Raw genomic sequence first — 115,343 nt, 5'->3', positions numbered from 1 at the left:
GTAAGTTGACGATTCTTGATGAACGGATTGCCACGAATGGATTCTTCGTCGTCTTAACGGTCCGGCTGATTCCACTATTTCCGTTTGACGCGATCAGTTATGCGTCCGGTCTGTCGAAAATTAAATTCCGTCAGTTTGCGCTCGCCAGTTACCTCGGCATCATTCCCGGAGCTTTCGTTTACAACAATATCGGGGCGAGCCTGCGCGATCCGTTTTCCTGGCAATTTTTCTTTGCGATTTTCTTGTACCTGTTCTTTTTCATCGTTGGTTTTTTTGCCCAGCGAAAACTACGAAAAAAACAAAACATCGAGCACATGTAAGCGCTTTATGTCATAATATGAATGCAGAGATGTGAACCGACACGGTAAAACAGCCTAGCATTTATTTAGGGGGAGTAATGAGTGATGGAACGAGTATTACGGGATGGTTTTATCTTCTTATCGCAAAATAAGACATTGAATGGTCTGGCAAAACGGTACGGCTTGAAGTTCGGCGCAGGGCGCTTTGTGGCAGGGGACTCACTTGAAGCTTCAAAACGGGCAATCCAGGATTTGAACTCCAAGGGATTATGCGTCACGATGGATCACCTCGGTGAATTCATCTCGACGGTTGCGGAAGCGGAAATGATGACGCAGGAATGTATTCGTGCAGTGGAAATGATTGCGGAAGAGAAATTAGACTCGCAACTTTCACTGAAACTGACGTCACTTGGTCTTGATATCTCGGACGAATTGATTCGCTCGAACATGGAACGAATTTTGACACGGGCGAAAGAAGTCGGTGTCTTCGTGACGATCGATATGGAAGACGAGCCGCGTTGTGAAAAAACGATCCAATTGTTTGAAGAATTGCGTCAATCGTTTGATAACATCGGAACGGTCATCCAGTCGTACCTGTACCGTTCGGAAGACGACATCAAACGTGTCGGACGATTCGAGACGAATTTGCGAATCGTTAAAGGGGCCTATAAAGAGCCGGCAACGGTTGCTTTCCCGGAAAAAGAAGATGTGGACCACAACTACATCAAACTCGTAAAACTTCAACTGTCACTCGGTAACTATGCTGCGGTCGCAACGCATGACGACGCGATGATTGAACAGATCATCCGTTATGCAAAAGAAAACGGCATCGGCAACGACAAGTTCGAATTCCAGATGCTGTACGGCATCCGCGTCGAACGTCAGCTTGAACTCGTGAAGCTCGGCTATAAAGTCCGTGTTTACGTCCCTTACGGTCGTGACTGGTACGGCTACTTCATGCGCCGCTTAGCGGAACGTCCGGCAAACGTGGCGTTTGTCCTTAAAGGAATGGTTAAAGGATAATAACAAATAATAGAGAAGTGAAAGATGGAGCTGTCATAGCTTCATCTTTTTGTTTTATCGTTTGAAAGATTTTTCTCTTCCCGTGCTTTTCGTAGCCAATATGGCTAGGGAGACTCAAAAGAAATCACTCGTTATTCATGCCCTTTCCTCAGGCGAGACACAAGCCAAACTTTGCTGTTCGCAAGTCGGGTCTTGTCTGTCTCTGACAGCGCAAAAAAATGCGCTTTTTCCTGAAGGAGTTGCATGAATCGAGTGATTTTTTCTACTTGATACGTGTGAACAGATGAACGCTTGCACTGAATGGGTTTTATCAGCAAAAAGACGTGTCCATCCGACTTCTGCGGGAAAAGAAAGCTTGCTTCCGTCAGGGACAGGCAAGACCCGGTCATCGTTAGATAGGCGCGGCTTGCGTCCCGCACGAGAAAAGCGGGTGGACATACGTCTGTTGCAAATAGATCATTTTTTAACCCTTTGTCCGAAACGCAAACAAACAGGAAAACGCATGGGCCTGATCGAGCAACCGGTGACCGGTCATGACGGCACCTTCCTTTTGAATGACGGCTTCGTCAAGCAACGTCCATCCGAGTTCGTCTGCCAGTTGGACGAGTTCCCACGGCATCATCGTATTGCCCATCGGTGCCTCTTCCCCGTGCAGGCGACGGTAGGACAATGCCCGTGGTGCTGCCGTCGGTCCAAGCAAACTGATGACGACGAGCGGGGAGACACGGCTGATTTCGTTCAGGACCGTGACAGGTTGCGTCGACCATTCGAGTGAATTGACGGCAAGGACGACGTCAAACGTCTCATCTGCAAACGGCAATGCTTCACCGGTTCCGACGACGAAGTCGAGTGCCGGCGATTTGGCACGGGCGATCCGGATCATCTCTTCCGACAGATCAAGACCCGTCACTTGAAACGCCTCAGCGAGCAACCGGCAGGCGGCGCCGTCGCCGCATCCTAAATCGAGTAACTTGCCGGACGCGATGACCGATGTTAAAAACGGAATAATCGTCTTCCGGCTGCCTGTCGTCCACATCATCTCCGACCGGTCGGCCCAGTCCGTCGCTTGTTGATCCCATAATTGTTCTGTCGATTTCATAAGAAATCCCCCTTTTGATTTCAGTCTAACAGGAAAATTTGACCAATAGCTGATTTTTTATTGCTACTGAATGATAATTCATTTATGATAGAGATGTAGAAGGAAGCAGTGGAAAAACGGACGGCTTCTTTTTTTGTCAGAATAATGAATGGTTGTTCATTCAATTACGAATCAGGGGGTCTATCATGGCGAGTCAAATCGGTCAGCCGACCACAGTACACACGACGAAACATATTCAATTCGCCGTCATTATCGGTTCAGGGGTCATGGGGGCAGGAATTGCCGCACACCTTGCGAACGCGGGAATCCGGACATTGATGCTTGATATCGTACCAAAAGAATTAACCGCGCAGGAGACGAAACAAGGATTGACGCTGGAAGATGCGGCAGTCCGCTCACGAATTGCCCGCGACAACCGGCAAAAGCTGTTGAAACAAAATCCGGCCCCACTCGCTTCCAAACAATTAATTGAGTTAATCGAAGTCGGAAATCTCGAAGACGATCTCGACCGTCTCAAAGAAGCGGACTGGGTGATTGAAGTCATCGTCGAACGATTGGATGTCAAACAACAATTGTTTGCGACGATTGAACCGTTTTTACGTGAAGATGCAATCGTCAGTTCCAACACATCGGGTATCTCGATTGAAGCGATGCGCGAAGGACGGTCGGAGTCGTTTAATGCCCGGTTCCTCGGCACACACTTCTTTAACCCGCCGCGTTACTTGAAGCTGCTTGAACTGATTCCGACACGCGATACGAATCCGGAAGTCGTCCAGTTCATGAAACAGTTTGCCGAAGAGCGTCTCGGTAAAGGGGTCGTCATCGCAAAAGATACACCAAACTTCATCGGTAACCGGATTGGGACATACGGTCTGCTCGTTACGATGGATGAAATGAAAAAAGGCGGGTATTCGATCGGGGAGGTCGATTCCGTCACTGGACCATTGCTCGGTCGTCCAAGCTCGGCGACGTTCCGGACGCTTGATGTCGTCGGAATCGACACATTCGTTCACGTCGCGAACAACGTCTATGATCTGTTACCGGACGGAGCGGAAAAAGAGACGTTTGCCGTACCGGCAGAAATGAAACGATTGGTTGACGAAGGGTCACTCGGGGCGAAGTCGGGTCAAGGCTTCTACAAAAAAGCCGGTAAACAGATTCTCGAACTCGATCTGGCGACTTTTGAATACGTTGAAAAGAAAGCGCTTACCGAACCGTCAATCGGTCAAGCAAAAGCTCTTCCGGGCGCTAAAAATAAACTGAAAGCCGTCGTCTTTGCGAAAGACCGTGTCGGTGCGTTACTCTGGCCAATCCATGCGAAGACGTTACTGTACTCGGCTCAACTGACACACGAAATCGCGGATGATATCAAAGCGATTGATGAAGCGATGAAATGGGGCTTCGGCTGGAAAATGGGACCGTTCGAGACGTGGGATGCACTCGGTGTCGAGAAGACGGTCGCGAAGATGAAACAGGACGGCTATGACGTCCCGGCCTGGGTTGATGAAATGCTGGCAGCAGGCGTCACAAACTTCTATAACGAAGACGGTCAATTTTACGATGCCAAGACGCAAAAATACGTCGGCAGTGCCGTCAATCCGAAGGAAATCCGGTTACGCGACGTCCGCAAATCAAACGGTGTTCTCCTTGAAAACAATGGTGCCCGTCTGATGGATCTCGGAGACGATGTGGCGGTCCTTGAATTCACGTCGAAGAGTAATGCAATCGGCGTCGACATTATGCAGATGATCGAGCAGTCGATTGATCTCGTTGAAAAAAATCACCGGGGACTGGTCATCGCCAACGACGGCAAAAACTTCTGTGTCGGAGCGAACCTGGCGATGATGTTGATGGAAGCGGAAGATGAAAACTGGTTCGAACTCGACTGGATCATCAACAAGTTCCAGCAATCGATTCAAAAAATCCGTTACGCGTCCCGTCCGATCGTCGTTGCGCCGCATGGCATGACGCTTGGCGGCGGAACAGAGATTTCACTTCCGGCAGCCCGGATGCAGGCGGCTCTTGAAACGTATATGGGACTTGTCGAAGTCGGTGTCGGTCTGATTCCGGGGGGCGGCGGAAACGTCAACACGTATCGTCGTCTGCTCGAGAACACACCGGACGGACTCGTCAATCTTGAAAAAGCGGCACAGAAAACGTTTGAGAATGTCGCGATGGCGAAAGTTTCGAAATCGGCCTTTGAAGCACGGGAACTCGGTTATGTCCGGACCGTCGATCAGATTTCGATGAACCGGGATCACTTGACGTTTGATGCAAAACAACTGGTGCTTGAACTCGACCGGACCGGTTACACGGCGCCGGCCCATACGAAGATTCCGGTCGTCGGCCGTGCCGGGAAAGCGACGCTTGAACTCGCGACCCGTGAAATGTTCTACGGCGGTTATATTTCGGAACACGATTTAAAAATTGCCAGCAAACTCGCACACGTCATTGCCGGCGGAAACGTCTCGTTTGGCACACACGTCGATGAGCAGTACATGCTCGATATCGAACGGGAAGCCTTCTTGAGCTTGATTGGCGAACTGAAAACACAACAACGGATGCAACATATGCTTGTCAAAGGCAAGCCGCTTCGTAACTGATGACTGGGGGGATTCGAATGAAGGAAGCAGTAATCGTCGCCGGTGCACGAACACCGGTCGGCAAAGCAAAAAAAGGATCATTTAAATCAATGCGTTCTGATGAACTCGCAGGCATCGTCATCAAGGAAACGTTGAAACGCGCGAACTACACGGGAGCAATCGATGATGTCATTCTCGGATGTGCCTTACCGGAAGCGGAGCAGGGGATGAACATCGCCCGTTACGCGTCGGTCCTCGGGGGACTGTCGCACGAAGTACCGGCAATCACGATCAACCGGTATTGCTCAAGTGGCTTACAGTCGATTGCCGATGCCTCGATGAAAATCATGACGGGTCAAGCAACGGCCGTCATCGCCGGCGGACTCGAATCCATGAGCCAGGTGCCGATGCCGGGGCACGTCGTTCGACCGAATCCGTCAATCGTCGAAACAGAACCGGAATATTATATGAGCATGGGACATACGGCAGAACAAGTCGCTTCGACCTATCAAGTCTCACGCGAAGATCAAGATGCCTTTGCACTGAAAAGCCATCAAAAAGCAGCCGCTGCAATTGCGTCCGGCAAATTCGCCGATGAAATCGTGCCGGTGACGGTCACGGAACAGTTCGTCAATGATGAGTTGAAGATTGAAGAAAAGACGTGGGTCGTCGAACATGACGAAGGTGTCCGTGCCGATTCATCACCGGAAGGCCTCGCCAAACTCCGTCCGGCATTCCGCCTCGGCGGAAGTGTCACAGCGGGGAACTCGTCTCAGACATCAGACGGTGCAGCCGCCGTCTTGATCATGGAGCGCGAGGAAGCAGAACGCCAGGGACTACCGATTCTCGGGAAATTCAAATCGTTTGCCGTCGGCGGTGTTCGTCCGGAAGTCATGGGAATCGGACCGGTCGTCGCGATTCCAAAGGCACTGGAACTGGCCGGCATCACTTTAGAAGAAGTCGGACTGATTGAATTAAATGAAGCATTTGCGTCCCAGTCACTCGGTGTCATCCGGGAACTCGGATTGAATGAAGACATCGTCAACGTCAACGGCGGCGCGATTGCGCTTGGTCATCCGCTCGGATGTACCGGAACGAAACTGACATTAACACTCTTGCATGAAATGAAACGACGGAACGTCCAATATGGTGTCGTCTCGATGTGTATCGGCGGCGGCATGGGTGCAGCCGGTGTATTCGAACTAGTTGAAGGAGGAACAGGACAATGAGCCAAACGACAAACGAATTAATTAAAGGTGGAAGTTTTGTATTAGATGAGTTGGCACCGGAACGTCTCTTTACACCGGAGGATTTCTCGGAAGAACACAAAATGGTTGGTGACATGACGGCGAAATTCGTTGAAGACCGTGTCGTTCCAGTTCTTGACCGGATCGAAAAACATGAGTTCGAGCTATCGGTCGGTTTACTGCGTGAAGCTGGTGAGCTTGGTCTGCTCGGTGCGGATGTACCGGAAGCCTACGGCGGCTATCAGATGGACAAGATTTCGTCGTCGATCATCACGGAGAAATTTGCCCGCGGTCGTTCGTTTGCCCTCAGTTATGGTGCTCACGTCGGGATCGGTTCGTTGCCGATCGTCTTCTTCGGGAACGAAGAACAAAAGCATAAGTACCTGCCGAAACTGTCGTCTGGTGAATGGATTGCGTCTTACGCGTTGACAGAACCGGGCTCAGGGTCGGATGCCCTCGGTGCGAAGACAACGGCAGTCTTGAATGAAGCCGGCACGCACTACATCCTAAACGGAGAAAAACAATGGATCACGAATGCCGGTTTCGCCAGTCTGTTTGTCGTCTACGCGAAAATTGACGGTGACAAATTCACGGCTTTCCTCGTCGAAGGTTCGTATCCGGGTGTCTCGACAGGACTCGAAGAACAGAAGATGGGAATCAAAGGATCGTCGACGCGGACATTGATTCTTGAAGACGCGGAAGTACCGGTTGATAACGTCCTCGGAGAAATCGGCCGTGGTCACGTCATCGCCTTCAATATCCTCAACGTCGGTCGTTACAAACTTGCGGTCGGTGCGGTCGGATCATCAAAACGGGCGATTGATCTCGCCGTCCAGTATTCGAACGAACGCAAACAGTTCAAGACACCAATCAGTTCGTTCCCGTTGATCCAGGAAAAACTGGCAACGATGGCAGCGCAGACGTATGCGATGGAAAGTTCGGTTTACCGGACAGGTGGTCTGTTCCAGGACAGCCTCGATCAGTTGTCGGACGAAGAAAGCAAAGACGGCAAGAAAATTGCCGATGCAATCGCCGAATACGCCATCGAATGCTCGATGAATAAAGTCTTTGCATCCGAGACATTTGATTACGTCATCGATGAAGCAGTCCAGATTCACGGCGGTTACGGCTTCATGGCCGAATACGAAGTCGAGAACATGTACCGTGATTCGCGAATCAACCGAATCTTTGAAGGAACAAACGAAATCAACCGTCTGCTTGTACCGGGCACATTGCTGAAGAAAGCGATGAAAGGCGACTTGCCGCTGCTCGCAGAAGCACAACGTCTGCAAAATGAAGTGATGAGCTTCATGCCGACGGAAGTCGGATCGGAGCCGCTTGACCGTGAACGTCATCTGCTCGCGATGATGAAAAAAATCTTCCTGTTGACGGCCGGAACAGCGGTCCAGAAATATCAGGACAAGCTCCAAGGCGAGCAGGAAATCCTTGCGAACACAGCCGACATCATGAGTGCGATTTATGCGCTTGAGTCAGCAATCGTCCGGACGGAAAAAGCGATTGCCACGAAAGGCGTCGAGAAAAACGAATTGAAAATCCGTTATACGGAAGTCTTCGCACAACAAGCGTTCGAAGGCGTCGAGCGTGACGCGAAAGAAACGCTTTATGCTGCTGCAAGCGGAGATGAACTCCGGATGCTGCTGTCGGCATTGAAAAAGTTCAGCCGATACCAACCGATTAATTCGATCGGAACGAAACGCCAGATTGCGAAACGTTTGATCGAATCAAATAAATATACGGTCTAAGTCAGGTTTACTGATTCGCCTTTGCAGGGAAAATCTCTGTAAGGGCGAATTTTTTCATTGAAGGAGGGAGCAAACATGCGACACGAATTGACAGAACTCCAGTTTGCCATCGACTATTACAAATCACTCGAACGGCTTTCCGGGGAAGAATGGGAATTACCGCTTGCCGTCGATAAATGGACCGTTCAAGAATGTGTCAGTCATCTGTTTCTGTGGGACCGGTATTATCTCGATCATGCCGTCTCGAAGTTACCGGATGAACGATTGACGCTTGTTCAAACCGACTATGATGAGTTCAACCGCCTGGCGGTCGAATATGCCCATCATATCGATGCTCTCGCCTTATTGAAAAAAGCCATCGGTGTCCGCCGGGAACTGGTCACACTCCTCGACCGGCTGACGGACGAACAATATGAGCGGACGTATGAAGGGACCTTTCAGCCGAAAGTGTTCGTCGAATCCTTCATCGCTCATGACCACCACCATCAAGATCAAATCGATGCGGCATTGGCGCGCTTGAAACGCAACTGATGCATCTGCTAATCTGAAGTCAGAGGTGATGAAAAAAATGGTAACAATGTACGGTTATCCAAAATGCAGTACGTGTGTCAAAGCAAAAAAAGCATTGGAAACGAACGGGGTCGAAGTCGACTACAAGCATATTGTCGACGAGACACCGAGTGCCGAAACAATTCGGGAACTTCATCAAAAGAGCGGCGAACCGCTGAAGAAGTTTTTTAACACGAGTGGTCAGTCGTACCGGTCGCAAGGAATCAAGGATCGTTTACCGGAACTTTCCGAACAGGAGCAATACGAATTGCTCGCAAGTGACGGGATGTTGCTGAAGCGTCCGATTGTCACGGACGGGCAAGACGTGACCATCGGATTCAAAGAAGAACTCTATCAAGGAAAATGGTATTAAGAAGGCTAGTTCATTTGGTATACTGAAGGCGTTAGTCCACTATCGAACACAGGGGGAATCGCAAATGAGTCAAGTCAAAGACAATCTACGTTATTCGGAAGAGCATGAATGGGTCGAAGTAACAGGAAACAAAGCACGAATCGGAATCACGGATTTCGCGCAACATGAACTTGGCGATATCGTCTTCGTCGAACTGCCAGAAGTCGGAGATACGATTTCGGCAAACGAGCCGTTTGGTTCAGTCGAATCCGTTAAAACGGTATCCGAATTGTACGCACCGATTTCAGGGAAAGTCGTTGCCATCAATGAATCACTTTCAGATTCCCCAGAACTCGTCAACGAATCACCATTCGAAGGTGCTTGGATGGTTGATATCGAGATCGCAGACGAAGCACAAGTCGAAGCATTGATGGACGCTGCTGCTTACAAATCGATGATCAACGAGTAATACTTAACGAAAAGATGACAAGGAAACGATTTCGTTTCCTCGTCGTCTTTTTTTCTGTATACTGGCACAAGATAAGAAAGAGGAAGGGAGAACGGGATTAATGAAGGAAGTCACAGCAGCACCAGAAAACGGTTTTTTGTATGTCTATGCACCGATGTGTGGGACGTGTGCCATCGCAAGCCGGATGCTTGAGATCGTCGAAGCGACAAAAGACGGGGAATGGATTCAACAAGCGAACGGAAACTTCATTCCGGAGTTTTTAGAACACGCCCAAGTCATGAGTGTTCCCGCCTTATTAAAAATCGAGGATAACCAAGTCGTATCAAGGCTTTATGCGTTTCAGTCGGTTCAGAACGTCTTTGCATTTTGTGCAGAATAAGGAGAGAAATCAAAAAAATGATTTCTCTTTACGCTAAATTGTCGGAATATTTACAATAATCCGTTGACAATGACAATTTATGAATGGTATATTCATATCAACTTCTAGAAATACTTTATAGGAAGTCTGGCAGAGATGTAAATCGGCTGTTTCTTTTCATGACAGAACCGTTCAACAAAATCCTAGGTTGTTTGTTTGTCTCCCCTTAAGTCGTCCCCCAAAGACGAAGCGGCCCAAAAAGACAATCCTGGATTGGAGCAGGTAATCTGAATGCGAGGACAGTTTGGTTTATATGTCGAAAGGGCGCCGTCCTCTGGTACGACGAACGAAGAAGTTCGTGTCAGAGCTGGGTTTTCCTTCGTAGTGTTTCTAACCACATTATTCGTGTTGCCGGTTCACCGGCAGCGCCTTTTTTTTGTTTTCGAAAGATTTTCGAGCAGTCACCTTGCCAAGCCGAATTCTCCCTGCTACAATGCGATTAAGGTAAATTACTTTAATTCATATCCGATTAGTCGGAATTAAAAAGAGATACGGAGGACGAACAGGCATGACAGTACGTTTTATGGATGTATTTACAGAGTGGGCGTCAACATACGACGACACGGTTACGGGGCACGATCCGGAGTACAAAGAAGTCTTTCGTCGTTATGAAGAAATATTAGATACGGTGGCAACAAAAGCGATCTCACCGGTCGTCGAGTTCGGGGCTGGAACAGGGAACCTGACCCAACGATTGCTCGATCGGCATCAAGACGTTTTGGCGGTGGAACCGAGCCCGGAGATGCGGGAAATTCTCATCGATAAGATTCCAACGTTACCTGTACAGGACGGACACTTCCTGTCCTTTACGGCAGACCATGCGAAAAGTTTTGTTTCGACCTATGCGTTTCATCATCTGACGGATGAGGAAAAGGGAGAAGCAGTTGATCTGATGGCGCAGATTTTGCCGCAAGACGGAAAAATCGTCTACGCCGACACGATGTTCGTATCGGAAGAAGCGCGTCTGCAGACGATCGCTGAAGCGAAAGCACAAGGATTCAACGGTTTGGCAGAAGACTTGGAACGTGAGTTTTATCCACTGATTCCGGTCATGGAACAAATTTTTGCGTCACGTGGATTTGACGTGACATTCACACAATACAATCACTTCGTCTGGCTCGTAGAAGCCGAGAAAATGGGGGAATAAATCATGACAATCAAAAAAATGAACGTAGAAAGCTTTAACCTGGACCATACGAAAGTCAAAGCACCTTATATCCGCGTCGCCGGTTACAAAGACGGTAAAGTCGATCAAGTCGTCAAATACGACATCCGCTTCACACAACCGAACGTGGAACAAATGCCGATGCGTGCGATGCACACACTCGAGCACTTACTCGCTGAAAATATCCGCAATTACTCGGATGACGTCATCGATGTGTCGCCGATGGGATGCCAAACAGGTTTCTACATGGCGATGATGAACTTCGATTCGGTCGAAAAAATGAGCGAACTCGTTGAGAAAACATTAAAAGACGTCTTAGCAGCAGAAGAAATTCCAGCGCAAAACGAAGTCCAATGCGGATTCGCAAGCGCCCACGACCTTAAAGGAGCGAAGCACTATGCCGAGAAAATGCTTGCCGGTCGTGATGAATGGGACATCGTCTTCGGATGATCGCGAAATCAGTCCGCGACCTCGTCGGAAATACGCCGCTCTACGAGATTACTTCATTCGATTTGCCTGCTGGTACGCGGATTTTGGCGAAGCTCGAATGGATGAACCCTGGGGGCAGCGTCAAAGACCGCCTGGGCATTCAACTCGTTGATGCCGCGATCGAACAGGGATATGTGACACGAGGCGGAACGATCATCGAACCGACTGCCGGCAACACCGGCATCGGTTTGGCGCTCGCCGCTAAAAAATATGACCTTCAAGTCATCTGTGTCGTTCCGGAAAAGTTCAGCCAGGAGAAACAGACGTTGATGCGGGCACTCGGCGCGACTGTCGTCAACACACCGACTGAGCTCGATATGCAGGGTGCGATCGATAAAGCCAAAGAACTCGGACAAACGATTCCAAACAGCTATGTTCCGCTTCAATTCGAAAACGAAGAAAATCCGGTTACGTATCAGCGGACACTTGGTCCTGAGCTGATGGCGGAGCTGGATCAGATTGATTGGTTCGTTGCGGGATGCGGATCAGGTGGAACGTTTGCCGGAACAGCGGCGTATTTAAAAGAACGTCTCGGGACAAAAGGTGCAATCGTTGAACCGGAAGGCTCAGTCCTCAACGGGGGACCGGCCGGACCGCATAAGACGGAAGGCATCGGGACGGCCAAATGGCCAAGTCTCGTTTCCCGTGACTTAGTGGATGAAATTCATACGATTTCCGATCATGACGCTTTTACGAAAGTCCATGAGCTAGCGGCCCGTGAAGGATTGCTCGTCGGCAGTTCGGCCGGCGCGGCACTCGTTGCAGCACTTGATCTGGCACATCGTTTTCCCGGCAGTACCATCGTCACCGTCTTTGCGGACAGTGCCGAACGGTATTTAAGCCAACAAATCTTTGAAAAGGTGGACGAGACACATGCGTAAAAAGACAGCATTGATTCATGGAGGAACAGGCGTCGATCGAGCAACAGGTGCCGTTACACCCCCGATTTATCAAACAAGCACATACAAACAGGAAAAAATCGGTCAGTTAAAAGAAGGATATGAGTATTCCCGGACAGCGAACCCGACACGGACGAGCATCGAACGTCTGATTGCCGATCTTGAAGGCGGTGCACGCGGTTTTGCCTTCGGATCAGGGATGGCAGCGATTCACGCTGTCTTTAACCTGCTCGAATCAGGCGACCACATCGTCATGACAGATGACGTCTACGGCGGGACATTCCGTTTGATGCAGCGTGTCTTACCGAAGTTCAACATCCAAGTGACGTTCGTCGATACGACGGATCTCGCGGCGACGGAAGCTGCGGTGCAAGACAACACGAAGATGCTGTATGTCGAAACACCGACGAACCCATTGTTGAAAGTTACAGATATCGCAGCAGTTGCTGAGATCGCGAAACGCAACAACTTGAAACTCGTCGTCGATAACACATTCGCGACACCGTACTTGCAACAACCACTCGCTCTCGGCGCAGATATCGTCTTGCACAGCGCGACAAAATACATCGGCGGTCATTCGGACGTCGTCGCCGGACTTGTCGTTGTCAACAGCGACGAGCTCGGAGAAGATCTTCACTTCATCCAAAACTCGACCGGCGGTATTCTTGGACCGCAGGACAGCTTCCTGCTCGTCCGTGGATTACGGACACTTGGTATCCGGATGGATGCAATCGAAGAAACATCACACGATCTCGTTCACTTCTTACAGGAACAGGACGTCGTTTCAAACATCTTCTATCCGGGACTTCCAACACATCCGGGTCACGCGACACAACAGAAACAGGCGACCGGTTTCGGCGGAATGATCAGTTTTGATGTCGGTTCAGCAGAAAATGCGGAGAAACTCGTCGAAGCGACACATTTCTTCACATTGGCTGAAAGTCTTGGAGCGGTCGAGAGTTTGATTTCCGTTCCGGCACGGATGACGCATGCGTCGATTCCAGCAGAGCGTCGCGCAGAACTCGGAATTACAGATGGTCTCGTTCGGATCTCGGTCGGTCTTGAGGACGCGGAAGACTTGAAAGAAGATTTGGCACGTGCTTTCAGTCTGCTTCAACCGGTTTCAGAAAAAACTGTTTGACAAGCAAAATAACCCCTGCTAATATTCAGATTATATTAAAAATAACTAAATACCGATAACTCTTATCGAGAGTGGTGGAGGGACTGGCCCGATGAAACCCGGCAACCGCGGAATTTATTCCGAAGTGGTGCTAATTCCAGCAGACGATTGTCTGCAAGATGAGAGCAAATGGTTTTGTGTACTGAAAAAGTGCGCGCGTTTGCTCTAAAACGTGCGCACTTTTTTTATGTTTAGGAGGGACCGTATTGATTCGCTTACAGGATGTAGGAAAGATTTATCGCTCGAAGCGCGGATCGGTTGAAGCCGTCGTCAATGTCGACTTGTCAATCGAGCGCGGTGAAATTTTTGGAATAATCGGTTATTCAGGGGCAGGGAAATCAACACTGATTCGTTTGCTGAACATGCTGGAGGCACCGACGAGCGGCTCGATTCAAATCGACGGTGTCGAAATGACGACGCTCAAACCAAAAGAATTACGGGGCGTCCGTAAAAACGTCTCAATGGTGTTCCAACACTTTAATCTGCTTTGGTCACGGACAGTCGAAGAAAACATCATGTTCCCGCTTGAGCTCGGCGGTTATCCGAAAGCCCGTCGTAAAGAACGGGTTGCCGAACTGATTCAGCTCGTCGGACTCGACGGACGTGAAGGCGCTTATCCGTCGCAACTGTCTGGTGGACAAAAACAACGGGTCGGGATTGCCCGGGCACTGGCATCCAATCCGGACGTCTTACTCTGTGACGAAGCGACAAGTGCGCTGGATCCAAAAACGACCGACTCGATCCTCGAGTTGTTGGTCGACATCAACAAAAAATTAAAACTGACGATCGTCTTGATCACACACGAGATGCACGTCATTCAGAAAATCTGTCACCGGGTCGCCGTCATGGAAGCCGGGAAAATCGTCGAACAGGGACCGGTCGCAGAAGTGTTCCGTCACCCGAAACAGGCGATGACAAAAGAATTCGTCAAACAATTGACGTCACCATCTGAAAACGAATTGACGTTTTCGAAATTACGCGAACGCTATCCGACCGGAAAAATCGTCCAGCTGACGTTCGTCGGTTCGACGGCGGAAAGTCCAATCCTTGCTGAAGTCATGAAAGACTCGAACTTATTATTCAATATCATCGGCGGAAACGTCGGACAGACGCAGGACGGGGCACTCGGAACGCTGTTCATTCAGTTGCTCGGTTCGGAACAGGAAGCACAAGTGGTCATCGCCAAACTTCAAGCGAGTGACGTTGAAGTGGAGGTGGATCACCGATGAGTACATTTTTTGCAGATGTAGATTGGGATATGGTCTGGGAAGCAACAGGCAGTACGATCTATATGACGGCCGTTGCGGGACTTGCAACGTTTGTCCTTGGACTGGCAATCGGTCTGTTGTTATATGCGACGAACGAAGAATTATTGTTTAAAAACCGGACACTGTATTCCGTGCTCAGCTTTTTAGTCAATATCTTCCGTTCGATCCCGTTTATCATTCTATTGATCCTGTTAATCCCGATCACGAAAATCATCGTTGGATCATTCTTAGGACCAACGGCTGCGCTACCTGCGTTAATTCTAGGTGCAGCACCGTTTTACGGCCGGATGGTCGAACTGGCGCTTCGTGAAGTCGATAAGGGTGTCATCGAGGCAGCCGAATCGATGGGCGCAACGAAGTTCCAAATCATCTATAAAGTCCTGATTCCGGAAGCTCTTCCGGCAATCGTCTCCGGTATCACCGTGACGCTCGTCGCACTCGTCGGTTACACGGCAATGGCCGGGTTAGCCGGTGGTGGTGGACTGGGAGACATGGCCTTCATCGAAGGATTCCAGCGTTCACAAAATAACATCACGGTCATCGCGACACTGTTGATTCTTGTCATCGTCTTCATCATTCAAATTATCGGTGACCTGCTCGTCAAAGCCATCGATAAACGGTAACACCTATCTTATTTAACCTTGGGAGGAATCATTCATGAAACTTTGGAAAAAATTCGTCGGCACAGCAGCCGTATCGGTCTTAGCAGTCAGTCTTGCAGCATGTGGAGAAGAATCTTCATCAGGCAGCAGCGATTCAAAAACACTCGTCATCGGAGCGTCAAACGTTCCCCATGCTGAAATTCTCGAGCACGTCCAAAAAGAATATGAAGCAAAAGGCTATAAACTCGAAATCAAAAAGTTCCAGGATTACGTCCTGCCGAACAAAGCACTCGCTGAAAAAGAAATCGATGCGAACTATTTCCAACACGTGCCGTACCTGGAGCAACAGGAAAAAGAAAACAAAGACTACAAATTCGCGAGTGCCGGCGGCGTTCACGTCGAACCGCTTGGTGTTTACTCTAAAAAATACAAGTCTTTGGATGAACTGCCAAAAGGTGCAACGATTTTAACGAGCTCAAACGTCGCTGAACGCGGACGTGTCTTGACGTTCCTTCAAAACGAAGGACTGATCAAGTTGAAAGACGGTAAAACAACCGATGCACAGCTCAAAGACATCGCGGAAAACCCAAAAAACATCAAGTTCAAAACAAACATTGAAGCGTCACTCTTACCGCAAGCTTACAAAAACAACGAAGGCGACGCGGTCCTCATCAACACGAACTATGCGATTGACAACGGGTTGAACCCGTTGAAAGATACAATTGCCCTGGAAGACGAGTCTTCACCGTACGTCAACATCATCGTCACACGTGATGGCGATGAAAAAGACAAACGCGTCACGACATTGCTCGATATTCTCCACGAGAAAAAGAACCAGGACTGGATCACAAAAGAATACAAAGGTGCGGTCGTACCGGTCAGTAAATAATCTGCTCGATGAATGCATTCTTCCTATATAATGGAAGAATGCATTATTTTTTTGTGCGAAAGGGGGATTCCCATGCAACGTTTGAAACAGCTTCATCCGCTGACGGTCGGCGTGTTACTCGGGACGTTTTTCGCCCGGCTCGGAACCTTCATCACGATGCCATTTTTTGCGATTTACTTATCGGTCGTCCTGAAATTCAGTCCGGTCGACGTCGGCTGGATTCTCAGTATTTCAGCCATCGCGAGTCTCGTCATGAGTTTCGTCGGCGGGACATTATCCGACCGCTACGGCCGCCGGACGATGATGCTCAGCGGAACGTTCGGTTTTGTGCTTGTCTTCATCGGACTGGCTCAAGTCGAGACCTTTTGGGCGTTCTTCATCCTGAGTGCCTTAAATGGTATTTTCCGGTCCATCTTCGAACCGTCCGCCCGGGCATTGATCAGTGATACGACGGAGGAAGAAAACCGGTTGTTCGTCTTTAATATCCGTTATACGTGCATCAATATCGCAGCGGCGATCGGACCGGGGATTGCCTTACTACTCAGTGCGGGGAATACGTCGATTACCTTCTATATTACGGCGTTCGTTTACTTCGGCTACGGCGTCGCGATTTTCATTCTGTTCCGACGTCATCCGATTACGGAAAGCCACGGCGGGAAAAAGGTGTCGTTCGGAGCGACGGTCCGTCTGCTGAAAACCGATGTCGCCTTTACGTTCGCACTCGCCGGTATCATCTTCGGCGTCTTCGGATACAGTCAGTTCAACTCGACGTTGCCTCAGTTTTTGACGACGACGACCTTATTGTCCGGGGGAACGAGTCTGTTTGCCTTATTGATTACGATTAATGCCATCACCGTGCTCGTCGTTCAGTATCCGATCATGAAGTTCGGTGTCAAGACGTCACCGCTCGTCTCGATCACGGTCGGGATTGCGACCGTTGCCGTCGGATTATTCGTCATGGGAACGGCCGGCACGGTCTGGCTGATGATCGGTGCGATGTTCATCTTCACGTGCGGGGAAGTGATGATGTTTACGATGACGGACATTTTGACGGACAGCTTTGCGACACCGGAATTACGGGGAAGTTATTTCGGGGCGATGGGCTTGACGTCGATTGGTCAATCGGTCGGACCGGTCATCGGCGGACAATTGTTACTTTATTTTGGACCGGAACGTCCGTTGCCGATTTTCGGTATTTTAGCCCTCTTGACAGTTCTCGGAATACCACTGCTCTTACTGTCACAGCGGGTTCATCGACAAACGAAACCGGAAGAAGAGAAGGAAGTCGTCTCACTTTAAAGTCATTCTCACTAAAAGGCTCGGTTTTGAGAAAAAACCATGAGCGATGACGCTTGAATAATGTGGTATGATTCATTAAGATTAGAATGATACTAAATTAGTAACTCTCGTGAACTGAATCGTCAGACACGAAATGAATAGATGGAGGGATTCTACATGAAGGCTTCACACTTAAAGATTGAAGATTTACACGTTGCAATCGACGGCAAAGAAATCTTGAAAGGCGTCAACTTAGAAATCAAAGGCGGCGAAATCCACGCGGTCATGGGACCAAACGGGACTGGTAAATCAACACTCGCATCTGCATTGATGGGTCACCCGACGTATGAAGTGACATCAGGATCAGTCACACTCGACGGCGAAGACGTCCTCGAAATGGAAGTCAACGAACGTGCGCAAGCAGGTATGTTCCTTGCAATGCAATACCCAAGCGAAATCAGTGGTGTGACGAACTCAGACTTCCTGCGTTCAGCAATCAACTCACGCCGCGAAGAAGGCGATGAAATCTCACTCATGAAATTCATCCGTCAACTCGACGCGCAAATGGGTCTTCTCGAAATGCCAGGCGAAATGGCACACCGTTACCTCAACGAAGGTTTCTCGGGCGGAGAGAAGAAACGGAATGAAATTCTCCAAATGACGATGCTGAAACCAGCGATCGCCATCCTTGACGAAATCGATTCAGGTCTTGATATCGATGCGCTTAAAGTTGTCGCAAAAGGTGTGAACGAAATGCGTTCACCTGAATTCGGCTGCTTGATCATCACGCACTATCAACGTCTCTTGAACTATATCGAGCCTGATTTCATCCATATCATGATGGGCGGAAAAATCGTCATGTCTGGTGGTAAAGAACTTGCTCACCGTCTCGAAGCAGAAGGTTATGACTGGGTTAAAAAAGAACTCGGCATCGAAGAAGTCGAAATCGAAACAAAAGCGTAAGACGAGGGAGGAAGCATGATGACTGTAGAACTGAATCTTGCCGTAAATCGCGAGGCAGTGGCAGAACGTGCGACTCGCTTAGGGGAACCGGCTTGGATGATTACCAAGCGTCAAGATGCACTTGATCTTGCCCCGACGCTCGCATTGCCAAAAGTAGAAAAAATTAAAATCGGTGGCTGGAACTTCACAGAAGGTACAGCAGATCTCGAAACGGTAACTGGTTTGACACCGGATATCGAATCGTTGATCGGTGAAAACCGTGACCATATGCTGATCACGCGTAACGGACAACTCGTCCACGCGCAAAACAGCGAAGCGACGAACGGCGTCATCTTTACAACGCTTGAAGACGCAATGAAGCATCATCCGGAGCTCGTCGAGAAATACTTCATGACAGAAGGCGTCAACGTCAACGAAGATCGTCTCGCAGCACTCAACGCAGCACTCATGAACGGCGGTACATTCCTATACGTACCAAAAGGCTTGAAGTTGACTGTTCCGATGCAGGCGATTTATACGCTGGAACAAACAGGCGGTGCGTTGTACCACCATGCGATCATCATCGCAGATGCTGACAGTGAACTGACGTATATCGAAAACTTCGTCTCTTATGGCGAAGGAGCACATAACGTCAACGTCGTGACAGAAGTCTTCGTTGAAGACAATGCGAAAGTTCTTTTCGGAGGCGTCGATACGCTTGCGAAAGGTGCTGTGACGTATATGAACCGTCGCGGTGTCGTCAAACAAGGCGCGAAGCTCGAATGGGCACTCGGTCACATGAATGACGGACACACGATCACGGAAACGAAAACACACCTTGTCGGTAACGACTCGTTCTCGGACACGAAAGCCGTAACGGTTGGTCGTGGCGAGCAAAAACAAAACTTCAACGTCCGGACAGACCATTTCGGTAAAGGTTCGGAAGGTTTCATCTTGATTCACGGTGTTCAAAAAGATTCAGCGACATCGATCTTTAACGGAACATCAATGATTCATCATGGCGCTTCAAAATCAAACGGTGTTCAAACAGAACGTGTTCTCATGTTGTCTGAAAAGGCACGGGGAGACGCAAACCCGATCCTCTTGATTGACGAAGATGATGTCATGGCAGGACACGCGGCATCTGTCGGTCGTGTCGATGAACTTCAACTCTACTACTTGATGAGCCGTGGTCTTTCACGCAAAGAAGCAGAACGCCTTGTCGTTCACGGTTTCTTACAACCGGTTGTTTCGGAACTCGCGATTGACTCTGTTAAAGAACGCCTCGTGCAAGTGATCGAAGGGAAAGTAAACTAATATGGGAATCGATGCATCCATCCGCAATCAGTTTCCGATTCTTGACCAACAGGTTAATGACCGGAAACTCGTCTATTTAGATAGTGCGGCTTCGTCACAAAAGCCGCTCGTCGTCATTGAGGCGATTGAGAACTACTACAAGACGGTTCATTCGAATGTGCACCGTGGCGTCCATACGCTCGGAACACGAGCGACGGATGCGTACGAAGGTGCGCGTGAGAACGTACGTCGTTTCATCAAGGCGCAACACCATGAAGAGATTATCTTTACCCGCGGGACGACGACAGCGATCAATATCGTCGCCTCAAGTTACGGAATGGAGCATGTCGAAGAAGGAGACGAGATTGTCGTCACGTATCTCGAACATCATGCGAATCTCATTCCGTGGCAACAGGTCGCAAAAAAGAAAAAAGCGAAACTGAAATATGTGGATTTGACGGCAGACGGTCGTGTAACGATTGAAGCGGTCAAAGAACAAATTTCGGATCGGACGAAGATTGTGGCAATGGCCCACGTTTCGAACGTCCTTGGAACCATCAATCCGATTAAAGAAGTCACGCAACTTGCCCATGCTGCCGGCGCCGTCATGGTCGTCGATGCAGCGCAAAGCGCGCCGCATCAACAGATTGATGTTACGGATCTCGATTGTGATTTCCTGGCGTTTTCGGCCCATAAGATGTGCGGACCGACCGGGATCGGCGTCCTGTACGGCAAAAAAGCATTGCTCAATGCGATGGAGCCAGTCGAATTCGGTGGTGAGATGATTGATTACGTCGGGCTGGAAGAGTCGACGTTCAAACCATCTCCGTACCGGTTCGAAGCAGGGACACCAATCATTGCCGGCGCAGTCGGCTTATCGGCAGCGATTGATTTCTTGGAACAAGTCGGACTCAGTAACATCGAAGCCCACGAACGTGAGCTCGCTCAGTATGCGATGGCACAAATGCGTGACATCGAAGGACTGACGATTTACGGTCCGGAAGAACGTGTTGGTCTCGTCACCTTTAATCTCGGTGATGTTCACGCGCATGATGTCGCGACGGTTCTCGATATGCAAGGTATCGCAGTCCGTGCCGGTCACCATTGCGCGCAACCGCTGATGCGCTGGCTTGGAGCCAGTTCTACGGCACGAGCCAGCTTCTACCTGTATAATACAAAGGAAGAAGTAGACGCATTAGTGACAGGACTTCGCCAAACGAAGGAGTATTTCAGTCATGGATTTTAACAATCTCGATCACTTGTACCGTCAAGTGATCATGGACCACTATAAAACGCCCCGCAATCGTGGTGCGATTGACGGTGGTGTGACAATCGATATGAACAATCCGACATGTGGCGACACAATCCGTCTGCAACTCGCAATCGAGGACGATATCGTCAAAGATGCGAAGTTCGACGGTGAAGGATGTTCGATCAGTATGGCGTCTGCGTCGATGATGACACAGGCTGTCAAAGGAAAAACAGTCGAAGAAGCATTACAACTCGCCAACGTCTTTTCCGAGATGGTTCAAGGAAAAGACTACGACGATGAAAAATTTGATCTCGGGGATGCCGAAGCACTGTCTGGTGTGACAAAATTCCCGGCGCGAATCAAGTGTGCGACACTTGCCTGGAAGGCGCTCGAACGCGGCGTCGAAGAAGGGAAGTAACTTCGGTCAGTAAGTAAGAGGAGGAAACGAACATGGCTAAGAACATGCCTGAAATTGGCGATTATAAATATGGTTTCCACGATCGCGATATCTCGATCTTCCGTTCAGGACGCGGCTTGACGACAGAAGTTGTCGAGACGATTTCGAAAATGAAGGAAGAACCGCAATGGATGCTTGATTTCCGTCTGAAATCGCTTAAGATTTTCAACGAACAATCGATGCCAGCATGGGGCGGCGATTTATCAGATCTTCGTTTTGATGACATCACGTACTACGTTAAGCCGTCAGAACGTGCTGAAAAATCTTGGGATGAAGTACCGGAAGAAATCAAACGCACGTTTGATAAACTCGGAATCCCGGAAGCTGAGCAAAAATACCTTGCAGGTGTTTCGGCACAGTACGAATCAGAAGTCGTGTATCACAACATGAAGAGCGAACTGGAAGATCAAGGGATCGTCTTCAAAGATACAGATACAGCACTGAAAGAAAACGAAGATTTATTCCGTGAGTACTTCGGTAAATTGATCCCGCCGACAGACAACAAATTCGCTGCCCTCAATACAGCGGTTTGGTCAGGTGGATCGTTCATCTATGTACCAAAAGGCGTCAAGATGGATACGCCGCTTCAAGCCTACTTCCGGATCAACTCGGAAAACATGGGTCAATTCGAGCGGACGTTGATCATCGTTGACGAAGAAGCATCGGTTCACTACGTCGAAGGATGTACAGCACCGGTCTACACAACGAACTCGCTTCACTCGGCCGTCGTTGAGATCTTCATCAACAAAAATGCGTATTGCCGTTACACGACAATCCAAAACTGGGCAAACAACGTCTACAACCTCGTTACGAAACGTGCGATCTGTGAAGCCGGCGCAACGATGGAATGGGTCGATGGTAACATCGGTTCGAAATTGACGATGAAATACCCTGCCGTCATCCTTAAAGGGGAAGGCTCACGCGGTATGACATTATCAATCGCCATCGCTGGTAAAGGACAACACCAGGACGCAGGCGCGAAAATGATTCACCTCGCACCAAACACGTCGTCCACGATCGTCTCGAAATCGATTTCGAAACACGGTGGGAAAGTCACGTACCGTGGGATTGTCCACTTTGGCCGTAAAGCAACTGGCGCACGTTCGAATATCGAATGTGACACGTTGATTATGGACAACCAGTCGACATCAGATACGATTCCGTACAACGAAATTCTCAACGACAACATTTCGCTTGAACACGAAGCGAAAGTATCGAAGGTCTCGGAAGAGCAATTGTTCTACCTGATGAGCCGCGGGATTTCACAAGAAGAAGCAACTGAAATGATCGTCATGGGCTTCATCGAGCCGTTCACAAAAGAATTGCCGATGGAATATGCGGTCGAAATGAACCGTCTCATCAAGTTCGAGATGGAAGGTTCAATCGGATAATGTTTCTGCTCTCTCATCTTTGGATGAGAGAGTTTTTTGTACACAGGCAAAAGCGGGTAAAGGATTGAAAAAGGAGGGAGTCATCATGCGTGATATCGTCTATTCTTTTCAAGTCTCGCTCGACGGATACATCGAGGATGCGTCGGGCAGCATCGCCTTTGCGTCACCGGATGCGGAACTGCATCAGTACTTCAATGATTATGAAAAAGCATTTGATACCCATGTCTACGGCCGTCGTCTGTATGAGATGATGCACTACTGGGAAACAGCCGATCAGGAAGATGAACCGATCATCATCGAGTATGCGAAAACATGGCAGGCCCTTGAAAAAGTCGTCTTCTCGCAAACGTTGACGGCCGTCGAGGGCAATGCCCGTCTTGCGACCCGGCCGCTTGCCGAGGAACTCGCGGCATAAAGCAGGCACCGGGTAAACAGATTGCGATCGGCGGGGCGACCCTTGCCGCGGAAGCCATCCGTTTGGATTTGGTGGACTGTTATCATGTCGTCATCTATCCCGTCTTACTCGGTGGAGGGAAACGAATGTTTCCGCTGTTTGAGCAATCGTTGTCCTTACAGCTTGTAGATCAACAGACCTTTGCTTCCGGTTGCATCGCCTTGACGTATGATGCGAACCGACTTCTTATAACCCTCAGTGGAATCATGAAACAAGCAATTTTTCCTCCTTATTTTTCAAGGAGTAGGAAGGAATTGCTTGTTTTTTATATGAAAAACACACGTGTTTTCCGAGAAGAGTCTTGAAGAAGAAATTCCCGATTCTGCTATGCTATGATGAACAATAAGCAGAGAAAACGGAACGGAGGGAGCAGGATGATTTATGTCGGCGTGACCGGTTGGGGCGATCATGACAGCCTCTATCCGACACCACAGGATCGGAAAGAGAAGCTCGCTGCTTATGCAGGACACTTTCCGGCAGTCGAAGTCGATTCAACGTATTATGCGATTCAGCCGGAACGCAACTATCAGAAGTGGGTTTCGGAAACACCGGATGATTTCCGGTTCATCGTCAAGGTCCACCGGGCGATGAGCGGTCATGATCGGGAAAACAAGGATCCACTCGGTCCCATCTTTGAACAGTATCTCGCTTCGATCGAGCCGATGCGGCAAAGTGGCAAGATTGCCGCGATTCTCGTCCAACTGCCACCGTGGTTTGACGTCAGCAAAGTACATCTTGAATATCTTCAGACGATTCGGAAGTCGCTTGCCGGCCTCCCGGTCGCAATCGAATTTCGGAATCCGTCCTGGTATTCGGACGCCTACCAGGAACGAACGCTCCGGTTCTTAGCCGAGCATCAGTTCATTCATACGATTTGTGATGAGCCGCAGACGGAAGACGGATCGGTGCCCTTCGTCCCGGTCGTCACACAGGAGACAGCATTTGTGCGTCTGCACGGCCGAAATGTCGCCGGATGGCTGAAGAAGCCCGGACAAAGCAGTGAGGACTGGCGGAAAGTCCGGTGTCTATACCGTTATTCAGAAGAAGAATTACAAGAGTTGGCCTTACATATCCGTTCACTTGCCGAACAGGCAAAAGACGTGTATGTTTTCTTTAATAACAACTCGGCAGGGGATGCCGTACCGAATGCGAAACGTCTCATCGAGATTTTAGGTCTCGATTATGAATCGCTCGCGCCCCGGCAAATTTCACTGTTTTAATACCTGGAGGAGGCTTATGCGTGAAGTTACACGTCATTCATTATAACGATCTGCATTCACACTTTGATATGTGGCCTCGCTATATGTCGTTTATGAAAGAACACCGGACATATGACTCCCTCGTCTTTGACTTGGGGGACCATGCCGACCGGGTTGCCCCGGCAACGGAAGCGACGCAAGGAAAAATTAACACCCATCTCTTAAACGAATTATCGCCGACGGCTGTCACGATTGGAAACAATGAAGGCATCACATTTCCGCATGACTGGCTGGCAGAACTATACAGCGATGCGACGTTCCCGGTGCTTGTCTCGAACTTGTCGGCCCCATTCGCCAAAGCCGGGATGATTCAGGAATTACCGACTGGGAAAGTCGGTATTTTTGGACTGACGGCGCCGTATTATGAATTGTACGAGTTACTCGGTTGGTCGATTGAGAATCCGTTTGAAGCAGCGGCCCGCGAAATCGAAGCCTTGCGGGATCAGGTCGATGTGCTGATCTGTCTGAGTCATCTTGGTTTTTATCAGGATGAAGACTTGGCGGAACGGTTCCCGGAACTGGACTTGATCATTGGATCGCATACGCATCATGTTCTCGATGATGGTGTCGTCCGAAACGGTGTACTGATTGCCCAGGCAGGAAAACACGGACAATATGCGGGTGAGATTTATCTGAATACGGATACGGGCGAAAAAGAAGCGGTTCTTCATCCGCTCGAATCCTATCCGGAAGATGAAGCGACAGCCGTTCTGCTTGATAAGGAACAGTATTTGGCAGAACGTCAGATGAAACAACCGATTGGCCGGACATCAGGTCTAGCGAATGACTGGTTTAATCCATCGCCGTTTACACAACTGCTTGCTGATACGATGCGTGACTGGTGTCAGGCGGATCTTGCCTGTGTGCCGGCCGGTATGCTGCTCGGTTCGTTGTCCCCGGGACCGGTTTCGTCTTACGATTTACACCGGCTTTGTCCGCATCCGATCAATCCGTGTAAAGTGACGATGACCGGAAAAGAATTAAAACAATTCATCGCCGAAGTCGATACGAACCGCTTTGAACAGTTAAAAGTCCGCGGACTCGGCTTCCGGGGAAAGCTGATGGGCAAGATGCATTATGCCGGAAACCGGCAACATCTGGACGATGCGAAACATTACACCGTGGTCCTTCCGGATATGTTTACATTTGGTCCTTTATTTCCGGAAATCAAAGAAATGCCGAAAGAATATTTCATGCCGGAATTGTTACGGGATCTGCTCTTTGATCGCCTATCGGAGAAGTCAGAATTTGGTGAATTACCCATCCGCAAACACTGAATATTTGTTATACTGTAACAGAAATCAGGTCAGTTTTTTACGGATAAAGGGGGAAACCGATTCATGGGACGCAGAGAGATACAACGTAAACCAGAATGGCTGAAGATCAAGCTGAACACGAATGAGACTTACACAGAACTCAAAAGTATGATGCGTGAAAAAAAGCTTCACACGGTATGTGAGGAAGCAAAATGTCCGAACATTCACGAGTGTTGGGCGGTTCGCCGGACGGCGACATTCATGATTCTTGGAAGCATTTGTACACGGGCCTGCCGTTTTTGTGCCGTGACGACAGGACGTCCAAATGAACTTGACTTAGAAGAACCGAAACGCGTAGCGGAATCCGTTCGTCTGATGAATCTGAAGCATGCCGTCATTACAGCGGTTGCACGTGATGATTTAAATGATTTCGGGGCAGGGGTATATGCGGAGACGGTACGGGAAGTCCGTCGCATGAACCCGGAAACATCGATTGAAGTTTTACCGTCCGACATGGGTGGGAACTTCGAGGCGTTGCAGACGCTGATTGAAGCCAAACCGGACATCATGAACCATAACATCGAGACGGTTCGCCGTCTGACACCAACGGTCCGGGCGAAAGCGACATACGACCGAACACTTGAATTCCTGCGTCGTTCCAAAGAACTCGCACCGGAAATTCCGACGAAATCGAGTCTGATGCTCGGACTCGGGGAGACGTGGGACGAAATCTTACAGACGATGGACGACCTGCGTGCGAACGACGTCGACATCATGACGATTGGTCAGTATCTCCAACCGACGAAAAAGCACTTGGACGTTATCAAGTACTACACGCCACAAGAATTTGCTGAATTAAAACAGATTGCGCTCGGAAAAGGCTTCTCGCATTGTGAGGCCGGTCCGCTTGTCCGTTCGTCGTACCATGCTGACGAGCAAGTCAACGCGGCGAAAAAAAATAAAGCGGCTCTGCCGATCGATTGATGATCAAGGACCGTCCACGCCGCGTGCGAGGACGGTTTTCTGCTGTCTGACGATTCGTTTTCAAGTATGATTATGGTAAGATAAAGGAAGCAGGGGGTGGAAAAATGATACAAGTCAATCGTGAAAGATATGAAATCGTGGAAGAAAAACGAGAAGGATTCAACGAAGAAGCCTTCATCGGCCGGTTTAGTGATGTGCTCGAAAAATACGACTACATCGTCGGAGATTGGGGACACGGACAATTGCGCCTCCGTGGTTTCTATGACGACAACCATGAAAAAGCAACGTTTGATACAAAAATCTCCCACGTGGCGGATTATTTGTATGAATACTGCAATTTCGGCTGTGCGTATTTTATCGTCAAACGGATGGAATTCGTAGAAGGAGAAGAAGCACCACCTCGCTTCGACGGATCTTCAGCGAATACGTTAAAACTGAAACGGAAGTTTTCAGCGACGAAAGAAGAGACACAGGACGAGCAGTAATCAAAATGACATCTGAAAGGATGTTTCTGATTGGGTGTTTTCGGCTAATAGTATAGTATCACGCACCTATAGGGGGAACTATCCATGAGAATCGTCGGGATTTACAAGTCTGTACCAGAAGTTGTCAGTGCTGTTCATGATTTACGTGTCGCAGGTGTTGTATCAACAGATTTGAAAGTCGTTGCCCATGATCGATATGATCTGGAACAGATCGAGGAATTGGCCGATTTGAAAAATCATCAAACATCAACACGTCTGTCGCAGGAAGAACATATGAATCTGTGGCAGGAGATCAAAGGAATCTTTAAAAAAGACAGCAACGGACCTTCTTCACACAGCGATGTCCTCGAAGCGAGTGGATTAACGAAAGATGATGTCAACCGTGCCAATAAAGCAGCGGAAGAGGGACAATTCGTCTTACTCGTCGGCGATGAAGCGGATCAACATTCGGAACGTAAAGCCCATGATGAATCCGACAATACGAATGTCTTCAGCGGTCCCAACACACTCAACGAGCGTAACGACCGGTTACTGTAACAGTAAAACGAGGCTGGGACATAACTAGCTGGCTTTTAAAGAAAATAAGGGATTGCCATCGTCACGATGGCAATCCCTTATTTTTTTTCATCACCTCTTGTTAAAATGCCCCTCGGGCAATACTTTGGGTGAGCCACTTTCTCAGATTTACTGCCATAAGGATGAAGCCAAGCTCACGTTTCACCTTTGCTTTTCCTCTTACGGAAAAACGAGTGAAACGCAAATTAGCCTTCAGATTCCCAAAAACTGGTTCTACGTCTATCTTACGTTTCGCGTAGATTTTCCCGGTTTTTTGATCTGAAAGCAGGTCCTTTACCTGTTCCTTTTGCTCTTCCCACGAAACGTTTACTCGGACTTGGCGATGACGACCCTTCTCTGCCTTGGTACAGAGGGATCGAAGCGGGCAGTCATCACAACTCTCACTTTCGTACACCTTGAAATCGCGGGTAAAACCATATCGATCCGTTCTCTTAGACATGTAACGGAACGTCACGTTCTGCCCGTTCGGGCATACAAAGTGATCGGTCGTTTCATCGTAGGACCAGTTGACGAGATTAAAAGGATCATCACGCCATTTTCGCGTCTTCTCTTTTTGAAACATCGTATAGGGAACGAGCGGAATGCGCCCTCGGCGCATCAGAATCTCCTGATAATTTTCTTGGCTTCCATAGCCGGCGTCCGCAACGATATGTTTCGGTAAAGTAAGATACGAGGAAACCTCATCTAAAAATGGGATTAACGTGCGGGCATCGGTCGGATTGGGATAGACATCATAAGCGAGGGTATATTGACCTTCGGTCGCAATCTGCACGTTGTACCCCGGCTTGAGTTGTCCATTTTGCATATGATCTTCCTTCATCCGCATAAACGTCGCATCCGTATCCGTTTTCGAATAGCTGTTCCGTCCATCGAACGTTTCCTTTTGGACGGCATACTTCCTTTTTCTTTCCACGAACTCAGCGAACTTTTTTCGGAAAAGATGGGGTTGCTTTCGTTCGGAACGAAGCCGTTTTCTCTCCTGCGTATCTGAACTTGCCTCGATTTCTTGATTGATAGAAGCGATTCGTCCCTCCAAAACATCACCGATGTGCTCGAGTTCAGGAAGGGTCAGTTCGTCTGGACTTTCTCGTTCAATCTCCGGTAAGATTTCTTGTGCGACGAGTTCTTCATAGAGAAGATTAGACTTTTCAACGAGCGACGCACTATATCGCTCGACGGATTTTCGCCAGACGAACGTATATCGATTCGCATTCGCTTCTAGTTTCGTACCATCAATGAAGATCGCTTCTTCCTTAATTTCTCCCATCTCGACGAGATGGCAACGGAAGGTGACGAACGCCTGCTTAAGGATAGGTGTGACTGCCGGGTGCACTCGAAAGCGATTGATAGTACGATAGCTCGGTTCATTCCCTTGAGCGAGCCACATCATACGCAGGCTGTCTTGAAGGAGTCCTTCGATCTTCCGACCAGAGAAGACCGATTGCGTATAGGCGCATAAAATGATCTTCATCATCATGCGTGGATGATAGGCGGGGCAGCCTGTCGTTCGAGTAAAAGGTTCAAAGGCATCGTCGGGAATGGACTCGACAAGATGATGAACGGCGAATGCGATATCGTTTTCTTGAAGACGAATTTCTAAATCTAAAGGTAGAACCAGCTGGTTCATGGTATAATTTTTAAACATAAGGACACCTCCGATAGTTATGGTTTGGTCACTTTAACTTTATCAGAGGCAGTCCTTATTTGTTTACTTAAAATCGGTTTTTCATCATAGAAGAAGGCCCTTGAAACGAAAAACGTTTCGAGGGCCTTCTCATTTATAAAACTGAGTTATGTCCCAGCCTCGTTTTTTTGCTTATAATCCGATATAGTCGCGTAAGTATCCTTCAAGTTCATCCGCCACTTCATCCTCAAGATCAAAGGCATGAGCGATATAGCCGGGTTCATCGAAGTCATCCGGACCGATGATGGCAAACCGGTTGGATAAGAGATTCAACACTAAAATCTTTCCGAAAAAATGTTCGGAATGGGTGATCGCTAAATCAAACCGGCTCGTCTCACCAATCCAGCAAACGAATCGGGTTTTTGTCTGTTCGACGTCATCATATAAAAAATCGCGTTCTTGCATCATCTGTCAGTTCCCTCATTTCCTTCATCTCTGCTTAGATTAAAGGGTTTGAGGAACCTTTTGCAAGTACGGTTTACGTGACAAGCTATGTTCGGCGATGACTTTCCGGATCGTCCGTGTTTTTGAACGCATGACGAGTGATGTCGTCTCGACGATATCATCCGTCAAGAAGCGGACGCCGTCGAGCATTTCACCTGTCGTCACGCCTGTTGCTGCGAAGATGCAGTCGTCACTTTTGATCAGATCATCAAGCGTCAACAATTGCAACGGATCCGCAAGCCCCATCCGGATGACGCGTGCTGTTTCTTCCTCGTTCATCGGGTGCAGACGTGCCTGCATATCGCCGCCCATTGCTTTGACGGCAGCCGCTGTGATGACGCCTTCCGGTGCCCCACCGGTTCCAATGAAGATATCGATGCCCGTTGATGGTGAGAGCGGAGCGATTCCGGCTGATACATCGCCGTCTTCAAACAGACGGACACGTGCGCCGACACGCATTGCCGCTTCTCGGAAGTGATCATGGCGCGGACGATCCTGCATGATGACCGTGACATCTTCAATCCTTTTCTGATTTAGTTCTGCTGCTTTTTGAATGATGACTTCAAGGGGATCGTCAAGTGAGACATGTCCTTTTAAGTTTGGTCCGACTGTCAGTTTATCCATATACATATCCGGTGCGTGTAACAATGCTCCCTGGTCAGCGACTGCGATGACGACCATGGCGTTACCGAGACCTTTTGCCACGATGTTCGTTCCTTCGAGCGGATCGACGGCGATATCGACGATAGGACCGCTTGTCGTACCAACTTTTTCGCCGATGAATAACATCGGTGCTTCGTCGAGTTCCCCTTCACCGATGACGACTGTTCCCGCCATGTTAACGGTGTTTAAGACTTCGCGCATGGCTGTTGTTGCCGCATCATCGGCTTCGTTCTTCTTGCCCCGGCCAATCCATTTGGCGGATGCCAGTGCAGCTGCTTCTGTTGCTCGGACGATTTCTAGTGCTAATTCGCGTTCCATCTATGAATAACCTCCAAGTCACCTAATGTGACATACTATTTTCGTAAAAATCTAAATTGAGGATAACACATTGCGCAATGTGATGCAAACAGCCTTTCTGCTTTTCATGTTTCGCCGATAGAGCTAAAATGAAGGGTGTGAGGGGGAATGGAAGATGTATTTTGTGAATCGTGAAAAGATTGAACAAACCGTAGTTTGTTTGGAAACGGCATTGCGTCAAAGTAAAGAGTTAACGGGGGACGCTTTGACGGTTTCACTGGCGTGGGAACGGATTGGATTTTTAGTGATTGAAAGCATCATCGACATCGGAAACAGTATGATTGATGGTTTCATCATGCGTGATCCGGGAAGTTATGAAGATATCGTCATGATTTTAGAAGATGAGCGGGTCATCGACGCGTCACTTGCGACGAGTTTGAAGCGCATCGTGGCACTCCGGACACAAATCGTCCGTGAATTTACGACATCAAGTACAGCGGAAATCCGCAACGTTTTGTTTGAGGAAGAAACACAATTACGTCGTTTCCCGGACGCGGTCCGACATTATCTAGAGACAGAACTCGGACCCGTCTCGGCATTTTTACCAAATGAGGAGTGAGTCAGCATGAAGGCAAAAGGCTATTTATTTGATTTAGACGGTACGATGTATAACGGGACAGAACCCGTCAAAGAAGCGGTTGATTTCGTCAACCGGTTGCAGGAAGAAGATGTACCGTATCTGTTCGTTACGAATAATGCTTCGATGACGGCAGAAGCCGTCGCTGAGAAATTACGAGGCATGGGTGTTCACTCGAACGCGGAACATGTCTTAACCAGTGCGATGGCGACAGGTCGCTACATCGCAGAACTCGATCCGGGTGCGAAAGTCTATGCCATCGGAGAAGGCGGATTGATTGATGCTCTTGAGCGTCAAGGCTTACAAGTCGTTGCGGATGAGCATGCCGATTATGTCGTGATTGGTCTTGACCGTCAGATCACGTATGAGAAGTTAGCGATCGGAGCCCTCGCGATTCGGGCCGGCGCCCGTTTTATCTCGACGAACGGAGATATCGCGATTCCGACAGAGCGCGGCTTCTTACCGGGGAACGGGGCGTTGACATCGGTGTTACGCGTGACGACGGAAAAAGAACCGTTTTATATCGGGAAACCGGAACCGGTCATGGTCAATATTGCGGCTGAGATGATCGGTCTTGCGAAAGAAGATCTCATCATGGTCGGAGATAATTACCATACCGACATTTTATTCGGGATCAACGGCGGTATCCGGACGATGCATGTCAACTCCGGCGTTCATACACCGGTCTTCATTCAAGGACAGGATGCCCAACCGACCTACATGGTCGATACGTTGGCAGAATGGATTCTTTAAACACAAAAATCCCCATTGACGGATGTCAGTGGGGATTTTACTTCATTAGAAAACTTGTTCGACTTCAACGACGCCGGCTACTTCTTCAAGCAGGGCACGTTCGATACCAGCTTTCAGTGTGATTGTTGAACTTGGGCAGCTGCCGCAAGCTCCCATCAAACGGAGTTTGACGATACCATCTTCTACATCTACGAGTTCAACGTCTCCTCCGTCACGAAGAAGGAACGGACGCAATTTTTCGAGTACTTCGTTTACTTGATCAAACATTTCCATGCGTAAACACATCCTTTCTTATAGAATCATTGTAACAGGGTTGAAAAATGTTCTCAATCTGGAAAACTTGTATACTAAAAAAGAAGTGTAACAAATAGGGGGGACCACAGATGGAAATCAAGGTATATGGGGCGGCACAGACGTGTCCGAGTTGCGTTGGGGCACCAAGTTCAGAGGAGACATACAGTTGGCTGCAGGCCGTTCTTGGACGGAAGTACGAGACGGCATTGACTTTTGAATATGTGGATTTCGAAGCGGCACCGGTCGAGGATGAATGGATTACGGCTCTTCAGGACGATGTTTATTTTTATCCGCTTGTTCTGCTTGACGGTGAGATGGTCGATGAAGGATACGTCCAGTTGAAAAAAATCACGCAGGCAATTGACAGAAGACTTGAAAAAACGGCCCCGGAATGACCGGCGCCGTTTTTTTTATTTAATTTTTTTATGTTTCCAGAGCACACCGGACTTCAGAAGACGTGGAACTTTCCCTGTCAACGCCTGTTTCCCCATGACGATGCCGAAGCCGTCTGACTTTCCAAGTGATCCGAGCATACCGCGCAATTTGATTTCCGGCAGTTTCGGTAATTTCTTGCCGGCCCATTTTGCCTGCAGGACATCGACGACCTGATCCGCTTGATGCTCCGCAAGCTGACCGCTTGGCGCATACGGGAGACTGGCACAATCCCCGATGACGAACACATTTTCATGTTCCGGCACGTGGTGGTGTTCCGTCAGCTTGATCCGTCCGCCGCTGTCAGCTTCAAAACCAAGATCACGGACGACTTTAACCGGTTGCGTACCCGCTGTCCAAATCGTTAAGTTCGATGGATAGGCGTCATCCCCGTTTTGAACATCATCCGCCGTGACGAAGGTGACGTTCGAGTTATTGATGACTTCGACGTCATGCTCCTCGAACCATTCCTGGACGTAGGTCGACACTTTATCCGAGAGGAAGGACAGAACGGACGGTCCCCGGTCGAATAGGCGAATTTTCAAATCTTTCCGGCTTTCGTGCAGTTCACTCGCGAGCTCGACTCCGGATAATCCGGCTCCGACGATGGAAACGATCGCACCGGGTGAAAGTCCGCAAATCGCCTGTTGTGTTTTCCGTGACTCTTCGAGTGTCTGGATGCTGTAAGTAAACTCTTGTGCCCCCGGTATGTTATGGTATTTATCTTCACAACCTAAGGCGATGATCAAATCATCATAAAACAATTCCGTTCCGTCTTGCAGATGAACGGAGTTCGTCTCTGGTGAAATCTTTACGACATGTCCATACTTATATGAGAGATGTTCCCCTTCCGGAAACGCGATCCGGACATCCCGGTCCGACAATGTTCCGGCAGCAAGTGCATAGTACTCTGTTTTTAACGCGTGGTACGGTAAACGATCGACGAGCGTCACAGCGACATCTTCATCCTTGAATCGTTCACAAATCCGCATGCCACCATATCCGCCACCTAAAACAACCAGTTGCTTCATAACTTAAAATCCCCCTTAGTTCCCCTAAATCAGTCTGACCTTGTATAATACGACATGAGGAAAGATAATTCCTGCCTGAAGGAGGAAAAAAAGTGAATCCGATTATTGAATTTTGTATCAGTAACTTAGCGACAGGGACTCAGGTCGTCATGCAACAGCTCGAACGGGACCCGAATGTCGATGTCGTCGAATATGGTTGCCTCGGTTATTGCGGGATTTGTTCGCTTGACCATTTTTGTCTCGTCGATGGAGAAACCGTTGTCGGGGAGACACCGGAAGAACTGCTTGAAAAGATTTATCAGAAAATCGAAGAAAACGAGCTCTAAAAAAATCCCCGTGTCTCACAAGAGACCGGGGATTTGTGTCTGTCAGCGGGCGCGGCTTCGGACTTAGACAGTTTGTTGACGACGTGTCATCCAAGGTTTTAGTTTCAGGAACAGCGGGATGAAGAGTGCTGAGATGAACATCGCCTTGATGATGTTAAACGGTAAGATACCGGCTGTAATCGTCGTCCACTTGACGGCAGGGTCAAGCATGTAGTCCATACCGAAGAACCAAGCGTACGCTGGAAGAATCAAGATATAGTTGAGGATGGCAAGACCGAGTGCCATCGTGATCGTACCTGCGACAAGACCGGTTGCGAGACCTTTTGTCGATTTCTTTTTATGATAGAACCAACTGACCGGAAGAATGAAGGCAACGCCAGCTGCGAAGTTGGCAAGCTCACCGACCGGAACACCACTTCCACGTAAGATGTAGTACAGGACGTTTTTGAGTGCTTCGACGATGACGCCGGCAACAGGTGAGAACATGATTGCGGCGATCAAAGCAGGAACATCACTGAAGTCAATCTTCAAATAGTTCGGTAAAAACGGAAGCGGGAAATTCAGTAGCATAAGAACAAATGAAATTGAACCTAACATCGATAATGTGACCATTTTTTGTGTGCGTTTCATACGAGTATAATCTCCTTTTGCTCGTTCCTCTCGATGAAGTATTGGCATGTCTGCGTTCAAAATAAACCCCCATCGAAGTGTTCGATGGGGGAGAAGTCCGCAGTAAACTAAGCCTGACCGATTTTTGCAAAATCGGTTCAAGAAAGAAACATGCCGCCATCTTCTCCCATCCAGACTATACTGTCGGCTCCTGAGTTACACAGAATCAGCAAATAGCGCCCTATTCGCTCGCGGGCTTCAGGCGAATCGCCTGTTTACCGCCGGTCGGGAATTTCACCCTGCCCTGAAGATGGAACGATTTAATTTTTTTTAATACAACTTATTTATACAACGAATTCAAGATTGTTTCAAGCAACTAGGTTTCGATTCCCCTTAAAATTGCGTATACTAATAAAAAAGGGAAGGTGATGACATGATTCATTTAACAGAAGCGGCCGCACTGCAAGTCAAAGAAATGATGTTGCAGGCGCCGGACGATGAACAAAATCTGCGCATGCTCGTCCAAGGCGGCGGATGCAGTGGTCTCTCCTACGGCATGGGGTTTGACAGTGAAAAAGAGACGGACTTGACCTTTGAGCAACACGGAGTCAAAGTCATCGTTGATCAAAAAGATTATCCGGTCGTTAAAGGACTGGAAGTAGATTATAAACAATCCATGCTCGGAGGCGGATTCACGATTACGAATCCAAATGCAATCGCGACATGCGGTTGCGGAACGTCGTTCCGAACGGCGACGAATGCCGGCACACCGGGCGGCTGTTAATGAAATGACTTGTATCGCAGACGATTGCCGTCTGCGATTTTTTTGTTTTCACGAGCGATTGACAGGACTTTTCAATGGAGATGGAGAAGGACTAACAGGAACGTTAGCACGCTATGATGAGGGAGGACTATCGATGCGAAAGGTACTGATTTTCGGTGGAACACGCTACTTTGGTCGACGGTTGGCATTACGGCTCGCGGAATCGGGGGATGATGTGACGATTGTCACGCGTGGGGAACATAGGCCGCCGGTCGCGAAGGGCTTGACATTTTTTAAAGGGGACCGGACATCAAGCAGTACGATGAAGGATCTTGGAAGTCAAAACTGGGATATCATCTATGACAATATTTGTTTTAATCCGTATCAGGCGAAGCTTGCGGTCGATGCCTTCGAAGGAAAAGTCGGGCGTTACATTCTGACGTCGACGATGTCGGTCTATGAGCAGGGCGGGACAAACATTTCCGAGCGGTCCTATAATCCGTTTCCCGGGAAATATGATCTTGAAAAAGAACATGATTACGGCGAAGGAAAACGTCAGGCGGAAAGTTATTTCTTCCAACGGGCGACTTTCCCGGTCATTGCCGTCCGTTTCCCGGTTGTCCTCGGACCGGATGATTACACGGAGCGGCTGATCTTTCATGTCAAACGGGCACTAGCCGATCAACCGGTCATCGCTGAAAATCTGTATGCGAAGATGGGATATATCTCGAGTTATGAAGCGGCAGCTTTCCTCGAGTGGTGCGGCCGTTCGACGATGACAGGACCAATTAATGCCGCGAGTGACGGCGTATTATCGATTCAGGACTTAATGGATAAGATTGATCACGTGGCAGGAACGACGTCACGGTTTGAGACGACAGGCGAAGAGCCGTCACCGCTTGCACCGGATCACGATTTCTATATGGATACGACGGCAGCCAAACAAGCAGGATATATCTTCCAACATGTTGATGACTGGCTTGATCGTTTGATTGAAGAGGAGGTCCGGAACCACAAATGATTACCTTAATTAAACCATCGCTGCACTTGGAACCGGAATACCTTGATTATGTATCAGAGTGGCAAGAATCCGGTGAAAGCATCGTTCCGAGTGTCGTCAGTAAAACGTTTCTGCCGTTGGAGGATTTTTTGGAAGAACAGGAACAAGAGGAACGGGTGGCCCCGACGAACTGGGTGACCCACTCGACGTATTGGTTGTATGACGGGGAAACGATTGTCGGTGCAGTCAATTTCCGGCATGATTTAAACGATCAATTGCAACAAGTCGGAGGGCATATCGGTTATGGCATTCGACCGAGTGCGCGCAATAAGGGGTATGCGACGGAAGGATTACGGCAAGCGCTTGAATTTGCGCGAAAGCGGGGACTTGCCTTCGTCTTGATCACCTGTAGTGCGGATAACACCGCATCCGGTCGTGTCATTTTGACAAACGGTGGTCAAGAAATCGAATCTTACATCAAAGAAGATGGAACACGGGTCCGGCGATTTATCATTCCACTATGAATACCGGATTTTTAACGATTCGACGAGCCGACATGGAAGACGCTGCTGCGATTGCCCGGATTCATGTCGCATCTTGGCGGGAAACATATCGGACGATTATTCCGGATGCATATCTCGATCAGTTATCTGCGGAGAAGCGGGAACCGGGTTGGCGGAACAGTCTTGCCGAAGGTCCGGTTTTTGTGGCACTTGATCAGACAAACGAAATCGTCGGTTTTGCGAATGGTGGACCAAATAGGGAAAATGATACGACGGAGGGAGAGCTGTACGCGCTCTATCTGTTGAAAAGCCATCAGGGGCAACGAACCGGTAAACGGTTGTTTGATCACGTGTTGGAAGATCTCAGGCGGAAAGGCTTCTTGTCTTGCATGGTAAGTGTGCTGGCAGATAACCCGTCCCGTCATTTTTACGAACGTTTCGGCGGACGACTCGTTTCCGAAAAAACCATCGAGCGGGGTGGGAAACAGCTGAGTGAGTGGACGTACCGAATTACACTCGATCCCGTATCCAACGCATAAGCCCAAAAAACAGCGTCCCTTCGATTTCCGAAATCGAAGGGACGCTGTTGTTCGTGATCACTTAATGATTTTTCACTTTTTCGAACAGACTTGTTGAGTGTTGCGGATGGCGGGCTGATGGATCAACAAGCAACTTCGCCTGGTTAACGGCAATCGGTGCTTCTCCGAAACCGGTCGCGATCAATTTGACACGACCGTCATACGTCGCGATGTCGCCGCAGGCAAATACGCCGGGAATCGCAGTTTCCATCTTCGAGTTGACACGGATGGAATTCCGTTCGAATTCGACCTCCCACTCTTTAAGCGGTCCGAGTGATGAGACGAAACCAAAGTTACAGACGACATCATCAGCACCGACGACAATCACTTCATCCGTTTCGGCATGTTTGAATGTCAGCGTCTCGATACTGTCTTCTCCGGTGACGGATTCAAGGGTATAAGGTGTCATGACATTGACGGACGAGTTATGCAACAATTCGACCGTATGCTCATGGGCGCGGAATTTATCGCGTCGGTGAACGAGTGTGACGGATTTCGCGATTGGCTCGAGCATCAGCGACCAGTCGACTGCGGAATCACCACCGCCGAGCAGGACGACCTGGCGATCTTTGAAGCGGTCCATCTCGTTGACGAAGTAGTGTAAGTTACTGCCTTCAAATCGTTCTGCGTCCGCGACACCGAGGGGACGAGCAGCAAATGAACCGTTCCCGGCTGTCAGGATGACGGTTTTCGTATAATGTTCCCCCTTGTTCGTGACAAGACGGATCAGTCCATCATCGAGACGTTCGTATGCAAGGACGGTTTCGCCGAGCACATACGTCGGATCAAATTCATTTGCCTGTTCCAGCAGCCGATCGACCAGGTCCTGGGCTTTGACTTTCGGGAAGCCGGCAATATCGTATATATATTTTTCAGGGTAGAGCGTCGCTAGCTGTCCGCCGAGTTGCGGCAGACTTTCGATGACTTTCGTCTTCATTTGACGCATCCCTGAGTAAAACGCGGTGAACAGCCCGACCGGACCGCCCCCGATAATCGTGACATCATATGGTTGGTGCATCTGAGTCCCTCCTAAAATTGGATACCTCTATTATATAGGAAGTAGGGTTCGATGTTGCAAGTACGGGACATCTCACATTTTTTTGGGTTTGCATAATTTCCCTTTGCAATCTATGATAGAAAATGGTTCAATAAACGTATAGACGTGTGAACATTATTTGAACAAAGTTTTTGAGCATTTATCTGCAATTGAATGTGAAGAAAATCACAACAAAACTATTATGCGTAAGGGGTATCAGAACATGAACACACCAAACATTGTTATTCTTGGAGCCGGCTACGGTGGATTGATCACAGCAGTCAACCTTCAAAAGAAACTTGGCGTCGACCAAGCCAACATCACATTAATCAACAAGCACGATTACCATTACCAAACAACGTGGCTACATGAACCAGCAGCAGGTACGATGTCTGCTGAACAAGCGCGTATCTATATCAACGATGTCATCAACCCTTCACGCGTCAAGCTTGTAAAAGGAATCGTCGAAAAAGTCGATACAGCAAGCAACACAGTGAAACTCGTCGACGGTGGAACAGTCCCTTACGATTATGTCGTCGTGGCACTCGGCGGAGTTCCTGAAACATTCGGAATCAAAGGATTGAAAGAGAACGCTCTAACAATCAGTTCATTGAACAGTGTCCGTAAAATCAAAGAGCACATCGACTACTCATTCGCAGAGTACAAAACGACAGGTTCAACAAACCGTTCACTCTTGACGATCGTCGTCGGTGGCGCTGGGTTCACGGGTATCGAGTTCATGGGTGAGCTCGTCAACCGGATTCCTGAACTTTGCAAACAATATGACATCCCGCGCGAACTCGTTCGTGTCGTCAACATCGAAGCTGCACCGACTGTTCTTCCAGGATTCGATGCAGATCTCGTAAACTACGCACATAAATGGCTTGAGCGCCAAGGCATCGAGTTTAAACTCGGTAACGGCATCAAGGAATGTGGACCGGGCAGCGTTACATTCGGACCGCTCCAAGGGGATACAACAGAAACAATCGAAGCGAACACAATCATCTGGACTGGTGGCGTCAGCGGTAACCCTGTTGTTGCAGCGTCTGGTTTTGAAGCAATGCGTAACCGTGTTGTCGTTCAAGAAGACCTCCGCGTTCCTGGGCATGAAAATGTCTTCATGATCGGTGACTGTTCAGCTGTTATGGATCCGGCTTCAAACCGCCCATACCCGCCGACAGCACAAATCGCAACACAACAGGCACATAAAGTGGCTGAAAACATTGCTGCACTCATCGGTGGACGTCAAACATCGACATTCACATACGAGAACAAAGGAACTGTCGCTTCACTTGGTCATAAAGATGGAATCGGAATGGTCTTCGGTAAGAAGATTTACGGCCGTAACGCATCGTTCATGAAAAAAGTCATCGACAACAAACATTTCCTTGAGCTTAAAAAGATTGGTCTTGCCATCAAAAAAGGTAAATTCTAAGTTCACGTTTTAGGCAAATGTACACTCGTGCATTTGCCTTTTTTGTCGGTTATACTAAAAGAGATTCAAAGGGGGAACATTATGCATATCATTCAAGCCGTGATCGGGAGTGTTCTATATCTCGTCATGTTCTTTAGTATCGGTTTTATCTTAAACATGTTGTTACGCAGTACGTGGATCATGCTTGTCCTGTATCCGATTATCATCATCATGATGATTGATAATCAGTCGACACTGGATTATTTCACGAATGCGCGTGAAGCAATCCCGAAACTCGGGGAACGCATCATGGGTCTGCAGACGGCGGATATCACGATGTTCGTTGCCGGTCTTGCCGGAATCATCATCGCCGGAATGTCAATTCGCTTCCTGCGTAAGAGCGGTTACCAAATGTTTTAAAGTCTACTTGAGTGAGTAGGCTTTTTTAGTATGTGAAAACACGTTATAATAAAATCAGTGTCTTTAAAAAAATGTGTAAGAGCAGATAGGGTTGAGAGCGAATGGATAAACAAATGTACCACGTTATCAAAGTCTTAAATAATAATGTCGTCATTTGTTCGACTGGTGCCAACCAGGAAGTCATTATCCTCGCAAAAGGGATTGGCTTCGGTCGGAAGCCAGGCGATCAACTAACGGATCTTGATAAATTGGAAAAAGTGTATACGTTAAAAGATAAAGACGAGCAAGCGCAGTACAAGGCGCTTGTCGGACATCTGGATGAAAACTTCATCGCTTTGATGAATGAGATCGTTTCAATGATCGAAACGCGATTCGGAAAACGGGTCGATGAGCACATTCATATCGGATTGACGGACCATTTGACGTTTACGTTCAAGCGGCTCGAACAGGGAATGGAAGTCACAAATCCGTTTCTTGCGGAAACGGAAGCGTTATATCCGGAAGAGTATGCGCTCGCTGAAGAAATCGTCGAATTCATCAGTGCCGAGATGAACTTTTATTTACCTCCGGCCGAAACAGGATTTATCGCCCTTCATATTCACTCGGCGACGAACTTCAAAGATGTCCTCGAAGTGAACCGGCATCATCAATTGGTCGGATTGATTGCCAGTCATATTGAACAACGATTACAGATTAAAATCGACCGGAAATCACTGGATTACAAGCGTTTAATCCGGCACTTGCGTTCAGCGATTGAAAGGGTTTCCAATGGGGAGTACCTAGAGGCGCCAGAAAAAGTAGAAAAGCTATTGCGCGAAGAATATCCGCTGTGCTATGATACTGCTTGGGAGCTGATGTCCATCATGGAACGTCAGTTGAAGAAAGCGGTACCGCGCGGTGAAGCGACGTATCTTACGATGCATCTGCAACGCTTAGTGCAGTACGATTTAGGTAAATGACCGCACGGACTACGTGTTACTGATACGATCAGGCATGAGTGGGATGTCGGGCAAGATGATTTATTTCCGTTATTTTTACGGGATAAGTGTATTTTGTCTACAATCCGCTCGTGCCTGATTTTTTTCTGTGAAAATCGGTCAGATGTCTGACTTTTTTCGACCTGTCATTGGTATTATTCCTTATTCTTAGCTCGTACATCAAAAGGAGGAAACACACATGTTCAAACAGATTTTCGCTGTTCTTCAACGTGTTGGTAAAGCGTTGATGCTTCCTGTTGCGATTTTGCCTGCTGCCGGGATCTTACTTGGATTCGGTAACGCGATGCAAAATCCGAACTTGACGTCAAAACTCGAGTTCTTAAAAAATGATGCAGTCATCAAGGTTGCAAAATTGATGGAAGCAGCCGGAGATATCATCTTCGGTAACTTAGCACTCTTATTCGCGGTCGGTGTCGCGATCGGATTAGCAGGGGACGGCGCAGCCGGACTTGCAGCCATCGTCGGATTCCTGATCATGAACAAAACAATGAGCGTTTGGCTCGGCGTTACACCAGAAATGGTCGCTAACGGACAAGGGTACTCTAACGTACTCGGTATCCCGACACTTCAAACAGGGGTTTTCGGTGGTATCATCATCGGTTTAATCGCAGCCTGGGCCTACGGGAAGTATCATAATCTCGAATTGCCGCAGTTCCTCGGATTCTTCGCAGGAAAACGTTTTGTTCCAATCGTTACAGCAGTTGTTTCATTATTCGCAGGTCTTGTACTTGTTTTCGTTTGGCCGTTCGCTCAAGACGGATTGAACACATTCTCCCACTTCATGATGGAGAAAAACCCGACTCTTGCAGCATTCGTCTTTGGTCTCATTGAACGTTCATTGATTCCATTTGGTCTTCACCATATCTTCTACGCACCATTCTGGTTCGAGTTCGGTTCTTACACGAACAAAGCCGGCACAGTTGTTCACGGTGACCAAGCGATCTTCTTCGCTCAGTTGAAAGATAACGTTGCATTGACAGCTGGTACATTCATGACTGGTAAATTCCCGTTCATGATGTTCGGTCTTCCTGCAGCAGCACTTGCTATGTACCATGAAGCACGCCCAGAGCGTCGCGCAGTCGTTGGTGGTCTTCTTGGATCAGCAGCACTTACAGCTTTCTTGACAGGTATCACAGAGCCAATCGAATTCGCATTCTTGTTCGTTGCTCCGATCTTGTTCGCAGTTCACGCAGTCTTCGCAGGTCTTTCGTTCATGACAATGCAATTGTTGAACGTTAAAATCGGTATGACATTCTCAGGTGGATTGATTGACTTCCTTCTCTTCGGTGTCCTTCCAGGACGCACGCAGTGGTGGCTCGTCATCGTCGTCGGTCTTGTTCTTGCAGTTGTTTACTACGTCGGATTCCGTTTCGCAATCCGCAAGTTCAACTTGAAAACACCAGGTCGTGAAGACGAAGTACAAGAGACATCAATGGCACAAGGTTCTGAACTCGCAGCTGGTATCCTTGATGCACTCGGTTCTGAATCAAACATCAAACACCTTGACGCATGTATCACACGTCTTCGTGTTGAAGTTCTTGATAAATCAAAAGTTGATAAAAACGAATTGAAAAAATTAGGTGCGGCTGGAGTACTTGAAGTTGGTAACAACGTTCAAGCCATCTACGGACCAAAATCAGATAACATTAAATCTGAGATTCAAGCCGTCATCAACTCACGTAAACAAGAAAAGTCAGTCTAATATTTAAAAGAGCTTTCCCAATTTGGGAAGGCTCTTTTTTTGTGGAAAGAAACATCAGACAAATAGTTTTGCGCAAGAAACATTAAGGGTATGAAGTAAGTAGTTTGGTCAAAAAAAGGAGGGAAATCACTGATGTGGAAAAATGTGTTCGGTGTATTGCAACGGATCGGTAAAGCTTTGATGTTACCGGTCGCAATCCTACCGGCAGCGGGGTTGCTCCTGGCGTTTGGTACGGCGTTTCAAAACCCGAATCTGACGCAGTATCTTCCGTTTCTCGAAAATGACGCACTGGTCGTCATTTGGCGGGTCATGCAGGATGCAGGGGATATCATCTTTGCCAACTTAGGATTACTGTTTGCCGTCGGGGTTGCGATTGGTCTTGCGAACGGTGAAGGGGTCGCAGGATTGGCCGCAATCGTCGGATTCCTGATCATGAACAAAGTTATCAGTTCATTTTTACAGATTACGCCTGAAAAGATTACAGAAGCACAAAAATCGAGTGATTTATCGTATGCGACCGTTTTAGGAATTCCGACCCTGCAAATGGGGGTGTTCGGAGGGATTATCGCCGGGTTGATTGCGGCGTACAGCTATAATAAATTCTTTAAGATTAAACTTCCGGATTTCCTTGGATTCTTTGCCGGTAAACGATTTGTACCGATTGCTACAGCGCTATTCAGTTTAGTCGCTGGTTTTGCCCTGTCTTATATTTGGCCACCAATCGGGACGGGGATCAATACGTTCTCGAAAACCATCATCGAATCAAACGAAACGTTATCTGCCTTCATCTTTGGATTAGTCGAACGTTCTCTCATTCCGTTTGGTCTCCACCATATTTGGTATTCAAGTTTTTGGTTCCAGTTCGGTGAATATACCGATAAAGCCGGTAATCTCGTTAACGGGGATCAGCGGATCTTCTTCGCCCAGTTAAAAGATGGTGTTCCATTTACAGCCGGAACGTATATGACCGGGAAATACCCGTTCATGATGTTTGGACTTCCTGCTGCGTGTCTTGCGATGTATCATACGGTTGCGAAGGATCGCCGGAAAGCGGTTGAAGGGTTATACTTCTCGGCTGCCCTGACTTCTTTCCTGACAGGGATTACTGAACCTGTCGAGTTTTCATTCGTATTCGTTGCCCCGTTATTGTTTGCAGTTCACGCTGTGTTTGCCGGATTGTCATTCATGATCATGGACATCTTAAACGTCAAGATCGGGATGACCTTCTCCGGAGGATTGATTGACTATACGTTGTTCGGTATTTTACCAAACCGAACCTCCTGGTGGCTCGTCATTCCGGTCGGTCTTGTCTTCGCGGTCATTTATTACTTCGGCTTCCGTTTCGTCATCCAGAAATTTGATCTGAAGATTCCTGGACGTGAAGCGATTCAGGAAGGGGCAGCGACAGCCGGTGCGACAGCTGGTGAATTGCCATATGAAATTCTCCAGGCATTTGGCGGACCTTCCAATATCAAACATTTGGATGCCTGTATCACACGGCTCCGGATTACCGTCAATGATAAATCCGGTGTCAATAAAGAGCGCTTGAAACAGTTGGGTGCTGCCGGTGTCCTCGAAGTCGGGGATAACGTTCAGGCTATCTTCGGTCCGAAATCGGACGGTATCAAGACTGAGATGGCAGAAATCATGAACGATCCGAATTATCAACCACCAGTCAAACCGGAAGCCGATCCGATTCCGCAGGTTCCGACAGGCGCGGAAGCACGGACGGAAAACCGGACAGATGACCGGTCCGGATTAGCCGGAACAGATGGTGCCTATGTCCCGAGCGAAGGATACGTCTCGCCACTCAGCGGTGTGATTCGTTCTCTCGATGATGTACCGGATCAAGTCTTCTCCGGACGGATGATGGGTGACGGTTATGCCATCGAACCGACGGAAGGATATGTCGTGTCACCTGTTTCCGGTGAAATTACGACCTTCTTCCCGACCAAACATGCGATTGGTATTTTGGCCGATAACGGGGATGAAATTTTGATTCATATCGGTATTGATACAGTATCGCTCGAAGGAAAAGGATTTGAAGCGCTCGCGAAAGCCGGCGACCGGGTCGAACCAGGTTCACCGTTATTGAACGTCGATCTGGAACAAATCCGACCACTTGTCCCATCATTGCTCACACCAATCATCGTCACGAACAGCGGCGACCGGAAAGTCTCCGTTGATGTTGGTAAAACCGTTGAAGCGGGTGAAAAGATTTCGTATGACATTAAATAAGAAGTGGATGCTGAACACGGCTCCGATTTTGGAGTCGTGTTTTTTTTGTATTCCGTGAACATTTAACGATGAGATTTTGCACATATGATGATACAATGAATAAGCTATTATGAAGATTAGCTATTTTTTGATAAGAAAGAGGTGAGTCGATGGCTACGACTTCGACAAAAACACGTTATGTCGTGTTAGGATTACTGATCGGGATTTTAGTGGCAGCAATGGATAATACGATTGTTGCGACAGCGATGCCGACGATTGTCAGCGAATTAAACGGCTTCGACCAATATGCGTGGGTCACATCGGCTTACATGATTGCGACTGTAGCGGGGATGCCGATCTTTGGTAAGTTAAGTGATATGTACGGGCGGAAGCGATTCTTCTTATTCGGCATGTTGCTGTTCATCACAGGGAGTATCCTGTGTGGAATGGCAGACTCGATTGTTGAACTTTCCGTGTATCGTGCGATTCAAGGTTTGGGTGGCGGAGCGTTAATGCCGATTGCCTTTACCATCATCTTTGATATTTTCCCGCCTGAAAAACGTGGGAAAGTCAGTGGTTTGTTCGGGGCCGTCTTCGGAATTTCAAGTATTTTTGGTCCGTTGCTGGGTGCCGTCTTAACAGATGCCATCAACTGGCGTTGGGTCTTTTACATCAATATTCCCCTCGGATTATTGGCGCTTGCCCTTGTTTCTCTGTTTTACAAGGAGTCACCGATTCACCGGACACAAAAAATCGATTATGCCGGTGCTGTGACGTTAGTGGCAGGACTTGTTTTGTTCTTGCTGGCCCTTGAGATGGGCGGAAAAGACTATGCGTGGAACTCACCGCAAATTCTCGGTTTATTTGGCGGGGCGCTTGTTGCCTTCATCGTCTTCGGGTTCATCGAACGCCGGGCAGCGGACCCTGTCATCACGTTCAGTTTATTTAGACGGCAACTGTTTGCGGCGACACAAGGCGTAGCCTTCTTTTACGGTTTTGTCTTCATCTCTGCCAGTGTCTTCATTCCGATTTTTGTCCAAGGTGTCTTCGGGGGCAGTGCGACCAACTCGGGTCTGATCTTGATGCCGATGCTGATTGCATCCGTTGTCTCCGCCCAGCTCGGCGGACGATTACCGAATAAATACGGATTCCGGAATGTCATGCTTGTCTCAGCGGTCTTCTTCTTGTTAGGAGTGTATCTCTTAAGTACGATGTCGCTTGAAACATCGCGTACCGCCATCACAATCTATATGATCATTTTAGGATTTGGTGTCGGCTTCAGCTTCTCGTTACTCAACCTGGCAAGTATCAACGGGATTGAGATGCAACGACGGGGTGCGGCCACATCAATGGGGTCGACGTTCCGAACGATCGGCATGACGCTCGGTGTTACCGTCCTTGGCATCGTCCAATCGCGGACCTTCTCATCGACGATCAGTGAACAGTTGCCGGGTGGAAACGCACCGGATGGCGGACAATTCCCGACGGCTTCAGCCCTTGCGAAAATGCCGCCGGAAGTAGCGAATGCGATCAAATCGTCACGTGCCGAATCAATTTCGTCGGTCTATCTGTGGGCATTGATTCCAGCCGTACTCGGTGTCGTCTTTGTCTGCCTGATGGGCAATGAACGCCCGACGTTAAAAGAAGGACAAGGTGAACGACCGAAAACAAAGCAAGCATAACATGTAGGTAAATCTGTTTAGTTAAGCATCAACAAAAAAGGAAAGGGGATGTCGAATCCGCTTTCCTTTTTTTGTTGTTTGAAATCATTCGATGCACGAGACTCTTACAGGAAAAAGCGCACGTGCAAACTGCGCTGTCAGAGAAAAACAAGACCCGCTTTTCTGCCCACACTGGGCAGGAAAACTGGCTTGTGTCTCGCCTGAGGAAAGCGAGTGCAGGGAGGGATGATTTCGACGTAGGCTAATCCGAGTTCCCGCACAAAGTATAAGGAAAAGAGAGTACTTTGTTAACACGACAAAAAAACACGCCCCGAGATGGGACGTGTCCGAAATACCTTATTTTTTGATATCGAACGTTGTGCTGAGGAAGTTAACGACATCTTCCGCTGTGTCCATATCGAGTACTTGTTCGACGATTGCTTCACACTCTGCTTTGTTCAAGCGAGTCATCAAGCTACGTGCGCGAAGGACTGAAGAAGCAGACATTGAGAATTCGTCGAGTCCGAGTCCGAGAAGGATTGGAAGTGCGAGTTCTTCTCCTGCCATCTCACCACACATGCCGACCCATTTGCCTGCTTTGTGTGCTTCTGTGATGACGTTGTTCAAAAGGTTCAAGATAGCCGGGTTAAACGGTTGATAGAGGTATGAAACTTTCTCATTCATCCGGTCAGCCGCCATCGTGTATTGAATCAAGTCGTTTGTTCCGACTGAGAAGAAGTCGACTTCTTTTGCGAATTGTTTCGCCATGACAGCTGTTGAAGGAATCTCGACCATCATACCGACTTCAACGTCTTCTGAAACTGTCACACCTTCTGCTTGAAGGTTTGCTTTTTCTTCGAGAAGAAGTGCTTTTGCTGCACGGAATTCTTCGAGTGTCGCGATCATTGGGAACATGACAGCAAGTTTTCCATACGCGCTCGCCCGGAGAAGGGCACGGAGTTGCGTCCGGAAGAGATCCGTTTGATCGAGGCAAAGACGAATCGCGCGGTATCCGAGGAACGGGTTCATCTCATGCGGGAGATCGAGATAAGACAATTCCTTGTCGCCACCGATATCGAGCGTCCGGATGACGACTTTTTTATCGCCCATCGATTCGAGAACCGTTTTGTATGCTGTGAACTGCTCGTCTTCCGTCGGGAACGTTTCCGCATCCATGTAAAGGAACTCTGTCCGGTAGAGTCCGACTGCTTCCGCGCCGTTCTCAAGGACACCTTTAACATCGTTTGGTGTTCCGATGTTTGCTGCAAGCTCGACATGATGTCCGTCAGCAGTGACTGTTTTTTCGTTTTTGAGTTTTTTCCACTCTTCTTTTTGCGCGATGTACGCTGAACGTTTTTCTTCGTATTCTGCGATTTGTTCGCTTGAAGGATTGACGATGACGTCACCCTCTGTTCCGTCAAGGATCAAGAAATCACCGTGTTTGACTTCCGTCAAGACGACTTTTGTTCCGACGACAGCCGGGATTTCAAGAGAACGGGACATGATTGCCGAGTGCGAAGTCCGTCCACCGATGTTCGTAGCAAATCCTTTTGCATACTTCCGGTTGAGTTGTGCTGTATCTGAAGGTGTTAAATCTTCGGCAATGATGATGACCTCTTCATTGATTTGAGCCGGTGTAACGAATGTGATACCGAGCAAGTGGGCCATTGTCCGTTTTGTAACGTCACGGACATCGGCTGCACGCTCGCGCATGTATTCGTTATCCATCGATTCAAAAATCATGACCATCATCTGTGACACTTCATCAAGTGCTTGTGCTGCATTGGTTTTTTCATCGTCAATTTTTGCGTTGACTTGGCTGACGATTTCCGGGTCTTCCAGGATCAACAAGTGAGCTGAGAAGATTTCCGCTTTGTCTGCACCGAGTTCTTTTAATGTGTTTTCGCGGATGATTTCAAGTTCACCCTTCGACTTAACGATGGCGGCTTGGAAACGTTCCTTTTCTGCTGCCGAGTCCTCGATTTTATGCGTCGGAATGTCAAAGACAGGTGTTTCCATTACGAATGCCTTTGCAATCGCAATCCCTGCAGAAGCGCCAATTCCTTTGATGTGCTGTGCCATGTGCATTACCCTCTTTTCAGTAAGTTTTTTCGCCGCAGCGACGTCATTTCTTTGCTATCTATAGATACCCATAAACGCATCTCTCTTAACGGGTCGCTTGCGGACTCTCCCTTTGAATGAAAACGTAGACATTTCTGTCGTTGCCAAATGACCGTTAAATAGAAGTGCCTGTCCTTTTCACCTGTTTAATCCTATCATATTGTGAAACGGGCAACAATTGTTTGAAACGTTCCAAATCGACAAATTAAAGAACGTCTTTTTTGAGAGCGGTTTCATTCGTCTCGAAGGCTATCAGTTGGAAAATCAGATCAAACGCTTCATACTTATACCTATCACTAAAGGGGGATTTGAATATGCGATGGAATCAAGTAGATCCACAAGCTCATGTCGAAGTACTCGTTGTCGGTATTTCAGGAAACCAGCCGGTTGAGGAACGGATCCGGTCACTATATCCGGATCGTTTGGATGAATGGGTACGCCGCGGGGATATCTCAACGAAACAAGGAGAACTCCGTTTGCTGCCGACACTGACGGGAACGGTGGAACGAGTGTTATTCGTCGGTCTTGGCAAGGCGGAAGGACTTACGACGGACGGTCTGCGCCGGTTATTCGGAAAAGCGGCTCAGTTCCTGAAGGCACGCCAGCTGTCCAAAGTAACGATTGACGCGACGACCTTCCCGGATCAACCGGTCGAACTGATTGCCGAGACGTTTGGCTTATCTACATATGAAGTCAAACATTACAAAACCAACACCCGTGCGACATATGATCTGGATGTAACAATCTGGTCAGACGCCGGCGAACAGGCGGTCGAACGTGGAGCGGCACTCGCACAAGCGACGAATCTCGCGCGCCGCCTTGTCACGATGCCCGGAAACTTATTGACGGCACCGGCTTTGGCGGATGAAGCCCGCTTTATTGCCGAGCGTCACGGGCATGAGTTGAAGATTCTTGAAAAAGCCGACATGGAAGCACTCGGAATGGGCGCATTGCTTGCGGTCAATCAAGGATCAACAATTCCACCGAAGCTGATTGTCCTTGAATACAAAGGAGCAGGCGACGACGCTCCGATTGCAGTCGTCGGAAAAGGCGTGACGTTCGATACCGGCGGTTACTCGATTAAACCAAAAGACGGGATTGTCGGGATGAAAGGGGATATGGGGGGAGCGGCAGCCGTCCTCGGATTATTCGAAGCGCTCGGTCACCTAAAACCGAACGTCAATGTCCTCGGTGTCATTCCGGCGACGGATAACATGATTTCCGGTGACGCCTTCAAACCGGATGATGTCATCACGTCGATGGCAGGGAAAACAATTGAAATTCTGAATACGGATGCAGAAGGACGACTTGTCCTCGCAGACGCTGTCACCTATGCGAAAGAATATAAACCGAAGATGATCATTGATCTTGCTACGCTGACAGGCGGAGTGTTAGTGGCACTCGGGACAGAAATTACCGGCGCCTTGACGAATGATGCCGGTCTGTACGAACGATTCGAAGCCGTAACAAAAGAGACGAATGAGATGGTCTGGCAGATGCCGTACGTCGATCAGTTCATCAAGCAAGTCCGCCGCTCGGATGTCGCCGACTTAAACAATTCACCGGGACGAATGGGACATATGATTTTCGGTGGTGCGTTCGTTGGTGAATTTGTGGGCGACACACCATGGCTCCACCTTGATATCGCGGGGACGTCCGAACAGAAAGCCGCGACGGAGCTCGGTCCAAAAGGGGCGACCGGTGTCATGGTCCGCAGTCTCTATCATTTCGTCGAACGCGAAAAATGATGCGCCTAAACAGTGTCCTCGTGTTGGTAACGATCATCAGTATTGTTTGGTACCTGGATTCACGGGAACAGATTCCTTTAGCAGCAGCGACTTTCTTCGGCGTCTTTACGATATTATCGCTGCTCAAGAGTCTGCGGGAGAAGTCCAATGGACGTCACCGGAATTGATGCGGCAAAAGCCGGATGGGTCGCCGTTTCGATTAAAGACGGTCAGTTTTCCTGGACCGTCGCTTCATCGCTCGACGAAATCGAATGCGGGACCCGGACCTATATCGACATGCCGGTCGGACTGGAAGAAAACACACGGCGGGCGGTCGACCGGTTACTACGGGAAGAATTGAAGCCCGGCCGGACGAGTAGCGTCTTTAACGCCCCGTTACGGACTGCACTTGAACAACCGGACTATCACACAGCAAACGACTATTCAAAGCAACACGCAGGTTTTGGTTTATCGAAACAAGCCTGGTACCTGTTGCCGAAAATCGAGCAGGTTCGGACCCATTACCAACCGGGATGGGTCGAATCCCATCCGGAAGTCTGTTTTGCCCGACTGACGGGTCATCCGGCACGTCACAGTAAACGGACGGTCGAGGGAGTGACGGAACGGATTGCATTGTTGCAACGGTATGCTTGTCCGGCTTACTGGGAACTCAACGTGCGTGGTGTCGCGACGGACGATTGGATCGATGCTTGTCTGCTTGCGATTGCGGCAACGTTACCGGCGGTTTATTTGCCGGCTGATTGCCCCGTTGATATAACCGGATTTCCCTTATATGCAGCTTTACCAAAAAAGATCACCTTCACCGAAACGGTGTAGGTGATCCTTTGATAAAGTCCCAAAGATAATGAAAGATTTGAGCGTTGTGTAGTGCTTTAATGATGACCGCAATCAAGGGGCCTAAAATTAATCCGAAGACACCGAATACCTGAATGCCGACAAACAAGGCGATCAAAGCGGTGATCGGTTGGATACCGATATTATCGCCGACGATTTTAGGTTCCATGATATTGCGTTGTAAGATGACGATTGCATAAAGGATAGCGAGACCGATGGCGAGACCCGTATCTCCCGTAATGATGGAATAGGCAATCCAAGGCAAGAAGACGGAGCCGGTTCCAAGGTAGGGCAGGATATCAAAAAATGCTGCGATAAAGGCGATGGCAAACGGATGCTCGACGCCGATGATCAACAGTCCAATCAGGACGATGAAAAAGGTAATCGTAATCAATGTCAGTTGCGCTTTAATATAACCGAATAAAGCAGACCGGAGACTCGTGACGACCGATTCGGCACGGGCGAACCACGGTAACATCTCGTATTTTTTCAATCGCAGCTCATACCGGTGCCAGTCTTTGGAGATGAAGAACCAGGCGAGCAAGACGATGACTAAAATCAACGCGATGGACGGCAGTGTGGCTAAAACCGTCTGCAACATCCCGGCAACGCTTTTCGAGCCTTCACCGATGGCACTGGCAAGTGAACTGCCGAGTGACTGGATACTGTTTTGGACGGTGTTTTGTTGTGACGGTTCAAGCGACCGGAGGGCTTCCGACGCATCGTTCCAAATGGGAGCCAGCTTTTCATTGTAGAGTTTCTGGAAATAAAGACTCAGCTCCTGGATTTGGGCCGGCAACTGATTGGCGACAAACACAAGTCCGCGAATCAACTGCATGATGATCAGGACGAGTGAGCCGATCAACAAACCGCTCATTAAAATAATCGATAGCAGAGCGCCCCAACCGCGGTTGATCCGAAGCCGCTTTTGGAAAAAGTCGACGAGCGGCCGACTGAATAAAGCCAGTAAAAAAGCAAAGACGAACGGGTACATGAAAGAAGACAAGCGAATTATCAGCCAACCGGTGAAAAAGATGGCAAGGATGACGCCAATGAAACGGGCTATTTGCCATAAACGTTCAGTCGACATAAGCAACACCTCTTACTATGTATGTAATGTCATCATCATATCATGTTTGCCAGACGAACGTATCATTCAAAAGGAGGAATTCAGATGAAACGAAAAGAAATGGGAGTACTCGTCTCACTCGCCGTTGCAAGCGGTCTCGCTGTCCGTGAATGGCGTAAGAATAAACAGTTTGCCAAACGATTTAAGGAACAATCGGAAGACCGAATCGTGAAAGGAATGGCGGAGGTGCAGGACGATGCAGGAGATGATTCTTCTTCAGCAAAAGGTTGATGAAACGATTCGGGCGCTTGGCGGATACTTTCGTCCATTGTCTGGACTAGCCCGTTTGATTGAGGAAGTCGGTGAAGTGGGGGAAGCGCTCGAAACTGGAGATGAGTTGTCATTTCAGGCGGAACTGGTGGATGTCCTGATGATCTCGACCTGTCTTGCGAATCAATACGTTACGGATTTGGCACAGCAGCATCAACAGCTCGGAACGATGGAAGACGAGGGGCAAGGTTCGTTTTACCGCCTCGTTCATGAAGCGGGGCAGGTCGCCCGTGTGATGAACGGATATGAAGGGGACAAACCCCCAAAACAGACGGAAGATATCATTCCGATCGGGATGTCGCTTGCCCGTCTTCAACGGGAGTTGTTCCGACTGGTCCGTCCTCACGGCATCAATCTTCTGCAGGAAATCGATCGTACAAACGAAAAGAATTTAAATCGTGACCGCAAACGGTTTGCGTTAACACGTGATCCGGTGACGGAAGCGACGATTGATCATTTCCGGAGTGCGACCGGTAATACGGAACGTCTCTGGGGGGCACCGGCTTATGAAAGTGATCTCGCGCTTGAGGCGCATATTCAAGCGGCTTTACCGTCGCTCCGCCGGTTCCTGCGTTGCGCCCGGATTGAAGGGATTGCCGGATTCGTTATCGAAGCTCCGATGGAACGGACGGACAGTTTGCGGAGCGTCAAAGATCAAGCGGATGAAATCGGCCGGATCGTTAAAGAGCAGACACCGTTGTCGTTTAAAGAAGCACCGTACCGGATTGATGTCTACGCACCGCAACTGGGTCCCGTGTCACCGTATCATGCGGAAGATGATCACCGGATGTTCCTCGTACTACATGTCGATGAGTAAACCAAAAAACGTCCATTCCAGTCGGAACGGACGTTTTTTGTATGGTTTATCTTGAAGGATTCGATAATTCGACTTGCTTTTGATTCAAGTGTTGCATGAAACGGTTGATCCGGTGAATCGCCTGCTGGAGCTGTTCGATCGAACTGGCATAACTGGCCCGGACATACCCTTCACCGCTTGCGCCGAAGACAGAACCGGGGACGACCGCAACGCGTTCCGCGAGCAACAGTTGTTCTGCGAACTCTTCGCTCGTCAAACCCGTCCCACCGATATACGGGAAGGCATAAAATGCTCCGCCCGGCGAATGCGTCGGCAATCCGGCATCGTTGAGCGCCTTGACGAAGTAGTTCCGGCGTTGGCGGTAACTGCGGACCATATCCGGAACGGTCTTGTGACGCGAGCGTAACGCTTCGATTCCGGCGAACTGAACGAGCGTCGGGGCACACATCATCCCGTACTGATGAACTTTAAGCATCGCCTGGCTGATCGCGGGAGGAGCACAGGTGAAACCGAGCCGCCAACCGGTCATTGCAAAGGCTTTAGAGAATCCGTTGATGACAATCGTCCGCTCCCGCATGTCAGGGAGAGTCGCAAAACAGGTCGGCTCATCTTCATACGAAAGTTCGGCGTAGATTTCATCGCTGATGACATAAAGATCATGTTTCTTCGCGAGTAACGCAAGATCGGCCAATTGATCGCGTGTCATGACGGAACCGGTCGGATTCGACGGGAAACAAAAGATGATGGCTTTTGTCCGCTCTGTCATGACGGCTTCAATCGTTTCCGGCTGAATCGTAAACCCGTCCTCTGCGCGACAGGCTGCCGCGACCGGAATACCGCCCGCCAGTTCAATCAACGGAGCATAAGAGACGAAGGCAGGTTCGACGACGATGACTTCATCACCCGGATTGATCAAGGTCCGGAAGGCCAAATCCAGTCCTTCCGACGCACCGGTCGTGACGATGATTTCATCTGCGACCCGGTAATCAATCGAAAATTTTTCTTGCATGTACAACTTGATTTCTTGGCGTAATTCGACTAATCCGGCATTGGCACTGTATGCCGTATAACCTTGTTCGAGCGCCGCGAAGCTGGCTTCCCGAACGTTCCAAGGCGTAACGAAATCGGGCTCACCGACACCAAGCGAGATGACATCTTCCATCGAACCGGCCAAATCGAAAAATCGCCGGATGCCGGAGGGTGCCAACCGTTCGACACGTTCAGATAAATGTTTCATGGAGACACCTTCAATCGTTTGTCCTCATCATCCTGGCTGAATAAAACACCATCATGTTTATACGTTTTCAGACGGAAGTGTGTTGTCGTCGAAATCACGGAATCGAGTGTCGATAGTTTTTCCGAGACGAACTGTGAGACTTCCTGCAGTGATTTTCCATCGAGGACGACTTGTAAATCGTAGGCTCCTGACATCAGGTAGAGTGATGTCACTTCCGGGAAACGATGAATCCGTTCTGCGACTTCATCAAAACCGCGCCCCCGTTTCGGCGTTACTTTAACATCGATAAAGGCGGTCACGCCGTGATGGGCGTGGATTTTTTGCCAGTCGATGACGGCTGTATAACCGAGCAGGACACCGTCTTGTTTAAATGTTTCGAGTGAGGATAACACCTCATCCTCTGTCAAATTAAGCATTTGAGCGGCCAGGACAGGATCGACCGGTCCGTTCTGTGTCAATAATTCAAGTAGTTCCAGTTGTTTGTCTGTATACACAATCATCACTCGCTTTCTGTCAGGCAACCATTGAACGTCCGGCGTGTCTCGCGCAGGCGCGAGCGGCGTTCCTCTTGCACGATGTGGAAATTTTTCATATCAGTTGTCGGAAGATGATGCTTCTCGACGAGACGGTCGAAATAGACGCGGCGCGATGCATCCTGCTTCGCCGATTGGTGGTTACCCGAAGGATTAAACGCATACAGGACGGTCGCCCGGGCCGGGTGCAGAACGAGATGATCCTGCCCGACACGTAAAATCCAGTCCCAGTCCCAATAGTTGAAGACGTCTTCGTCAAATAAACCAAGCTCTTCGTGAAGCGACTTCCGGTAAAGTGAACCGGACGGGATATAAGTCGAATCCTCTTTCATCGCTTCCCGGTCATACGGATAAGCGAACGGTTCCGTTGTTTTGACGACACGATGATCCTGTTGCCATTCGTAGGTGAACAGTTCCGCATCGACGTACGTTAAGTCCGCTCCGGCTTCGAGATCGCCGACGGCTTCTTCGATATGTGAAGGTAACAATAAATCATCATCGTCGTGGAGAAGAATATACCTTCCGTTTGCTAACGAGACACCGTGGTTTCTTGCCCGGACATGGTGATTTTCCGGCAAATCAATTGCCGTGATCGTCAGCTTGTCCTGAAAATCGGCAACGACGGAAGTCAGCGGCTCTCCATTATTGTTCAAGATGATGACTTCAAAATCCTGATAGATTTGTTTGGTCAGTGCGGTCAGTGCTTCGCGCAACTCACGCAACCGGTTATATGTGGGGATGATGACTGAGACCATCGGCATTTAAGTCGTCTCCTTAGAACAAAGACACCCTTGAAATTCAGGTGTCCTTGTGAGATATTTACATTTTTTCTTCGATTGTCGGAAGTAAGACATTCCATTCAGCGTCAGCTTCTTTTGTGACGGTGACGAAATCACCGTATGCAAATAGATTATCGATGCCGTCAATCGTGATGAGTGATGCGAGCAAAGCGTCTTCCGGTGTATCCCCTTTTTTGACGCTGGTGCTTTTGGCACCGAAGCGGTCTCCGTCGAGGGTGATTTTTACTGAGTTCGGGTTAGGCGTGTAATCAACTTGCATAATCAGTCTCCTTTCAAAGTTCACACGAATCTTCACATAAAAGTAAGTTCGTTGCGAGTAAAATCAATTCCTGCTGATCCGGTCTTTCATCAAAAGATTCTTCAAAAACGATCCCGATTGCTTCCGCAAGCGGGCTTATTTGATCATGAACCGTCAGTAATCTTAGTATAGCAGACATTTCCGTCGGATAATTTCCTTCTCCTAGGTGAAATGGATCATATTTTTTTAAAAGTTCTTCTGAACTCATAATCAATAAAACTCCTTATCTCAATATATCTCAAAAGGCGGTAATCCGCCTTTTCAAATTTGTTTGACCTGATTTTCAATGCAAGGGGTTATTTTTTAGGCATTCAGTGATAACCTATATCTTGTAGATAAATAGGTTTAAAAATGCCTGAAACGTCTATATATAGAGTGAGGATTAAAATGTTCTTTCTATATGTAGGGCGTCTTTTTTTAGTTTAGCGCATTTTTTACGGTAACGGAACCTATTTTAAAGTTAGAGAATGGGAGTGGTTCATAGTGGCATCTCCACTGAATACAGCACGCATCTATCAAGGTGCAATGACAATAGAAGATGTATATACGGTGATCCGTCAGATTACGGCAGCGTACTCAGAGCTCGACGTCGAACGTTATACAGAACGGGCGATTCGGGCACTCGAAGGGAAGACGTTACAGGCGGATCAAGTCTATGAACTCTTAACAATGCATGCACTTGACATGTTAAAGGCAGAGGAACCGAATTGGACATTCGTTGCGACAGCAACGTACTTGAACCGGTTGTATCTGGAAGCAAGTGAAAATCGCGGCTACGCAGCGGAAGAACGGTACGGTTCACTTTATCACTTGATTGAAAAATTAACGGAGATTGGTATTTTTACGCCACACCTCTTAGAAACATATACGAAAGAAGAAGTCGAAGAACTTGCGGCATCGATTGATCCGTCACGTGATCATCTGTTCACGTATATCGGACTCCGGACATTATCCGACCGTTACTTAGCGCGCGACCACGTCAAAAAATTATACGAATTGCCGCAGGAACGTTTCATGATCATCGCCATGACACTCATGCAGACAGAACCGAAAGAGCGCCGGATCGAGCTCGTCAAAGAGTCTTACTGGGCACTGTCGAACCTCTACATGACGGTTGCGACACCGACTTTATCAAACGCCGGTAAATCATACGGCCAACTGTCTTCATGCTTCATCGACACGGTCGATGATTCGCTTCGGGGCATCTATGATTCCAACACCGATGTCGCGACGCTCTCAAAAGGCGGCGGCGGAATCGGCGTCTACATGGGGAAAATCCGGTCACGCGGATCGGATATCAAAGGCTTTAAAGGCGTATCGAGCGGTGTCATTCCGTGGATGAAACAATTAAACAATACAGCAGTCAGTGTCGATCAGCTTGGTATGCGCCAAGGTTCGATTGCTGTTTACCTCGATATCTGGCATAAAGACATCCTTGAGTTCCTTGATGCGAAATTAAATAACGGGGACGAGCGGTTACGGACACACGATTTGTTCACAGGCGTCAGCTTACCGGACCATTTTATGCGGACGGTCGAAGCACGCGGCGACTGGTACTTGTTTGACCCGCACGAAATTCGGACCGTCATGGGCTTCAGCCTTGAAGATTCGTTTGACGAAACGGAACAAGGTGGCAGTTTCACGGAAAAATATACAGCCTGTGTCAACGAACCGCGTCTGAGCCGGACGAAAGTACCGGCGATCGATCTCGTCAAACGTTATATGCGTTCGCAGCTTGAAACGGGTACACCGTACATGTTCTTCCGCGATGCGGTGAACCGTGCCAACCCAAATAAACATGCGGGAATGATTTACTCGTCCAACCTCTGTTCGGAAATCATGCAAAACATGAGTCCGACGACGGTGACGGAAGAGTACACGGAAGACGGCAAAATCATCATCACGAAAACACCGGGCGATTTTGTTGTCTGTAACTTGTCTTCGATCGCACTCGCACGTGCAGTCCGTGAAAATGTGCTCGAACGGTTGATTCCGATTCAGATGCGGATGCTCGATAACGTCATCGATCTCAATACGATCGACGTACCGCAAGCACAGATCACGAACCAAAAATACCGTGCCGTCGGTCTCGGGACATTCGGCTGGCACCATCTGCTCGCTCTCGAAGGCATCCGCTGGGAGTCGGTCGAGGCCGTCCAGTACGCCGACCGTCTTTATGAAAAAATCGCCTATTTGACGATTGACGCGTCGATGCAACTGGCGAAAGAAAAAGGGGCTTACCGTCTCTTTGAAGGATCGGAGTGGCAGACCGGGGAATACATTGCCCGCCGTCACTACAAAACAACGCCTGAACTGAACTGGGATCGTCTGCAGGCAGATATCACAGCACATGGTATGCGGAATGCCTATCTGATGGCGGTCGCACCGAACTCGTCGACGGCGATCATCGCCGGCAGTACAGCGTCGATTGATCCGATTTACAAGAAAGTTTACGCGGAAGAAAAGAAAAACTACAAGATTCCGGTCACAGTGCCCGATTTAACACCGGAAACGAACTGGTTCTATAAATCAGCGTTTGAGATTGATCAACTCTGGAGCATTCGTCAAAATGCCTCACGTCAACGTCATATTGACCAAGCGATCAGTTTTAATCTCTACGTTAAAAACAGCGTCAAAGCAAAAGAGTTACTCGAGATGCACATGGAAGCATGGCAACTCGGGATGAAGACGATTTACTACACACGTTCGACGACTGTCGAAATCGATGAATGTGAGTCGTGTTCATCATAAGAGAAGGAGGACGATATCATGAAGGCAGCAATCGTATATGCGTCAATGAGCGGAAATACAGAGGAGGTTGCGGAACTGATTGCAAAAGCATGTTCCGAAATGCAGGTCGAACCGACGATGATCTTTGCCGATGATGTGACGACGTATCAGCTGGTCCCTTATGATATCGTCTATTTTGGTTCTTACACCTGGGGAGACGGACAACTGCCGGATGAGATGCGGGATTGTCTGAAGGTCGTCTTAAAAGAAAGCCCGCACGCGATTCCGCAGGCGGCTGTCTTCGGGACGGGCGATAAGATGTTCGTCAAATATTGCCGTGCCGTCGATGAGATGGCGTACCATCTCGCGAAGTTCGGGGTTCCGCTCGCAGGTGAATTACTCAAAATCGAACAATCGCCGCGTAACCGACCGCATGCGGTCAAAGAGTGGACACGTCGAACACTACTGCAATTACAGCAAGAGGGAGCCGAACAACATGGAACAACTACAAAAAATCAAACTGCTTGATGCCCGACACCCGAATCGCGCGACCGCGATCATCGGCGGGGAAACAAGCTCAATCGTCAATTGGAACGACATTGCGTATCCGCAGTTCTATTCCATCTATAAACAGCTGTTATCGAACTTCTGGATTCCGGATGAGATTTCAATGTCAAAAGACATGCAACAATGGAATCAATTAAGCGAGCGGGAACAGGATGCCTTCAAACGCATCATCGGCTTATTGTCGATTCTCGACTCCGTCCAGACCCGTTATATTTTGGAGTCGGCGATGTTCACATCGGACGCGTCAATTCATGCGATTCTCGCGATTGTCGCCCAACAGGAAGTCGTTCATAACCAATCTTACAGCTATGTGCTGTCGAGTCTTGTCCCACTGTCGGAGCAGAACAGGATTTTCGACATCGCGAAAGACGACGATATGGTCATGAAACGAAATGCCTTCATTTTGGATCTGTATGAAGATTTCCAAAACGACCGGACACCGGAAAACTTTGCGAAGTCACTGGTGGCCTCGATCGTTCTTGAAGGAATCAACTTCTATTCCGGATTTGCTTTCTTCTATAACTTGGCGCGCCATCAGAAAATGGTCGGAACGTCGACGATGATCAGTTATATCCAGCGTGACGAACTGCAACACTCATACTTCATCAGTCAGCTGTTGCGTGCCGTCTTGACAGAACATCCGGATATCGACGCCGACGGTTCATTCACGAAATTTGTCTACGCGACATTCGAGCGTGCCGTTGATCTTGAAATCGAGTGGAGCGAATACGTGTTACGTGACTTGGACGGACTTGATGTCAGCGAAATGCGTGACTATGTCAAATACCTCGCCAACAAGCGTCTCCGTGTCATCGGACTTGACGATTTGTATGAAGGACATGATGAAGACGTCATGCCATGGATCCGCGCCTATTCCGACGACTCGATGAATGCGACGAAATCCGATTTCTTCGAGCAAAAATCGCGCTCGTATGCAAAAGTAACGGATGCAAACGGATTTGATGATTTGTAAGTCTGTAAACGGACAGAAATTTTGATTGCTTCACCATGCAATTTCCTTTACGCTAGGACAGGTGAGGTCATGCTCGACTCCTGCGGAAAACAAGCCGATCTGACCCTGGAAGATGCACTGCATCTGAAGCGGCAGGATGACTTGTCAGCGGAAAGCGAGCAGACCGAATCGGTCCTTTTTGCGTTGAAAAGTAAGAAGAAACAAAAAAAGGGCCGGACTCAAAAAGTCCGGCAGAATCAGGGGGAATACTTGAAGTCTTACTACTAATTTGTTCCCTCGTAAAATAAAAAATAAACAATTTGAAAAATATTTTTTACCATCCGTAAAAAGTATGTTATTATAAGTTGATGAATTTAGTTAGGGAGTGTATAAACTATGGCAAACTTTGAAAAAGACCAAGTCGTTACTGGTAAAGTAACTGGTATTCAAAACTTCGGTGCTTTCGTAGCACTTGACGAGCAAACACAAGGTCTCGTCCACATCTCAGAAATCTCACACGATTACGTAAAAGACATCAACGATTACGTAAAAGTTGGCGATGAAGTAACTGTTAAAGTTCTCGACATCGACGAAGCTAACAAAAAAATGAAGCTTTCGATCAAAGCAACACAAGAAGCTCCAAAACGCGAAGCACGCGCTAAAGGCCCACGCAAAAACGCTGGCCGTCGCGATGCGGGTCCTGCTTTCAAACAAGAAGAAGCTCCTGGCTTCAACGTGTTAAAAGGCAAATTGGAAGAATGGATTGAAAAATCAAACTTCCAAAAATAAGATTTTGAAAGGGAATCGACATCGGTCGGTTCTCTTTTTTTGCGTTATAAGCATTAAAATAGATGGAAAAGGGGAATGTGTGGATAATGTAAAGTGTTCATTACTTATCAAGGGGGCAACACACAATGGAAAACTTCGAATATCGTAATCCAACGAAACTTATTTTTGGTGACGGTCAAGTCAGCAAAATTACAGACGAATTGAAAGCTTTAGATGCTAAAAAAGTCATGCTCGTATTTGGCGGCGGCAGTATTAAACGCAACGGTGTTTATGATGACGTGACACGCGAACTGAGTGCGGCAGGGATCGAATACGTTGAATGCGATGGCGTCGAACCAAACCCGCGTATTGAAACAGCGGAACGCGGTATTAAAATCGCACGTGAAGCTGGCGTTGACGCATTGCTTGCACTAGGTGGCGGTTCAGTCATCGACTGTACGAAACTGATTGCTGCCGGTATCCCGTACGAAGGCGAAGCATGGGATCTCGTCATCGGGAAAGCAACACCAAAAACGGTCATCCCGTTCGGAACAGTCTTGACGCTTGCTGCAACAGGTTCGGAAATGAATTCAGGCTCGGTCATCACGAACTGGAAGACACAAGAAAAATACGGTTGGGGCAGCCCGTTAACATTCCCGACGTTCTCAGTCCTTGATCCGAAGTACACAGTCAGTGTACCGAAAGACCAAACGATTTACGGAATCGTCGATATGATGAGTCATTGCCTTGAGCAATACTTCCATACGGCACATGCACCGGTTCAAGAACGGATGACGGAAGGCGTCATGAAAGCGGTCGTCGAAGCAGCACCGAAACTCGTCAACGATCTTGAGAACGTTGAACTCCGCGGTACCATCCTGTTTGCCGGTACGATGGCACTCAATGGTGTCCTGCAAATGGGCGCACGCGGTGACTGGGCGTCACACAACATTGAGCATGCGGTTTCAGCTGTTCATGATATCCCGCACGCAGGTGGTCTGGCGATTCTCTTCCCGAACTGGATGCGTCATGTCCTCGACGAGTCAAACGCACACCGTTTCGTCACGCTCGGTGAAAATGTCTTTGACGTTGATACGACTGGTAAATCAGAAATGGAAGCAGCACACGCTACAATCGATGCCATCAGTGCGTTCTGGACGTCACTCGGTGCTCCAAACCGTCTTGCAGATTACGACATCAAAGAAGATACAGTCGACTCAATCGTAAAATCAGCAATGACACGCGGAGACTTCGGTAACTTCAAATCACTTGGCAACGAAGATGTCCGCCAAATCGTAACAGCGGCTTTGTAAGCGCCATAACATTTGCTAATCTTTTCACAAAAGACTTGAACGACCTTCCTTCTTGCGTTTTAATGAAAAGGAAGGTCGCATTTGTTTGCGAATGAATAAGGAGGACGAGTGAATGACAACGGTACGTTTTGATTATTCGAAGGCCCTACAATTCGTAGGACAACATGAAGTAGACTATATGGCGGATACGGTAAAAACATTACACGGAGCAATCCACAACGGCACAGGTGCCGGCAGTGATTTCTTAGGATGGGTCGATTTACCGACAAACTATGACAAAGCGGAATTTGAAAAAATTCAGGCAGCAGCTGAAAAAATCAAGTCGGATTCAGACGTCTTGTTGGTCGTCGGAATCGGCGGATCGTATCTTGGTGCACGTGCTGCAATCGAGATGCTGGGTCATTCGTTCCACAACTTATTGTCAAAAGAAGAGCGGAAAGCTCCGCAAATCATTTATGCTGGACATAACATTTCTTCGACGTACTTACACGATTTGTTCCAAGTACTTGAAGGAAAAGATGTGTCGGTCAACATCATCTCGAAATCAGGCACGACGACAGAACCGGCGATTTCGTTCCGTCTGTTAAAAACGTTCATGGAAGACAAGTACGGTAAAGCGGGTGCGAAAGACCGGATTTACGCAACGACGGATAAAGCACGCGGCGCTTTGAAAACACTTGCGGACTCGGAAGGATACCAGACATTTGTGATCCCGGATGACGTCGGAGGTCGTTTCTCTGTCTTGACACCGGTTGGTCTGTTGCCGATCGCAGCAGCCGGCATTTCGATCGAAGAGTTGATGGCAGGTGCACGTGATGCCCAGGTTCAGTTCTCAAACGAGAACTTGGCGGAAAACGAAGCGTACCAGTACGCAGTCGTCCGGAACGCATTATACGCTAAAGGGAAAACGATCGAGTTGCTCGTTAACTACGAACCGGCCTTACACTATGTGTCCGAGTGGTGGAAACAGTTGTACGGAGAGTCAGAAGGAAAAGACTTCAAAGGAATCTTCCCGGCTGCCGTCGACTTCTCAACGGATCTTCACTCGATGGGACAATATGTCCAGGAAGGACGTCGTGATTTGTTCGAAACAGTTATTAAAGTCGGACAAGCGCGTCATGCATTAACGATTGAAAAAGACGCCCAGGATCTCGACGGTTTAAACTTCCTGGAAGGAAAATCGATTCAATTCGTCAACGACAAGGCAGCGGAAGGAACGTTGCTTGCCCACACAGATGGACAAGTTCCGAACTTGACGGTCGAATTGCCTGAGATGACACCGTATCATCTCGGATTCTTGTTCTACTTCTTCGAAAAAGCATGTGCCATGAGTGGATACCTGCTTGGTGTGAACCCGTTCGATCAGCCGGGTGTTGAAGCGTACAAGAAAAACATGTTTGCCTTACTCGGTAAACCTGGATTTGAAGCAGAAAAAGCAGAGCTTGAAGCTCGCTTGAAATAAGCATCCGGACATCTCTCGATTCAGAGGGATGTCTTTTTTTGTCATTCTGGCAAATTCCTACGCACTTTCACTTTTAGAATGCTTTCGAAACAGGTAAAGTGAAGAGAGAAGAAGAAATGAGGTGCACGCACGTGATTACGTTTTTAGATTATTATCAAAATCGGGTTGAACTGAGTTTTGAAGACCATCCGTTTTCAGTCCATCCGCTTCATGTCTGGGTCATTGCCGTGTACGAAGGGAAATGGTTACTGACGCATCACAAGCAACGGGGATATGAGTTTCCGGGTGGAAAAGTCGAGCCGGGGGAGACGGCGGAGGAAGCCGCATACCGGGAAGTCATGGAAGAGACAGGGGGACGTATCGAACGTCTCCAGTACATCGGACAATACCGGGTCGAGGGTCGAGGAGACACGATCATCAAAAATATCTACTTCGCTCAAATCGAATCACTGGTTCCACACCTGGCTGTCGATGAGACGGACGGAGCCTATTTACTAGACGATATCCCGAAACGTTTAGATACGAACCGCCAATACAGCTTCATGATGAAGGACCGTGTCCTTCCGGAGACTCTTCGTGTACTCGCCGAACGCCGATTGGTTTGAGCTCCCGCGGCAGGGACCGTTCCGCACCTTTCGGGTCTTTTATGAAACATCCGACGGGGAACGGGTCGGAGCGTATGTCATCCTGCCGGTTCACGCGAACGGGCAAGGTCTTTTGTATTTACGTGGTGGGACACGTAATATCGGCATGGTTCGGCCGACCCGCTTAATGCAGTTCGCGCAAGCCGGTTATCTCGTCATGGCTCCTTTTTACCGCGGTAATCTAGGAGGGACGGGGAAAGAAGACTTCGGACACCGGGATATCCTCGACGCCATCAGTGCGTTTGATTGGCTCGATCAATATGTCGAGCGGACATCGGTCTTCGGTTTTTCCCGTGGCGGACAGATGGCGCTTTTACTTGCGCACCATCGTGAAGTCGCCCGGACGGTTTCATGGGCCGGTGTAACGAATCTGACTTGGACGTATGAAGAACAACAGACGATGCGAAAAATGCTCAGACGGTTTACGGGGGGAGTTCCGCAACAACAGTTGCAGGCATACCGTGTCCGGTCGCCATTGTATTTTCCGCCTCAAGGGGAAATCTTGCTGATTCACGGATTATATGATCAAAATGTCCGACTGCGTCATGCGACGAACTATGCGGCCCGTTATCCGGAACAGACCCGCTTGATCATCTATCAGTACGCGCATCAATTTCCAATCCATCAAAAAATGCTTGTGACGAAACAAGTCATTGATTGGATGTTATCTGAATAGAAAAGACTTACAAAACATCTTGATGCCTTGCATTGAGATGTTTTTTTCTCCAAATGATGGGAACATTGATATGTTTTAAAAAAGAGATTTTTTAAGGGGAAACGATATTTGGTATACTAGAACATATAAAATAAGCCAGATTAACGGATTTAGAAGGGATATATGAGATGGAAATCTTACTTGCGCGACAACCGATTGTAGACCGGTTTGGTTCGATTGACGCTTTTGAGCTGCTCTATCGTTCCGTTGAAACACCTGCAGTGTTTGATGGTGACTTGGCGACGATGGATGTGTTGACGAATACACTGATTCATCTCGGAGTAGACCGTGTAGCAGAAGGAAAACGATTATTCATTAATTTCACAGGCGATCTGTTGCAGTCTGAACTGATTGATCATCTGAATCCGACTCAATTCGTGATTGAAGTATTGGAGACGGTTCAGATCGATGAAATGATGCTCCAGACGCTGCAAAAATGGAAAGAAGCCGGCTTCGTCCTGGCGCTTGATGATTTCGTAACGGATTTGTTGCGTCACCACGGTCCGGAGCTGTTTGATTTGATTGATTTGATAAAAATTGATATCGAAGCCATCAATCCACGCGAACAAAGTGCAATCTTACATATTTTAAAACGGAACTATCCGCATATCCGCTTTTTGGCTGAACGGGTTGAAACACACGAGGACCACACGCGAAGCCTTGCGATGGGGTATGACTGGTTCCAAGGATACTTTTACGCCAAACCGATGCTGATGAAAGGAAAGGCCGTTCCTCCGCAAGTGCCTGTCCTGTTGAAAATGTTGAAGTGGCTTGATACGGATGACCATTATGATGACGTCGTGGATGAAATCGAGGGCAATCCTTACATCAGTGTGCAAGTACTGCAATTGATCAACTCTCCGGGCATCGGTCTTCGGAACATGGTCAGTTCCGTCCGTCAAGCAATTTCCTTGCTGGGCTTTTCCCAACTGAAGAGCTGGATTTCGTTGATCGTCTTGCGTGAGATGAAACTAGCGAGTCCGTATCAATGGTCGGACGAATTATTGCGTTCATCCTTGCATTGCGCAAAACTATGCCAACTGTTTGCGACGGAAACGAAGACACTGAAAGCAGAAAGTGCCTACATGATCGGCTTACTGTCACACATCGATGCCTTGCTTTCCGTGGATATCGGTGAAATCATCGATCAGCTTCCGATTGAACCGGCTTTGAAAAATGTCTTGCAAGGGGAAGATCACCCGTTTCGCGATTGCCTGTTGCTTGCGATCAGCGCAGACCGGGGCGAGTTTGAACGGTTTGAGATGCTCAGTAATCGGTTCGGGATTATGAAGCACCGGGCTTATGAATTATTAAAAGAAAGCCAAGTTTGGCTTTCTCAAAAAGAACTTCATTTACAAGATAAGACAGATTCCATCGTCTAACACAAAAGGTTGAGCATCCGTTAAGGAGCTCAACCTTTTTAGTACCATCAATCGTTTTTACACGCGGGGACCGGCTGCTTTGATCGCATCGGTCGCACTTTCGAAACGTGCGAAGTTCTGTGTGAATTTTTGTGCGAGTGCGGTCGCTTGTTGTTCGTAAACAGATGCATCCGCCCAGACCTTGACCGGATTGAGCAAGTCAGTCGGAACACCAGGTACTTCGATCGGCATATGCAGACCGAAAATCGGATGTTCTTCTGTCGGGATGTCTGCAAGCAGACCGTTGACGGCCGCATTGACCATCGTTCGTGTATAGGAGAGTTTCATCCGGCTTCCTGTACCGTAAGCGCCGCCGGTCCAGCCTGTGTTGACGAGATAGACTGTGACACCGTGACGATCAATCAGTTCCCCGAGCATCGTCGCATATTTTTCCGGAATCAACGGCAGGAATGGTGAACCGAAGCACGTCGAGAATGTGGCTTCCGGTTCTGTAACGCCGCGCTCCGTTCCAGCCAGTTTTGATGTGTAGCCGGATAAGAAGTGATACATCGCTTGTTCTTTCGTCAGTTTACTGATTGGAGGCAAGACACCATAGGCATCCGCCGTCAGAAAGACAATCGTTTTCGGGTGACCGGCGCGTGACGGAATGGCGATGTTGTCGATTGCTGTAATCGGGTAAGCGGCACGTGTATTTTCAGTCAATGAAGTATCATCATAATCCGGAATCCGCGCATCATCGAGGACGACATTTTCAAGAACGGTTCCGAAGCGGATCGCATCAAAGATTTGTGGTTCTTTTTCGCGTGACAGATTAACTGTTTTCGCATAGCAGCCACCTTCGATGTTGAAGACACCGTCATGAGACCAACCGTGTTCATCGTCACCGATTAATTGGCGACTGTCATCAGCAGACAGCGTGGTCTTACCAGTTCCTGAGAGTCCGAAGAATAAGGCGACATCGCCGCCGTGTCCGACGTTTGCTGAACAGTGCATCGACAAGACTTCTTGTTGGGGTAAAAGATAGTTCATGACAGAGAAAATTGATTTTTTGATTTCTCCGGCATACTCCGTTCCGCCAATCAAGACAATCCGGTGTTCGAATGACATCGCGATGAATGTCTCGGAGTTTGTGCCGTCAACCGCCGGATCCGCTTTAAAATGTGGTGCGTAGACGACCGTAAACGGTTCAAAGGCCGCAACCGTAGGATATTCACGTAAAAACAGCTGTTTCGCAAACAAATTATGCCAAGCATATTCGGTTACGACGCGCACTGGAAGGGTGAAATGCGTATCGGCACCAGCAGCAGCTTCTGTGTAGTAGAGTTGATCTGCTTCGTTCATATAACGAAGAACTTTTTGTAACAGTTGCTCGAATTTGTCCGACTCCATCGGTTGATTGACATGACCCCAATCGATATGCATCTCACATGAGTCATCACGGACGATGAACTTGTCTTTCGGTGAACGACCTGTAAATTTCCCCGTTTCTACAGACAAAGCACCATTTTCTGCAAGAACTCCTTCTTTGTTGCGAATTGCATGTTCGACTAGTTCAGCAACAGACAGTTGTTTGAACACATGCTCCTTCTTGAGTAGTTCTTCGATATTCAGGACCGTCATCGGCATCCTGACCCCACCTTTCCCCTACGTTGGTTTTAGCTCTACTATTAGTATGACACATTTATTATATATGACATACTAATGATAGAGCAATCATTTTCATGCGCTGATTTCTATTTATCTGGAAACGCTTTCAGCATTAACAGTTTAACATCTCTTCCGAAATTTTTCGACTAGAAATTAAAACGTTGCTTGACAGAGTGAGCACAAGTTTATATCATGTAATTCGTAACGGATACTCTTATTCTGAGCAGGTGGAGGGAACAAGGCCCGAAGAAACCCGGCAACCGTCTTATATTAATTTCATCATTAATGTAGGAAAAGGTGCTCTCCTGAAGCGAAGTAAACACTTCGAACGATAAGAGGGTAAAGGAAGAACGCACAACCTTTCCCTGACCATTTTTGGACATGGAAAGGTTTTTTTCATTTTACCGTCCCACTCAACTAGGGGAAATGAGTACACCGTCAAATTCTTTTTTGGGAGGGTCAAACATGACAAACCTTAATCGCCGACTGTTTACGTCGGAATCAGTAACAGAAGGTCACCCGGATAAAATCTGTGACCAGATTTCGGATTCAATTTTGGATGCAATTCTTGCAGCCGATCCAAACGCACGTGTTGCGGCAGAAACTTCTGTCACGACAGGACTCGTATTAGTAGCAGGAGAAATCACGACATCAACTTACGTGGATATCCCGAAAGTCGTTCGTGAAACGATTCGCGAAATTGGCTATACACGCGCTAAATACGGTTTCGATGCAGACACTTGTGCTGTATTGACATCAATCGATGAGCAGTCAGCAGACATCGCTCTCGGTGTTGACCAAGCGCTTGAAGCACGCGAAGGAAACATGTCAGATGAAGAAATCGATGCAATCGGAGCAGGAGACCAAGGTCTGATGTTCGGTTATGCAACGAAAGAAACACCTGAACTCATGCCACTTCCGATCTCACTTTCACACAAACTGGCTCGTCGTCTTGCAGAAGTTCGTAAAAACGGACAACTCGATTACCTCCGTCCGGATGGTAAGACGCAAGTCACGGTTGAATACAATGAGAACAATGAACCTGTTCGCGTTGATACAATCGTCATCTCAACACAACATGCAGAAGAAGTGACGCTTGAGCAAATCCAAGCTGATCTGAAAGAACATGTCATCGCACCGGTCATTCCGACTGAGTACATCGATGCCGATACAAAGTTCTTCATCAACCCAACTGGTCGTTTCGTCATCGGCGGACCACAAGGTGATGCTGGATTAACAGGCCGTAAAATCATCGTTGATACTTATGGCGGATATGCACGTCACGGCGGTGGAGCTTTCTCTGGTAAAGATCCAACGAAAGTCGACCGTTCAGCTGCTTACGCAGCGCGTTACGTCGCGAAGAACCTCGTAGCTGCAGGTCTTGCAGACAAAGCGGAAGTTCAACTCGCGTACGCAATCGGTGTCGCACATCCGGTATCAATCGCGGTGGATACATTCGGTACAGGAAAACTTCCTGAAGCACAACTGGTTGAACTGGTTGCTGAAAACTTCGATCTTCGTCCGGCTGGAATCATCAACATGCTTGATCTCCGTCGTCCGATCTATCGTCAGACAGCAGCTTATGGTCACTTCGGTCGTACAGACATCGAGTTACCATGGGAGCAGACAGATAAAGCCGCTACTCTTGAAGAGCAGGCAAAACGTTTCGCATAATTCATTGTTCAGAAACATCCTTCTAAAGGGTGTTTCTGAACTTTTTTTGTTTCTCCTGAACTTTGCAGGGATACGACTGAAATTTCTAGAAAAGGGTAAAAGAACATGAGTCTGTATTCTGTAAAAGGAAAAGGGGGATTTCGGTATGGAGATACGCGAAGCGGTTCCGACTGATGCAGCACGCATTCATGATATTGCGCTCACGTCTTGGATGGACACATATGAGGAAATCTATTCAGAACGCTCGAAAGCCCATTTCGTTCAAGAAGCGTACCCGCAGGAAGAAGTGGTCCGGGCGATTCGGACAGCGGAGGAAGCACGTGGAGAATATTTCAACGTCGGACTGATTGACGGGGAAATCGTCGGTTTCATTCACGCGATTGATGTTGAGGGAACATGGGAAATCGTCCGATTGTATGTCTTGCCGAAATACCAACAAAACGGGATCGGACGCCGGCTGATCCGCGAACTGGAATTGCAGGGAGCCTCTCCGATCGAAGTGTATGTCGAATCTCGGAACTATAAAGCCCGCCACTTTTTAACGTCGTACGGATTCAAGGAAATCAGTGAGACGACAGAGGAAGTCTTCGGACAAGTGGAACCTGTGACGCGTCTGCAACGTATATATTAAAGAAATGGAATCCGACTTAAGGCGGTTTGGCTGGAGTCGGATTTGTTGCATACTAAACAGATATCGAATGAAGAGGTGAGTTTGTGGTAGAACAACCAACCGGAGTGATCGTTCTTGTATATCCACTCCAATTACGTGCTCGGCCGAGTGAGGCGCTGATTCGTGTATTAGAACGCGAATACGAAGTTCTCCTGGTCGATGCACCCCGTCGTGTATCGTTTGAAGAACATCAACAGCTGTTAAAAGAAGCATTACGTGAAGCCGGTAAACGAAAATTACCGATTCACATCATTGCCTGCAGTATGGGGGCACTTGTCGTCAATCGGCTGCTTCAAGAATATGAGTTGCCGATGGCGAGCCTGACATTCATCTCGCCGTTATTTGATTGGCACAACTCGAAGCAACTAGGCGGCGTCAAACAAGTGTTTGCAAGTGCTTTCGACCGGTTCCGTCCGGATGCTCCGCTCGGCACATTGCCGTTCGGACAGAACAATGAGGATGCTGCACGTCTTGGTGAATTGACGTATGCGGAATATCGCGAGATTGAAGAAGAAATCGTCATCCATGACGAAGAACGTAAGAAACTGCCGCGGGTCCATCTCGCTTGTTTTTATGCACCGGATGATCAGTTCGCCGACGTCAAGTTGACGCTTGAAGTGTGCCGGAAGATGGGCGGAGACCAGATTTATCTGCAACGTCTGCACGGTTTCCCGCACTTCAGTTTTGAACGTTTGAATACGCGGTTTGCTGAAAAGCTATTGCTGTTTCTAAAGATGGTGGAAGATTAAACGGCAACAAGAAAAAGAGGAATCCGGATAGCATTGATATGCTCCCCAAAAAGTAGACAGTTGAAATAACAAAAACTGTCTACTTTGAAGGGAGCTTTTTCTATGGCTACATCTAGATTTTCGATGGATCAAAAACTACACATCATTCAGATGTGTGAGGACGGAATCGACTCAATCAAGTCGATCGCCTCGCTCTTCGAGCTTTCAGTCACAACCTTGAATAGATGGAGAGCAAAATATCGTACGGGCGGTCCCTCCGCACTTCGGAGTCGATCAAAGTGGACCCGCTATCCCGAAGACCTAAAGATGAAAGCTGTGCGCGCAGTACTCGACCAAGAAGAATCGCTCACTAGCGCTTCGGTACGGTTTGATATTTCGAACATAAGCGTACTTGCGAAGTGGATCGAGAAGTATACTAGTCATAGTACTCAAGGGAAACCATTGAAGGAGCGATCCATTATGACTAGAGGTAGAACCACTACATTCGAAGAGCGTGTCCAGGCAGTTATGGACTGTATACAAAACGGAAAAGACTATCAACGCATCATGGAGACCCATCGGGTCTCGTACCAACAAATCTATAGTTGGGTAAGAAAGTTCGAGAAGGATGGAATCGACTCACTGATAGACCGTCGCGGTCGTCAGAAGCCAGTAGAAGAATTGACGGGTACAGAACGTTTCGCGCTGGAGCTGAAACGACTCGAGCGAGAAAATGAGCGTCTACGTATGGAGAACGATTTCTTAAAAAAGTTAGAGGAGATCGAGAGGAGGTCACGTTAAATCAAATTCGACTTCAAGATAAATATGAAGCCATCCAATCATCGGTAGAGCAATTTGGTTATCCAATCATTGCCCTATGCCACCTCGCTTGTGTCTCGCGCGCTGCCTACTACAAGTGGTTACGTCGGATAGATATGCCGAAAGCACGTGAGACGGAGAACATGAAAATCATCGAAGAGATGAACGAGATTCACCTTGCGGTGAACGGAATCTATGGCTATCGACGAATGACATTAAACTTAAAACGCCGTTTCGGAAGAAACGTTAACGCGAAGCGTGTCCGTCGTCTGATGCATGTCGCTCGTATTCATTGCGTCATACGCCGGAAACGTCCTTTGTACATTCGTAATCGTCCTCAACAGACCGCAGAGAACATTCTGAACCGTGATTTCAACGCGGCAGGACCGAATCAAAAATGGGTAACGGATGTCACGGAATTGAAGTATGGCGCCTCTCAGAAGGCGTATTTGAGCGCTATTCTAGACCTACATGATGGATCTATCCGTGCCTTCGTTCTTGGGCACTCAAACATAATCAGCTCGTGTTCGATACACTCGAACTCGCCTTGAAAGGCGCACCCGGAAGCCGTCCCTTACTTCATAGTGATCGAGGATTTCAATATACTTCGCATACGTTTCGTCACATGACACGCGTGGCGGGTATCACACAAAGTATGTCTCGGGTTGGTAAATGTATTGATAACGGTCCGATGGAGTCCTTTTGGGGAGCGTTGAAGTGCGAAAGTTATTATCTACATAAGTTTACGGAGTTCGACGAACTCCAACTTGCAATCCAGAAGTATATTCATTTCTACAATGAAGAACGGTATCAACAACGATTAAACGGCTTGGCTCCATTAGAATACAGAGCTCAAGCCGTTTAAAAGATTTTTATTATTTATCCTGTCTACTTGACGGGGAGCAGTTCACATCGGGATTCCTCTTTTTGTTTAGTCGATTGTTTGTTTCTTTAATTTTTTTTCAATCGCGACGATGAACGGGGGATTGTTTTGCTGATTCAAGAAACGATATTGCAGGACGGCATAATCCTGTTGCGGGAGGGAAGAAACATGTTCCAATACCGCATCGCGTTCACGTCGTCCTTCCGAATGGCCATGGTAGATCACGAGGACAACCAGACCGCCGGGGACAAGAACCGGAAGGAGGGCACGGAGTGCTTCGAGTGTTTCTTCCCCGGTCGTCGTAACGGATTTATCACTCCCCGGTAAGTACCCCAGATTAAATACTCCGGCACGAATCGGGCGTTGTTCAGCAAACAAGCGGGCTCCGACATGAATATGACTTTCATGGTACAAATCGACCCAGTCGAAAACGTGAGCCGCCTGCAGACGGCGTGTCGTTTCTTCGATGGCCTGCTCCTGGACATCAAACGCGATGACCCGTCCGCTCGGTCCGACCTGTTCGGCAAGAAAATGCGTATCATGACCGTTCCCGGCAGTCATGTCGACGACACAATCCCCCTCATGAATGACTGATTCCAATAATTCTTTGGCGTAAGGCAATACACGTGCAAGTGACATGGCAAAAACTCCTCTTTCTGATAATATGCTCTATTTTTTTCTAAGTACCCGGAAAATTGACCCTTTAGTCAAGTGTATCATTTTTCCGATTTTTCGTTTAATAACGAAGTTCCTTGACAGAGAGGAGAATAATTTCGTAAAGTGGCAAGGTTGGAAACTACATTGGAGGATGCTTACCATGCCGAAATTACCTCGCGCGGTCTGGATTCTGGTATTGGCGATGGCGATCAATACAACAGGATCCTCTTTTTTATGGCCGTTTAATACATTATACATTCATGATTATTTAGGAGAGTCGATGACAAAAGCCGGAATGGCTTTATTCGTCAACTCGGCTCTCGCCATTGTCGGAAACTATATCGGCGGAAAAGCATTTGACCGGTTAGGCGGGAAACGGACGCTTGTCATCAGTGTCATTGGACTGGTCCTTGCCTCGATTGGTCTTTGGCTGTTCCATCAGACCTTCACCGGGTATGTGCTGATGTTAGGATTGATCGGATTCGTCGGAGGAATGGTGTTTCCGACCATCTATGCTTTGACCGGTGTCATTTGGCCGGAAGGTGGAAGACGGGCATTTAATGCAATCTATGTTGCCCAAAATGTCGGTGTGGCACTGGGGACCGCAATCAGCGGACAAATTGCAGCAATCGACATCCAGTTCATTTTCATCGCCAATCTCATACTTTACTTATTGTTTGCCGTCGTCCTTTTTGTGGGGCTGAACTGGATTCAAGTGCATCCGGTCAAACGTCAATCGGTATCGGCAGGGGAAGAAGTGCGGGAGCCGCTCTCGAAGAGTTCAGTCCGGACGATGTTGTACGTTTCGGTCGGCTATGCGCTCTTGTGGTTTGTGTATGTTCAATGGCAGGGAACATTTGCCGTGCATACAAAATCCCTCGGTGTGACAATTTCCGAATACTCGATTTTATGGACGATCAACGGTGCACTGATCGTATTTGCGCAACCGTTATTGACACCTGTCCTGCGCTGGTTTGGTGACGACTTGAAACGTCAGTTGCTGACGGGAACCGGCATTTTTCTTTTGTCATACGCGATCGTGCCTTTTGCCGGCGGATTCAAGATGTTCTTAGTAGCGATGGTCATTTTGACGATCGGTGAGATGTTCATTTGGCCGGCGGTTCCGGCAATGGCAGCCCGCTTGGCTCCGATCGGGAAAGAAGGCGAGTTTCAGGGGTATGTCAATATCGCCGCTTCGGCAGGGCGGATGATCAGTCCGACTGTCGGAGGGTTGATTTATGATTTATCCGGTATGAATGCCGTGTTCATGACATTGATTGGATTGATCCTGCTGGCAGGATTCACATTCGTTCGGGCTATACCAAACAAGGCCGTAAAATGAGAAAAGGACAGAAGCGGTCGCTTGATTCCGCTGTCTGTCTTTTTTGTTGAAGAAGCATATTAAACATGTAAAATGGGTATTGAATTAAAAGGTAAAAATTAATTGATTAACCAAATTAAAGGAAAAATAGTTATGTTCGACGTGTCATATGCCGGAGGTGGAAAAAGATGAGGCGATGTATTTTTGTGGAAGATCAGTTGACGTGGGCATCACTTGTGGAAAATAAATCACTTGATATTTTTTATAGCTATGAATATGTTCATTTGAATGCCCGGACCGATGAAGCGGCCGGACTGATTTATTTTCAAGGAGCATCAGGTGAATTATTTTATCCCTTCTTGAAGCGGCGGATTTTTGACACCGAATACTTTGATTTGATTACGCCTTACGGATACGGAGGTCCGGAAATCATTGGTGAGTTGACTTCAGAAGAGCTGACCGATGCCAAACGTTCGTTTCGACAATGGGCGATGCGTCAAAAAATTGTTTCCGAATTGATTCGTTTTAATCCGCTGACGGAAAACCATAAACGTGTAGCGGATTGGACGAAAACGGAATTCATCCGCCACACGACAAGCATCGATCTTCGGCCTTCTGTAGAAGAAATCATGCAGACCTTTCATAAAAAAAACCGGAGTATGATCCGGAAATCCTTGGCGTCAGAGCTGACGGTCCGAAGAGGATCGAAAGAAGATCTGCCAACCTTCATCCGTCTTTACTATCAAACGATGGACCGGAAGGATGCTTCGTCCCATTACTATTTCACGACCGAATATTTTGAACAGTTGTTTCAACCGACAGAACTGTGTGAACCGTTATTGCTGATTGCGGAGTGGCAGGGAGAAGCGGTCGGTGGATATTTCGTCCTGCTCGGGAACGAGTATGCACACGGACATCTGATCGGCTGTCAACGTGATGAACATAAACTTTTTCCGAATCAGCGCCTGGAGTATGAGGCGATTTTACATTCCAAGTCAGCCGGCATGGTCGAGCAGCACCTCGGTGGCGGCTATAAGGAACGGGACAGTCTGTTCGAAAGCAAATGTCGTTATACAGGTTACCGTATGTTTGAATACCACCAAGGAAAGACGATTCTTCTTCCCCATGTCTATGAACAATTGTGTCAACGGTACGGAAGCGACGAAGCAACCAACTATTTCCCGGAATACCGTTATCAAGAGACGGTTTTAGCCACCTGATCATCGGCAGATGATCAGGTTTTTTGGTAGGCTGATAACAGGAGGGGAAATCATGAAAAAAACAGGTTTGATTTTTGATATGGATGGGGTCATCCTCGATAGTGAAATTCAATATTTTAAAGTCCATCAACAGATGTTCAACACGTTATCGATTCCGCTGGATTTGACGCAGTATGCGACATTCATGGGGAAAACCGGGGATGAGATGTGGGAGGAACTGATCACACAACACGCGTTACCGCACTCGACGGAAGCATTGCTGGCACTCGAACACGAATTATTCCAACAGCATGCGAAGCCGGAGACCTGCGGTTTGAAGGACGGCGTAAAAGAACTGATGGAACTGGCCCGGACGGAAGGATACCGGATTGCGATTGCGTCCTCGAGTTCACTTGAAAAAATTAAACGTGTCATTACGCATTATGAATTGACGGTCGATGCTTATACGAGCGGATTTGAAGTCCCGCGTTCCAAACCGGATCCGGCGATTTTTCGTCTGGCGGCAGAGCGGATCAATCAGTCACCCGAGGCCTGTATCGTCATTGAAGACGCCGCAAACGGGATGATTGGTGCCAAAAAAGCGGGCATGGAAGTCATTGCCCTGCTCGACGATCGGATGCCGGCACAAGTCTTGCATCATGCGGATCATGCCGTATCATCGCACGCCGCGATTGGAGAAATTTTACGCAACCGTTGACGGTAAGGGAAGGTTCGGCTTACACTTACACATAGATAGTCCATTGCGACGAACTGAAGTAGTAAGGGAGTCATTCCGTTTTAGAGAGCTGGTGGTCGGTGCAAACCAGTCGGAATCGTCCGTGAACTCGTCAGGGAGCATGATTCGTGAAACCAAGTAGCGAACTCCGGTCCTTCACACCGTTATCTGTGAATCAAGTGGTCTGCTTCAGCAGACAACGTGGGTGGTACCGCGGGAGACAAACCGGTCTTTCGTCCCTATTCCTAGGGGCGGAGACCGGTTTTTTGTATATTCAGAGGAGGAATAAAGATGCCGTACAATCATCGTGAAATCGAACCGAAATGGCAAGCGCGTTGGGAACAGGACAATGCGTTCGTCACAACAGAAGATCCGGAAAAAGAAGGCTTTTATGCGTTAGACATGTTTCCTTATCCATCGGGAGCAGGACTTCATGTCGGTCACCCGGAAGGATACACGGCAACCGATATCCTGGCCCGGATGAAACGGATGCAAGGATACAACGTCCTTCACCCGATGGGATGGGATGCGTTTGGACTTCCGGCGGAGCAGTATGCGCTTGATACAGGAAATGACCCGCGGGAGTTCACTGCCCAAAACATCGAAACCTTTAAACGTCAGTTAAAAGACTTGGGATTCTCGTACGACTGGGATCGTGAAATCAATACGACGGATCCGAAATATTACAAATGGACACAGTGGATTTTTACGAAATTGTATGAACAGGGACTCGCTTTCGTTGACGAAGTCGCCGTTAACTGGTGCCCGGCTCTTGGAACGGTGCTTGCGAACGAGGAAGTCATCGACGGGCTGTCCGAGCGTGGTAATCATCCGGTTGTCCGCGTCCCGATGCGGCAGTGGGTTTTAAAAATTACCGAGTACGCGGACCGTTTGCTCGAAGATTTGGATGAACTCGACTGGCCGGAATCCGTCAAGGAAATGCAACGGAACTGGATCGGAAAATCGGAAGGTGCGGAAATCGACTTTACGATCGACGGTCATAAAAAACAAGTAACGGTCTTCACGACACGTCCGGATACCGTCTTCGGCGCAACGTATCTCGTTCTGGCACCGGAGCATCCATTTGTCACGGATATCACAACAGAGGATCACGAAGAAGCGGTTAAAGCATACATCGCGTCTGTCCAGACGAAGTCAGATTTGGAACGGACGGATCTTGCGAAAGAAAAAACAGGCGTCTTCACGGGAGCTTTTGCCGTCAACCCGATTTCAGGCGAACGTCTGCCAATCTGGATCGCCGATTATGTCCTCGCGACATACGGAACAGGCGCGATCATGGCCGTTCCGGCACACGATGAGCGTGATCATGAATTTGCGAAACAGTTTGACCTTCCGATCATCGAAGTCGTCAAAGGCGGTAACGTTGACGAAGTAGCGTATACGGGTGAAGGCGAACACGTCAATTCACAAATGCTCGACGGATTGTCAAAACAGGAGGCGATTGAAACGATCATCGCTGAACTGGAGACGAATCAAGTCGGACGCAAAAAAATCACGTTCCGATTGCGTGACTGGTTATTCAGCCGTCAGCGCTACTGGGGTGAACCGATTCCGGTCGTCCACATGGAAGACGGAACGATGAAGACACTCGATAAATCGGAACTTCCGCTTGAATTGCCGATGATTCCGGAAATCAAGCCGTCCGGCACAGGTGAATCACCACTCGCCCTTGCAGAAGACTGGCTCGATTACACGGATCCGGTCACGGGACTTAAAGGACGCCGCGAGACGAATACGATGCCACAATGGGGCGGCAGCTGCTGGTACTACCTCCGCTTCATTGATCCGCATAATGAAGAGGCGATTGCCGATCCGGAAAAACTAAAATACTGGCTTCCGGTCGATATTTATATCGGAGGAGCCGAGCATGCCGTGCTTCATTTACTGTATGCCCGCTTCTGGCATAAAGTCTTGTATGATATCGGTGTCGTACCGACGAAAGAACCATTCCAAAAGTTGTATAACCAAGGGATGATTCTTGGAGAAAACAATGAAAAAATGTCGAAATCACGCGGAAACGTCATCAATCCGGATGAAATCGTCAAATCGCACGGTGCAGATACACTCCGCTTGTACGAAATGTTCATGGGACCGCTTGATGCTTCGGTGTCGTGGTCGGAGAACGGTCTTGACGGGGCACGTCGTTTCCTTGACCGCGTCTGGCGTCTGTTCGAACGGACAGCGGACATTCAGGACGTGACGACAGTCGATGCAGACTTTGAACGTGTCTACCATCAGACGGTTAAAAAGGTAACGGAAGACTTCACGAACATTCAGTTCAACACCGGGATTTCGCAGTTGATGGTCTTCGTCAACGAGGCCAATAAACAACCGGTCTTACCGCGTCACTTCCTTCGAGGATTCATTCAATTGCTGACCCCGGTCGCACCGCACCTTGGGGAAGAGTTATGGGAACAGCTTGGTTTTGAGGATACATTGACATATGCGGCATGGCCGACATTTGACGAAACGAAACTCGTCAGCGATACAATGGAATTCGTCATTCAAGTCAACGGTAAAGTCCGTTCGAAGCTCGTCATCAGCATGGAGGCAACAAAAGAAGAAATTGAAGCCCTTGCGTTTGCCGATGAAAAAACACAAGAGTGGATTGGCGATAAAACGGTTCGGAAAGTCATCGTCGTTCCGAAAAAACTGATCAATATCGTAGCGAACTAAGGTAAAACCCCTCATCTGATTCGTCAGATTGAGGGGTTTTCGTTTACCTCCGTCGCAAGTCCGCTTTTTTTTTAGGGCGCCTTCTGCTAAACTGAATCAGAAACCGAGACAGAAAGGCGATTTGTGTAAATGAAACGAACTTATATAGTCTATACAACGATTTTTGCCGTCGTCTCCGGTCTGATCCTTTGTGTGTCGCTCGTCTTTTCGAGACCTGAGACCGTCGCACAAATCAAAGAGACGTTTGCCAAAATTGAGACACAATCGAAACACCAAGCAGCAGTTAAACAAGTACCGACGAAAACACCGTCTTCCATTCCGAATCCGGAAGAACCATTGATCAAAAACGTCCAACAGATGTTGTACGATGATTCGATCGGTTCCTATCTTGTCGTAACGGAAGATTATCACTTTTTCGAAATCAGCGGGACCGGCGAACGAATCAATGCGTCATTCCAAATCGAGGATGAAGGCAAATTGATGTTATCGGGACTTGACGGTATGACGCTCGTTGACGGCGAGACCGTCGCCTTATTGACGTCCAATCAAATTCTCGTGACCGTTAAACGGGAAGAAGGCGTCTGGAAAGAAGACAAACGGGAACGGGTGGCAGGTACGACGATCCGCGACAGTTTCCACGGACTCGGTTACGATGCCAAGAAAAAACAATTCTACACGATCAATCACATTCGTTCGTTAGCGCGAAGTGAACTGACGTATTTCACGACGAAACAAGATGAAATAAAAATCGATAAAGATGCGACCGCAAAGGAAAAACGCGCTTTAAAGAAAAAACGAAAACCGCCGTATTTGACGATTGTAGAGCGAAAGCGGATTGACACGGCCGGCGGCATGCGCAGTGATGCGAAAAAAGCCTTCACGGAAAATTTCCGTCCGATTGGTCTTGCTGAACGGCAAGGGCGGATTTACACGTTGGATTCGGAAGCATTATTCCTGTATTCGATTGACACGAAAGATGTGACGATTACAGGGGAGTCGGCAAGCCCGAAAGTCTACGGGGCAGAAGGCATATTTGTTCAGGACAATGAGTTGTTTGCTTTGATCCAAACAGATAAATTCTCGAGCCGTTCGTTTACACCAATCGACTAAAAGGCTAGCTCCGTGTGGAACTAGCCTTTTTGTCATAACGCGGTCAGTGCAGCATTCGTGCCGGCGCAATGTCCGGTCACGAAAGCGGCTGTGATATTATAACCGCCTGTATAGCCGTGGATGTCGAGGATTTCGCCGGCGAAAAAGAGACCGTCTGCTTTTTTCGACATCATCGTTTTTGGTTGGATTTCCTTGATCGAAACACCGCCGCCGGTGACGAACGCTTTATCAAAGTCGAGTGTTCCGACTGCTTGAAGCGGGAAGCGTTTGAGCGTCGCCAGCAATTGAGTGAAGTCCTGTTTTTTAATTTGCGTACAGACTTCATCTCCAAAACCGATCCGGGCAAATAACAGATCGAGCAATCGTTCCGGAACAAATCCTTTTAACGCATTGCGGACCGTTTTTTTCGGGTTAGCGGCAAGGGCAGCTTGGAACCGTTCCGTCAGGGCACCAATCGATTCTTCCGGGAACAAGTCGATCGAAAGATGGACAACACGCTCACCGGACCGTTTTCTTTCTTTGATCGTGTACTGACTGCACCGTAAAGCAATCGGACCACTCAGACCGAAATGGGTAAATAACAGATCGCCGGTGTGCGTCTTGATCGGTTTATCTTTTTTACCGTGAACCGTCAGCGCGACGTCACGTAACGAAAGACCCTGAAGTGTCTTTTCTTGGATGAACGTATCGTTCAGTAAAATCGGCACTTCGGTCGGGAAAAGTTCCGTGATCGTATGACCGGCTTTACGTGCCCAAGGATAACCGTCGCCGGTTGAACCGGTATGGGGAACCGATTGTCCACCGACAGCGACGACACAACTCTTCGCTTCGAGGCGGGATCCGTCCGCAAGCAGGACGGCTGCGAACGAACCGTCCGGATGGAAGTCAAGTGTTGCAACTTCCGCATTGATTTGAATTTCAGCGCCGTGCTGGCGGATTTGATCAATCAATACCCGGACGACGTCAGCTGCTTTATCGGAAACCGGGAACATCCGTCCATTATCCTCTTCCTTCAGAGCGACACCAAAGCCCTCGAACAGTTCAATGATGGATTCGTTATTGAACTGAGAAAAGGCACTGTAGAGAAAACGGCCGTTTCCGGGAATCGATTGAACCAATTCTTCCAATGGTTTGCGGTTCGTGACGTTGCATCGACCGCCGCCTGAAATTGCCAATTTTCGTCCGAGTTTACTTCCTTTATCGAGCAAAAGCGTCTTAGCGCCTGCTTGTAACGAGGCGAGCGCTGCCATTAAGCCGCTTGGTCCGCCTCCGATTACGATTACATCATACATGTGGTCACCTCATTTGTTGGATTCTGCTTGTTTCACTTTAGCAGAAGTTTGTACTGTAAACAAACCGTCTCTTTCTTTTATGGAAGCTGAGCGGTATAATGATTTGCAATTGTGCAAGAGAGAACTTGTATATTGAGACGTTTATCGAGTCAAGAAAAAATAGAAAGTGCGAGGAAGGTTATCCATGTCGACTGTGAGCAAAAAGCAAGAAACTTCATCCAGTAATACCGGATTCGTTCGTGGAACGATGTTGTTGTCCGGTGCATCACTCATCTCCCGTGCCCTTGGTCTGATTTATCTGTTTCCGTTTCAGTTCATGGTCGGAGCGACGGGAATCATGTTTTACACGTATGCCTATAACTATTATGCCATCATGATTGGTCTCGCAACAGCCGGTATCCCTGTAGCCGTTTCGAAGTTTGTCGCGAAGTACAATGCGATGGGGGAATATGATACAAGCGAGCGTTTATACCGATCCGGCTTAAAAATCATGTCCATCACCGGTATTGTTTCCTTTCTGGCCTTATTCTTACTGGCTCCGTATCTGGCTCACCGGGCAATTCCCGGAGGAGATGTCGACTCGGCTTCTTACGTTGATGCCGTCACGATGACGATTCGCGGAGTCAGTTTCGCCTTGATTCTGATTCCGGCGATGAGTATGACGCGCGGGTATTTCCAAGGGTATCAATCGATGGGGCCGACTGCGATTTCACAAATCTTGGAGCAGATTGTCCGGATCATCTTTTTACTGGCCGGCGTCAGCATCGCGATTTATCTGTTTGATACGGATGCAGCCTGGGCAGCAACGATTGCGACATTCAGTGCCTTCATCGGGGCAATCGGCAGTGTCGCTGTGCTCGTTTATTATTTCCGGAAACGTGCTCCCGGCTTAAAAGCGTTACGCGACGGTCAGACGACGATATCGCCGGATCGCCCGTTATCAGGGTTGTATAAAGAACTGTTGACGTATGCGATTCCGATCGTCATGGTCGGTCTGTCGACACCGCTTTATCAGGTCATTGATCAAAACACGATGAATGCGGCTTTACAAAGCATCGGATACACGCTTGAAGCCGCCGGAAACGCAACAGCCTATCTGATTGCAGATAGTCATAAAATTGTCTTGATTCCGGTTTCGGTCGCGACAGGATTATCCTTATCCGCGACACCACTTTTGACGGCCTCGTTTACACAAGGGGATATGCGGAAAGTCCGGAAACAAATTTCGCAAATTTACCAGCTGGCCTTTTTCGTAACGATCCCAGCGGTCGTCGGTATGATTTTACTGAGTGAAGAGACATTCCATGTCTTATTCCCGAGAGATCAGGCGGCATGGGTCTATTTATTAAGTTATGCACCAAGTGCGTTATTCCTCGCATTGTATTCCGTGACAGCGGCAGTACTGCAAGGAATCAACCGGCAGTATTTCACGATTATTGCGACACTGGCAGGATTGCTGACGAAGTATCTGTTGAACGCACCGTTGATTCACTGGACCGGAGACGGAACAGGGGCCGGATATGCAACCATCCTTGGATACGTCGTCGCAACCGGATTGATGTTCTTCCGAATTACACAAACGGTTCAGTTCCCGTTCAGCACAGTCTTGCGCCGGACGTCACTGATTATGATCATCAGTGCCATCATGGGTGCGAGCGTCGCGCTCGTCAAATGGGGATTAGCAGCTCTGCTTCCCGCTACGACGATCGGTTCACTCATCATCTTAATCGTCGGAGCCGGAATCGGGATTGTCGTCTTTGCAGGTCTTGCCATTTGGAGCGGTCTTGCGGAAGCCGTACTTGGACGAAAATTTTCAATGAAACGAGGACGAGGAAATGCGTCTAGATAAATTACTCTCAAACATGGGAGCAGGATCCCGAAAAGAAGTAAAACAATTACTCAAGTCGGGTGCGATTCAAGTCGATGGCGAAATCGTCTACGACCCGAAACAGCACGTCGATACAGAAAATCAGCAAGTGTTATTATACGGCGAACCGGTCACGTATCAAAAATTCATTTATTTAATGATGAACAAACCGCCCGGCGTAATCAGTGCGACAGAAGATAAGCGGGATCAAACCGTGATTGATTTACTGTTTGACGACGTGACGTACTTCAAACCGTTCCCGGTCGGACGACTCGACAAGGATACGGAAGGGTTGCTCTTGCTGACGAATGACGGATCATTTAATCATGCATTGATGTCACCGAAAAAACACGTCGAGAAAGTCTATTATGCGGAAGTCATCGGTACGCTGACAGAAGAGGACGTGGAGGAAGTTGCAGAAGGGGTCACACTTGAGGACGGCTATAAAACAAAGCCGGGCAAGCTGATCATCTTGGAAGCAACGGACGAAACATCAACACTCGAGCTGACGATTACCGAAGGGAAGTTCCATCAGGTCAAACGGATGATGCTTGCTCTCGGAAAAGAAGTGACGTATCTGAAACGGTTGTCAATCGGACAATTGCCGCTTGATCCGACACTTGAAGCAGGAGAATACCGGGAACTCACACGTGGCGAATTAGCCTTGTTTGACTGGAAACCGGAATGAAAAAAGGGCGCTCTTCTTATAGAAGGGCGCCCTTTTTGGATTATTGATTACGCAACGCTTCTGCAATCGGGAAGGGACCGCTTAATACTTCGAACTGACGTTTTTGAGTCGGGTGATCAATCAAGGTTACGAAGAGGGCCGCGATATCATCACGTGAGACTTCGCGTCCTTCATACGAATCAAAGTGTTCTTTCGTCTCGATCGTACCGCTCGGTTCATCATAACTGAGTGGACCCGGACGGACAATCGTATAATCGAGACCGCTGTCTTTTAAATGACGGTCGGCCGCACCTTTTGATTCCAGATAAACTTTTAAATCACCTTGCGGATGATCGGCACCGATTGAACTGAGCATCAAGAAACGCTCAATCCCGCTTGCTTTGGCCGCATCGATGACTTTAATGGCTCCATCCTGATCGACGGCGCGCGTCAGCTCTTCCGAAGCTCCGCCGGCACCGGCTGCAAAAATAACGACATCCGCATCTTTGACGACATCTGTGACATCTTTCGTTAAATCACCAAGACGGACCTCGGATGCGCCAAGAGCGATTAAGTCATTGATTTGATTTTCTTCCCGTACGACGGCGATTGCTTGATGCTGACCTTGTTTCCCGATCAGTTCAACCATTTTTCGCCCTGTTGTTCCGTTTGCTCCAATGATTAAAATATTCATCTCATCATCTCCTTCTCAAACTAGATATACCCTGCCTGAAAAAAAAATAACAAAAAAAGACGCGAAGGATTCGCGTCGTTACAGAAAATAGTTTGGTGAAACATCTTAATCAGCCGGCTTGTCGTTGTTTTTTACTTGATGTCCAAGTACCGCGTCTTGGGCTTACAATGAGGTTATTGTATTCGAGCACGTTCAAGTCACGCTGGACGGTTCTTGAAGTAATGCCGAACTCTTCAACCAAGTCTGCTGTCGTAGTAGCTCCGTTCTCATTGATATAGAGATAAATCGATTTAATCCGGGTCAACATACGGTCTGTAGAATCTTTCATTGGTATAACCACTCCCCCAATGGATAGAATAGTGTTCTAAAGCTTCGGGTGACAAAAGACGATGATGAATTAAGTTGTTTCGCCTTTAGTATAACTCTTTTAATATAGAATGCAAGTAATTTAACCGAACGTTTTCAAAAAACACATAAACTTTCAATAGTTAATAGCGAATGAAACGTCTTTTATTCATTTTAATGTTCGTTAAAAACGTAATAACAAAAGATTTGGTATTTTGGATGTTCGTAATTGTCAAATTTTCGCTATACTTAAAGGTGAACGAATTAGCGGACAAGGGAGAGAAGTCAAATGGTCAATTGGAAAGAAGAAGTCATGGCACGACGTGAAGATCTCTTAGTTGATTTAAAGGAACTATTACGCATACCGAGTATTCTCGATGAAACGACGATTCAAGAAGGTGCTCCGTTCGGGACGGAAGTCAAACGGGCACTCGATTGGATGCTTGCGCTGGGGGAACAGGATGGATTTATTACGAAGAACGTCGACGGATATGCCGGTCACCTCGAGTATGGTCAAGGAGATGAATTACTCGGAATCCTCTGCCACCTGGACGTCGTACCAGCAGGCGGTGACAATTGGACATACGGCCCGTTCAATCCGACATTAGCCGACGGGAAATTGATTGCGCGGGGTGCAATCGATGATAAGGGACCCACGATGGCGGCGTATTATGCCTTGAAGATCGTCAAAGAGTTGGGGCTTCCGCTTTCAAAACGGATTCGTTTGATTGCCGGTGGGGATGAAGAAAGCGAATGGCGCTGTGTGAATCATTACTTCAAGCATGAAGAAATGCCGACGCTTGGATTTGCACCGGATGCTGATTTCCCTATCATTAACGCTGAAAAAGGATTGTATGACGGATTACTCGTTCAAGGTAAACCCGTAAAAGCAGCAGATACAGGCTATCAACTCGTTCGTTTCGAAGGCGGAGAGCGTCCGAATATGGTACCGGGTCACGCGACGGCTACGGTTCATGTCGCTGAACGGGGAACAATCGAAGAAGATTTCCATCAGTATCTGGAGAAACAAGGTGTGACAGGGACAGTCAAGGAGACGGCTGAAGGACTTGTCTTTGACGTCATCGGGGTCGCGGCGCATGCGATGGAACCGGATAACGGGAAAAACGCAGCCCTTCATTTGGCACGTTTCCTGCATACCCTTCATCTTGATTACAATGGCCGCCGTTATCTCGAGATGGTCGTGCATATGTTCCGTGATTCACGTGGTGTGGCGCTTGGTGTGGCTGCATCCGATGAAACCGGCGACTTGACGATCAACGGAGGCGTTTTCCGTTACGGACAAGGGCAAGGGACGGCTTCGCTTAATATCCGTTATCCTTATAGTGCTGATTTCACAGAACGCTTACAGTTGATTAAAGAAGCAGCCATCGCATACGGGTTCGAACTTCAAACACGCACACATATGCCGCCGCATCATGTCGATCCGAACCATGAACTAATCCGGACACTCAGTGCGGTCTATGAACGGCAAACAAATCAAAAGGCCGACTTGATTGCGATCGGTGGCGGAACCTACGCCCGTTCATTGACAGCTGGTGTTGCATTTGGACCTGTTTTCCCGGGCGGACCGGAAGTCGCGCACCAAGTGGATGAGTATGTTGATTTTGAAGAGTTGTTATTAGCCGTCGCCATCTATGCAGAAGCGATTTACGAATTGGCGAAATAAACATCTGTTCATCTGAAAAACCAATTTATAAGGAAATGAATCCCCCGAATCCATTGTGATAGGGGGATTGATTCTTGAAGGAGAGTCAGTTGTGATCCATCGTCAAAAATATCATTTTCAAGCCCTGTATTTTTTCATCTTCTTTGGGCAAGGTGCACTTATTCCCTATTTGGCACTGTATTTTTCCAATGATGCGTTTCAATTATCAGCATCGGAAATCGGAACGATTGTTGCAGTAGGTCCCGTATTATCGATTGTCTTACAGCCGATTTGGGGAATGGCCGCCGACCGGTTCGGGCGACCGAAACGTTTACTGTTGGTGGCCTTACTCACGGCAGGTCTCTTAACCATCAGTTATTTACTGACTTCTATTTACTTATTTCTGTTATTGATTTCTTCACTCTGGGCGTTGTTCCAGTGCGCACATATTCCGCTCGTCGATACATTGGCGATTGAATTCTCCAAAAGAAAATCAGTCGACTACGGGGCGTTACGCTTATTTGGCTCCGCCGGTTTTGCGCTCGCTGTCTTTATTCTCGGACAGGTGACGGAACAGGGCTCGCTCGGTGCAATTTTTTATGCGAGTGGAACAGCACTCGTTCTCGGATTTCTGGTGTTGATTGGAATTGAAGAAACCCCTGTTTCGACGGTCGAACGTGAACACATTCCATTGAAGGCCTTGTTTTCGAATAAACGTTTTTTACTGTTTTTAGCAGGCGGCAGTTTAGTGTTTGGACCGATTTTTGCCAACAATTATTACTTCGGCAGTTACGTGACGATTCGTGGAGAGTCGACGGCACTCGTCGGAACGCTGTTTTTTGTTGCGGTGTTATGCGAAATTCCATTCATGCGTATTGCGACACGAGTCATGATGCGGTTTGGGCCGATTCCTGTCTTGGTGTTTATTTCCGTCTTATCCGCGTTGCGGACCGGAATCTTGGCGCTTGAGCCGCCAATTTTTACACTTTGGATTTTGGCGGCATTACAAGGATTCATCATCGGTCTGTTGATTCCTGTCGCTCTTGATTATGTCCGTTCGCTGGTACCGCCTTCAACAGTGGCGACGGCAGTCAGTACGTATATGGCGACGACGACCGGTCTTGCGACGGCATTATTCAATTTAATGAGCGGGATTGTTTTGGATCAATGGACCATCTACGCGGTATTTTGGGTATATACAGGTAGTAGCCTGTTAGGTGCTTGTTTGTATCTGATCAGCTCAAAAATCAAGGAGTGATCCGTATGCAAAAACACTTTTTCATCGCCATTCCGGTTGCTGACGAGACGTTGGCGCGATTCGCGTCTTCCCTGAAACTTGAGCGTTATTACAAAACGGTATATGAACCGAACGAATATCATCTGACACTGCGTTTTTTAGGCTCACTAACCAATGACGAGTTGAGAAACTGGCGGCGTCAGCTGACGGAGATTACGCAAATGACTTCCGCCTTTACTTTAAAATTAGATCACCTTGAACGATTTGGATTAGCAGAACGACCCCGTGTCTTTGCTGCCGGACCGGCATATGAGGAAAAACTGTTTCAGCTTGCCCGGCAGATTGATCCGAATCCGGCTAAACCGTTTGTTCCACACATTACCCTTGCGAAGAAGTGGAATCAAGAAGTGTCGCTCCACCCACCCGAACAAACACCTGCCGCCAGCTTACATGTCAAAGAAATCGTTCTGTATCAGATTTGCCCGGACAATCAACCGCGGTATCAGGCAGATACACGATTTCAATTTGGGAAGAATGAACGAGGTGATATGATTGGCATTATTGATGAAACTTTATGATTTAGAAAGCCGTTACGAAAGAAATCCGCTCGAAACTTCAAAACGTTTTAAAGATCAGCAGCTTGTTGATTATGCGAACGTCTTGAAAAAATGGGAGACGGGTGAATTGTTCCCGGGTGAGACGATCATCCGGCCGAAAAAATGGTGGCAGCCTTTTAAGAAACCGGAAATGTTTCAGGTGCCGGGAAAACAAATCTCGAAGTCTGCTTTTGATAAATGGTACAAAAAGCGAGTGGAAGTTCAAAAGTTAATTTATGTCGCGGGCGGAGCGACGGAGGATGACATCTGGCGGCTTCCTTTAAGACGACACCTGGATTTTTATCAGATGCTACATCTCTTGAATGATCAATTCGGTATGTTTTACCGTGCCGTCATTCAGTACCAGCAAGGAGAAGTGGAACTCAGTCCGTTTGTCGTAGGGCCTTCTGCCATCTATATACTGGATTGGTTAGACGGCGAAGAGAGCATCTATCACATCAAACGCAGTAAACTGTGGCGCGAACAACCATTCAAAGCCTCGCCGAAAAACATCGTTAATCCGTTAATCAGTTTAAAACGGACAGAGGATATCCTGCGATTAATTTTAGGTTCCGAATTCATGTTGCCAATCGAGCGTGTCGTCATAGCGTCACAAGGCTATTTCGATCAAATGCCAAAAGAGACAACGACGACTTACGTCAGTAAAATTGATTTTACAGAGTGGTTGCGGAAAATGAATCTGTCGGCTGTGCATACAAAAGCTTTTCAGATGCGCGTATGCGAACAGATTTTAAAAGAGACCGTTTCGGTGACATTCCAAATGGCACTGAACAGTCAGGAAAACGGGCGGATTCAAAAATAGGGAGGGAAGCGGCAAGATGTTTGCTTGTCGCGTAAACAGATGATAAATAATGAATTGGAAACGCAACAAGTCAGATTGTATTCAGTTGAGTTCGTGACATTTCAAACCATCTTAATGGAAACCGAAACACCGTTTGGACAAGGTGAGTTTTCGCTCGTCTGTGATGGTGAGCCGATGGACTACTCCATCGAAAATCGAGAAGATATGGACGGAACAATCAAACTGACACTGCTGCTCGACCGGGCGGTTGAATTGGAACGCTGTTATGAAATCATCTTACCCGATCAGGAACGAGTCCGCGTGCTGCCAAATCGGATTGTACAGACGGCAGGATTTGATCGCAAATACAGTTATGAAGGACCTTTGGGTGCGGTCTATGAAACCGACATGATTTCCTTATATGTCTGGTCCCCGCTGGCTGAACGGTTGGAATGTATCCGCTACGATCAAGACGGTGTCGAAAGGGACAGCCGGGACTTTGAACGGCAAGAACGCGGCGCGTATCGGTTAGTGGTTCCCCGTTCATGGGAGAACAGCCTGTACCGTTACCGGGTCACGACGTATCAAGGAACAGAGGAAGTTGTTGATCCTTATGCCAAGGCTGTCAGCGTAAATGGACAATTCGCGGTTCTGCTTGATGTCGAGCAAGAAATCAACCGACAGTTTCCACATCGGCAAAAACGGCCGTTGTTAATCAAACCGACAGATGCCATCCTTTATGAAGCACATATTCGGGATTTCACGATTGATCCGTCTTCCGGTTCTCATTATCCCGGACAATACCTCGGTATGACGGAAACAGGGACCGTATCACCGGAAGGACGCTCGACAGGCATCGATTATTTACTGGACCTCGGTGTGACTCATCTCCAACTGTTACCGGTTCATTTGTTTACGACGACGGAAGAAGTGAGCCGCCTTCCTTACAATTGGGGATACGATCCTGTTCAGTGGTTTTCACTGACAGGCTGTTATGCCAGCGATCCAATCGATCCAAAGGTCCGGATTCTTGAGTATGTCGGGATGATTGAACGGCTTCATGCAGCGGGAATTCGAGTGACGTTTGACGTAGTCATGAATCATGTCTACATCCGGGAACGGTCAGCGCTCGAATACCTGGTGCCGGGCTACTATTTCCGCTATGAAATGGACGGAACACTTGCCAATGGAACTGGAGTCGGGAATGACACCGCATCGGAACGGTTCATGATGCGACGGATGATTGTGGACTGCCTGACCTATTTTGCAGACATTTTTCATGTGGACGCCTTTCGTTTCGATTTGATGGGCATTCATGATGTTGAGACGATGAATCATGTCCGGTCAGCATTAGATCATATTGATCCGACCATTCTTGTGTACGGCGAAGGATGGGACTTGGCGACACCATTACCGCAACGTCAAAAGGCAATCAGTTCAGTCGCTTCACAAATGCCGCGAATCGGTCATTTTAATGATGTTTTCCGGGATGCTTTAAAAGGCTCGACGTTCAATGAAACAGACTGTGGTTTTGTATCGGGCAACGGTTGGTGGGAAGGGGAAGTACACAACGGAATGGCCGGCAGTATCACGTTGAATGGTCAGACGACGGGGCGTTTCCCTGAGCCGACGTATTCGATCAATTATGTGGAAGCACATGACAATCACACCTTGTACGACAAGTTGACACTCGCCCGGCCGGACCTCGATGAAACGACACGGTTACAGATGAGCCGACTGGCCCAAACGATTATATTTTTATCAGCCGGCATCCCGTTTCTTCATGCCGGACAAGAGTTCGGCCGAACGAAACAAGGCGTCGAGAACAGCTATAATGCACCTGATGCGATTAATCGGGTGGACTGGACGTTACGGGACCGCCAGGCACAGATGGTCGAGTATTTAAAAAACATCTTGCAAATCCGTCGGATGCACGGTGGATTCCGGTTGCACCGAGCTAACCAAGTGCAGGAACTGATGCATTTTTTGCCGATGCAACCTGGAGTCATCGCATACGAAGTAGGGGCTGTTCATTCCTACGATGCCTGGCAACGGACGCTTGTCGTGCATAATGTGACGTCTGAGAAGATTGATATCGTGCTGGATCATCCTAGATGGAATGTGCATGTTTATGGAAACGAAGCATCTATCACACCGATTGAGAAGGGTGTTTCGCAGATCACGGTCCTTCCGTTGTCAACAACGATCGCCACATGTTAAGATAATCATTGTGCCTTAAGGCAAATCTACTAAAAAGTTGAGCGGATTATAATGGAATTAGATATTTTAGATGCGCTTGGCGAAGGCTGGACCCTTACGCCAGCAGGCGGAATTACGGGAGAAGCATACATTGCCTCAACGGGGCAGTCAAAACTCTTTTTAAAACGAAACTCCTCGCCATTTTTGGCGATTTTATCAGCGGATGGTATCGTGCCGAAGCTGCTTTGGACAAAGCGGATTTACAGCGGAGATGTCATCAGCGCCCAGCAATTCATCGAAGGTCAAGAGTTGGAACCGGAAATGATGGAACGGCCGGAAGTCGCAAGGTTGCTCGGAAAGATTCATGATTCGAAGGAACTGTTGTTCATGTTACAACAATTGGATCAGCGTCCGATCGAACCGGATGAACTCTTGCGGCAGTGTCGTTTATATTTTCAACCTGCTGAACTGGCACAACCGGAATTGATTGAACAGGCCATCGACTATTTGTCCGAGCGGTTACCTTACGTCCGGACAGACGAGCAAGTCGTCTGCCATTCGGATTTAAATCATAATAACTGGTTGGTCGGAACAGACGGACATCTGTATCTTAATGATTGGGATGATGCGATTATCGCAGATCGTGCGTATGATCTGGGGATGATGTTATACAGTTATGTCGATGAAGAGTGCTGGCCAGAATGGTTTGCGCATTACGGACATCCGTTGACGAAAGATTTGAAACAACGCATGTACTGGTACGTCGTGGCGCAAGCAGTACTCTCGATTTACTGGTATGAAGATACCATGCATCCTGATGCAACAGAGAGTTATCTTTTTTTAGCGCAATTGCTGGAAATGGAACAGGAAGATTAAAGCGGCGATCTGTTCAAGACAAGAATTTTAAAACACTAAAGAAAAACGTGCGGACACAAGTGATTCTGTGTCCGCACGTTTTTTTAGCCTTCGGCAATTTGGATTTCTTTTTCGATATCATGACTTTCAAGATCAGCTGTCCGGTACGCTGCTGTCGTCGGCAAACGTAAGTCCAACTTTGGTTTTTCCTCGAATGTAACGGTTACGTCTTGTACCGTATAGTCGAAGACATGTCCACCACCGCTTCGTTCCTGATCGATGAAATGAAGATGGTAGCCGGCGACTGCGATTCCATGACCAAACCGGGGTGTGAAATAACCGGCTAACGTACCGTCGATGTGTTCGAATGTCCGGGCGCTTTGTGTCGCGACGGCTTCAGTGATTGGACGGAATGGTTTTTCCTGCCGAGCGACAGTTCGTGTCTTGACCTCGGAAAATCGTCCTTCAATCCGGACGGCGTAAAAGCTGTTGATCGTACCAAGCTGTTCACTTAGCCAGTGTTCAAAATCAGCTTTAGACATCGTTTGCTTCACGGACAACGACTGTTCGGGAACGAATCGCGTAAGAGAACAGAACGGAGTTGTCGTTTTGAGGTCGAGCGGACGGGCGCTGCCGTCCGACCGCAGTTGATAAAAGGAACCGTCAAAACCAATCATTTCCCCGTCGAGATGATCGAATGTACCGATTCCGAAATCATAACCGGGAAGAATCGATTCATAGCGTGTTTCACTTTCGAATACACCGTCGAGTAAGGCCATCATTGTCGAAATCTGAAGTAATGTATCGTCATGCTGCATCGCTTTCATCTCCTTATCAGTTCAATTGATCCAAGTGTACCTCTTTACCGAGTGTAATGTTATCGCTGTAGTCGATCGGAACATCCACGATGACAGGTCCCTCTGTTTGCCATGCTTCTTCCATGACCGAGATGAGTTCGGACGGATGATTGACACGGAGTCCTTTTGCGCCGAAGCTTTCAGCGTATTTTACTAAATCGACTTCTCCGAACGAGGTACCGGATTTCCGTTTGTATTTCATTTCCTGCTGGAATGCTACCATATCAAACCCGCTGTCCCGCCATACGAAATGGACGAGCGGAGCATTCAGGCGGACTGCCGTTTCCAGTTCCATGGCGGAAAAGAGGAATCCACCGTCGCCGGAAATCGAGACCGCTTTTTTACCCGGACGGACGAGCGTCGCGGCGATTGCCCAAGGTAATGCGACACCAAGTGTCTGCATGCCGTTGCTGAACAAGAGATGACGAGGCTCGTACGACCGGAAGTGACGTGCCATCCAGATGTAATGCGATCCGACATCTACTGTGACCGTGACGTCGTCCGCGATTTGTTCGCGTAATGTTTTCATGAAGTAAAGCGGATGAGTCAGTGGTGAGTCCTTCACGATTGGCGGGATGTCCCGTTCTTCTAGACGTTGTTGAAGACCGTGTAAAAATTCAGTTGAGCTTGCCGGAAGTGTCAATGCATGCAAACGTTCTGATAACGCATTGATGGTTGCTGCAACATCACCGACGAGTTCCCGGTCCGGACGATAGAAGTGATCGATTTCGGCCCGCATCTGATCAAGATGAATCAATGTCCGCTCGTGAGACGGTTGATTCCAGAATTTCGGATCATATCCGATTGGATCGTATCCGATCGATAAGACGAGATCGGCTTCAGCAAGCAAGGCGTCTCCCGGTTGGTTACGGAAAAGACCGACCCGTCCGTAAAAATTAGATTCAAGCTCGCGTGACAACGTACCGGCGGCCTGGAATGTCTGAACGACCGGGATCGACACGCGTTCGAGCAAAGCACGGATGGCCTGAACGACACGCGGTTGACTCGAGCGCATACCGAGTAACAAAACCGGTAACTTCGCTTGTTCAATCAGGGTAGCCGTCTCATCAATCCATTCTTCTGGAGCGATTCCGAGTTTAGGTGCTTCGACCGCTTTGAACGAAGTGACGTTCGCTTCATTTAATCCGACATCCTGCGGAATGCTGACAAAAGCGGCACCGGACGTCGTTTCCGCTGTCCGGAAAGCATTGGATAAGACTTCAGGGATATTGTCGGCATCTTGAACTTCAGCGCTGAAGTTGGTAATCGGTTTGAACAGTGCCTGGTTATCCATCGATTGGTGGGTCCGTTTCAACCGATCGGCTCGTGTGACGGCACCGGCAATCGCGACGACAGGGTCACCTTCCGAGTTGGCCGTGACAAGACCGGTCGCGAGATTGGAAGCACCGGGTCCTGACGTGACAAGTACCACGCCGGGTTTGTCCGTCAAGCGGCCGATTGCTTGTGCCATGAACGCGGCATTCTGTTCATGACGTGCGACGATCAGTTCCGGTCCCCGGTCCTGCAGAACATTAAAGACAGAGTCAATTTTCGCTCCAGGAATCCCGAAGATATAGTCGACACCCTGTTCGATGAGGGTATCGACGACCAAATCGGCTCCTGTTTTCTTCTGTACTAAGTCATTTGAATCACTGTTTTGTTTTTCTTTCATTACAATTCTCCTTTTCTACCAGTAGTTTTGGTTGTTCGATAGCTGTAATATAAAAACTGTTTCGTGAAAAGTATACATCTGTTTCAATGAGAAACCAAGGTGAATCCTTCAGAAACTAAAAAAGACACCTTGTGATCAACACAAGATGTCTACCGCTAACTGTTTATTCCGCATTCACTTTTCCGAACGTCGCCCAGACGAAAAGAGCCGTTACACCCATGACGAGAACGATCGGAGAACCCCACGCAATCAAGAAGTCTTCCAACATTAAAACCTCCTTTAGGAATCATCGTACTGTAAGTGTAGTAGATTGCTCACTTATTCTCAAGTGACGATCTGCTGAACATTCTTTTGGGAGAATGAAGAACATCTTATATATTTACCCGAATCATGATAAACTTATCTGCGGATAATTTAAGAATCGAAAGGATGAGCAGTATGCGTTTACGTCACAAACCATGGGCACTGGATTATATGAAAGAGCAATCCTCCATTTATATAGCAGACCCGTCGACTCTAAAAGGAAACTGGTCGAATGAATTTAAGAATGAGAATCCGATTTACATCGAAGTCGGATCAGGTAAAGGCGCCTTCATCACAGGGATGGCAAAACAGTATCCGGAGGTCAACTTCGTCGCAATCGAACTGTTTGAGAGTGTTGCAGTCGCCATCGTTCAAAAGATGGTGGAAGAACCGCTTGCTAACGTCCGTGTCTTGACGGTCGATGCCAAAGACTTGCGTGACTTCTTTGAAAAAGGAGAGGTGGCCCGTGTTTATTTGAACTTCTCCGATCCGTGGCCGAAATCACGGCATGCGAAACGCCGCTTGACGTACAAAACGTTTTTGGCAACCTATGAAGATATTTTACCGGAAAAAGGGCAGATTCATTTCAAGACGGATAACCGGAAATTATTTGAATCAAGTCTGATGACGATGTCTGCTTACGGGATGACATTTGATTGGATGTCACTTGATTTACATGCCAACGAGCCGGAAAATAACGTCAGAACGGAATACGAAGAACGATTTTCAGCAATGGGTCAACCGATTTATCGGATGGAAGCAACGTATACAAAATAATTTAGACAAAAAGTTTTCTTATTTTCCTAGCATTTCTTTCACACTTTTTTCTTATTAATTGGTACAATGTTGTTGACTGAAGAACTGTATTTACAGGTAAAGGGGGAAATTGGGGATGTGGCAAAAAAGCTTAGCCTTCGTAACGGCACTCTTTCTCGCATTGAGTATCGGACAATCGGTATTCGCTGCGATTGATACGTCATCTATGCAAAAAGCACTTGACGAGGATTTGAAGAGTACACATTACGACTATAAAAAAGGTTCTGTAGAAATTGAAGATCCAAAAACATTCACTGGTGAAAAAGGTGAAAATATTATCGGTGGAATCGCGGTAATCGAGACAGTTCGTGATGGAATCTTCATCACGATCAAACGTGAAATTCATTTCTACAACGCAGACAGCGGTAAATTACTTACAAGCGCAGATGCGGCTAAAGTAAAAGGCGTCAAAGAATACATCGACAGCAACTCGGATAACCTGCACCAAAAGGTGGTTTACTGGTTGCCGATGTTACTGATGTTATTAATCATTGCAGTACCAGCTATCATGCTATACGTTGTTGTACCGCGTCTGTATTCAACAAGTGAATACATGAACCCGATCTACGAACGTAATGATAACCCGCGTTAATCTTTTATGAATTAAATGAAAATCCCTTTTCTACCCGAATTACCGGGTGCGACAAGGGATTTTTTTTGATGAATTCAGACGAATAAGACGAGTAAAAAAGCAATGATGGCCGGAAGCCCTTGTTTGAAAAGAATTGAGGTGTTGGCAGTAGCTGCACCATACAGAGCGGCGACGATGACACAACCGAGGAAATACAATTGGACCGCTGAGGAATCAAGGATCAGCCCGAAAATCAGACCAGCGGCAAGAAAACCGTTATAAAGACCTTGGTTGGCAAACAGTGTCCGGATCTGCGGATTGGAGACGGCTTCTTCGGTCAGACCGAATGTACGCCGGGCAGATTTTGATGACAGGAAAAACATTTCAAGTGCCAGAATATAAAAATGTTCCACAGCGACTATTAAAACGAAGAGAGTAGCGAGTAAAGACATGTCGAGTGTCTCCTTTCTGAAAAAAAACCATACTTCGTCGATCGAAGTATGGTCCGTCTATTATGCGTATTCGAGTAAAGCACCTGTTTCCGCATCAACTGTGAATTGATACGTTTTTTCATCGTCACCTTCAAGGACCGAGATGCCACCTTTGTAGCTTTGGTAGTCACGTGACTCGTATGCGTACGCCTCTGGTGTTGCAGAGATCCATGCACCTTGGACACGTCCTTTTGCTGAAAATGTGCGTTTCGTGATTTCGAGCGCTTCCTCGGCAGAGAGTTGTTTGTTGTCGACAGCCTTCTTGACTGCGAAAGCGGCAACGACCGCTGCTGCGAGACCGATAATCCAATAGCGTTTTTTCATTAAAATTCCCCTCCTTACAGGTTCTATTCCTACTGTACCAAATAATCCGTCCAGTGAGAAACAAAAGGTTAAGTGATTGAAGCAAAATTTTGTATAATGAATGAACAGGAGGGGATACATATGAATGAAAAAACAAGAGACTTGTTTCGAACATTGACAGAATTGAACGGTGCACCCGGGTTTGAACATGATGTCAGACGCTTTGTGAAAGAACGGATTACACCGGTGACGGATGAAATCGTCATGGACGGTCTTGGTTCAATTTTCGGAAAACGCACGGGTCAGGCGGATGGTCCGAAAGTTATGGTTGCCGGTCATATGGATGAAGTAGCTTTCATGGTCACACAGATTACGAAAAACGGGATGCTCCGGATTCAACCGCTCGGTGGCTGGTGGAGTCAGGTTCTGCTTGCACAACGTTTTTCGATTTGCGGCGATAACGGGATCATTCCCGGTGTCATTGCGTCAACACCACCACATTTGCTGACGGATGAAGTCCGGAATAAACCGATGGCGATCAAAGATATGTTCATCGATGTCGGGGCAGACTCAAAAGAAGAAGCGGAATCCTTTGGTATTCGTCCGGGTATTCCGGCTGTCCCGTTTTTCCCGTTCACACCGATGGCGAACCCGAAAAAAATCATGGCCAAAGCATGGGACAACCGCTACGGCGTCGGGATGGCAATTGAGTTGTTGGAAGAAACGACAGCAGCGGATCATCCGAACGTCTTATTCTCAGGTGCAACGGTTCAAGAAGAAGTCGGCTTGCGCGGTGCACAAACGGCCACCAATCTGATTGATCCGGATGTTGCTTTTGTCGTCGACGCCTCACCGGCCAACGATGCTTCAGGAGATAAAACGGAATTCGGTCAGCTTGGTCAAGGACCGTTGTTACGTATTAAAGACAGCGTCATGATTTTATCGAAAGAAATGACGGATTATGTGCTCGATACAGCGGAATCGAACAATATTCCGTATCAATATTACGTCGGAGCAGGTGGAACGGACGGAGGCGTCATCCATCGTTCGAACAACGGAATTCCAACGACGGTCGTCGGTCTTCCGGCACGTTATATCCATACACATGCTTCAATCATGCACACGGATGACTATGATGCGGCAAAAGAATTACTGAAGAAACTGGTCACGCAACTGGATGCGACGACACTTGCGACGTTACAAATTAAATGAACGTGATAGAAGAGGGGATCGTTGCGATCCTCTTTTTTTTGGTTTCAACTGTCTTGTCAGATGAAAAACAAATGTATGACCTTTTTTTAGAGTTTGTTATAATGAATCTGATTTTAAACAGAAGGAAGTGGCAGCTTGTTAAAAAGAAAAGGAATTTTACTCAGTCCGAAAGTATATTTTATTACGGTACTCAGTTATATGGCATTAGGATTATTCAGTTCTTTGATTATGGGACTAATTTTAAAGACGATTGGTGAAGGGTTAATCACAAAAGGAATCGATGCGGAAATACTCGTCACGGTCGGGCAGCAGGCTATCGCACTGACAGGGCCGGCAATCGGAGTAGCGGTTGCCTTTGCGCTCGAAGCTCCGCCGCTTGTCTTGTTTTCAGCCGTTGCGGTCGGTGCCTTTGGTTACGAAGCGGGAGGTCCTGCCGGAAGTTACGTGGCAGCCGTCATTGCGACCGAAATCGGAAAACTGATCTCAAAAACGACGCGACTCGATATCATTTTGACGCCATTCATCACCTTGCTCATCGGTTTTGTGAGTGGAAAATATGTCGGAGCTTGGATTGGAACGCTGATGACCGATTTAGGGGAAATCATCCGGTGGGGAACAGAAAGAGAACCTTTAGTCATGGGGATTTTTGTAGCGACCGTCATGGGTCTCGCTTTGACGGCTCCCATCTCGAGTGCAGCTCTCGGAATCATGTTAGGTCTGGATGGACTGGCAGCCGGTGCTGCAACGATCGGCTGTGCCGCACAAATGATCGGTTTCGGTGTCATCAGTTATCGCGATAACGGGATTGGGGGTTTCATTGCCCAAGGAATCGGCACGTCGATGTTGCAGGTGGGGAATATCATTCGAAATCCATGGACGATTGTCCCGCCGACACTGGCGGGCGCATTGCTCGCTCCATTTGCGACTGTCTTACTCACACTCGAAAGTAATCCTGAAGGATCGGGTATGGGGACAAGCGGACTGGTCGGTCCACTGATGATGCTAAAAACGATGGGATTCGAAGGCGAGTACTACTTAGCGGTTTTCGTATTGTGTTTCCTGGCACCAGCACTGATCAGTTATTTGATTTACCGTATCCTCCGTCGCATGGGACGGATTAAAGACGGGGATCTGAAAATCGAGTATTGATGAACAAATTTTTTCGATGAGTAGATAAGCAAGGGTGGCAGATTATCATTCTGCCACCCTTGCTTTTTTGTAGAGACTGACTCAAAAGTCAGTCCCTTCATGTTCACAGTGAAAAGCCGAACGCACTGGAGTAAAAACTGGTGAAAAAGACATACAAGTATAAAAGATAGAGCGGAATCAAATACCGCATCCGAACGATCGGCAATTTTCTGGCGAGCCGTTTCCCGATTGCTTCGAGCGACATGATGATGGCAAATCCGACTACAAGAAGGATCAGGATTTGAGGCAGGCTACGTTCGGAATCGATAAACGAATAGCCGTACCGGAGACAGCTTGTCATGCCGACAAAACCAACAAATCGTTCAAAAGGATGCTTAACAGGTTGATCAGTCATAATAATTTCCTTTCAGGACATTTTCTAGTTGCAGTATAGCAAACAGAGCACGAAAACGCACAGAAACATTCGAATATGCTATGATGGAGCCAATGAAAAAGCAAGTATTGAAGGAGTGTAACAGATGAAAAAATTAGAATCGAAAGAACAATTTGATCAAGCGAAAAAAGAAAAATCGATTTTCCTCTTTTCAGCGGATTGGTGCCCGGATTGCCGGTTTTTAGATCCCTTCATGCCGGAAATGGAACAGACGTTCAGTGAATTTAATTTTTATTACGTCGACCGCGATCAGCACATTGAAATTGCCCAGGAAATGGACATCTTCGGAATTCCGAGCTTTGTTGCGTATCGTGAAAATGAAGAAACGGGTCGTTATGTCGGGAAAGAACGAAAAACACCTGAACAGGTGACCGCATTTTTAGAAACAGTCTGAAACAAAAGCGAGCGCTGACTCGCTTTTTTTAATAGGAAAGGATGAAATGGATTCATGGAACTACAACAAATTCGCCGCCTCGTTACGGAGGCATTTGATACCACTCAATATACAACGTATTTCGATCGGGAAAAATCGGTTCTCCGCATCGAACGCAAACAGGATCGGACAGGAGTCGATCTGGGATTGAATCCGCTTGTAGCGAAAGCAAAGCGTCGCGGTGTCATAGCGGTCGAAGAGACGATCGAATACATTAAAGCCGTTTTGGAGCAGACGGAACCGGTTTCGCTGATTGGTCATGAACAACGGGTCTTCCCTGTCATTCGGGCAAAATCTTTTGCCGATGAGACGAAAGATGGCAAAAAAATCATCAGTACACCACATACCGGTGAAACGAAAATCATGTACGCGCTTGATTTAGGGGCTACGTACCGGTTGATTGACGAAGAATTGTTGAATCAAGCAGGATGGACGACCGAACATTTGTCAGAGGCAGCGCGGTTTAATTTAAAATCACTCGAAGCGCCGTTTAAGATGGATGAAGTGGCCGGGAATATCTTTTATTTCTTGAGTACGGGTGACGGCTACGAAGCGAGTCGTGTCTTAAACAAACAATTATTGAGCGATTACGCTGAAAAAATGACAGGAGAGTTTGCTGTCGGAATTCCGCATCAGGACGTGCTGATCTTTGCTGACATTCGAAACGACGCGGGATACGATGTTCTGCAACAATTGATGTTTGACTTCTTCACGAACGGACGGGTTCCGGTAACGGCACTTCCTTTCATGTACGAAGAAGGCAGACTCGAACCTGTCTTCGTCCTTGCAAAAAACAAGCATCCGAAAAGCTGAATAATCTGCTACAATAGGCATTGTGAGAAAGTTTGAAGGGAGTCATGGATTGCATGAATGTTTTTTATAATAAAGAAGGTGTCGGAGACGTCTTGATGGTCATCTTAGCAGATGCACCCCGCGCTGAAATCACTGCCGAAAGAAAAGGCGATGTAGCAACGATTTTCCATGGCGAAGACGTAATTGGCTATAACATCTTCGAAGCATCAAACCAGTTTGAATTAAATGCTGTAGGACCGGTCGACTTGACACCGGAAATTGTTGAAACGATTCAACGCGTATTAGGAGAAAACGGCGTCGATTTCGAACCACGTGAAATTGATTATTCACCTAAATTCGTCGTCGGATTCGTATCATCTGCTGAAAAACATCCAGATGCGGACAAGTTGTCGGTCTGTCAAGTAGAGGTGGATGATCAGACATTGCAAATCGTCTGTGGAGCACCAAACGTTGCTGCCGGACAAAAAGTAGTCGTCGCTAAACCCGGCGCAGTCATGCCGTCCGGATTAATCATTCGTCCGTCCGCTTTACGTGGAGTGGCTTCTAGTGGAATGCTTTGTTCTGCACGGGAACTCGCATTGCCGGATGCACCGCAGGAAAAAGGAATTCTTGTTCTCGAGGATACGGCAAAAACGGGAGAAGCATTTTTAATCGGTCGATAATTCGGCCGATTTTTTAACAAGATGGAGGGGTGAGGGAATGAGCAATCGTTATGAACAGTCGTTAAAGGAACAGGCAGCACGAATTCGACGTGAATTAGCAGGCGAAAAAGAAACAAAACCCGTTGAACGGCCTAAAAAAGAAGAGCGTGAAGATCGTTTCGTGTTGACGGATGTTCCATCGCCTATTTACGGATTCCAACGGCCTAGAAAGCAACGGTCGATCCAAGAGGAAATCCATTCGGAAGAATCTGAAGTCGATGTTTCAAGTGTACAGGAAGAGGAAAAATCAGAAGAGTCGCTTGAACATGAGACAGAAGAATTGAACGAAGAGTCGCGGATCGAGACGATGGAACAGACGGATCTAACCGAAGCGGATGCTGGCTTAGTACCGATGACAGATTCAGAGATTCTCGTTCCGGAACCGTCGATTGAAGAAAATTCTTCGCCGGAGGATATTGTCGAAAATCAAGTCGAAGCACAAGCGTCAACAGAAACTCTTCTTCCTGAAGAAGAAGAAGATGCAGTTGAAGAAGCAGAAAATCCGGGTGCAGAAGAAACGGACAAAGAAGAAACAGTGGAAACGCAAATCGAAGCGACTCCTGAGGTTCCTGTAGCAGATCAGACGGTACAGGAAGAAACAGAAACCATTCCGTCCTCAACAGATATGGTACACGTGGATTCTCAGATGGAAGAACCGCTCTCTGCCGACGACGCTTCAGTTGATGAAATGAAGCAAGTAGTTGCAGTGGAAACAGAACCGACGGCAAACCAGTCGATTCAAATCAAAAAGCCGGTCGGTCCGCCGGTAAACGTCGTGATGACGACGAAGGACTTGATGGCGATGTATCGTGCACGTCGGGAACAAAATAATTTACATGGTAAAAAATAAGTCGGTTTGCTATAATGGTACAGGTTTTGTACCCAAGCCCGATGGTACGGACCGGAACGTGAATTGGAGGGCTCATATATGACAAATTATCATTTTGTAGGGATTAAAGGAACAGGGATGAGTGCGCTCGCCCAAGTACTGCATGAAATGAATCATCAAGTACAAGGTTCTGATATTGACAAGCATATTTTTACAGAGGATGCCTTACGGGCAAAAGGAATTCCGTTTTTCCCGTTTAGTGCGGAAAACATTAAAGAAGATCAAGTCATCATCCAAGGGAATGCTTTTGGGGATGACCATCCAGAAATTGCTCGGGCAAAGGAACTGGATTTGACGATTTATCACTATTACGATTTCTTGGGGCATTTAGCAGATGAGTATCGGTCTGTTGCGATTACAGGATCACATGGTAAAACATCGACGACTGGTTTACTCTCGCACGTCTTGAGTGGAATTACACCAACGGCATTTCTGATTGGTGATGGAACAGGTGCCGGTGTGGCAGAAGCAAAAGCATTTGTCTTTGAAGCGTGCGAGTACAAACGCCACTTCTTATATTACAAACCGGACTATGCCATCATGACGAACATTGACTTCGACCATTCTGACTACTTTACGGGAATCGACGACGTCGTCTCGGCATTCCAAGAGATGGCGATGCAGGTCAAACAAGCAATCGTTGCTTGTGGAGATGACGAGCACCTGCAAAACCTTCAGGCGAATGTTCCGATTCTGTATTATGGTTTTGGAGAAAATAATGATTTCCGTGCAGAAAACGCGACGTCGACGCCGGACGGAACATCATTTGATGTCTATCTCCGGGATGATTTTTACGGGACGTTCCTGATTCCTGGTTTTGGCCGACACCATGTCTTGAATGCGTTGTCTGTCATTGCGATCTGCCAGTATGAAGGACTGAACAAAGAAGAAGTCGCTGCACGTCTGTCTACATTCGGTGGAGTGAAACGTCGTTTTAGCGAAACAAACTTCGGTTCGCAAATCCTTGTTGACGACTACGCGCATCACCCGAAAGAAATCAGTGCGACGATTGAATCGGCACGCAAGAAATATCCGGATCGTGAAGTCGTAGCGATTTTCCAACCGCATACGTATACCCGCTTAAAGTCATTCATGGATGATTTTGCGACATCATTACGTGAGGCGGATGCTACTTATCTGTGTGAAATCTTTGGATCGGCACGTGAGCAAGAAGGGCAAGTCCGTGTAGAAGATTTACAAGATAAAGTGCCGGGGTCTGATATTTTGACGCGGGACAATGTATCGATTTTACGTAAACATGAAAATGCCGTGTTGCTCTTTATGGGAGCAGGAGACATTCAAACGTATCAACACCAGTACGAGAACGCAAAGTAATATCGTGAAGTATAAACAGGCGCTGACATTCATTTGTCAGCGTCTTTTTTGTCGGTTTCGTGAAACAAAAAATCGGAAGTGATTTTGAGGAGAAATCTGTTGAATTTTTGATTGCATCTTAAATTGATTTTTGGAATAGTGGGGGTATGTTATTTAGAAAGGAAAGACGTCATGGGACAAATTTTACTCATCTTACTGTTGCAGCTGATTTACGTACCTGTTTTGACACTACGTACCATCATGCTCGTCAAAGGAAGAACTATCATTGCAGGTGTGTTAGGAACGGTTGAAACGTTGATTTATATCTTTGCGCTCGGAATCGTATTCCGTGACTTGACGACAGTCGGCATGATTGTCTACGCCCTTGGATTCGGGCTTGGAATTCTGATCGGAGGATTCGTCGAACGGAAGCTGGCAATCGGATACAACATGATTCAAGTGCATACACAGGACTTCCCAGCAGAGCTGATTCAGGTCATCCGGGATAACGGATTCGGAGTCACGCATTATCAAGGGCAGGGCCGTGATGGAATTCGATACCGTCTGGATGTACTAGCAGCCCGGACGAGAATGAAAGTGTTGCGTAATCTGGTCGAGGAATATGAACCAAAAGCTTTTCTTGTCGCATTTGATTCCGTTGATTTCAAAGGAGGCTATATGCTCAAGGGATTAAAACGATCCCAGTAAGGAATTTCATCATCGGTCTCTGAAAGAATCTCCCATGAAATCATGTTTAAGTTTTGTTATTTAAGGATAAAGACGATATAGAACAAAACACAGTTTTATGAGAGGAGAGATCGATCATGATTAGTAATCACGCTAAGAGTGCTTTAAACCAACAGGTGGCAAACTACGGGGTACTGTTTGTAAAACTTCATAACTACCACTGGTACATTAAAGGTCCTGATTTCTTGACGCTGCATGTAAAACTTGAAGAGTTATACACTTGGGTTTCAGAACAATATGATGTCGTGGCAGAACGTCTGTTGATGAACAATGGAATGCCTTCTGCGACGCTGAAGGAATATTTAGAGCAGACGACGCTTGAAGAAGCAAAACCGGGTTTATCGGCAGATGAAATGGTGGAGTCGGTCATCAGTGATTTCCAACAGATTCGCAAAGAAATGCTAGATGCAATCGTTCATCTTGAATCACAAGACGTAACGGTTGAAGATGATTTGCTGGCACAAGCAAAAGAAATCGAGAAACAAATTTGGATGTTGCGCGCGACATTAAAAAAATAACTTAAAAAAGCGGATGGCTTCATCCTATGTGGAATAAGCCATCCGTTTTCCCTTACTTTAAGTTTTCAGGATTCAAGACGTCGAGTTCAGGTAAAACGAAGCGACCGTCTTTGCGAATCAAAACATCATCAAACCAGATTTCTCCGCCGCCGTAATCCGGACGTTGAATGTTCACCAAATCCCAGTGAATGGATGAGTCGTTTCCGTTATACGCTTCAGCATATGCTTGACCAGGCGTAAAGTGGAAACTGCCGTCGATTTTTTCATCAAACAAGATATCTTTCATCGGGTGTTGGATGAATGGGTTGACACCGATTGCGAATTCTCCGACGAAACGAGCTCCGGCATCTGTATCAAATACTTGGTTGATGCGTTCCGTATCATTCGCAGTCGCTTCGACGATTTTTCCGTCTTTAAATGTCAACGTGACATTTTCGAACGTGAATCCTTGATACGGTGATGGTGTGTTGTATGCAATCGTTCCATTGATGGAATCCTTGACCGGAGCAGTAAAGACTTCACCGTCTGGGATGTTGGCATTACCGGCACATTTGATTGCTGGAATGTCCTTGATGGAGAACGATAAATCTGTTCCAGGACCAACGAGGCGGACGCGATCTGTCCGATTCATCAAATCAACAAGCGGTGTCATCGCTTCACCCATTTTGGCATAATCCAATGTACAGACGTCGAAATAAAAATCTTCGAAGGCTTCCGTCGATTGATTGGCCAGTTGCGCCATCGAAGCGGTCGGGAAACGCAGAACGACCCATTTCGTACCTTTGACCCGGTCTTCGGTATGCATCTTGCCGAGTGTTTGACCGTACAGCTTCATCTTGTCAGACGGAACGTCAGACAGTTCGTTGATATTGTCGCCGGCACGCAACCCGATATAAGCATCCATTGCCTGCATTTGTTTTTGTTCGATGTCCGCCATCAGTTGAAGCTGTTCTTCCGACGCATTGCGGTACAATTTCCGTAACACGCGGTTATCCTTTAAGAGGACGAATGGAAGGCCACCGGCTTCATAAGCGGCATCAACGAGTGCTTCGACAAGTTCACGTTCGATTCCGAAATTCTCGATCAAGACTTTTTCACCAGGAGCAAGTGCTACTGAATAATTGATAAGATTCGTTGCGAGTTGTGTTAGACGTGGGTCACGCATGAAAAGTTCCTCCTCAAAATGATGTATGTAGGTTTCATTTATCATTGTAACGGAAATAAACCATTTGGAGTAGCAGGAACCATCGCTTCTACGTCGAACTACCAACTAGACACTAGCAAAAGAAATTGGAGGCACGAACCATGGAAATCACATTAGGCGGAATTGCCGGACTGGTCGCTGCGATTGCATTCGTAGTACTCGTCATCTTCCTCGCACGCGTATTGAGCGCAGCAGGCAAGACACTTAACAACGTAGCAGATACGACAGCAGGGCTTGAGCGTCAATTAGACGGCATCATGATGGAGACGACAGCGTTGTTACACAAAACGAACCGTCTTGTCGATACGATTGAAGAAAAAACAGAATTACTTGCACCGGTTGCGAACTCGATCGAAGAACTCGGAACATCGCTCAATAAAGTAACCGATTCAGTCCGGACCGTATCTGATACGGTTGCAGGTGCTGCCGATACAAACAAAGAACAAATCGCACAAGCTGTCCGTTGGGGATCAGTCGCGGTTGAACTGTTTAAAAAAAATAAGCCTGAACCAGGCCAAGACGTGACCTCTTCGACAACAGCTACAACAACAATCGAAAAGAAACCGCGTCGTCGCTTCCGTAAAAAAGCAGAAACACCGGTTACACCGGAAATCGTTTCTGTCCCGGATGTCGAGAGTATTCCAGATGAGTTGAAGGGAGATCGTTCATAATGACAAAACAACATCCATACCAAGCACAAGATACTTCTAAAGGTGGCGGATTCCTTGCCGGCATCATCGTCGGTGGACTAATCGGCGCAGCAGCGGCTTTATTATCAAGTCCGAAATCGGGTCGTGAAATGCGCGGAATGCTTGATGAGCGGACAGCACCGGCACGCCAACGTTTAAACGAACAGACACAGGTCGTTCGCGAAAAAGCAGAACCACTCGTAGGCGAATGGATTCAATTAGCAAAAGATAAAGCAGCACCTGTCATTGAAAAAGCGAAAAAGAATCCGACAGTCCAGGAAGCGGCGCAATATGCCGGTTTTGAAAAAGACCAATCGAGCATCGATGCTGCACTTGCAGAAGCGGAACAACTGGTCCGTGATATCGAACGTGAAATCGGGGATGAAGTGGACGGCGCTTCTGTCGCAGAACAACTCGATACAGAAACCGTTGCAGAACTGTCGGATTTCCGTGAGCATCTCGAAGAAGAGCAGGATGATTCAGAAGATGAGGATAACGATCCTCAGTCAAAATTAAGCCATGAAAAGAAACCTAAAAAATAAAGAATCGGAGCGTACTGCCTGACTTTTAACGGGTAGTACGCTTTCTTTATATACAATTGCAAAAGAGTTCGCTATAATTAGTTGCTATTACGAGCTATATGCTGATTAGGGAGTGGTAGAAGAGTGGATCAACATGCAGAATTGAAACGTTTACGGGATGAACTTGATTTAGTGAACGCTGAGTTGCTGGCGTTAATTAATAAACGAGGGGAAATAGCGGTTGAAATTGGTGAAGTTAAACGTGCCCAGGGAATCGACCGGTATGATCCGGTCCGTGAACGCCAGATGCTTGAATCGATTGCAGCGAGCAATCATGGTCCATTTGAAACAGGACGCCTACAGCACGTATTTAAAGAAATTTTTAAAGCCTCACTTGAACTTCAAGGGGAGGATCGGACACGGAAGTTGTTAGTCTCGAGAAAACAAAAACCTACGAATACAATCATTCGCATCGGGGATGATGTGATTGGTGATGGTTCCCAACAATTGATTGCCGGTCCATGTGCAGTCGAAAGTGAAGAACAGGTGTTTGAGGTGGCAGAGCAACTTGCGAAACATGGTGTTCGATTCATGCGTGGCGGTGCTTACAAACCACGGACATCACCATACGATTTCCAAGGTCTTGGATTAGAGGGATTAAAGATGTTGAAAAAAGCAGCTGATGCGCATGGTCTTCATGTCATCTCTGAAATCATGACGCCAAGCGCGGTCGAATCAGCACTTCCTTACGTCGACATCATTCAAGTCGGTGCCCGCAACATGCAGAACTTTGACTTATTGAAAGAAGTAGGGCGGACGAACAAGCCGGTGCTGTTGAAGCGGGGCTTATCGGCTACACTTGAAGAATTCATGTACGCTGCGGAATACATCATGGCAAGCGGAAATGAACAGGTGATCCTATGCGAACGCGGAATTCGGACGTATGAACGGGCGACCCGCAATACACTCGATATCTCCGCCGTTCCGATTCTCAAACAAGAAACGCATCTTCCGGTCATGGTCGATGTAACCCATTCGACGGGCCGTAAAGACTTACTTCTTCCGACTGCAAAAGCAGCGTATGCGATCGGAGCTGATGCCGTTATGGTAGAAGTCCATCCGTTTCCGGCGCTTGCGTTATCGGATGCAAACCAACAATTAGATTTTAATGAGTTCGATTCGTTCATCGAGAATCTGACTTCTACTTTTCCGGCACTAAACGTTCAATGATTTTCTAAAAAGACTGTTCTTTAGCGAATGAAAACGTTTTACAATGAGGGAAGAATGGGAAAAGAAAGTTATCTTTTCCTGTCTTCCTTTCGTGTTGCCTAAAAATGAAAACAAGAATGAAAACAAAAAGGTTGTCTAAAATAAGGAGGAATTTGTTTTGAACAGTAATATAACGATTTATGATGTCGCACGGGAAGCCGCCGTCTCCATGGCGACCGTCTCGCGTGTAGTGAATGGAAATCCGAACGTCAAACCGTCGACACGGAAAAAAGTACAGGATGCCATCGACCAGCTCGGCTACCGTCCGAATGCCGTCGCGCGAGGTCTTGCCAGTAAGAAAACGACGACTGTCGGGGTTATCGTACCGGATATTTCAAATATCTTTTTTGCAGATTTAGCGCGGGGAATTGAAGATGTTGCAACGATGTATAAGTACAATATCATCCTATGTAACTCAGATCAAAATCCTGAAAAAGAAATTCATTTGTTGAATACGTTACTTGGTAAACAAGTCGATGGAATCATCTTCATGGGCGGGCGTCTTCATGAAGATCTTGTCCGTGAATTTAAAACATCACCTGTTCCGATTGTATTGGCGGCTACTTTAAACCAAGATTATGATTTGCCGGCCGTTAATATTGATTACGAAAGTGCTGCACATGATGCTGTAAAATCTCTGATTGACAATGGTCATAAACGGATCGGATTCATTACTGGGCCACTGGAACAACAAATTAATGGCGAAAAGAAATTTGCCGGCTACCGGAGCGCCTTGGAAGAAGCTAATTTACCGTTTGATGAGCAAAACGTTGTCCTTGGGAACTATACGTATGATTCAGGCATGAAGGCGATGAACCAATTACTTGAACTCGGGGATGCTTGTCCGCGTGCGATTTTTGCGGGAACAGATGAAATGGCACTTGGTGTCATTCACGCTCTGCAAGACGCCGGTCACCAAGTACCGGAAGATTTCGAAGTCATCGGACATGACAACACACGTCTTGCGACGATGATTCGTCCGAAGCTGACGACGGTCGTACAACCGATGTATGATATCGGCGCAGTATCAATGCGTTTATTGACGAAAATCCTCAATAAAGAAGAAATCGAGACAAATAACGTGACGTTACCACACCGTATCGAACAACGTGATTCGACACGTTCTTGATTAAAAAAAGACAATGAATCAAAAAGAAATCACCCGTGCTTTCACGCCTTTTCCTCAGGCGAGACACAAGACCCGCTTTCCTGTAGGAGTCGTGTGAAAAGAGTGATTCTTTTTAAACGGGAAAGGGCGGCAGATTTCAAATCTGCCGCCCTTTTTTATTACTTAACTGAAATGGTTTGATCCTGATGATGATGTAATTGATCGTTCTCGACATGAAGTCGGATGATGGTCTTGCCTGGATGTGTTAACGAAACTTCCCCTACGTATTGATCTGATTTTTTAGTGAGCAGCAGATACGTATGTTTTTCGACACCGGGCTCGATGACTTCGATTTGAACATCTGCCTGGAGCGGTTTGCCGTTTAGGAAGACATGAAAGGAGACGGGAAGTTTTGACCCGGCTTTCATTGTTTTAGCGCCCATGTAATGAACAGACAGTCCTTCGACGGTCGCATGCTCATGTGCCTGTTCAGTCGTGTCTTTTTTTGTGTCTTCATGGGAGTGATCCATGACGACGAATGAGATTTTATCCATATGATGAAGTCCGTTCTTATCGTTGATATGATAAAGACCTTCGTATTCGCCTTCGGCAAGCTTGGCTTCGGCTTGATAAGTACCGGTCTTTTTTAAGGCTGCTTTGAATTTTTGATGAACCGCTTCTTTTTCATCGGCTTTCCAGACTTCAAAAGCTACGTTTTCCAGATTAACAGCCTTTTTGTTTTCAAGTGCTGTCGCTTGGAAAACTACTTTTTGGTTTTCCATCGTCTTCGCCGGTACATCAACTGTAACGTCGACCGGTTTTTTTCCCGAGCCTTGCATTGTATCGTGATCCATTGATTGTTTGTCATTCGCGCATCCGGCAAGCAAAAGTCCTGTCGCGAAAAACATCCCCATGAAGCCTATTGTTTTTTTCTTCAACACGGATTCCCCCAATTTTCGTTTACTAAATAAAGTAATGAAAGCTTATTCAGTATAACAAGAACTTGTGAAATGCCCACGAAGTAATTGTGAAAAGAACAAGACATTTTTAATCATTTGAATAAGGGGAGGAGAATGATAAATGTTCTTTTTTAGAATCATCGATGAACGGCCACAGTAATCGTTTAACGGTCTCCCAGTTTTTTTCTTCGATTTCCGGACGACGAGGAATCATCGGATACAGCGGAACAGGATCGGCCCATGTCACCGGAACCGTCGGACTCTCTTTCTGCCATCGCTGAATCCATTCTTCCGGAAGATTCCCGTGGAAGGGAGACTGATTCGTTAAAGCAGCAAATACTTGACTCCAGGCGCGAGGGACGACGCGGTACCAATCGTACCCGCCGCCACCTAAAGCGACAATCCGGCCGTCTGTGTACCGGTCAGCAGCCTCAACAGCGATTTGAGGAATCTGTTCGTAGCTTTCCATCGTTAACGACAGATGGGTCAAGGGATCAAGGGCATGTGCATCTGCACCATTTTGAGTAATGATGAGATCCGGTTTAAAGAGTTCGCATGCTTCGAACAAAACAGTCCGGTAAGCCTGCAAAAAAGAAGCGTCTTCCGTAAAAGCGTCAAAGGGAACATTCCAGCTCCAGCCGTAGCCTTCCTCTGCTCCACGCTCCGTCACCATTCCGGTTCCGGGAAATAAGTAACGTCCGGTTTCGTGAAGCGACAATGTCATGACATCCGCCCGGTTGTAAAACGCCCATTGAACACCATCACCGTGATGGGCATCGGTATCGACGTATAAAATCCGGCAATCGTATTTTTGAATCATGGCTGCCATCGCGACGGCAGTGTCGTTGTAGATACAAAAACCGGAAGCCCGTCCGCGAAAGCCGTGATGCAGTCCACCTCCGATATGGAATGTCCGCCGGTATTGACCGGACAGGACGAGTTCGCATGCTTCAATCGTTCCGCCGACGAGCAAGGCCGCACTCTCATGCATCTGGTCAAACAGCGGGGTATCCTCAGTCCCTAATCCGTACATTTGCGCCTTCATCGGAGAAAGTTCGCCGTGTCCTGCGAGTTTCACCGCCTGTATGTAGTCCGCATCGTGTATCAGCGACAATTCCTCGTCGGTTGCCCGACGGGGGACGATGCAATCGACGGTCTCGAGAGCACCGGTTGCTTCCAACAGCGACAAGGTCAATTCGAGTCGGATCGGATTAAACGGATGGGAGTCGGAGAACCGGTAGGCGGCCTCTTCCGGGCTGTAAAGATAAGCAAACTCCTTCATCGGCTCATGTCAGGACCGACGACGTCGAATCCTTCCTTTCGTAATTTTTCGATGACGCGGATTGGATTCATTGTTTGGACACGAAAAGCGACGATTCGGACGTACGGATCATTTGTCGGGTAGACCAGGACGTTTAGGATGTTGACGTTTGTTTTCGCCAGGAGTCCGGCAATTTTAGCAAGTGTTCCTGCCGTATTTTCGACGCGGACTTCGATTTGGGAACTCGGTTCAAGGGCACCAGTCAATTGGACGAATGTCCGCAACAAATCCGTCTCTGTCACTAAGCCGACCAATCTTCGTCCCCGCACAATCGGAAGACAGGAGAGACGGTGTTCGTAAAATAAGACCGCCGCATCTTCGATGAAATCGAGCGGGTGAGCGGTGATGGGTGTTCGTTGCATGATGCTTGAAACAGCATTTTGCTGATCCTTCAAAAAAGTTTCCGGGTGAAAGACGCTGCTTGCGCTTTGCATCTCCTGAAGACCAATCAGCCCGAGCAGTTCCTGACGGGCGTTCGTCACAGGCAAGTGACGGATTTTGTGACGGCGCATCAACTCAGCCGCATGAGCAATTGAATTCGTAGGTTGGATGGTGATACAGTGTGTCTTCATGATTTGTTCGATTAACATGCGATCCCTCCTTAATCGTACATGAAGCGACGGCGGAGCCGTAAGGCATCGAAATGCGCTACGACTTCAGGTGCGACATGTTTACCGATCCGTGCCATTAAACAATTGGCAGGATGCGAGGCGATTTCTGGATCGTCCGTCGGGAAAAACACCAAACCACCGTGATTCATCATCTTTTCCATGATTTTGCGGTAGTCCCAAACGGATAAACCACTTCCTTTTAAATCCCAGTGCCAATAATATTCTGTCGTTAAAATCAAATAATGTTCCATCGCCGGATCGAGCATCGAAACTTCGAGGAGTTTCTTACCGATTTGTTGTCCCCGAAAACGGGCTGCCACTTCGATGGCACCCAGTTCTAAAATATACGGATTGTTCCCTTCGCTCCATGTCT

The 115,343-nt window shown here is 47.8% G+C and carries 119 protein-coding genes, 2 pseudogenes, 3 riboswitches and 1 other annotated feature (2 of these 125 cut by a window edge); of the genes and pseudogenes, 90 read left to right on the top strand and 31 right to left on the bottom strand.

Features of this window, described 5'->3' with window-relative positions; genetic code table 11:
• Together EXIG_RS12010 and EXIG_RS12005 are read left to right on the top strand one after the other, a co-directional pair.
• Positions 1-320, top strand: partial view of a TVP38/TMEM64 family protein gene (locus EXIG_RS12010; RefSeq protein ID WP_012371223.1) — the 3' portion only. It extends 355 nt beyond the left edge of the window; 320 of the gene's 675 nt are visible here — the last part of the coding sequence; its start codon lies off the left edge, out of view; it ends in the stop codon at positions 318-320.
• Between the two features lie 84 nt (positions 321-404).
• On the top strand, positions 405-1,322 hold the full coding sequence (locus EXIG_RS12005) for a proline dehydrogenase family protein (RefSeq protein WP_012371222.1): 918 nt from the start codon (positions 405-407) through the stop codon (positions 1,320-1,322).
• A 463-nt stretch (positions 1,323-1,785) separates the two neighbouring features.
• Here EXIG_RS12005 and EXIG_RS12000 read toward each other — a convergent pair whose 3' ends face one another.
• A complete protein-coding gene (locus tag EXIG_RS12000; protein WP_012371221.1) occupies positions 1,786-2,421 on the bottom strand; it encodes a class I SAM-dependent methyltransferase in 636 nt (211 codons plus the stop codon).
• Positions 2,422-2,606: 185 nt separating this feature from the next.
• Between EXIG_RS12000 and EXIG_RS11995 the strand changes: the two genes are divergently transcribed.
• The 27 genes from EXIG_RS11995 (at position 2,607) to EXIG_RS11870 (ending at position 27,884) form a co-directional block, all read left to right on the top strand.
• A complete protein-coding gene (locus tag EXIG_RS11995) occupies positions 2,607-5,024 on the top strand; it encodes a 3-hydroxyacyl-CoA dehydrogenase/enoyl-CoA hydratase family protein (protein ID WP_012371220.1) in 2,418 nt (805 codons plus the stop codon).
• A 17-nt stretch (positions 5,025-5,041) separates the two neighbouring features.
• The gene (locus EXIG_RS11990) at positions 5,042-6,232 is read left to right on the top strand and encodes an acetyl-CoA C-acetyltransferase (RefSeq protein WP_012371219.1); all 1,191 of its coding nucleotides are present in this window, start codon (positions 5,042-5,044) and stop codon (positions 6,230-6,232) included.
• A complete protein-coding gene (locus EXIG_RS11985) occupies positions 6,229-8,013 on the top strand; it encodes an acyl-CoA dehydrogenase FadE (RefSeq protein ID WP_012371218.1) in 1,785 nt (594 codons plus the stop codon). The genes EXIG_RS11990 and EXIG_RS11985 overlap by 4 nt, the downstream gene beginning before the upstream one ends.
• 75 nt (positions 8,014-8,088) lie before the next feature.
• Positions 8,089-8,544 carry a DinB family protein gene (locus tag EXIG_RS11980; protein WP_012371217.1) on the top strand — a complete coding sequence of 152 codons (456 nt, stop codon included), beginning with the start codon at positions 8,089-8,091 and terminating at the stop codon, positions 8,542-8,544.
• 37 nt (positions 8,545-8,581) lie between these two features.
• Complete coding sequence (locus EXIG_RS11975) at positions 8,582-8,935, top strand: arsenate reductase family protein (protein ID WP_012371216.1); 354 nt, start codon at positions 8,582-8,584, stop codon at positions 8,933-8,935.
• 64 nt (positions 8,936-8,999) lie between these two features.
• Positions 9,000-9,383 (top strand): glycine cleavage system protein GcvH, encoded by a 384-nt coding sequence (gene gcvH / locus EXIG_RS11970; protein ID WP_012371215.1) that lies wholly within the window; start codon positions 9,000-9,002, stop codon positions 9,381-9,383.
• A gap of 100 nt (positions 9,384-9,483) precedes the next feature.
• Positions 9,484-9,762, top strand: coding sequence for a thioredoxin family protein (locus EXIG_RS11965; protein WP_012371214.1), 279 nt, complete (start codon positions 9,484-9,486; stop codon positions 9,760-9,762).
• A gap of 547 nt (positions 9,763-10,309) precedes the next feature.
• A complete protein-coding gene (locus tag EXIG_RS11960) occupies positions 10,310-10,948 on the top strand; it encodes a class I SAM-dependent methyltransferase (RefSeq protein WP_012371212.1) in 639 nt (212 codons plus the stop codon).
• A gap of 3 nt (positions 10,949-10,951) precedes the next feature.
• A complete protein-coding gene (locus EXIG_RS11955) occupies positions 10,952-11,416 on the top strand; it encodes an S-ribosylhomocysteine lyase (RefSeq protein WP_012371211.1) in 465 nt (154 codons plus the stop codon).
• A complete protein-coding gene (locus tag EXIG_RS11950) occupies positions 11,413-12,336 on the top strand; it encodes a PLP-dependent cysteine synthase family protein (RefSeq protein ID WP_012371210.1) in 924 nt (307 codons plus the stop codon). The genes EXIG_RS11955 and EXIG_RS11950 overlap by 4 nt, the downstream gene beginning before the upstream one ends.
• Positions 12,329-13,495, top strand: coding sequence for a bifunctional cystathionine gamma-lyase/homocysteine desulfhydrase (locus tag EXIG_RS11945; RefSeq protein WP_012371209.1), 1,167 nt, complete (start codon positions 12,329-12,331; stop codon positions 13,493-13,495). Before EXIG_RS11950 ends, EXIG_RS11945 begins: the two co-directional genes overlap by 8 nt.
• A 59-nt stretch (positions 13,496-13,554) precedes the next feature.
• Positions 13,555-13,660: riboswitch (SAM riboswitch) on the top strand.
• An 80-nt stretch (positions 13,661-13,740) separates the two neighbouring features.
• Positions 13,741-14,763 (top strand): methionine ABC transporter ATP-binding protein, encoded by a 1,023-nt coding sequence (locus tag EXIG_RS11940; RefSeq protein WP_012371208.1) that lies wholly within the window; start codon positions 13,741-13,743, stop codon positions 14,761-14,763.
• Entirely contained in the window at positions 14,760-15,425 is a 666-nt protein-coding gene (locus tag EXIG_RS11935; protein ID WP_012371207.1) for a methionine ABC transporter permease, read from the top strand. Before EXIG_RS11940 ends, EXIG_RS11935 begins: the two co-directional genes overlap by 4 nt.
• A 34-nt stretch (positions 15,426-15,459) precedes the next feature.
• Positions 15,460-16,293, top strand: coding sequence for a MetQ/NlpA family ABC transporter substrate-binding protein (locus EXIG_RS11930; RefSeq protein WP_012371206.1), 834 nt, complete (start codon positions 15,460-15,462; stop codon positions 16,291-16,293).
• Positions 16,294-16,365: 72 nt separating this feature from the next.
• Complete coding sequence (locus EXIG_RS11925; RefSeq protein ID WP_012371205.1) at positions 16,366-17,592, top strand: MDR family MFS transporter; 1,227 nt, start codon at positions 16,366-16,368, stop codon at positions 17,590-17,592.
• Positions 17,593-17,748: 156 nt separating this feature from the next.
• The gene (gene sufC, locus EXIG_RS11920; protein ID WP_012371204.1) at positions 17,749-18,534 is read left to right on the top strand and encodes a Fe-S cluster assembly ATPase SufC; all 786 of its coding nucleotides are present in this window, start codon (positions 17,749-17,751) and stop codon (positions 18,532-18,534) included.
• 18 nt (positions 18,535-18,552) lie between these two features.
• Entirely contained in the window at positions 18,553-19,830 is a 1,278-nt protein-coding gene (gene sufD / locus EXIG_RS11915) for a Fe-S cluster assembly protein SufD (protein WP_012371203.1), read from the top strand.
• A 1-nt stretch (position 19,831) separates the two neighbouring features.
• A complete protein-coding gene (locus tag EXIG_RS11910; RefSeq protein ID WP_012371202.1) occupies positions 19,832-21,055 on the top strand; it encodes a cysteine desulfurase in 1,224 nt (407 codons plus the stop codon).
• Positions 21,045-21,479, top strand: a complete 435-nt coding sequence (gene sufU, locus EXIG_RS11905; RefSeq protein ID WP_012371201.1) for a Fe-S cluster assembly sulfur transfer protein SufU — start codon at positions 21,045-21,047, stop codon at positions 21,477-21,479. Before EXIG_RS11910 ends, sufU begins: the two co-directional genes overlap by 11 nt.
• A 32-nt stretch (positions 21,480-21,511) precedes the next feature.
• Positions 21,512-22,909, top strand: coding sequence for a Fe-S cluster assembly protein SufB (gene sufB, locus EXIG_RS11900; protein ID WP_012371200.1), 1,398 nt, complete (start codon positions 21,512-21,514; stop codon positions 22,907-22,909).
• 85 nt (positions 22,910-22,994) lie between these two features.
• Positions 22,995-23,324 (top strand): dihydrofolate reductase family protein, encoded by a 330-nt coding sequence (locus EXIG_RS16180; RefSeq protein ID WP_052294391.1) that lies wholly within the window; start codon positions 22,995-22,997, stop codon positions 23,322-23,324.
• Positions 23,321-23,668 carry a dihydrofolate reductase family protein gene (locus tag EXIG_RS16240; RefSeq protein WP_081432757.1) on the top strand — a complete coding sequence of 116 codons (348 nt, stop codon included), beginning with the start codon at positions 23,321-23,323 and terminating at the stop codon, positions 23,666-23,668. Before EXIG_RS16180 ends, EXIG_RS16240 begins: the two co-directional genes overlap by 4 nt.
• Before the next feature lie 69 nt (positions 23,669-23,737).
• Positions 23,738-24,583: a DUF72 domain-containing protein gene (locus tag EXIG_RS11890; protein WP_012371199.1), complete on the top strand. Its 846-nt coding sequence runs from the start codon at positions 23,738-23,740 to the stop codon at positions 24,581-24,583.
• A 20-nt stretch (positions 24,584-24,603) separates the two neighbouring features.
• Positions 24,604-25,899 (top strand): bifunctional metallophosphatase/5'-nucleotidase, encoded by a 1,296-nt coding sequence (locus EXIG_RS11885; protein WP_012371198.1) that lies wholly within the window; start codon positions 24,604-24,606, stop codon positions 25,897-25,899.
• Between the two features lie 63 nt (positions 25,900-25,962).
• A complete protein-coding gene (gene lipA / locus EXIG_RS11880) occupies positions 25,963-26,862 on the top strand; it encodes a lipoyl synthase (protein WP_012371197.1) in 900 nt (299 codons plus the stop codon).
• A 104-nt stretch (positions 26,863-26,966) separates the two neighbouring features.
• Entirely contained in the window at positions 26,967-27,347 is a 381-nt protein-coding gene (locus EXIG_RS11875; RefSeq protein ID WP_012371196.1) for a YutD family protein, read from the top strand.
• Positions 27,348-27,431: 84 nt separating this feature from the next.
• The gene (locus EXIG_RS11870; protein WP_012371195.1) at positions 27,432-27,884 is read left to right on the top strand and encodes a general stress protein; all 453 of its coding nucleotides are present in this window, start codon (positions 27,432-27,434) and stop codon (positions 27,882-27,884) included.
• Positions 27,885-28,017: 133 nt separating this feature from the next.
• On the opposite strand, the pseudogene EXIG_RS11865 reads toward EXIG_RS11870, so the two are convergent.
• The 3 genes and pseudogenes from EXIG_RS11865 to glpX form a co-directional block, all read right to left on the bottom strand.
• Positions 28,018-29,568, bottom strand: a pseudogene (locus tag EXIG_RS11865) (IS1182 family transposase); the annotation flags it as partial.
• Positions 29,569-29,739: 171 nt separating this feature from the next.
• Complete coding sequence (locus tag EXIG_RS11860) at positions 29,740-30,015, bottom strand: DUF3055 domain-containing protein (RefSeq protein ID WP_012371194.1); 276 nt, start codon at positions 30,013-30,015, stop codon at positions 29,740-29,742.
• Between the two features lie 36 nt (positions 30,016-30,051).
• The gene (gene glpX, locus EXIG_RS11855; RefSeq protein ID WP_012371193.1) at positions 30,052-31,032 is read right to left on the bottom strand and encodes a class II fructose-bisphosphatase; all 981 of its coding nucleotides are present in this window, start codon (positions 31,030-31,032) and stop codon (positions 30,052-30,054) included.
• Positions 31,033-31,186: 154 nt separating this feature from the next.
• Here glpX and EXIG_RS11850 point away from each other — a divergent pair, with 154 nt between their 5' ends.
• Both EXIG_RS11850 and nucF read left to right on the top strand, forming a co-directional pair.
• Positions 31,187-31,630, top strand: a complete 444-nt coding sequence (locus EXIG_RS11850; RefSeq protein ID WP_012371192.1) for a DUF86 domain-containing protein — start codon at positions 31,187-31,189, stop codon at positions 31,628-31,630.
• 6 nt (positions 31,631-31,636) lie between these two features.
• Complete coding sequence (gene nucF, locus EXIG_RS11845; protein ID WP_012371191.1) at positions 31,637-32,401, top strand: 5' nucleotidase NucF; 765 nt, start codon at positions 31,637-31,639, stop codon at positions 32,399-32,401.
• 45 nt (positions 32,402-32,446) lie between these two features.
• Here nucF and EXIG_RS11840 read toward each other — a convergent pair whose 3' ends face one another.
• Entirely contained in the window at positions 32,447-32,674 is a 228-nt protein-coding gene (locus EXIG_RS11840) for a NifU family protein (protein ID WP_012371190.1), read from the bottom strand.
• 110 nt (positions 32,675-32,784) lie between these two features.
• On the opposite strand from EXIG_RS11840, the gene EXIG_RS11835 reads away from it, so the two are divergent.
• Positions 32,785-33,090, top strand: a complete 306-nt coding sequence (locus EXIG_RS11835; RefSeq protein WP_012371189.1) for a DUF1462 family protein — start codon at positions 32,785-32,787, stop codon at positions 33,088-33,090.
• 15 nt (positions 33,091-33,105) lie between these two features.
• On the opposite strand, the gene EXIG_RS11830 is transcribed toward EXIG_RS11835, so the two are convergent.
• Positions 33,106-34,158 (bottom strand): NAD(P)/FAD-dependent oxidoreductase, encoded by a 1,053-nt coding sequence (locus tag EXIG_RS11830; protein WP_012371188.1) that lies wholly within the window; start codon positions 34,156-34,158, stop codon positions 33,106-33,108.
• A 92-nt stretch (positions 34,159-34,250) separates the two neighbouring features.
• Between EXIG_RS11830 and EXIG_RS11825 the strand changes: the two genes are divergently transcribed.
• Positions 34,251-34,484 carry a YuzB family protein gene (locus tag EXIG_RS11825; RefSeq protein ID WP_012371187.1) on the top strand — a complete coding sequence of 78 codons (234 nt, stop codon included), beginning with the start codon at positions 34,251-34,253 and terminating at the stop codon, positions 34,482-34,484.
• 63 nt (positions 34,485-34,547) lie between these two features.
• On the opposite strand, the gene EXIG_RS11820 is transcribed toward EXIG_RS11825, so the two are convergent.
• Entirely contained in the window at positions 34,548-35,114 is a 567-nt protein-coding gene (locus EXIG_RS11820) for an ECF transporter S component (protein WP_012371186.1), read from the bottom strand.
• A 154-nt stretch (positions 35,115-35,268) separates the two neighbouring features.
• A riboswitch (FMN riboswitch) is annotated at positions 35,269-35,409 on the bottom strand.
• 117 nt (positions 35,410-35,526) lie between these two features.
• Between EXIG_RS11820 and EXIG_RS11815 the strand changes: the two genes are divergently transcribed.
• From EXIG_RS11815 to EXIG_RS11800, 4 genes are all read left to right on the top strand, one after another.
• On the top strand, positions 35,527-35,877 hold the full coding sequence (locus EXIG_RS11815; RefSeq protein ID WP_012371185.1) for a HesB/IscA family protein: 351 nt from the start codon (positions 35,527-35,529) through the stop codon (positions 35,875-35,877).
• A gap of 133 nt (positions 35,878-36,010) precedes the next feature.
• Complete coding sequence (locus EXIG_RS11810; RefSeq protein WP_041261702.1) at positions 36,011-36,877, top strand: NAD-dependent epimerase/dehydratase family protein; 867 nt, start codon at positions 36,011-36,013, stop codon at positions 36,875-36,877.
• The gene (locus EXIG_RS11805) at positions 36,874-37,380 is read left to right on the top strand and encodes a GNAT family N-acetyltransferase (protein ID WP_012371183.1); all 507 of its coding nucleotides are present in this window, start codon (positions 36,874-36,876) and stop codon (positions 37,378-37,380) included. The genes EXIG_RS11810 and EXIG_RS11805 overlap by 4 nt, the downstream gene beginning before the upstream one ends.
• Positions 37,377-37,898: a GNAT family N-acetyltransferase gene (locus EXIG_RS11800; RefSeq protein ID WP_012371182.1), complete on the top strand. Its 522-nt coding sequence runs from the start codon at positions 37,377-37,379 to the stop codon at positions 37,896-37,898. The genes EXIG_RS11805 and EXIG_RS11800 overlap by 4 nt, the downstream gene beginning before the upstream one ends.
• Positions 37,899-37,959: 61 nt before the next feature.
• Here EXIG_RS11800 and EXIG_RS11795 read toward each other — a convergent pair whose 3' ends face one another.
• Positions 37,960-38,955, bottom strand: coding sequence for an NAD(P)/FAD-dependent oxidoreductase (locus tag EXIG_RS11795; RefSeq protein WP_012371181.1), 996 nt, complete (start codon positions 38,953-38,955; stop codon positions 37,960-37,962).
• Between the two features lie 241 nt (positions 38,956-39,196).
• Between EXIG_RS11795 and EXIG_RS11790 the strand changes: the two genes are divergently transcribed.
• The 6 genes from EXIG_RS11790 (at position 39,197) to EXIG_RS11765 (ending at position 47,406) form a co-directional block, all read left to right on the top strand.
• Positions 39,197-40,408 carry an NAD(P)/FAD-dependent oxidoreductase gene (locus EXIG_RS11790; protein ID WP_012371180.1) on the top strand — a complete coding sequence of 404 codons (1,212 nt, stop codon included), beginning with the start codon at positions 39,197-39,199 and terminating at the stop codon, positions 40,406-40,408.
• A gap of 81 nt (positions 40,409-40,489) precedes the next feature.
• Positions 40,490-40,807, top strand: a complete 318-nt coding sequence (locus EXIG_RS11785; RefSeq protein WP_012371179.1) for a YuiB family protein — start codon at positions 40,490-40,492, stop codon at positions 40,805-40,807.
• Positions 40,808-40,908: 101 nt separating this feature from the next.
• Positions 40,909-41,766: a glucose PTS transporter transcription antiterminator GlcT gene (gene glcT / locus EXIG_RS11780; protein ID WP_012371178.1), complete on the top strand. Its 858-nt coding sequence runs from the start codon at positions 40,909-40,911 to the stop codon at positions 41,764-41,766.
• A gap of 217 nt (positions 41,767-41,983) precedes the next feature.
• Entirely contained in the window at positions 41,984-43,507 is a 1,524-nt protein-coding gene (ptsG, locus tag EXIG_RS11775) for a glucose-specific PTS transporter subunit IIBC (protein WP_012371177.1), read from the top strand.
• A 132-nt stretch (positions 43,508-43,639) separates the two neighbouring features.
• On the top strand, positions 43,640-45,745 hold the full coding sequence (ptsG, locus tag EXIG_RS11770) for a glucose-specific PTS transporter subunit IIBC (RefSeq protein WP_012371176.1): 2,106 nt from the start codon (positions 43,640-43,642) through the stop codon (positions 45,743-45,745).
• 149 nt (positions 45,746-45,894) lie between these two features.
• Positions 45,895-47,406 carry an MDR family MFS transporter gene (locus EXIG_RS11765; protein ID WP_012371175.1) on the top strand — a complete coding sequence of 504 codons (1,512 nt, stop codon included), beginning with the start codon at positions 45,895-45,897 and terminating at the stop codon, positions 47,404-47,406.
• A gap of 336 nt (positions 47,407-47,742) precedes the next feature.
• On the opposite strand, the gene ptsP is transcribed toward EXIG_RS11765, so the two are convergent.
• Positions 47,743-49,467, bottom strand: coding sequence for a phosphoenolpyruvate--protein phosphotransferase (gene ptsP / locus EXIG_RS11760; RefSeq protein ID WP_012371174.1), 1,725 nt, complete (start codon positions 49,465-49,467; stop codon positions 47,743-47,745).
• 353 nt (positions 49,468-49,820) lie between these two features.
• On the opposite strand from ptsP, the gene EXIG_RS11755 reads away from it, so the two are divergent.
• Genes EXIG_RS11755 through EXIG_RS11750 form a run of 3 tightly spaced genes read left to right on the top strand, consistent with a single transcriptional unit; the run spans position 49,821 to position 52,070 of the window.
• Positions 49,821-51,254 (top strand): leucyl aminopeptidase, encoded by a 1,434-nt coding sequence (locus EXIG_RS11755; protein ID WP_012371173.1) that lies wholly within the window; start codon positions 49,821-49,823, stop codon positions 51,252-51,254.
• Positions 51,255-51,274: 20 nt separating this feature from the next.
• A complete protein-coding gene (locus EXIG_RS15950) occupies positions 51,275-51,421 on the top strand; it encodes a hypothetical protein (RefSeq protein ID WP_167315850.1) in 147 nt (48 codons plus the stop codon).
• Entirely contained in the window at positions 51,402-52,070 is a 669-nt protein-coding gene (locus EXIG_RS11750) for a DUF429 domain-containing protein (protein WP_012371172.1), read from the top strand. The genes EXIG_RS15950 and EXIG_RS11750 overlap by 20 nt, the downstream gene beginning before the upstream one ends.
• Here the strand turns inward: EXIG_RS11750 and ytvI are convergent.
• Entirely contained in the window at positions 52,054-53,178 is a 1,125-nt protein-coding gene (gene ytvI / locus EXIG_RS11745) for a sporulation integral membrane protein YtvI (protein WP_012371171.1), read from the bottom strand. The two genes, EXIG_RS11750 and ytvI, sit on opposite strands and share 17 nt — an antisense overlap.
• Before the next feature lie 84 nt (positions 53,179-53,262).
• On the opposite strand from ytvI, the gene EXIG_RS11740 reads away from it, so the two are divergent.
• Both EXIG_RS11740 and EXIG_RS11735 read left to right on the top strand, forming a co-directional pair.
• Positions 53,263-53,448: a hypothetical protein gene (locus EXIG_RS11740; protein ID WP_012371170.1), complete on the top strand. Its 186-nt coding sequence runs from the start codon at positions 53,263-53,265 to the stop codon at positions 53,446-53,448.
• Positions 53,414-54,304, top strand: a complete 891-nt coding sequence (locus EXIG_RS11735) for a MazG nucleotide pyrophosphohydrolase domain-containing protein (protein ID WP_234944536.1) — start codon at positions 53,414-53,416, stop codon at positions 54,302-54,304. The genes EXIG_RS11740 and EXIG_RS11735 overlap by 35 nt, the downstream gene beginning before the upstream one ends.
• A gap of 46 nt (positions 54,305-54,350) precedes the next feature.
• Here the strand turns inward: EXIG_RS11735 and EXIG_RS11730 are convergent, their stop codons facing one another.
• Genes EXIG_RS11730 through EXIG_RS11710 form a run of 5 tightly spaced genes read right to left on the bottom strand, consistent with a single transcriptional unit; the run spans position 54,351 to position 57,380 of the window.
• Complete coding sequence (locus EXIG_RS11730; protein WP_012371168.1) at positions 54,351-55,541, bottom strand: aminotransferase; 1,191 nt, start codon at positions 55,539-55,541, stop codon at positions 54,351-54,353.
• Positions 55,538-56,041, bottom strand: a complete 504-nt coding sequence (locus EXIG_RS11725) for an Lrp/AsnC family transcriptional regulator (RefSeq protein WP_012371167.1) — start codon at positions 56,039-56,041, stop codon at positions 55,538-55,540. Before EXIG_RS11725 ends, EXIG_RS11730 begins: the two co-directional genes overlap by 4 nt.
• Entirely contained in the window at positions 56,041-56,835 is a 795-nt protein-coding gene (locus EXIG_RS11720) for a glycosyltransferase family 2 protein (RefSeq protein ID WP_012371166.1), read from the bottom strand. Before EXIG_RS11720 ends, EXIG_RS11725 begins: the two co-directional genes overlap by 1 nt.
• Positions 56,836-56,893: 58 nt before the next feature.
• Positions 56,894-57,133 (bottom strand): NifU N-terminal domain-containing protein, encoded by a 240-nt coding sequence (locus tag EXIG_RS11715; protein WP_012371165.1) that lies wholly within the window; start codon positions 57,131-57,133, stop codon positions 56,894-56,896.
• Positions 57,134-57,146: 13 nt separating this feature from the next.
• Entirely contained in the window at positions 57,147-57,380 is a 234-nt protein-coding gene (locus tag EXIG_RS11710) for a DUF1871 family protein (RefSeq protein WP_012371164.1), read from the bottom strand.
• A gap of 317 nt (positions 57,381-57,697) precedes the next feature.
• On the opposite strand from EXIG_RS11710, the gene EXIG_RS11705 reads away from it, so the two are divergent.
• The 10 genes from EXIG_RS11705 to EXIG_RS11660 all read left to right on the top strand — a co-directional run bounded on the left by EXIG_RS11705 (position 57,698) and on the right by EXIG_RS11660 (position 67,705).
• The gene (locus EXIG_RS11705) at positions 57,698-59,923 is read left to right on the top strand and encodes a ribonucleoside-diphosphate reductase subunit alpha (RefSeq protein WP_234944618.1); all 2,226 of its coding nucleotides are present in this window, start codon (positions 57,698-57,700) and stop codon (positions 59,921-59,923) included.
• Between the two features lie 18 nt (positions 59,924-59,941).
• Entirely contained in the window at positions 59,942-60,430 is a 489-nt protein-coding gene (locus EXIG_RS11700; RefSeq protein WP_012371162.1) for a flavodoxin domain-containing protein, read from the top strand.
• Complete coding sequence (locus EXIG_RS11695; RefSeq protein WP_012371161.1) at positions 60,399-61,442, top strand: ribonucleotide-diphosphate reductase subunit beta; 1,044 nt, start codon at positions 60,399-60,401, stop codon at positions 61,440-61,442. Before EXIG_RS11700 ends, EXIG_RS11695 begins: the two co-directional genes overlap by 32 nt.
• A 21-nt stretch (positions 61,443-61,463) precedes the next feature.
• Positions 61,464-61,709, top strand: a complete 246-nt coding sequence (locus tag EXIG_RS11690; protein WP_167315849.1) for a hypothetical protein — start codon at positions 61,464-61,466, stop codon at positions 61,707-61,709.
• Positions 61,710-61,817: 108 nt separating this feature from the next.
• The gene (yugI, locus tag EXIG_RS11685) at positions 61,818-62,210 is read left to right on the top strand and encodes a S1 domain-containing post-transcriptional regulator GSP13 (protein ID WP_012371159.1); all 393 of its coding nucleotides are present in this window, start codon (positions 61,818-61,820) and stop codon (positions 62,208-62,210) included.
• A gap of 125 nt (positions 62,211-62,335) precedes the next feature.
• Positions 62,336-63,502, top strand: coding sequence for an iron-containing alcohol dehydrogenase (locus tag EXIG_RS11680; protein ID WP_012371158.1), 1,167 nt, complete (start codon positions 62,336-62,338; stop codon positions 63,500-63,502).
• Positions 63,503-63,614: 112 nt separating this feature from the next.
• Positions 63,615-64,964: a glucose-6-phosphate isomerase gene (locus EXIG_RS11675; RefSeq protein WP_012371157.1), complete on the top strand. Its 1,350-nt coding sequence runs from the start codon at positions 63,615-63,617 to the stop codon at positions 64,962-64,964.
• A 131-nt stretch (positions 64,965-65,095) separates the two neighbouring features.
• Positions 65,096-65,569 carry an RNA deprotection pyrophosphohydrolase gene (gene ytkD, locus EXIG_RS11670; RefSeq protein WP_012371156.1) on the top strand — a complete coding sequence of 158 codons (474 nt, stop codon included), beginning with the start codon at positions 65,096-65,098 and terminating at the stop codon, positions 65,567-65,569.
• Positions 65,541-66,284: an alpha/beta hydrolase family protein gene (locus EXIG_RS11665; protein ID WP_012371155.1), complete on the top strand. Its 744-nt coding sequence runs from the start codon at positions 65,541-65,543 to the stop codon at positions 66,282-66,284. Before ytkD ends, EXIG_RS11665 begins: the two co-directional genes overlap by 29 nt.
• A gap of 167 nt (positions 66,285-66,451) precedes the next feature.
• The gene (locus tag EXIG_RS11660; RefSeq protein WP_012371154.1) at positions 66,452-67,705 is read left to right on the top strand and encodes an EAL and HDOD domain-containing protein; all 1,254 of its coding nucleotides are present in this window, start codon (positions 66,452-66,454) and stop codon (positions 67,703-67,705) included.
• Between the two features lie 57 nt (positions 67,706-67,762).
• Here the strand turns inward: EXIG_RS11660 and pckA are convergent, their stop codons facing one another.
• Positions 67,763-69,331: a phosphoenolpyruvate carboxykinase (ATP) gene (pckA, locus tag EXIG_RS11655; RefSeq protein WP_012371153.1), complete on the bottom strand. Its 1,569-nt coding sequence runs from the start codon at positions 69,329-69,331 to the stop codon at positions 67,763-67,765.
• 232 nt (positions 69,332-69,563) lie between these two features.
• Positions 69,564-69,690, top strand: a riboswitch (SAM riboswitch).
• Positions 69,691-69,817: 127 nt separating this feature from the next.
• On the opposite strand from pckA, the gene metK reads away from it, so the two are divergent.
• The 4 genes and pseudogenes from metK (at position 69,818) to EXIG_RS15775 (ending at position 74,108) form a co-directional block, all read left to right on the top strand.
• On the top strand, positions 69,818-71,026 hold the full coding sequence (metK, locus tag EXIG_RS11650; RefSeq protein WP_012371152.1) for a methionine adenosyltransferase: 1,209 nt from the start codon (positions 69,818-69,820) through the stop codon (positions 71,024-71,026).
• Positions 71,027-71,171: 145 nt separating this feature from the next.
• On the top strand, positions 71,172-71,657 hold the full coding sequence (locus EXIG_RS11645) for a GNAT family N-acetyltransferase (protein WP_012371151.1): 486 nt from the start codon (positions 71,172-71,174) through the stop codon (positions 71,655-71,657).
• An 83-nt stretch (positions 71,658-71,740) separates the two neighbouring features.
• Complete coding sequence (locus tag EXIG_RS11640) at positions 71,741-72,445, top strand: alpha/beta fold hydrolase (RefSeq protein ID WP_012371150.1); 705 nt, start codon at positions 71,741-71,743, stop codon at positions 72,443-72,445.
• Between the two features lie 102 nt (positions 72,446-72,547).
• Positions 72,548-74,108 (top strand): annotated as a pseudogene (locus EXIG_RS15775) (IS3 family transposase).
• A gap of 66 nt (positions 74,109-74,174) precedes the next feature.
• On the opposite strand, the gene mnmM reads toward EXIG_RS15775, so the two are convergent.
• Positions 74,175-74,765: a tRNA 5-(aminomethyl)-2-thiouridylate-methyltransferase MnmM gene (gene mnmM, locus EXIG_RS11625; protein ID WP_012371148.1), complete on the bottom strand. Its 591-nt coding sequence runs from the start codon at positions 74,763-74,765 to the stop codon at positions 74,175-74,177.
• Between the two features lie 178 nt (positions 74,766-74,943).
• Here mnmM and EXIG_RS11620 point away from each other — a divergent pair, with 178 nt between their 5' ends.
• The 5 genes from EXIG_RS11620 (at position 74,944) to EXIG_RS11600 (ending at position 81,846) form a co-directional block, all read left to right on the top strand.
• Positions 74,944-76,125 (top strand): MDR family MFS transporter, encoded by a 1,182-nt coding sequence (locus EXIG_RS11620; protein WP_012371147.1) that lies wholly within the window; start codon positions 74,944-74,946, stop codon positions 76,123-76,125.
• Positions 76,126-76,292: 167 nt separating this feature from the next.
• Positions 76,293-77,324, top strand: coding sequence for a peptidoglycan bridge formation glycyltransferase FemA/FemB family protein (locus EXIG_RS11615; protein ID WP_012371146.1), 1,032 nt, complete (start codon positions 76,293-76,295; stop codon positions 77,322-77,324).
• A gap of 52 nt (positions 77,325-77,376) precedes the next feature.
• Positions 77,377-78,021 carry an HAD family hydrolase gene (locus EXIG_RS11610; RefSeq protein ID WP_012371145.1) on the top strand — a complete coding sequence of 215 codons (645 nt, stop codon included), beginning with the start codon at positions 77,377-77,379 and terminating at the stop codon, positions 78,019-78,021.
• A gap of 39 nt (positions 78,022-78,060) precedes the next feature.
• Positions 78,061-78,283 (top strand) — a binding site (T-box leader).
• A 47-nt stretch (positions 78,284-78,330) separates the two neighbouring features.
• On the top strand, positions 78,331-80,736 hold the full coding sequence (gene leuS, locus EXIG_RS11605) for a leucine--tRNA ligase (RefSeq protein ID WP_012371144.1): 2,406 nt from the start codon (positions 78,331-78,333) through the stop codon (positions 80,734-80,736).
• A 129-nt stretch (positions 80,737-80,865) separates the two neighbouring features.
• Positions 80,866-81,846, top strand: coding sequence for a hypothetical protein (locus EXIG_RS11600; RefSeq protein ID WP_012371143.1), 981 nt, complete (start codon positions 80,866-80,868; stop codon positions 81,844-81,846).
• A gap of 32 nt (positions 81,847-81,878) precedes the next feature.
• On the opposite strand, the gene EXIG_RS11595 is transcribed toward EXIG_RS11600, so the two are convergent.
• Positions 81,879-83,138 (bottom strand): BaiN/RdsA family NAD(P)/FAD-dependent oxidoreductase, encoded by a 1,260-nt coding sequence (locus tag EXIG_RS11595; protein WP_012371142.1) that lies wholly within the window; start codon positions 83,136-83,138, stop codon positions 81,879-81,881.
• A 184-nt stretch (positions 83,139-83,322) separates the two neighbouring features.
• On the opposite strand from EXIG_RS11595, the gene EXIG_RS11590 reads away from it, so the two are divergent.
• Positions 83,323-84,987, top strand: a complete 1,665-nt coding sequence (locus tag EXIG_RS11590) for a putative polysaccharide biosynthesis protein (protein WP_012371141.1) — start codon at positions 83,323-83,325, stop codon at positions 84,985-84,987.
• A complete protein-coding gene (locus EXIG_RS11585; RefSeq protein WP_012371140.1) occupies positions 84,974-85,693 on the top strand; it encodes a pseudouridine synthase in 720 nt (239 codons plus the stop codon). The genes EXIG_RS11590 and EXIG_RS11585 overlap by 14 nt, the downstream gene beginning before the upstream one ends.
• 40 nt (positions 85,694-85,733) lie before the next feature.
• Here EXIG_RS11585 and EXIG_RS11580 read toward each other — a convergent pair whose 3' ends face one another.
• Both EXIG_RS11580 and EXIG_RS11575 read right to left on the bottom strand, forming a co-directional pair.
• Positions 85,734-86,366 carry an SDR family oxidoreductase gene (locus EXIG_RS11580; RefSeq protein WP_012371139.1) on the bottom strand — a complete coding sequence of 211 codons (633 nt, stop codon included), beginning with the start codon at positions 86,364-86,366 and terminating at the stop codon, positions 85,734-85,736.
• Between the two features lie 109 nt (positions 86,367-86,475).
• Entirely contained in the window at positions 86,476-86,694 is a 219-nt protein-coding gene (locus EXIG_RS11575) for a DeoR family transcriptional regulator (protein ID WP_012371138.1), read from the bottom strand.
• Positions 86,695-87,000: 306 nt separating this feature from the next.
• On the opposite strand from EXIG_RS11575, the gene pepV reads away from it, so the two are divergent.
• From pepV to EXIG_RS11545, 6 genes are all read left to right on the top strand, one after another.
• Complete coding sequence (pepV, locus tag EXIG_RS11570; RefSeq protein ID WP_012371137.1) at positions 87,001-88,398, top strand: dipeptidase PepV; 1,398 nt, start codon at positions 87,001-87,003, stop codon at positions 88,396-88,398.
• A 91-nt stretch (positions 88,399-88,489) separates the two neighbouring features.
• Positions 88,490-89,635, top strand: a complete 1,146-nt coding sequence (locus EXIG_RS11565; protein WP_012371136.1) for an MFS transporter — start codon at positions 88,490-88,492, stop codon at positions 89,633-89,635.
• Between the two features lie 5 nt (positions 89,636-89,640).
• Positions 89,641-90,192: an RNA 2',3'-cyclic phosphodiesterase gene (gene thpR / locus EXIG_RS11560; RefSeq protein ID WP_012371135.1), complete on the top strand. Its 552-nt coding sequence runs from the start codon at positions 89,641-89,643 to the stop codon at positions 90,190-90,192.
• Positions 90,167-91,033 (top strand): hypothetical protein, encoded by an 867-nt coding sequence (locus EXIG_RS11555; protein ID WP_012371134.1) that lies wholly within the window; start codon positions 90,167-90,169, stop codon positions 91,031-91,033. Before thpR ends, EXIG_RS11555 begins: the two co-directional genes overlap by 26 nt.
• Positions 91,034-91,072: 39 nt before the next feature.
• A complete protein-coding gene (gene pulA / locus EXIG_RS11550) occupies positions 91,073-93,232 on the top strand; it encodes a type I pullulanase (RefSeq protein WP_012371133.1) in 2,160 nt (719 codons plus the stop codon).
• A gap of 51 nt (positions 93,233-93,283) precedes the next feature.
• Positions 93,284-94,087, top strand: a complete 804-nt coding sequence (locus EXIG_RS11545; RefSeq protein WP_012371132.1) for a phosphotransferase family protein — start codon at positions 93,284-93,286, stop codon at positions 94,085-94,087.
• An 83-nt stretch (positions 94,088-94,170) separates the two neighbouring features.
• On the opposite strand, the gene budA is transcribed toward EXIG_RS11545, so the two are convergent.
• From budA to EXIG_RS16260, 3 genes are all read right to left on the bottom strand, one after another.
• Entirely contained in the window at positions 94,171-94,884 is a 714-nt protein-coding gene (budA, locus tag EXIG_RS11540) for an acetolactate decarboxylase (protein WP_012371131.1), read from the bottom strand.
• A 16-nt stretch (positions 94,885-94,900) separates the two neighbouring features.
• Entirely contained in the window at positions 94,901-96,595 is a 1,695-nt protein-coding gene (alsS, locus tag EXIG_RS11535; RefSeq protein ID WP_012371130.1) for an acetolactate synthase AlsS, read from the bottom strand.
• 163 nt (positions 96,596-96,758) lie between these two features.
• Positions 96,759-96,860, bottom strand: a complete 102-nt coding sequence (locus tag EXIG_RS16260) for a cytochrome bd oxidase small subunit CydS (RefSeq protein ID WP_413230418.1) — start codon at positions 96,858-96,860, stop codon at positions 96,759-96,761.
• 173 nt (positions 96,861-97,033) lie between these two features.
• On the opposite strand from EXIG_RS16260, the gene trmB reads away from it, so the two are divergent.
• Both trmB and EXIG_RS11525 read left to right on the top strand, forming a co-directional pair.
• Entirely contained in the window at positions 97,034-97,675 is a 642-nt protein-coding gene (gene trmB / locus EXIG_RS11530) for a tRNA (guanosine(46)-N7)-methyltransferase TrmB (RefSeq protein WP_012371129.1), read from the top strand.
• Between the two features lie 115 nt (positions 97,676-97,790).
• Positions 97,791-98,306, top strand: a complete 516-nt coding sequence (locus EXIG_RS11525; protein ID WP_012371128.1) for a hypothetical protein — start codon at positions 97,791-97,793, stop codon at positions 98,304-98,306.
• A 74-nt stretch (positions 98,307-98,380) separates the two neighbouring features.
• Here the strand turns inward: EXIG_RS11525 and EXIG_RS11520 are convergent, their stop codons facing one another.
• The gene (locus tag EXIG_RS11520) at positions 98,381-98,737 is read right to left on the bottom strand and encodes a DUF1304 domain-containing protein (RefSeq protein ID WP_012371127.1); all 357 of its coding nucleotides are present in this window, start codon (positions 98,735-98,737) and stop codon (positions 98,381-98,383) included.
• A 60-nt stretch (positions 98,738-98,797) separates the two neighbouring features.
• Positions 98,798-99,100: a PepSY domain-containing protein gene (locus EXIG_RS11515; RefSeq protein ID WP_012371126.1), complete on the bottom strand. Its 303-nt coding sequence runs from the start codon at positions 99,098-99,100 to the stop codon at positions 98,798-98,800.
• Positions 99,101-99,220: 120 nt separating this feature from the next.
• Here EXIG_RS11515 and EXIG_RS11510 point away from each other — a divergent pair, with 120 nt between their 5' ends.
• The gene (locus EXIG_RS11510; RefSeq protein ID WP_012371125.1) at positions 99,221-100,291 is read left to right on the top strand and encodes a M42 family metallopeptidase; all 1,071 of its coding nucleotides are present in this window, start codon (positions 99,221-99,223) and stop codon (positions 100,289-100,291) included.
• 135 nt (positions 100,292-100,426) lie between these two features.
• Complete coding sequence (locus EXIG_RS11505) at positions 100,427-101,440, top strand: PTS sugar transporter subunit IIC (protein ID WP_012371124.1); 1,014 nt, start codon at positions 100,427-100,429, stop codon at positions 101,438-101,440.
• Positions 101,441-101,543: 103 nt separating this feature from the next.
• On the opposite strand, the gene EXIG_RS11500 is transcribed toward EXIG_RS11505, so the two are convergent.
• Positions 101,544-101,834: a hypothetical protein gene (locus tag EXIG_RS11500; RefSeq protein WP_012371123.1), complete on the bottom strand. Its 291-nt coding sequence runs from the start codon at positions 101,832-101,834 to the stop codon at positions 101,544-101,546.
• A 124-nt stretch (positions 101,835-101,958) separates the two neighbouring features.
• Here EXIG_RS11500 and EXIG_RS11495 point away from each other — a divergent pair, with 124 nt between their 5' ends.
• From EXIG_RS11495 to EXIG_RS11465, 7 genes are all read left to right on the top strand, one after another.
• On the top strand, positions 101,959-102,267 hold the full coding sequence (locus EXIG_RS11495; protein ID WP_012371122.1) for a thioredoxin family protein: 309 nt from the start codon (positions 101,959-101,961) through the stop codon (positions 102,265-102,267).
• A gap of 54 nt (positions 102,268-102,321) precedes the next feature.
• Positions 102,322-103,119 (top strand): DUF1444 domain-containing protein, encoded by a 798-nt coding sequence (locus tag EXIG_RS11490; RefSeq protein WP_012371121.1) that lies wholly within the window; start codon positions 102,322-102,324, stop codon positions 103,117-103,119.
• Positions 103,120-103,172: 53 nt separating this feature from the next.
• Positions 103,173-103,781, top strand: a complete 609-nt coding sequence (gene ytpR / locus EXIG_RS11485; protein WP_012371120.1) for a YtpR family tRNA-binding protein — start codon at positions 103,173-103,175, stop codon at positions 103,779-103,781.
• Between the two features lie 37 nt (positions 103,782-103,818).
• Positions 103,819-104,670, top strand: a complete 852-nt coding sequence (locus tag EXIG_RS11480; RefSeq protein ID WP_012371119.1) for a hypothetical protein — start codon at positions 103,819-103,821, stop codon at positions 104,668-104,670.
• A gap of 78 nt (positions 104,671-104,748) precedes the next feature.
• Entirely contained in the window at positions 104,749-106,044 is a 1,296-nt protein-coding gene (gene murC / locus EXIG_RS11475; protein ID WP_012371118.1) for a UDP-N-acetylmuramate--L-alanine ligase, read from the top strand.
• Between the two features lie 171 nt (positions 106,045-106,215).
• On the top strand, positions 106,216-106,731 hold the full coding sequence (locus EXIG_RS11470) for a DUF2179 domain-containing protein (protein ID WP_012371117.1): 516 nt from the start codon (positions 106,216-106,218) through the stop codon (positions 106,729-106,731).
• A 116-nt stretch (positions 106,732-106,847) separates the two neighbouring features.
• Positions 106,848-107,288 (top strand): Dps family protein, encoded by a 441-nt coding sequence (locus EXIG_RS11465; protein WP_012371116.1) that lies wholly within the window; start codon positions 106,848-106,850, stop codon positions 107,286-107,288.
• A gap of 52 nt (positions 107,289-107,340) precedes the next feature.
• Here the strand turns inward: EXIG_RS11465 and EXIG_RS11460 are convergent, their stop codons facing one another.
• Positions 107,341-108,453, bottom strand: coding sequence for an aminopeptidase (locus EXIG_RS11460; RefSeq protein ID WP_012371115.1), 1,113 nt, complete (start codon positions 108,451-108,453; stop codon positions 107,341-107,343).
• Between the two features lie 140 nt (positions 108,454-108,593).
• On the opposite strand from EXIG_RS11460, the gene EXIG_RS11455 reads away from it, so the two are divergent.
• From EXIG_RS11455 to ccpA, 4 genes are all read left to right on the top strand, one after another.
• Positions 108,594-109,163: a DUF948 domain-containing protein gene (locus EXIG_RS11455; protein WP_012371114.1), complete on the top strand. Its 570-nt coding sequence runs from the start codon at positions 108,594-108,596 to the stop codon at positions 109,161-109,163.
• Positions 109,163-109,723, top strand: a complete 561-nt coding sequence (locus EXIG_RS11450) for a YtxH domain-containing protein (protein ID WP_012371113.1) — start codon at positions 109,163-109,165, stop codon at positions 109,721-109,723. Before EXIG_RS11455 ends, EXIG_RS11450 begins: the two co-directional genes overlap by 1 nt.
• A gap of 123 nt (positions 109,724-109,846) precedes the next feature.
• Positions 109,847-110,932 (top strand): bifunctional 3-deoxy-7-phosphoheptulonate synthase/chorismate mutase, encoded by a 1,086-nt coding sequence (locus EXIG_RS11445; RefSeq protein ID WP_012371112.1) that lies wholly within the window; start codon positions 109,847-109,849, stop codon positions 110,930-110,932.
• A 157-nt stretch (positions 110,933-111,089) separates the two neighbouring features.
• A complete protein-coding gene (gene ccpA, locus EXIG_RS11440; RefSeq protein ID WP_012371111.1) occupies positions 111,090-112,100 on the top strand; it encodes a catabolite control protein A in 1,011 nt (336 codons plus the stop codon).
• Between the two features lie 158 nt (positions 112,101-112,258).
• Here the strand turns inward: ccpA and EXIG_RS11435 are convergent, their stop codons facing one another.
• The 4 genes from EXIG_RS11435 to EXIG_RS11420 all read right to left on the bottom strand — a co-directional run.
• Complete coding sequence (locus tag EXIG_RS11435) at positions 112,259-112,993, bottom strand: FixH family protein (protein ID WP_234944535.1); 735 nt, start codon at positions 112,991-112,993, stop codon at positions 112,259-112,261.
• Between the two features lie 133 nt (positions 112,994-113,126).
• Positions 113,127-114,320, bottom strand: a complete 1,194-nt coding sequence (locus EXIG_RS11430; protein WP_012371109.1) for an acetoin utilization protein AcuC — start codon at positions 114,318-114,320, stop codon at positions 113,127-113,129.
• The gene (locus tag EXIG_RS11425; RefSeq protein ID WP_012371108.1) at positions 114,317-114,949 is read right to left on the bottom strand and encodes an acetoin utilization AcuB family protein; all 633 of its coding nucleotides are present in this window, start codon (positions 114,947-114,949) and stop codon (positions 114,317-114,319) included. The genes EXIG_RS11430 and EXIG_RS11425 overlap by 4 nt, the downstream gene beginning before the upstream one ends.
• Before the next feature lie 11 nt (positions 114,950-114,960).
• Positions 114,961-115,343: the 3' portion of a GNAT family N-acetyltransferase gene (locus EXIG_RS11420; RefSeq protein ID WP_012371107.1), read on the bottom strand. The gene runs 250 nt beyond the window's last position; 383 of the gene's 633 nt are visible here — the last part of the coding sequence; the start codon falls outside the window, past its right edge; its stop codon occupies positions 114,961-114,963.

Origin of the sequence: Exiguobacterium artemiae 255-15, from assembly GCF_000019905.1 — a bacterium.
Taxonomy (GTDB): domain Bacteria; phylum Bacillota; class Bacilli; order Exiguobacteriales; family Exiguobacteriaceae; genus Exiguobacterium_A; species Exiguobacterium_A artemiae.
This window is presented reverse-complemented; position numbering and strand designations above follow the sequence as displayed.

What these genes read in the sequence shown, in the direction of transcription:
- EXIG_RS12005 (WP_012371222.1), top strand. Translation starts at nt 405, where the DNA reads ATGGAACGAGTATTACGGGATGGTTTTATCTTCTTATCGCAAAATAAG.
- EXIG_RS12000 (WP_012371221.1), bottom strand. Translation starts at nt 2,421, where the DNA reads ATGAAATCGACAGAACAATTATGGGATCAACAAGCGACGGACTGGGCC.
- EXIG_RS11995 (WP_012371220.1), top strand. Translation starts at nt 2,607, where the DNA reads ATGGCGAGTCAAATCGGTCAGCCGACCACAGTACACACGACGAAACAT.
- EXIG_RS11990 (WP_012371219.1), top strand. Translation starts at nt 5,042, where the DNA reads ATGAAGGAAGCAGTAATCGTCGCCGGTGCACGAACACCGGTCGGCAAA.
- EXIG_RS11985 (WP_012371218.1), top strand. Translation starts at nt 6,229, where the DNA reads ATGAGCCAAACGACAAACGAATTAATTAAAGGTGGAAGTTTTGTATTA.
- EXIG_RS11980 (WP_012371217.1), top strand. Translation starts at nt 8,089, where the DNA reads ATGCGACACGAATTGACAGAACTCCAGTTTGCCATCGACTATTACAAA.
- EXIG_RS11975 (WP_012371216.1), top strand. Translation starts at nt 8,582, where the DNA reads ATGGTAACAATGTACGGTTATCCAAAATGCAGTACGTGTGTCAAAGCA.
- gcvH (WP_012371215.1), top strand. Translation starts at nt 9,000, where the DNA reads ATGAGTCAAGTCAAAGACAATCTACGTTATTCGGAAGAGCATGAATGG.
- EXIG_RS11965 (WP_012371214.1), top strand. Translation starts at nt 9,484, where the DNA reads ATGAAGGAAGTCACAGCAGCACCAGAAAACGGTTTTTTGTATGTCTAT.
- EXIG_RS11960 (WP_012371212.1), top strand. Translation starts at nt 10,310, where the DNA reads ATGACAGTACGTTTTATGGATGTATTTACAGAGTGGGCGTCAACATAC.
- EXIG_RS11955 (WP_012371211.1), top strand. Translation starts at nt 10,952, where the DNA reads ATGACAATCAAAAAAATGAACGTAGAAAGCTTTAACCTGGACCATACG.
- EXIG_RS11950 (WP_012371210.1), top strand. Translation starts at nt 11,413, where the DNA reads ATGATCGCGAAATCAGTCCGCGACCTCGTCGGAAATACGCCGCTCTAC.
- EXIG_RS11945 (WP_012371209.1), top strand. Translation starts at nt 12,329, where the DNA reads ATGCGTAAAAAGACAGCATTGATTCATGGAGGAACAGGCGTCGATCGA.
- EXIG_RS11935 (WP_012371207.1), top strand. Translation starts at nt 14,760, where the DNA reads ATGAGTACATTTTTTGCAGATGTAGATTGGGATATGGTCTGGGAAGCA.
- EXIG_RS11930 (WP_012371206.1), top strand. Translation starts at nt 15,460, where the DNA reads ATGAAACTTTGGAAAAAATTCGTCGGCACAGCAGCCGTATCGGTCTTA.
- EXIG_RS11925 (WP_012371205.1), top strand. Translation starts at nt 16,366, where the DNA reads ATGCAACGTTTGAAACAGCTTCATCCGCTGACGGTCGGCGTGTTACTC.
- sufC (WP_012371204.1), top strand. Translation starts at nt 17,749, where the DNA reads ATGAAGGCTTCACACTTAAAGATTGAAGATTTACACGTTGCAATCGAC.
- sufD (WP_012371203.1), top strand. Translation starts at nt 18,553, where the DNA reads ATGACTGTAGAACTGAATCTTGCCGTAAATCGCGAGGCAGTGGCAGAA.
- EXIG_RS11910 (WP_012371202.1), top strand. Translation starts at nt 19,832, where the DNA reads ATGGGAATCGATGCATCCATCCGCAATCAGTTTCCGATTCTTGACCAA.
- sufU (WP_012371201.1), top strand. Translation starts at nt 21,045, where the DNA reads ATGGATTTTAACAATCTCGATCACTTGTACCGTCAAGTGATCATGGAC.
- sufB (WP_012371200.1), top strand. Translation starts at nt 21,512, where the DNA reads ATGGCTAAGAACATGCCTGAAATTGGCGATTATAAATATGGTTTCCAC.
- EXIG_RS16180 (WP_052294391.1), top strand. Translation starts at nt 22,995, where the DNA reads ATGCGTGATATCGTCTATTCTTTTCAAGTCTCGCTCGACGGATACATC.
- EXIG_RS11890 (WP_012371199.1), top strand. Translation starts at nt 23,738, where the DNA reads ATGATTTATGTCGGCGTGACCGGTTGGGGCGATCATGACAGCCTCTAT.
- lipA (WP_012371197.1), top strand. Translation starts at nt 25,963, where the DNA reads ATGGGACGCAGAGAGATACAACGTAAACCAGAATGGCTGAAGATCAAG.
- EXIG_RS11875 (WP_012371196.1), top strand. Translation starts at nt 26,967, where the DNA reads ATGATACAAGTCAATCGTGAAAGATATGAAATCGTGGAAGAAAAACGA.
- EXIG_RS11870 (WP_012371195.1), top strand. Translation starts at nt 27,432, where the DNA reads ATGAGAATCGTCGGGATTTACAAGTCTGTACCAGAAGTTGTCAGTGCT.
- EXIG_RS11860 (WP_012371194.1), bottom strand. Translation starts at nt 30,015, where the DNA reads ATGATGCAAGAACGCGATTTTTTATATGATGACGTCGAACAGACAAAA.
- glpX (WP_012371193.1), bottom strand. Translation starts at nt 31,032, where the DNA reads ATGGAACGCGAATTAGCACTAGAAATCGTCCGAGCAACAGAAGCAGCT.
- EXIG_RS11850 (WP_012371192.1), top strand. Translation starts at nt 31,187, where the DNA reads ATGTATTTTGTGAATCGTGAAAAGATTGAACAAACCGTAGTTTGTTTG.
- nucF (WP_012371191.1), top strand. Translation starts at nt 31,637, where the DNA reads ATGAAGGCAAAAGGCTATTTATTTGATTTAGACGGTACGATGTATAAC.
- EXIG_RS11840 (WP_012371190.1), bottom strand. Translation starts at nt 32,674, where the DNA reads ATGGAAATGTTTGATCAAGTAAACGAAGTACTCGAAAAATTGCGTCCG.
- EXIG_RS11835 (WP_012371189.1), top strand. Translation starts at nt 32,785, where the DNA reads ATGGAAATCAAGGTATATGGGGCGGCACAGACGTGTCCGAGTTGCGTT.
- EXIG_RS11830 (WP_012371188.1), bottom strand. Translation starts at nt 34,158, where the DNA reads ATGAAGCAACTGGTTGTTTTAGGTGGCGGATATGGTGGCATGCGGATT.
- EXIG_RS11820 (WP_012371186.1), bottom strand. Translation starts at nt 35,114, where the DNA reads ATGAAACGCACACAAAAAATGGTCACATTATCGATGTTAGGTTCAATT.
- EXIG_RS11815 (WP_012371185.1), top strand. Translation starts at nt 35,527, where the DNA reads ATGATTCATTTAACAGAAGCGGCCGCACTGCAAGTCAAAGAAATGATG.
- EXIG_RS11810 (WP_041261702.1), top strand. Translation starts at nt 36,011, where the DNA reads ATGCGAAAGGTACTGATTTTCGGTGGAACACGCTACTTTGGTCGACGG.
- EXIG_RS11805 (WP_012371183.1), top strand. Translation starts at nt 36,874, where the DNA reads ATGATTACCTTAATTAAACCATCGCTGCACTTGGAACCGGAATACCTT.
- EXIG_RS11800 (WP_012371182.1), top strand. Translation starts at nt 37,377, where the DNA reads ATGAATACCGGATTTTTAACGATTCGACGAGCCGACATGGAAGACGCT.
- EXIG_RS11795 (WP_012371181.1), bottom strand. Translation starts at nt 38,955, where the DNA reads ATGCACCAACCATATGATGTCACGATTATCGGGGGCGGTCCGGTCGGG.
- EXIG_RS11790 (WP_012371180.1), top strand. Translation starts at nt 39,197, where the DNA reads ATGAACACACCAAACATTGTTATTCTTGGAGCCGGCTACGGTGGATTG.
- EXIG_RS11785 (WP_012371179.1), top strand. Translation starts at nt 40,490, where the DNA reads ATGCATATCATTCAAGCCGTGATCGGGAGTGTTCTATATCTCGTCATG.
- glcT (WP_012371178.1), top strand. Translation starts at nt 40,909, where the DNA reads ATGGATAAACAAATGTACCACGTTATCAAAGTCTTAAATAATAATGTC.
- ptsG (WP_012371177.1), top strand. Translation starts at nt 41,984, where the DNA reads ATGTTCAAACAGATTTTCGCTGTTCTTCAACGTGTTGGTAAAGCGTTG.
- ptsG (WP_012371176.1), top strand. Translation starts at nt 43,640, where the DNA reads ATGTGGAAAAATGTGTTCGGTGTATTGCAACGGATCGGTAAAGCTTTG.
- EXIG_RS11765 (WP_012371175.1), top strand. Translation starts at nt 45,895, where the DNA reads ATGGCTACGACTTCGACAAAAACACGTTATGTCGTGTTAGGATTACTG.
- ptsP (WP_012371174.1), bottom strand. Translation starts at nt 49,467, where the DNA reads ATGGCACAGCACATCAAAGGAATTGGCGCTTCTGCAGGGATTGCGATT.
- EXIG_RS11755 (WP_012371173.1), top strand. Translation starts at nt 49,821, where the DNA reads ATGCGATGGAATCAAGTAGATCCACAAGCTCATGTCGAAGTACTCGTT.
- EXIG_RS11750 (WP_012371172.1), top strand. Translation starts at nt 51,402, where the DNA reads ATGGACGTCACCGGAATTGATGCGGCAAAAGCCGGATGGGTCGCCGTT.
- ytvI (WP_012371171.1), bottom strand. Translation starts at nt 53,178, where the DNA reads ATGTCGACTGAACGTTTATGGCAAATAGCCCGTTTCATTGGCGTCATC.
- EXIG_RS11740 (WP_012371170.1), top strand. Translation starts at nt 53,263, where the DNA reads ATGAAACGAAAAGAAATGGGAGTACTCGTCTCACTCGCCGTTGCAAGC.
- EXIG_RS11735 (WP_234944536.1), top strand. Translation starts at nt 53,414, where the DNA reads ATGCAGGAGATGATTCTTCTTCAGCAAAAGGTTGATGAAACGATTCGG.
- EXIG_RS11730 (WP_012371168.1), bottom strand. Translation starts at nt 55,541, where the DNA reads ATGAAACATTTATCTGAACGTGTCGAACGGTTGGCACCCTCCGGCATC.
- EXIG_RS11725 (WP_012371167.1), bottom strand. Translation starts at nt 56,041, where the DNA reads ATGATTGTGTATACAGACAAACAACTGGAACTACTTGAATTATTGACA.
- EXIG_RS11720 (WP_012371166.1), bottom strand. Translation starts at nt 56,835, where the DNA reads ATGCCGATGGTCTCAGTCATCATCCCCACATATAACCGGTTGCGTGAG.
- EXIG_RS11715 (WP_012371165.1), bottom strand. Translation starts at nt 57,133, where the DNA reads ATGCAAGTTGATTACACGCCTAACCCGAACTCAGTAAAAATCACCCTC.
- EXIG_RS11710 (WP_012371164.1), bottom strand. Translation starts at nt 57,380, where the DNA reads ATGAGTTCAGAAGAACTTTTAAAAAAATATGATCCATTTCACCTAGGA.
- EXIG_RS11705 (WP_234944618.1), top strand. Translation starts at nt 57,698, where the DNA reads ATGACAATAGAAGATGTATATACGGTGATCCGTCAGATTACGGCAGCG.
- EXIG_RS11700 (WP_012371162.1), top strand. Translation starts at nt 59,942, where the DNA reads ATGAAGGCAGCAATCGTATATGCGTCAATGAGCGGAAATACAGAGGAG.
- EXIG_RS11695 (WP_012371161.1), top strand. Translation starts at nt 60,399, where the DNA reads ATGGAACAACTACAAAAAATCAAACTGCTTGATGCCCGACACCCGAAT.
- yugI (WP_012371159.1), top strand. Translation starts at nt 61,818, where the DNA reads ATGGCAAACTTTGAAAAAGACCAAGTCGTTACTGGTAAAGTAACTGGT.
- EXIG_RS11680 (WP_012371158.1), top strand. Translation starts at nt 62,336, where the DNA reads ATGGAAAACTTCGAATATCGTAATCCAACGAAACTTATTTTTGGTGAC.
- EXIG_RS11675 (WP_012371157.1), top strand. Translation starts at nt 63,615, where the DNA reads ATGACAACGGTACGTTTTGATTATTCGAAGGCCCTACAATTCGTAGGA.
- EXIG_RS11660 (WP_012371154.1), top strand. Translation starts at nt 66,452, where the DNA reads ATGGAAATCTTACTTGCGCGACAACCGATTGTAGACCGGTTTGGTTCG.
- pckA (WP_012371153.1), bottom strand. Translation starts at nt 69,331, where the DNA reads ATGCCGATGACGGTCCTGAATATCGAAGAACTACTCAAGAAGGAGCAT.
- metK (WP_012371152.1), top strand. Translation starts at nt 69,818, where the DNA reads ATGACAAACCTTAATCGCCGACTGTTTACGTCGGAATCAGTAACAGAA.
- EXIG_RS11645 (WP_012371151.1), top strand. Translation starts at nt 71,172, where the DNA reads ATGGAGATACGCGAAGCGGTTCCGACTGATGCAGCACGCATTCATGAT.
- mnmM (WP_012371148.1), bottom strand. Translation starts at nt 74,765, where the DNA reads ATGTCACTTGCACGTGTATTGCCTTACGCCAAAGAATTATTGGAATCA.
- EXIG_RS11620 (WP_012371147.1), top strand. Translation starts at nt 74,944, where the DNA reads ATGCCGAAATTACCTCGCGCGGTCTGGATTCTGGTATTGGCGATGGCG.
- EXIG_RS11615 (WP_012371146.1), top strand. Translation starts at nt 76,293, where the DNA reads ATGAGGCGATGTATTTTTGTGGAAGATCAGTTGACGTGGGCATCACTT.
- EXIG_RS11610 (WP_012371145.1), top strand. Translation starts at nt 77,377, where the DNA reads ATGAAAAAAACAGGTTTGATTTTTGATATGGATGGGGTCATCCTCGAT.
- leuS (WP_012371144.1), top strand. Translation starts at nt 78,331, where the DNA reads ATGCCGTACAATCATCGTGAAATCGAACCGAAATGGCAAGCGCGTTGG.
- EXIG_RS11600 (WP_012371143.1), top strand. Translation starts at nt 80,866, where the DNA reads ATGAAACGAACTTATATAGTCTATACAACGATTTTTGCCGTCGTCTCC.
- EXIG_RS11595 (WP_012371142.1), bottom strand. Translation starts at nt 83,138, where the DNA reads ATGTATGATGTAATCGTAATCGGAGGCGGACCAAGCGGCTTAATGGCA.
- EXIG_RS11590 (WP_012371141.1), top strand. Translation starts at nt 83,323, where the DNA reads ATGTCGACTGTGAGCAAAAAGCAAGAAACTTCATCCAGTAATACCGGA.
- EXIG_RS11585 (WP_012371140.1), top strand. Translation starts at nt 84,974, where the DNA reads ATGCGTCTAGATAAATTACTCTCAAACATGGGAGCAGGATCCCGAAAA.
- EXIG_RS11580 (WP_012371139.1), bottom strand. Translation starts at nt 86,366, where the DNA reads ATGAATATTTTAATCATTGGAGCAAACGGAACAACAGGGCGAAAAATG.
- EXIG_RS11575 (WP_012371138.1), bottom strand. Translation starts at nt 86,694, where the DNA reads ATGAAAGATTCTACAGACCGTATGTTGACCCGGATTAAATCGATTTAT.
- pepV (WP_012371137.1), top strand. Translation starts at nt 87,001, where the DNA reads ATGGTCAATTGGAAAGAAGAAGTCATGGCACGACGTGAAGATCTCTTA.
- thpR (WP_012371135.1), top strand. Translation starts at nt 89,641, where the DNA reads ATGCAAAAACACTTTTTCATCGCCATTCCGGTTGCTGACGAGACGTTG.
- pulA (WP_012371133.1), top strand. Translation starts at nt 91,073, where the DNA reads ATGATAAATAATGAATTGGAAACGCAACAAGTCAGATTGTATTCAGTT.
- EXIG_RS11545 (WP_012371132.1), top strand. Translation starts at nt 93,284, where the DNA reads ATGGAATTAGATATTTTAGATGCGCTTGGCGAAGGCTGGACCCTTACG.
- budA (WP_012371131.1), bottom strand. Translation starts at nt 94,884, where the DNA reads ATGCAGCATGACGATACATTACTTCAGATTTCGACAATGATGGCCTTA.
- alsS (WP_012371130.1), bottom strand. Translation starts at nt 96,595, where the DNA reads ATGAAAGAAAAACAAAACAGTGATTCAAATGACTTAGTACAGAAGAAA.
- trmB (WP_012371129.1), top strand. Translation starts at nt 97,034, where the DNA reads ATGCGTTTACGTCACAAACCATGGGCACTGGATTATATGAAAGAGCAA.
- EXIG_RS11525 (WP_012371128.1), top strand. Translation starts at nt 97,791, where the DNA reads ATGTGGCAAAAAAGCTTAGCCTTCGTAACGGCACTCTTTCTCGCATTG.
- EXIG_RS11520 (WP_012371127.1), bottom strand. Translation starts at nt 98,737, where the DNA reads ATGTCTTTACTCGCTACTCTCTTCGTTTTAATAGTCGCTGTGGAACAT.
- EXIG_RS11515 (WP_012371126.1), bottom strand. Translation starts at nt 99,100, where the DNA reads ATGAAAAAACGCTATTGGATTATCGGTCTCGCAGCAGCGGTCGTTGCC.
- EXIG_RS11510 (WP_012371125.1), top strand. Translation starts at nt 99,221, where the DNA reads ATGAATGAAAAAACAAGAGACTTGTTTCGAACATTGACAGAATTGAAC.
- EXIG_RS11500 (WP_012371123.1), bottom strand. Translation starts at nt 101,834, where the DNA reads ATGACTGATCAACCTGTTAAGCATCCTTTTGAACGATTTGTTGGTTTT.
- EXIG_RS11495 (WP_012371122.1), top strand. Translation starts at nt 101,959, where the DNA reads ATGAAAAAATTAGAATCGAAAGAACAATTTGATCAAGCGAAAAAAGAA.
- EXIG_RS11490 (WP_012371121.1), top strand. Translation starts at nt 102,322, where the DNA reads ATGGAACTACAACAAATTCGCCGCCTCGTTACGGAGGCATTTGATACC.
- ytpR (WP_012371120.1), top strand. Translation starts at nt 103,173, where the DNA reads ATGAATGTTTTTTATAATAAAGAAGGTGTCGGAGACGTCTTGATGGTC.
- EXIG_RS11480 (WP_012371119.1), top strand. Translation starts at nt 103,819, where the DNA reads ATGAGCAATCGTTATGAACAGTCGTTAAAGGAACAGGCAGCACGAATT.
- murC (WP_012371118.1), top strand. Translation starts at nt 104,749, where the DNA reads ATGACAAATTATCATTTTGTAGGGATTAAAGGAACAGGGATGAGTGCG.
- EXIG_RS11470 (WP_012371117.1), top strand. Translation starts at nt 106,216, where the DNA reads ATGGGACAAATTTTACTCATCTTACTGTTGCAGCTGATTTACGTACCT.
- EXIG_RS11465 (WP_012371116.1), top strand. Translation starts at nt 106,848, where the DNA reads ATGATTAGTAATCACGCTAAGAGTGCTTTAAACCAACAGGTGGCAAAC.
- EXIG_RS11460 (WP_012371115.1), bottom strand. Translation starts at nt 108,453, where the DNA reads ATGCGTGACCCACGTCTAACACAACTCGCAACGAATCTTATCAATTAT.
- EXIG_RS11455 (WP_012371114.1), top strand. Translation starts at nt 108,594, where the DNA reads ATGGAAATCACATTAGGCGGAATTGCCGGACTGGTCGCTGCGATTGCA.
- EXIG_RS11450 (WP_012371113.1), top strand. Translation starts at nt 109,163, where the DNA reads ATGACAAAACAACATCCATACCAAGCACAAGATACTTCTAAAGGTGGC.
- EXIG_RS11435 (WP_234944535.1), bottom strand. Translation starts at nt 112,993, where the DNA reads ATGGGGATGTTTTTCGCGACAGGACTTTTGCTTGCCGGATGCGCGAAT.
- EXIG_RS11430 (WP_012371109.1), bottom strand. Translation starts at nt 114,320, where the DNA reads ATGAAGGAGTTTGCTTATCTTTACAGCCCGGAAGAGGCCGCCTACCGG.
- EXIG_RS11425 (WP_012371108.1), bottom strand. Translation starts at nt 114,949, where the DNA reads ATGTTAATCGAACAAATCATGAAGACACACTGTATCACCATCCAACCT.